This window comes from Mucilaginibacter pocheonensis, from assembly GCF_031456535.1.
Classification (GTDB): domain Bacteria; phylum Bacteroidota; class Bacteroidia; order Sphingobacteriales; family Sphingobacteriaceae; genus Mucilaginibacter; species Mucilaginibacter pocheonensis.
In genome coordinates this window covers 980,416-1,095,758 of sequence record NZ_JAVDUU010000004.1, presented here as the reverse complement: position 1 = coordinate 1,095,758, position 115,343 = coordinate 980,416, and the positions used below count along the sequence as shown (strand labels likewise).

Here is a 115,343-nt window from a genome sequence, read left to right as displayed (position 1 = left end):
ATAACCATGGAAAGGGCCATTGCCAAATCAAACAACGTATATTTTATAAAACTGGCCAATCAGCAGCATCTGGAAGAGTATATGGGCAACCTGTATTTAAAAACCGGTATGTTTTTGCATGGCGTAGGCGGCTACTATTACAATAAGCCGGCTGAGAACGCCGACCAGGAAGAAAAATGGCGCAAACTGTGGAGAAAGACCGAGTTTAATACCAAGCCGCGGTATGATCCTAACAACATCCATAAAACAAGGGCCAAAGGTATATCGGGTATGGCCTGGGGGCAGGGCGAACTGATAGCAACACCCGCGGCGGTGGCCCGGCTTATATCGGGCGTGGCCAATGATGGTATTTTAAAACCTAATCGCTTTGTACTCAAAATAAATGATACGGTAATGGCATCAAAAGCCGGGGTTAAACTGGCAGATAAACCCGAATATGCGGCGTTATTAAAACAATATATGATTACCCAAAGCGCACCCAAAGTACCTATATTGCATATAGCGGTAGCGGGTAAAAGCGGTACGCCCGAGCGTATAGTGAAAAATAAAAGCGTGAACGATGGCTGGTATGTGTTTTTTGCACCCGAAGCTAGGGGAAAGGGAAATATGGTGGTTTGTATCCGTATTGAGTCAACAAAGGGATCCTCAGATGCAGTAAAGCTGGCCGGCAACCACGTGATACCTTTCCTGCTGAAAAAAGGATATATGAAAAGCTTTGCTCCTGAAAAAGAGGTGGCACCGCCGAAAGCGCCGCCGGCGGAGGAAATAAATTTACCGGGAGATACCGCATTAACAGAAGAAACAAATCCATAAACCGTACTGAATATGGCATTCAATATATTTAATAAGAATAAAGGGGAAAAGCGCGACTGGGATGTTAAAAGCCTGCGTGATGCCCTGCTGCGTTTTATAAAAGAAGCATTGCAAAAAGTAGAGGGGGGTGAAGGCAGTCATATCAAAGAACTGCTGCTTTTTATTGATGCCCATCCCGAAGAGAAACACCTGTACGAGGGGGCTGTTTATGTGCATGATAAAGATAAGTTTAGGAACGAGATCCAGAAAATAGCCGATGATTATGCGCTTGATCTGCCGGCCGACTGGACAATAGAGGTAAAATTTACCAGTGAACTTCCCCCTGAGGCTACCCTGATACCAAATCTTGATGCCGCTTTCCTGATGCATACCCGCAGGCAGGTAATGCATAATGCAGCATCGGCGGTTGCCTATATCCGGATATTGAGCGGCGAGGCTGAGCAGGAAGAGTATGTAATAAAGGCCACTGACGATAAAATAAACATAGGTCGCGATAAAAAAGCGGTGACCGATAACGGGTCATATCGGTTAAATAAGCTGGTGTTCCCCGCTACCAGTACCGATGAAAGCAATAAATTCATCAGCAGGCAGCACGCCCATATTGAATGGAATAAGGATGCGGAGTGTTTTATGATATTTGCCGATGAAGGCGGTGTACCGCCCAGCAATAAAACCAAGATCCATATTGCAGCCGATGGTAAAATGATCAAGCTGAACTCCACACAGATCGGTCACCCCATGAGTGAAGGCGACCAGGTGATATTGGGCGAGTCTGCCGTGTTTTTATTTAGCACGAAGGCTGAGGGGTAGTTTTGGGGATTATGAGGTTGGGGACGTTGGACTTTTGGATTTTTTGACAAAAGGATAAAGAGCCTGTCATTACCTTCTCGCGCGTCATCGCAATTAACCCCGCGCGTCATTGCTGTAGAGGTTAGATAATTCGGTAACAGAATTAGCTTTATAAGCTTAAGCTAAAGAGTTATGCGAAACATAAACAACGATCTAACCTTAAAACGGAATTATTTAAGTAAATACCGCTTCCTGATCAAAGAGTATGAACAGGTAAAGCTCGGAGAACACCCAACCTTTAGGTATGCCAAAGATTTTTATTCAGCGCATGATACCGATCCAAGAAGTTTTCTCAAGTATTATAACCGCTTTAAACAGTCGGGTAATGAATTGGACCTGTTGCCGGCCAAGCGCGGCCCGAAGTATCGTACACGACGTCCAGCTTCTGAAGATGAGCAACAAGTGCTCGACCTTCGGTTACGGGCTGTCAGCCATAGCGACACCCAAGGTTTGCGGGCGCGTTTCCTGCTCATGGTTATACCCGGTTTCTATGTCCAGGATAACTTCCCGCCGCGAAAACAATTGTTTTTCTTCAGCAGATATCGGTTCGGCATCTTCTGCATAGATACTGACCATATTGAGGTGAAAACCCAGCATAGCATCCGGTTTGGTAAAGGCCATCCAACTGGCAATATGCGCACCCCAGTCTCCACCCTGTACTATAAATGGTTTCTCGCCAAAAAGACAGGACATCAGCGCATGCATGAGTTCTGCAGCCCGGCGCGGGCCAATGATACCGGTAATCGGATTGGAGAACGCAAACCCGGGAAGTGAAGGAATGATTACATCATGCCCGTCTGCTGCAAGCAGGCTGGCAATGGCTTCAAATTCGAGAAAAGATCCGGGCCAACCATGTATCAGAAGCAAGGGTGGCTTTGTTCCGTTCCCTTTAAAATGTATGAAATGGAGGCGTTCGCCCTCAATGTCTACTGTATAATGCGGCAGGTGATTAAGACACAGTTCAACCTCACGCCAGTTGAACTGGTTCTGCCAATACTCAACCAGTCGTTTTAGGTCTGCAATCCCGACACCTGAGGCCCACCCACCTGCGTCCGGAAGCTGACTCCAGTCATATGCAGAAACCTTGGCCATAATGGTGGTCAAACGTTCATCAGAAATATCAATTTTAAAAGGGCTTATCTCTGGCGTTGCCATGTTTCAGTTTTTAGATTATAGTTTTGTTAACTGCATTCTTATTCGAACATTAGTTTAAAACTATTGTGACTGAAATTTGATTGCTTTTAAATTGTCAAATTTAGCTTCCTTAGACTTGTTATGAATAATTTGAGAAATGAAAGCAGGCTTTCATTATCTTTCTGTCTGATCATATATCATACATTTCCGGCTAAGTAAAAGTCAAATCCAGCTAATTTTATTACCCTGTAATGAAACTGTGTTCTCCTTCATCTTTTTAGATTTTTTGATTTATCGATTATCTTTCCTAAACCTTTATAGTAAATTTATCGATGATGCGACCTGTTGTTCAGTTACTTTGCCCTGATGGTCGCAAGTGGCATTACACCTTCCCAAAGGATAATGATAGTAGTAGCCACCCAATAGATGATTTTATTCTTTTTCATGTTGTTAAGGATTTATTACTAATTATTTGATTCCACGTATTTAACAAAATTGTTTAAGATAGACTGCCAGCCTTGTTTCTGAAATTCAGGATCGTTCTGTGTTTCCGGATCAAAAGTTGTTATAAGCCTGGTCTTACCATCCTCATCCGAAAACAATGTTGTAGCTGTTCTGCCGTCAGGCATGGTATAAGCTATTTCCTTGTGCAGGTCAACCTTATCATACGTACCTTCAAAATCAAAACCGAAGCTGCCATCTTTAGCTTCCATTCTGTGCTTAAACTTGCCGTTTAACCGAAGGTCGTTCTCACTATGCGGAGTATGCCAGCTTGGGTCGGGTGTGTTCCATTGCACAATGTCGGCGGGATCATTCCATGCCTGCCATACTTTTTCTACGGGAGCATTCACTGTTGCTTCTACCGTAATTTTTGTTTGTTTTGTCATCGCATCTGTTTTAATTAATTTTACAGTACAAAGATGCTACAGGCTACAAAATCAGGTCTGTTGTAAAAACGACAAATTTGGGTAGGATTACGACAAGAGATGTGTATCTTTATTCTAAACTTTTATGCAAATTTCCGTTTTCGTTCCCCAGTATGGTGTAATAGAAGCTGTTACGCCAGCATATAGAACCTTTCTCACGGCTAATGAGTTTTTAACTACATTTGGTAAAAAACCTGCCTTCAAAGTTGAGTATGTGGGCTTAAATGAATATGTACCTGCCAACAATGGCGAATACACGATAAAAACCGATAGACTGCTGAAGGATGTGAGCCATACGGACCTGCTCATTATTCCACCCACTTTCGGAAACACTGATATGGGGATCCAGGCCAATGCCGAAGCCATACCATACTTTAAAAAACTCCATGAAAATGGCACCAGCCTTGCCAGTTTATGTATAGGTGCTTTTCTGCTGGCAGAAACTGGACTGTTAAATGGAAAGAAGTGCTCTACTCATTGGGCACATATAACCGAGTTCAAAGAAAAATATCCACTGGTAGAGGTCGAAGACGGTGCCGTCATCACTGAACACGATAATATTTATAGCAGCGGTGGTGCAAGCAGCTTATGGAACCTGATTCTGTATCTGGTCGAAAAATTTTCCGACCGGGAAACGGCTGTCATGATCTCCAAATATTTTGCCTTGGATATTGGCAGGGACAGCCAATCCCAATTCGCCATTTTTAAGGGACAGAAGAACCATGGTGACGCTGGTATTAAAAAGATACAGGCTTATATCGAAGAAAATTATGAAGATAAGATCACCATTGAAGATATGGTAAACCTCATCAATGTTGGCCGCAGGACTTTTGAAAGAAGATTTAAAGAAGCAACTACCAATACACCGATGGAATACCTGCAACGGGTAAGAATAGAAGCTGCAAAGAAGTTCTTCGAAGCGTCAAGAAAGAATGTTACCGAAGTTATGTATGGCGTCGGGTATACCGATACCAAAGCATTCAGGGATATTTTTAAGAAAATAACAGGGCTTACACCAATAGAATATAGAAATAAGTTCGCAAGGGTGGCGAACGAGTACGACCTGGCGATCAAAGAATGATGCTAGAAAGAACAATACGGGAGCTAAAGCATCCACATTAATTGCCGTACAGTCGATCTTTTGCTCAACGAAAGTCTGCTTCCCGCTTATAGCTGTCCCTTTTAATTAGTGTGCACTGTCACCCATGTAATTTTAGCTAAGAATACAGCTTCATTTTTTCATTTGATAAAATTTGGCACTGAGACAATCCAAACCAACACTACCCTTACGAAATGAGAATTATTTTATTCGTCTTGGTAAGGATTGGAACAACCTGATCGCTTATTAAGCACCAAGTACACATCATTCTTTTTCTACTACTTTTAGCGCCTTAGTCATGACAGGATCTTTATGTGTCAGTACCTCCTGAATAGTGGGGACAGTTGTTGGTAATTTATTCCAGGATGCTTATGTCCGCTACTCATAAATCGGGTGTGGTAGTCGAAGGAAACACCCACAATTCTAAAAGGCCTGGAACTGTAGCAGGTCGATCGTATAAAATTTAAGCGTCTTGGCCGAAAGGTTCTTCTCGTACCGACAATGATTGAAAAACTCCGTCATCGCATCTTTAAAAATAAGCATAAGTATGGGTATCTAAGTGAATAAGGCCGAAGATGGCTCAATCCCGGGACACCCTATATATATTTTAATATTATTTGGATATTAAGCTTCTATTTTTCTTATATTCAGGGACTTAAACCAAAGGCCATGAGTTCACAATCCAAAATCAAAAACGGTGTCACTGTTAAGGCTTATTGCGGGGATGCGATGACGCTTTTAGCATTTGACTTAACTGAAAATCTGATAAAAGACTGTGTGGGGTTCACCATTCAGTTCAAAACGCCATTGGGTCATACCTTTTATTTGCCGAATCGTTTGAGTTTTACTGCCGCGCCCGTACCTGTGCCGGGCCAGTCGCCGCAACCGATGTCCTCGCATTCTTCGCTGGATTGCCCGATACAGAAATTTCGCTGGTTGCATGTGCCTTATTCGAGCAAGGAGAATACGGTGGAGTTTGGTAGTTATACCTATTATGTTATGCCACGGTATTGGAAAAGTAGCGCGCTGCAGCCTTTGGACGCTAATCTTACGGTTGATGTTTCCTTGGGATTAAACCCTTTTGTGAAAGATAAATTATCAATTTCTTTTACCCGCGGTTTTATGATCTCGCAGGCTTATTCTCGGAGGTTCGGTAACGACACCAGTTTATCGCCGGATGAACGAAAAATATTTTTTGATACCAGTCAGGTCAGCGGGCCCTATCCGGCCACAAGCGGTAATGTGGGTAATTTTAGCTATGCCGACCAGTTTGCCTAGATGGGCTGGCAGGCACGCAACGCGATCCTGAATTTGATTAAAGAAGTGACTGATGATGCCACCGGAAAGAAATCACTGGATGTGCTCGCCTATGACTTTTCGGAACCGGATATTGCCAAAGAACTGCTTGCTTTAGGCGTAGCCGGTAAAGTGCGCATCATTTTAGATGATCATGAAACGGACACGACGGACAAGGCTTATCTCGTCAAAAAAGATTTCGAGGATCAGTTTCGCGCCACCACACCGCAAGGGGTCCTTGTGCGGGGTTCTTTTAGCCGCCAGGCGCACTGTAAGGTGATGATCCTGAAAGATGACAACAAAGCCATCAAAGTACTGACCGGGTCCACCAATTTTTCCATCAACGGGCTTTGTGTCAATGCGAACCATGTCCTGATCCTGGATGACGAAAAAGTCGCCGACCAATATCTGCAAATATTCGAAGCCTCGCTGAGCCTGCTATCGAAGCAGCCGACCTGGACTATAAAAAAATTGAAGGGGCTATCCTTGTTTACCGATGACTTTAATATCAACCGGCCCGGACTGCCCAAAATGACGATCTCCTTTGCACCACATACCAAGGAAGCGGCGACGCGTATACTGGATCAGGTGAATGCCGTCATAGACGCTGCCCAGGGCAGCGTATTATTCGCCGTGATGCAACTGACCAGAGTGACAGGCGGATCCGTCGTCAAGAAATTGCGGGATATGCACAACACTCGCGCGCTTTTTAGCTACGGCATTACCGATATGGCCGACGATATCGCGGTTTACCGGCCCGGCGCCACGCGGGCACGGCTGGTCAGCACGCAATTGCTGGCGTCCACACTGCCAAAGCCCTTTAGCAAAGAGGTAAGCACCAGCCAGGGCCACCGCGTCCACCACAAAATGGTCGTGCTTGATTTCAACGACGCTAACCCCATCGTGATCTGCGGCTCATCCAACCTGGCCCAGGGCGGCGAAGAACAAAACGGCGACAACCTGCTCACCATTTACGACAAAGATGTCGCCACCGTTTTCGCCATCGAAACCATCCGCCTCATCGACCATTTCCACTTCCGCGCCGCTATCGCCACGGCGACCGACCGCAAACCGCTGCTGCTGAAACAAAACAACTCCTGGCTGACCGATGCCTACAAAGACGGCGAAATGGACTGCACCGACCGCAAATACTTCATCAAGTGAGCGGTACGAACCAATATACAGTCGACCTGCCGGCGGGAGTGGTCATCTATGATAGGGGCGAATAGCGTTCCATGGAAACACTGAGTAGTTTAAATTAAAAACCAAATTGCTAGCTTAAACGAATGAATGCGGCTTTCGCGCATGATTTGAGCGAACCTGCCTACGCACTGGGCAAACATTGATATAACCTACAACCCGTTACGGGATAGGAGCGACATCTGCGTAGCAAATATGGCGAATAGCCCGGTCCCAGCGGTAGCCGGGAAACGGCATAATAAATCCTGACAATAGTCGTATCTTTTTGACAATACGTTCTTTCACTTGCTGGGCAAAGAGGATATTACCCGTAATTTGATTTTTTAACCAGTCGTTTAATATCCTTGATCCATATTTTTCGGCCATCCGTTTCCAAAATACCATCTTCTTTAAATTCCTTTAACAGGCGGATCACATTTTCCTGGGCAATCCCAGCCAAACTAGCCAGATCCATCCTGGAGATATTTAAAATAATCTCTTGCTCACCGGATCCTTCATCTTTAAACTTTTCCCTTAACACGATCAGCGCAATGGCAAGCCGTTCTGTCGCGGTCCTTTGTGAGATCACGGAAATACCATTGGCCAGCACACTAAACTCATGGCTCAGTGTTTTCAACAAGCGTCGGGCAAAAACGGGTGATTTATCTAAAATAGTTAAAAAATCTTCTTTAGGAATAAAACTAACTAGGCTATCTTCCAATGTGGCGGCAGAATCAGGACAACGTTCTTCCGCTAAGATCGCATGGTATCCGATCAGTTCGCCTTTGTTGGCTACATAGATGATCTGCTCCCTGCCACTCCTGTCAACTTTATACTTTTTTATTTTTCCCTGGTGGATAAAATAAATACCGGAAGGCACAACACCTTCCTTGAAAATGATCTCACCTTTTTGATATTTCTGCGCCCCCTGCCGGGAGATCAAAAAGTTGTAATCTTCTTCTGAAAGGGTATTTAGAACAGACTGTGTTGTGAATTCCCATTTGTCAATTGGAAAGATTCCAGATAGGCTCATGGTACAAAGATACGAATTTATTGAAGCCTATTTGGTCAGCTGCCGTGAGCCGTGTGTGTAAAACGCTTAACACCGGGAAGATATAACGTCGATATTTATCGGCAAAAACTGATAAATATCAGCCCGTATGCTGATGTCTTACCATAACGTTGCGGGTGCTAAAGCTCTAATTTTGTGTATGATGAAAGATGATCCGTTTTTGCCTCTGCCACTCGGTTCCGGGGATCAGATCAAACCAGAAATAATCCGATCGCTGAAACGCGACACGGTCAATAAACTCTTATTTAGCAACAATACGGAATTTGATTGGCTATGCCCCAAACATCTTCAATTATTATCGCTCAAACATTTCACTCCATTGCCTATTGCTCAAAAAGCTGCCCAGTTCTTATCTTTACCTAACACCAGGGTGCTCGATATTGGTAGTGGCACCGGTAAATTCTGTTTGACCGCGGGTTATCATTTCCGGGAAACTTTTTTTTACGGAGTGGAGCAAAGACATGAATTACATCATTTGGCAGAGGAAATTAAAAGATGCACGAATCTGCCAAATGTGAATTTCCTTTACGGGAATGTCACCCAGATTAATTTTAAAGAGTTTGATCATTTCTATTTTTATAATTCATTCTATGAGAATATTGATCAAATTAATAAAATCGATGATACGATCGAATTATCAGAGGGGCTATACAACTACTATACCCAATACCTTTATATGGCGCTGAGTGCAAAGCCTTCAGGTACGCGCCTGGTCACTTTTCACAGTTTAGAACAGGAGATTCCTCCTGACTATAGGTTGGCAGATGTTTCCTACGATACTTTGCTAAAAATGTGGATCAAAGAATAGCCCAAATAAATGTATTCGGATTTTTAACTGCTCTCTCCGGAGTTTTGAAACGATAAAAAAGACAGCAATATGCTTCATGATACATTAAGTCCGTCCCTTTTTGACAAAGACCATATTTTTGACGATCTCTACCCCGAACATATCCAGGCATTATCGGCTATGCACTGGACCTCTGTTGATATCGCTAAAAGGGCGGGAGAATTCCTGGCCATTCCAAACGCCAAAGTATTGGACATCGGGAGCGGCGTTGGAAAGTTTTGCCTGGTAGCGGGCTTTTTCCATCCAGAAACGACATTCTGCGGTATTGAACAGCGGAGCGAACTATTTACCTTCGCAGAAATAGCCAGGGAGGAGATTGATTTACCCAATGTGAATTTCCTTCACGGCAACCTGATTGATCTGGACTTTGATAATTACGACCACTTTTATTTTTATAACCCTTTTTACGAAAACATCGAACCCCACAGCCGGATCGATTATGCTGTAAAAACTTCATTTGAGCTTTATGACCGCTATAGCCGGTTTGTTTATGAAATGCTGGACAAAAAGCCACCGGAAACAAGGTTGGTAACATTCCATGGGGCCGATAGTCAAGTTCCCCTAAGTTACCAGTTGGTCGGTAATTCCTATAGCAGGTTCCTGAAAATGTGGATCAAGGAATGAGTTCCTGAACCGGTATTGTAATTCAAGTATTTATAAAGAAAGCACTGCATTGATTAAATAAGGAATGGTAAAAACATCAAAATCACGGGCTATGCTGCAGGCCAAATGCCCGCGCTGCCGCAGGGGAAACATGTTTGAGGGGGCCACTTACAGCCTCGGCTCTAACAAAATCAACCTGAATTGCCCGCATTGCCAAATGGTTTTTGAGATCGAACCGGGTTATTTTTATGCGGCGATGTATGTGAGCTATGCCATGAATGTCGCAGAGGGAGGTTTTTTATGGGTAGCTACTTTCCTGGTCACCGGAAATAATGATTCACCCTGGCTATATCTTACCATGATCCTTGGCGGCTTATTCATCCTTTCACCGCTGAATTTCCGTTACTCCCGTGTGATATTGCTTTACTGGCTGTCACCAAAAGTACATTATCATCCCGAACTTGATATAGATACGCCTGTTGATGGGAATAATTATAAATGGTTTAAATAATGAGCACCATAATAAATTTGTTCAAACCAAAGTTGATCGATACTCTTAAGGATTACACACCGGCGCAATTTTACAAAGATATAGTGGCTGGTGTAATTGTAGGTATCGTGGCCTTGCCTTTAGCGATAGCCTTTGCCATAGCCTCCGGTGTATCCCCTGACAAAGGAATTTTTACCGCTATTATTGCCGGGCTCGTCATATCCGCTTTGGGAGGCAGTCGGGTACAGATCGGTGGACCTACGGGTGCCTTTATCGTCATCGTCTATGGCATCGTCCAGCAGTTCGGCGTCAGCGGTTTAGTTATCGCCACTTTTATTGCCGGAATTCTATTGATCATCACGGGGGTGGCCAAATTGGGCAATACCATCAAATACATTCCTTATCCCCTGATCATTGGTTTTACCACCGGGATAGCGGTCATCATTTTCTCATCTGAAGTCAAAGACTTTTTAGGTTTAAAAATGGGAAGTGTTCCAGCTGATTTTATTAGTAAATGGATAACATATGGTCAGCACTTGTCTTCTGTAAATCTATATGCTGTATTCATCGGGGTCTTTACTTTACTGACCGTTTTGCTGTGGCCCAAAATAACCTACAAGATCCCGGGCTCATTAATCGCTATTGTGATCAGCACATGGGCAGTTTGGTTCTTTCATCTACCAGTAGAAACCATTGGTAGCCGTTTCGGGGCTATCCCTTCTTCTTTACCACGCCCGGTAATTCCAGGCATTAGCTTGGCAACTATCCAGCAATTGATCAGGCCTGCCTTTACCATCGCATTGCTGGGCAGTATCGAGTCTTTATTATCAGCGGTTGTCGCGGATGGCATGACCGGCGGGAACCACCGTTCTAATACAGAACTGATCGCTCAAGGATTTGCGAATATCTGCTCTTCCATTTTTGGAGGCATTCCTGCAACCGGCGCGATTGCAAGAACAGCCACTAATGTTAAAAACGGCGGACGAACACCCATTGCTGGGATCATCCACGCTATCACCCTGCTCCTGATTATGCTTTTTGTAGGCAAGTGGGCGGCACTGATCCCCATGGCAACGCTTGCAGGTATATTGATCGTGGTCGCCTGGAATATGAGCGAGATGGAAAATTTCATTGCGGTATTTAAAGGCTCAAAAAGTGATGCCGCCGTTTTACTGACCACCTTCGGGCTTACCGTCCTGGTGGACCTGACCGTTGCTATTGAAATTGGAATGATCCTGGCTGCATTCTTGTTTATGCGTAAAATGATGCAGACAAGCTCGGTACAGCAGGCTTTTTTTTCGAAGGATCAGTCACCTGATGTTGAACTTAATAGTAAAGATATTCCAAAAGGTGTTGATGTTTTTGAGATCAATGGCCCATTCTTTTTTGGTGTTGTCTATAAATTTAAAGATGCGATGAAAGTACTGGAGAAGCCAGCGCGGGTATTGATCATCCGGATGGGGAACGTACCTGTTATTGATGCGACTGGTATCAGGGTATTGAGGGATGTTCATGACGAAATAAAAAAGAAAGGAACAAAACTCATCCTCTCCGAAGTGAATAGTAAACAGGTACTGGCTGAGTTAAATAAAGCACGTTTGTCATTTCAGATTGGGAAAGCCAATATCAGAGACACTTTTGAAAAAGCTTTAAAACGGGCGAGTGACGTTTTATAAGAAGCCATTATTTACCAAATGCATCGACAGCGAAATATGAATTATCCTGAACAACTAAACTATACAACGGGCCATCAATGGATCCGTTTTGAAGCACAATATGCTTTTATGGGCATAACGGATTTTGCGCGAAAGGAACTAGCGGACATTATTGTTGTTACTATCCCTTATTTGAATAAACGGTAGAAAAAGAGCGGTTTATAGGCAGCATTGAAGGAGCCAAAACAGTATTGGACCTGTTCATGCCAATAACAGGGATTATTGTGGAGATCAATCCTGAGATACTCAAAAAATCTGGATTAGTGAACAATGAGCCTTATCATGCCTGGCTCGTTAAAATAGAACCAGCCATATCTGACCATGAAAAGCAGTTACTGATAGCTGATGAATATAAGACCCTCATCTGGCAGTTGAATAAAACGAAGATAAATGTATAAGAAACTTCATCAATAGGATAACACAATTTACTGACACATTAGCAATTAAAGCCAAAGAACTTATCCTATTTCGGGGCTTGGCCAAGACACTGAAGTAATCATTGGCGGTAACCCGGTATTGATGCTTGGTCTTAGATATGGTAGCGCAAGGTTATAGCCCTGCTTATCGTCAGTATCAATCCCGGTTCAAGTGATCTGTTCTCTTCCAGACCTACTTCCATCCACAATTTATCTTCATTCAGGATAAGTGTATAACTTTTACCATCTAAAAGAATTTCAATGGCAAGATTCTTTTTACTCGGAGCGGAGATAATATAATAGATATAGTCTTGCTGATTATAATTTACACGTAAAGGAAATTCGATCATAGTTAAATAGAAATAGAGTTGAATCACTGGGTATATAAATGAGAAATAACGGATACCAGATCCCCAACACAAATATTTATCGTGAATGCCCGTTGACCATATGGCTTTGTGATTGATGCGATTGTTTGTTAAAAGGACTCATCAAATAACTCATTAAACAGATAACTTTCTCTATAAGTTATTTTACCGGCTATAATTCCTTTTTTATTGAGTGACAAAACCACAATAAAATCATTCACCCTAACCGATGGTAAAAGCTTATGTAATTCGACCATAACTTGATCTTTAGCTATGCTTATCACAGCCCTGGAAGCGGATACTTTTACAAAGTCAGCAGCGATCCCGCATAACAATCTAAATTAAAATTACAGGCTATAAGGGGATGATCAAAAATAAACCCGGCTTTATGCAGATCATACCCTATAAAGAATTGATCCTTGATGCTACTTCCTTTTTTTGATAAACTCATCAGGTGTTTTGATATCCGGTTCTCCTTATTTCCTTTCAATGGTTTCGGTCTCCCGATAGTCAAAAGTACTTTAAAGTTCAGCCGCTACGGGAATAAAATATCAGCCCTGATACTGATATTTATCAGGTTGTGCTACCTGTTAAGCACTTGAACCACTATCATAAAATAAGCCAGGTCAGTTCTGACCTGGCTTTTTCCCAAAACAATTTTTAAACTATTATTGATTGTTTTTCTTTTCTGTGACTTCTTTACGAATATCAGTTGCAATAACTTTTAATTGTTGCATGGCATTTCTAAGCCGGGTTCCCGCAGCTTTGTTGCCTTTTTCGTAAAAGCTGACCACGTCGCTTTCTGCAGAAGCCACCAGGTCTTTTACCGATTTGAATTTTTCCATATGTTTTTATTAAGTAAATGAATGATGTTTGTTCTTCGCTCCTTTTTGAAAACAAACATCTAAAATTAAGATTTTTTAGTATAAACAGTTTTTCGGACAAGCATTGACCTCCCTTTTTATCATTCGGGCCAATATTGCCATCAACAAAATACGGGGTTGAATGAATGACTATTTTATTTGGCTTTGCACAACGGGGAGCCGGCAGACACAGGCTTCCAACAACTGCCCCGGATATCTATCAACACCACTGTTCCGGATGCTGTAGCATCAATAGCAACATAACCTAAAGCGATCCTCGTTTTTAATGTCGAAGATTGGGTACCTGAGGTAATCGTTCCTATAGGTTCACCATCCAGGTTCAGGACGCGGTAACCGAGGCGTGGGATACCCCTCGCTGTCATCCGGATCCCAGCTAATTTCAGTTTCGTTCCGATTTTTTTTTGCTCTTGTAAAATCGCTTTGCCGTTAAAATCTTTATTGAATTTGGTTATCCAGCCCAGCCAGGCTTCCAAAGGCGTGGCATGATCGTCAATATCGTTGCCATACAAACAATAACCCATTTCTAATCGGAGGGTGTCCCGTGAGGTACTACCTCCTGCTGTATGTCTTTGTCTCTGCCCGTTCCCTGGGCAAAGGCAACCTGGCTGCGATCCGTATAAAGATAATACGTCTCCAGCTTGGAAATAATTTCTACGGGGTTGGTTCTTGTATACCAGGCGCCTGCGATCCGCTTCACGAATTGCGCGCCCATTTAATAATAAATATGAAAATCACTTCTATGTAGACATTGTCGGGAATGTAGAGATAGATTTTGAGAGTTTTGTTACGAGATTTGAATCGGTAAAACAACGCTTGAATTATGTCTGATTTTTGATTTACCAAGCGCTTTATAAAGATTCCCTATAAGACATTGATGTTTCGATGAAAACTGCTGCAAAAGATAATCTCTATTGTTTAGTCGCCAAAACGTAACTGTGGGTCAGTTATTGGATGAACAGCCTAGAATATATCGCCATTATTAATCTTTTCCGCAATACCAGCCGCCAGTTCTTCCTGCTTCGGACTCTCATTAGCTTCCTAATCATGCATAATTAATATGCTGATAATGAAAACAATACAATTGATGTAAAAATTCAACAATCGATTGCGATAAAATGTTATTAATGGCAAAAATTAATCAATTATTTATTTTTTATTAATCGCCAACTCTTGATTCGTATAAAATTATAAACCCGATACACTATCTGTTTCCGTCCCATTGGCAACCGGCCAGTGTATCTTATAAACCAACAAATTATGTATCGCTATCACCTTTACCCGCCGTAGGTATGCAAATGTAGTACACTGCCATTTGCCCGAAAAAGGTAAACCAAAAACCAATAAAAACTTAATCATTACAGAGAATCAATATGAAAAAACTTAGATACTTACTTATCATTTTCTTTCTTTTCCCGTTAAGTTTGCTTGCACAGCAAACCACCATCGGCGGAAAAGTTATAGACTTAACCGATGGGGCCACACTTCCGGGGGTAAGTGTAAAAATTAAAGGAACCTCAACCGGCGTCATTACCGATGCTGACGGAAAGTTCAAGCTTAGTGTACCTGGACCCAACACCGTTTTACAACTGTCATATATCGGTTATGTAACTCAGGAAATTGTTGTTAAAGACATTGAGGATGGTACCATAGCTTTAAAGACCACGAATAAAAGTCTTGACGAGGTAGTAGTTGTAGGTTACGGTGTACAAAAAAGGGCAACCATAACAGGCTCTGTGGCAACACTGCAAAGCAAAGAGATCACCACTACCAAAAATGAAAGCGTAGTGAAAATGTTAACCGGTAAGATACCGGGGGTATGTATAGTTCAAACAACCGCCGAACCGGGCACTTACGCTAATAATTTAAATATCAGGGGGTACCAGGGAGCTCCGTTAATTGTAATTGATGGTGTAATTGGCGGCGACCAGTCAACTATTGGCCGTATGGACCCGAATGAAATTGAAAGCATTTCGGTACTAAAAGATGCTGCGGCTTCTATATACGGTATGCGTGCGGCGGGCGGCGCGATATTGATCACTACAAAAAAAGGTTCAAAAAATGGGAAGCTCAATATCAACTATTCGGTAAATGATGCTATCCAGACTTTTTTGGGAATGCCCGAAGGCGTAGGTGCTGTAGATTTCATGATGCTTACTAACGAGAAGATTAAGCGCGATTTTGCCAATAACTTTGTGCGCAACGTAACTCCGCAATTTTCTTATGCCGATATAAGGCCCTGGATTGACGGCACTTACAAATCGCCTGATTGGACTGATATGGTTTTCAGAAAACCTAGGTCCCAGTTTGGTAACCATGCGGCAAAAAAGCTAAATTAGTGCTCTAATCATGCTCGACAATTTTTTTAATAAACTATCAAAGACGATAACGCTGACAGAAGCTGACAAAGCAATTTTCAGGCAGCATGTTAGTGTAAAGAGGCTGAGAAAACATCAATATCTGTTGCAGGAAGGAGAAGTTTGTAAATCGGTTGCCTTTGTATGTAAAGGTATGCTCCGCTCTTATCTGGTGGACAAAAAAAATAATGAACACATTATACAATTTGCACCAGAGGGTTGGTTTATTTCCGATCTAAACAGTTTTATAATGGAAGATATTTCCAATCTGAATATTGAGGCAGTAGAAGATTCTGAATTGATATTGATAAGCAAAACTGCACATGTATATCTGGAAACCGCTGTTCCCGGATTTTACAAGTTTAATTATATGCAGTATCGCGGTGCCTATATGTCGCTGCAAAAAAGATTAACAGACATATTCATGTTGTCGATCGAAGAAAGATACACCAAACTCTTAAGTATATACCCTGATATTACGCAGCGAGTACCACAACACATGATCGCTTCGTATCTCGGGTCGACACCTGAAACGCTAAGCCGTGTTAGAAAAAAAATCTTTGTAAAAAAAGACTAACGCATTGATTCATTGATTGAAATCAATATTATTTCTTGATTCATGTCAAGATATTGGAATTAATTTCCCTCTATTTTTACACTGAAACTTCCAGTCGTCAAATTAAGCATTGAAATGCAGGTATGTCAGCGCCGAGGTATTCGTTTAACTAAAGAAACCCATTATTAAAACATGAAGAAATTATTACCGTTTGCGGCGATGCTGCTTTTACAAACCTCATTATTTGCCCAAACCACCACCTGGAAAAATGATAAAATGCATTCCAGGCTTAAGTTTACTGTTACCCATCATTTGCTTTCGGATGTAGATGGTTTGTTCAAAAAATTTGATGTGACCATAACAGCAGCCAAACCCGATTTCAGCGATGCCGTTTTTGAGCTTTCAGCAGACGTGTCTTCAATCAACACGGAAGTTGAAATGCGTGATAATGATCTGAGAAGTGCTAACTTTTTTGATGCCGCGAAATATCCGGCTATCATTTTCAAAAGTTCATCAATAAAGGCAGACGGAGCAAACAAGTATAAGCTTACCGGCAACCTTACCATGCATGGCGTTACAAAACCTGTAACAGTGGATCTTTGGTATCGTGGCACAAAAGAGAACCCAAATAGCAAAAAAAACGATGCCGGTTTCAAATTGAGGGGTACATTAAAGCGTTCAGACTTTGATATTGGTTCGGGCACTCCCAACGTACTTGTAAGCGACGAGGTTGAAATTGAAGCCGACGGAGAGTTTGCAAAAGCTAATTGACAGTTCCGGTCATGCAACTTAGATTCATGGGTCAACATGATGCGCGCAAATCACGGAATCAGGCCTATTATCTATTAAAAACAATGCGCTCTTGGTTGCCATTTTTCTTAAATTACAATATGATGAACAAATACATCATTGCCATTGCAGTTGTATTAGCCACTCTTGTCACTAACCGGGCTTTTGCTCAATTACCCGTGATACCGCTTGCAAATCAAAAATCCTTGTTACAAAGCGGCGACCCTAAACTTGCGGCCAATAAAAAACTGGTGTACGATTGCTGGCGGGAAGTGTTGGAAGCTGGCCATCTTGAATTAGCAGATAAATATCTTGCCGAAAGCTATATGCAACATAACCCAAATGTTCCCACAGGACGAAAAGGATTTGTTGAATTATTTTCAAAATTTGCAAAACCCAGGCCAATTGTGGATACCATAAAAGCGCCTGTTGTCGCTATTGTAGCCGAGGGCGACCTGGTGGTAATAAGTTTTGCTGCGAAATTGCCGGAACCAACCGACAGCACGAAGACCTATACTACAACATGGTGTGACATGTTTAGGATTGAAAACGGCAAACTGGCGGAACATTGGGATGGGGCGCAAAAAACAAAGAATTAATATTGTTCTGCCGGTTTAGCCGCGGAAAATACAGATAGTGAAATTACAGGCGGACGGATCAGGGAACTGAATAACATCTGTTCAAAATCATTTAATACTAAATTATGTACGTGTCAAACAGAAGGAAATTCTTAGTGCAGTTGTCAGTTATTACCGCGGCTATTACCCTTCCTAAATTTGCGAGGTCTTCAGTTCAGGCTGATGATGAATTCGTAATAGCCGAAGCCGTTGAGGGCAAGCTCAGGGGGATCAGAAAGGATGGGGTTTGTTTATTTAAGGGCGTTCCTTACGCCGGAAGGCTCTCGGGCGACAGGCGGTTTAAAAGGCCTGCCAAACTGGAGCCATGGCAGGGTGTCAGGGATGCATTGGAGTTTGGGCCGCCGGCTATTCAGGGTGACACTTTCAACCCCTCTTCAAGAGAAGATTGCTTGTTTCTTAATATCTGGACACCTGCTAATGATGGCAAAAAGCGGCCGGTAATGGTTTATAATCACGGCGGCGGTTTTGCAAACGGCTCGGGCGCGGCACCGGGCCAGGATGGTACAAACCTGGCAAAACTCTTTGATGTAGTAGTTGTAGAAACAAACCACCGGCTGGGGTTAATGGCTTTTCTGTATTTGGAAGATATTGCAGGCCCGGAATATGCGGGTTCTGGTAATAATGGCCTCCTGGATATTGTTGATGGCTTAAAATGGGTGAAAAAGAATATTGCAGCTTTTGGTGGAGATCCCGGCAATGTGATGATTTTTGGAGAATCAGGCGGTGGCGCAAAAACAAGCTGTTTATATGCTATGCCGGCAGCGGCGCCCTATTTTAATAAAGCCTCTATCGAAAGCGGGCCGGGGCTTAGGATGCTGCCAAAAGAAGCGGCAATGGAAATGACCAAGCTGGTATTCCAGGAACTCAACATCGATCTGAAAGACTGGAAAAAAATCCTTGATGTCCCCGTTAAGGATCTGATTGATGTTCAAAATAAAGTTCCCCGACTTATGGCCAACAGCGACTACATCCGCAAACACGGCGTTGTTGGTTTCGTTCCTAACAATTTTGCACCGGTAGTAGATGGTGTTGCACTGCCCCACGATCCTTTCGATCCGTTTGCGCCGGAGATATCAAAAGATAAGCCGCTGATGACCGGCTGGAATGAAGATGAATGGGCATTTTTTGCCATGTATTCACGCGATGTAGGCCCGCTGAAAAGCGATTTTACATTTGAGGCATTGCAAGCAAAATTTGAACCGGAGTTTGGCGCTGATACGAAAAAAATAATTGAGACCTACAGGCGAACCCGGCCGAACGCTTCGGCAAGTGATATTTGGATGGCTGTAAAATCAATTAATATGATGGGGCTTGGAACGATAGCCATCGCAGAAAGAAAAGCGGAGCAGCACGGCGCGCCTGTATACCTGTATAACTTTGGCTATAAATCGGAAGCGAAAATCCCTGATACGGATTATCCTTTTGGTACGCCGCATGCCATGGACATTACATTCAAATTCAATAACGAAGTGCCGGGGGCAAAGCCCGGTTTTTTGAGCGGAAGCAAGCCTGAGCGCTTTGTTGCATCACATCATATGGCGGAACTGTGGACGACCTTTGCCCGGACCGGCAAACCTGCCGCCAAGGATGTTCCCGAATGGCCTGCCTATAACTTGAACGACAGGCCAACCATGCGCATTGATACAACTTGCGAAGTAATCAATGACAGGTTTAAAGAGGAACTGGCTATGTGGCGGTCTATCGGGCGAATTAGCTATCACCCGCTTAATTCAAGGTGAACGCATGATGCGTTTGGCTTTCCAATCGCCCCAGGCGACCGTTACATCTAACACCTCAGTCAATTCTTCACCAAAAACGCTAAGATAATAACTAACCTACGGCGGATCACGTTTTCAGTACGCCTTATCAATTTAATCTCAGTTCATCGCATCATTCACTATCTTGCTATCCACAAACTGTTCAAAGGTTATAACTTCCCATCTTTCAATTTCCATACATGGGCTACCCTGGCTTCAAATGGTTTGCCAGTATTTTTATAGGTGCCTGTATAGGTGCCATAGGCAACCACTTTATCATCCTTTTTTCAGGTGGAACATTGGCTTCTATTTTGGCTGGAATAATTCGATCAAATTTCCCGATGGATCGATAAGCAATATTTGAGAGCCGCCGGGACCGGTAATGATATCATTACGAAAGTGCAATCCCTCCGATTTAAGTTTAGCCACTTCAGCTTCCAAATCGTCAAAAATAAGTTGAAAACGATTCCATCCGCCAGGAACAGGTAGTGATCCGTCAGGCATCGCTCTCCCGGCAGAACTCGTCCTCGAACTTAATAATAATCTTGCGTTTCCTTTGGTTACTGCTGCAAACGCAGGAGCGGCATTTGTCATCAGTGTAAAACCAAGGTATTTCGTGTAAAAGTCAACTGCGCTGTCAACATTTTCTACGATGTACCGGATATTTACGTTATTGGTATCCATAAGAAAAATTTTATCAGTTGAGATTAGTGTTTACTTTTCTATAACGAAGAACCAGCCAGCTAAACGTTATTCCAGCCAGGCTGAGTATCAGCGCAAAAATCGCTCCGGCTTTTCCGCTGCCAGATCCGAAAACAGCGCCAACAGAATTACTGAGGTGAAGTATGCCAAGGATAACTCCAGTCAACCCTAATGTTAAAGCAATCATGGCTCCATTTTTCCCTTTACCTGGCCCAATCTGTTTAATCGAGCGTCTCCTTGCAGACAATCCAATGATTAAGCTTCCTAGTCCCGCAGCAACGCCAACGAGCGCTTTAGCCCGTCCAGGGGTTACACCTTTTACATAGGAAGTGTTTTCCCCTTTTTGACTTGTTTGTGAAAATGCTTTTTCAGTTGGCAAAAACGATAAGCCACTTATAATGCAGACCGATAAGATATAAAGAATATAGTTTTTCATATGAACCTTGTTTTGATGTAAAACTATCTTTCAGGAAACCATGGAAATTGTAAAAAAGCGACATTTTATTTTTTAAACTCAATTGTGCCCCGGTCAGTAGCCGCGATCGTTTCTGGTTTGAAATAGTCTTTCGGACTATAACCAGAAAATTTTTGAAAATCGTGGATGAAGTGCGATTGATCATAATAGCCATAATCGTATGCTATTTGAACCAATGGTTTATTTTGAAAAGGTTTATTTAGGAGTGAGTTAAACCTCATAATCCGCAAAAACAATTTGGGATTGAAACCGGAAAGTTCCTTAAATCTTCTCTCAAACTGTCTTAATGATAGAAAGTGATCATCGGCTAAAGTTTTTACGGAAGTTATTGGCTGTGTCCCGGAAATCATCTTGATGAATGAAAGGGTCTTTGAGTATTCGGTATGAATGTTCTTCAGCCGCGCTTCCAAAAAGTTAGATACAAGTTTAACCCGTTCGTTATTGTCCGGAGCCAACATTATTTTTTCTTGAAGAATTTCGCCGTCATTACCGCAGAGCATTTTCATATCTGCATAGTGGTTTGTTAGCTCATTTGCCGGGATGCCAAATAGTTGCATAAAAGCTTGAGGATATAAATAACAGGCAAAAATTCCGAAATCTGCGTTGGAGGCTACCTTGCTAAAGGTCTGCGTCTGTCCATAAATCCCGGGAGATAATGTTTGTTCCTTTTCAGACTCAGACATGTATTTGAATTGACCTTTGTAGCAAAAAATAAGTTCAGGACACGAATAGGCAAACGCGTGATGCACAAATGGGTTATCTATTGAAGCGTTACCCTCTAAAAACCAAAAGAACCGCACATGGTCAGTAAGTTGTAGTGGAGGTTGAATGATTTTAAAGTTCATTTTTAGTTGTTTAAGTCATTTGCCAACTCGCCTAACCTTCGCAAACTGTCCCGGAGATGTACTCAGGAGTTAGTTGTGATCAATAACTAGATCCATAGCTCGTTTACGCGAAGGATCATCTAATAAATTAACGATACCCCAATTAAAAATCTGATCGATCAGTCCGCGTAACGAGGATCCTTTTTCAGTTAAAAAGTAGAAGACTTCTTGCGGATAGCTGCTTACTCTGATTTCCCGCTCAATAAGGCCTTGATTTTCCATCTCTCTCAATTGTTCCGTTAGTACCTTTCTGCTGATCTTTGGCATCCGCTTTTGCAGCAAACCAAATCTATTAATATCATGCTGAACAAGATAAAGAATGATGGGTTTCCACCTGCCGCTTATCAACTCGATGGTTTTACCAACCGGACAACTATAAGTATCATATTCTTTTGCCTCCATAATCCCTTTGAAAAAAGTTAATAGTTACCGTTTGGTAACTTCTTGATTGCGTTATAGGTACAGCTTAGTTTTGCTTTCACAAAAATAAGATATTTTATGTTGGGCATATCAAATCAGGAACAAAGAAAGGTAACCTTTTACAGTATTATACTAATGACACTAACCTCGGTACATCACATATACGGCGCGATAATATACCATACGCAATGGCGTTTGCACGTACTGCTGTTAAGCGTCCCGGTAATTATCATTACATTATATTTAAACTGGTTACTTAGTCGAAATGGCAATAGCGGTAATCGTTACTCATTTTGGATATATTGGACGATTACCTTATTAGTCCCGATTATTCTGATCGGCTTGTTTGAAGGTATATACAACCATATCCTAAAAAATATCCTTTTTTTTGGCGGTGTGTCAAAAAATAGCATGAGCAAGCTTTTTCCCCCGGGAATGTATGAAATGCCCGACGATATCTTTTTTGAAATAACGGGCATGATGCAAGGAATAGTTGCGGTTGTGCTCACCGTGTATTTTATCCATTTAACCAAACGGATGACGCAAACAAAAGACCGTTAATGATTTAATAAAAATAATTGTGTTACGCAGTTTTCTGTTTTTAAAACGATTTAACATGAAGCATAAAGTTCCAATGATACTTTCTTTATTGCTTTGTTCATTTTTGTGGTTTGAAATCTCCTTCAGAATAGCTCAGTTTTTCAGGAAAAAGCATCCCTACTAAATATCCTTGCCCTGCAACGGGCGGATCATCAAATAACCGATGCAACATTCTCGGGTTTAAAATGGCCTTTTTTGCTATCGGCCGAATGCTTAAAGGTTCTAATTTTGTTCCATGATTTTGTTCAGCTACATCCCTTAGATGCGCCGACGGGCTACATTCTTAGGCATATGGGACGTTTAAAAAAGTTCCTCAACGGCAGTGTTCGGTCAATGTTATAGTGGTTAATAAAGCTGTAAAGCGTTATATCCTTCCTGAACTTTCTGGTTAACGCCGTGTATCTGTTTCCAATTTAACAGGCGTATCGGCGTCAGAAACAACAGCTATCTTCCAACATTATCACCCCACGTCAAATTATTTAAAAAAAGTTTGACAGTATCTAAAAAGTTTTTACTTTTATAACATAATAGACCAGAATAGACCAATTAAATCAAAATCAATTATGAAAAGAAAAGTACCTAAAACACTGGGGCTTGTTATGTTTTGCTGTGGCATGTTATGCAGTATTCAACAAGCTTTTTCCCAGCAGCTTAAATCAATTTCGGGGCTCGTGAAGGATGAGCAGGGGATACCTATGCCCTCGGTAAGTGTAAGCCTTGTGGGCACTTCGCAAGGCACCGTTACAAATACTGATGGGGCTTATAAGCTCAGTGCGCCCCAAAATGCCATGCTTTTATTTTCTTTTATCGGTTATGAAAAACAAACGGTAAAAGTCACCGCCAACTGGGACGGTAACGTAATCATGGTCCCGGATAAAAAAACAAAAGACCTGAATGAGGTTGTTGTGGTGGCCTACGGTACGCAAAAAAAAGCTAACCTAACCGGTTCGGTAGCTTCAATCGGCTCAAAAGAGCTGCAAGACAGGCCCGTTACCAATCTTAATGACGCTTTACAGGGCACCATGGCCGGCGTTACTGTTACCACAACCGGTGGACAGCCAGGCACTTCGGGTAACATTAATATCCGCGGTATCGGAACGTTAAACAACAGCGATCCGATGGTGGTAGTTGATGGGATCATCGGTAGTTTATCAGATGTGAACCCGAATGATGTGCAGTCTGTTTCAGTATTGAAGGATGCGGCATCAGCGTCAATTTACGGATCGAGAGCTGCTAATGGCGTGATACTGATCACTACCAAACGTGGTAAAAGCGGCAAAATGCAGGTAAACTATAATGGTTATTTTGGTAAACAGAAACCATCGAACCTGCCCGATTTTTTACCATCGTGGCAGGCGGCTACCCTTTACAATCAGGCTCTGGCCAACGAAGGACAAACTCCTTACTGGACAGCCGACGACATCACCAAGTTTAAAAATCAAACTGACCCTGACACTCACCCAAATACCGACTGGCAAGGTTTCCTTTACAAAGGGAGCGGCTTTCAGCAAAATCATGCTGTCAATATCAGCGGGGGAGATGAGAAAACTCAGTACGCCTTTTCACTCGGTTATTTTCAGCAGGATGGTATTATCGCGAAATCAAATTTCAAAAGATATTCTACCCGTATGAATATCAATTCGGCCTTAACAAAAAACTTTAGTGTTAACGCCAACTTATCGTTTTTATACGCGCCAACTGAAGCGCCTGATGGTTTGGGTGGTGGCGATATCGGCGGTATTATAGGTACAACGGCCGCCATGAGCAGCACAGTGGTAAACCAGTATAAAAACGGAGTTTATAACTACCTGTCGTTTGGTAACCCTATTGCCTGGCTTAATTCGCCGGGGTATAACAATAATCAAAATACGCTTTTTACAGGTAATGTAGGTGCCGTTTGGGAACCGCTTAAGGGTTTGCATTTCAAGCCATCATTTGCATACAGGTACAATGCGAACCCCGCGCAGGAATTTAAACCGGCGGATGTTTACTATGATCCGAAAAATCCTTCATCGATACTTACTACCATTAGCCAAAGCTCACTGGCTAATGCTAATGTGGTTAACAGCTACTACAACCTGCAGGGTTTGCTGGAGTACGACAGGACTTTTGGTAAACATAGTATCAATGCATTAGCGGGCGCTTCGCAGGAACTTACCAATTACCAGTACCTGTATGCCTACAGGCAAAATTTTTTAAATGGTTCATTGTCACAAATTGACGCGGCGCCATCCTTAGGTCAGCAAAATGCCGGTACAGCCAGTCAATTAGCTTTGTTGTCATATTTTGGTCGCGTAAGGTATTCGTACGATGATAAGTATTTGCTGGAAGCTAACATTCGTGACGATGGTTCATCGCGTTTTGCCAGGGGGCAGCAATGGGGCGTATTCCCTTCTTTTTCGGCGGGTTGGAACATCTCGAAAGAATCGTTTTTCGAATCTTTATCCAATACTATTCCCCTGCTTAAGCTAAGAGCTTCATGGGGTAAATTGGGTAACCAAACTTTGGTAAATCCTAATAACGGCAGCCAAACTTTGGCGAGCATGGGCGCACTGAATATAGTTAGCCCTTACCCTGCGATCTCCGTTATTTCGAGCGGGCAAAATTATTCATTTAACCAAACCCTGGCACCGGGTATCGCACTTAATAATGGCGCTAATCCCCTGATCACCTGGGAAAAATCGACCACTACCGACGTTGGCTTCGATATGGAACTGCTGAACAGCAAATTGAGTTTCACAGCCGATTACTTTGTTAAAAACACCAACGATATCCTGCTGCAACTGCCGGCCAGCAATGTTTATGGTTTTACCACACCTTACCAAAACGCAGGCTCGGTACGTAACAAAGGCTGGGAGTTTGCTGCCGCGTACCGCGATAAAATCGGTAGTGTTTCGTACAACATAGCGGTAAACGCGTCATTCATTGCCAATAAAATAACTGATCTGGCCGGTACCGGCTCTATCTCGAGCGGACTGGTTGTTGGCGAGCCTATCAAAGCCTTTTACGGTTACCAGGTTGAAGGTATTTTTCAGACACAACAACAAGTAGCCCAACATGCTAAACAAAGCGGTGGTGTTATTGGTCCAGGCGATTTGATGTACAAAGATATCAGCGGGCCTAACGGCACACCCGATGGTGTTATTGATGGTAACGACCGTGTATACCTGGGTACGCCTTTCCCAAAAACAACATTTGGTTTTACACTTGGCGCAGGCTGGCATGGTTTTAATGTAAGTGCCTTTTTCCAGGGAGCTTTGGGTGTTAAAAACTATGTTCAGGGCTTCGAGTTAGGTTCATTGCAACAGCCTAACATCGGCAATCCAACTAAGGCATTGCTCGATGCCTGGACTCCTGAAAATACTTCGGCTACTTTCCCAAGGTTATGGTCAACGTATTCGCAAAATAATCCGCAAAGCTTTGTATCATCTTTTTGGGTTAGGAATGCTTCTTATTTAAGGCTCAAAAATTTATTGGTAAGCTATAACATTCCAGGCAAACCACTGCAGCGAATAGGCGTGAAAGGAGTGAGGGTTTATTACAGCGGGCAGAATATCCTCACGTTCACCAGTTTTTATAAATGGGTTGATCCTGAAACCAGCGCCGGTAACAACGCGTACGGCTCTTATCCGCAGTTAAAAACTAATACCCTTGGTATCGAGGTATCATTTTAATTATTAAAAAAATGTCAATGAAAAAATTATTCATAACCGCAATTATATTAGGTTCGGTGGCCGCCTCGGGATGCAGAAAGGCTTTCCTGGACAGAGCACCATTAGATTCGTACACCAATACTGTACTCTGGAAATCATCCAACGACGCCCTTGCTGCTTTAAATGGCTGCTACTCTAAATGGGGAGGCAGCAACAACGGCTACTACGGAGTTTTTGCCGATAATAACTCTGATAACACTTTCGATCAGTTCCCCTGGGAAAATTGGCTGTCGCTTTCGGCGGGGATAGCAACCCCAACCAATACGGGATACTCTAAATGGAATTATAAATGTATCCAAACCTGTAACTGGTTTTTGGATAACGTTGGCGGCACCAATATGGATGCCACATTAAAGGCCAGGTTTATTGCCGAGGCCCGTTTTTTAAGAGCTTACGAGTATTTTACGCTTAGCCAATTATATGGCGCAGTTCCGCTGGTTGAGCACAATGTTTCGCCCGATGAGGCCAATAAAGCGGTACAGGCAACCAAGGCTGATGTTGTAGCCTATATACTTAAAGAACTTACTGCCATTGCGCCCGATCTGCCGGTTAGCTATTCAGGTGGTGATATTGGCCGTGTAACCCGTGGCGCTGCCATTGCTTTAAAAGCCAGGATTGAGCTTTTTAATAAAATGTACACCGAGTGTATTGCCGATTGCCAGGCGTTGATGGCGCCGCCGTTTATCTATAGCATTTATCCAAGCTATGTTAATCTGTTCCGCCAGCCTTTTGCTGACAACCAGGAAGTGATACTGGATGTTCAATTTAAAGCGAGCGATAATAACTTTGGATGGGCCAGGAACATGACCATCAACTCGTTGGGAGGCTATAACTCCATAGCGCCAACCCAAAGCCTGGTAGATGCTTATGAAACAAGCAATGGTAAAACCATTGATGATCCTGCATCGGGATATGATCCAACACAACCTTATAAAAACCGCGATCCGAGGTTAAGCGCAACCGTTTTTTATCCGGGTGCGCAATATAGCAGCAGATTGCCTTACGGGCAGTACTATGATCCGCTGTCAGGCAGCCCTAAAACTATCGATCATTGGGGCGATAACAATTGTAGTCCATCTGCTTATGGTTTAAGGAAATATACGCCGGTAATTGCCGACTTCCCGAATATGGACCAGGTTGGCATGAATGTAATCCTGATTCGCTTTGCCGAAATTAAATTGATGGATGCCGAGGCCAAGATCGAAAGCAATAAAATCGATGCTACGGTATATGATGATATTAACTCGGTACGAAAACGTCCTGACGTAAATATGCCTGCTGTTGATCAGGCCAAATATAACGACCAGGCAAGTTTACGTACCTTATTACGCCGTGAACGTCGGGTTGAGCTGGCAGTTGAAGGTTTGAGGTGGTTTGATATCCAGCGATGGCAAATTGGTCAGCAGGTAATGAACGGGCAGGTTACCGGCAGTTTGCAAGGTAGCGTGAGCCAAACTAATGGCGCGCTGACCCTTACGCCGGGCACTACTATTAAAGTAGGAACACCGCGTGTATTTAATGCCGCTAAAAACTACTTATTCCCAATACCTCAAACAGAGATAGATTTGAATAAAAATCTAAAACAAAATCCTGGGTATTAATTAAAATACACATGTTTGGCAGCAGAGGCTGCCAAACATGTTTTATCCGATCGGCATTATAGGCCGATTGGTAATGGCGAAAAAGAGCAACGGGTTTGTCGCCTTTTTTCTTACTTTGGCTGAAATGTACTGGTACAATGGATAAAATTTTTCAGGAGATCAAAAAGCTTACGGATATTCCTTCCTATTCCAAACACGATAGGTTTGTGCAGGGCATCATCAATGCTATTAACGAGAAGGTTATAGGTCAGGACGAGATGCTGCCATCTGTAAACAAGTTGATTAAGGAGTTGGGGTTTTCGAGGGAGACGATCATTAAAGCCTACCGGGAACTGATTAGCAGGGGCATTGTTGAATCCAAAAACAGGCATGGCTATTTTGTGGCCAACAGTAACGCGGAACAGACACTGAATGTAGCCCTGTTAATGTATAACCTGGATAGTTTTGAAGAGCAGTTTTACCGCAATTTCCGTCATGAGCTTGGTCCTAATATCCGGTTGAACCCTTACTTTCACCATGGTGATATCGAGATCTTCGAAACCATTCTTAACCAGATCAAGGGAAAATATGGCATGTATGTAATAGCGCCTATCCCTCATCCAAAAACAAAAGAATTGCTGGGAGCTATCCCACCAAATAAATTCCTGATGTTTGACAGGTATGAACCTATGGACGGCGATTTTAACCACATTACCCAGGAGTTTGGCCAATCTTCATACCGTATCCTCGCCGAACTGGCCCCTAAGATCAAAAAGTTTAATGAGATTATATTTTATCATTCGCCGGCCTCGCTCGATCCGAAAGAGATCGTGACATCGTTTAAGAAATTCCTGAAGGATTTTAACATCAAAGGCCGTATCATTAAAGAGTATACCCATGGTTCGGTTGAAAAGGGGAAAGTTTATTTTACTTTAGACAACTTTGCTTTATGGCAAATTATGCGCGATTGTAAAAGCATGCAACTTATTCCCGGTGAAGATGTAGGTGTACTATCAAGCAATGATGAGCCGGCCAAAGAGATCATCGGCGTTACTACCTTTTCGGCCGATTTTGCCCGTATGGGCACACTGGCCGGGCGGGCTATCGTCAACAAAGAAAAGATCAGCTTAACGATGCCAACCATTTTATTTGAACGGAGCACACTTTAATTTTACCAAAAACAGGGCGGGGTGAATTGGATTATACTAACCAGTTTTCTTTTTTTTACAGCTGTAGTTGGCCTGTTATCCTGGTATAAATCCCGTAAAAACAAGCTCAACACACTTAATGGTTTCTTTTTTGCCGATAGGAACCTGGGGTTTTTATTGGTTGGCGGAGGTCTGCTGTTTACTAATATCAATACAGCCACTATTATAGGCGAAAACGAGCTGGCCTACACCCACAATATGTCTGTAATGGCCTGGGGCATGACATCGGTGCTGGCTATGCTGCTGGTATCGGAGTTTTTGATGCCCATGTATCTTAAGCTGGGTATTTCAACCACTCCCGATTATCTTACCGCCCGTTACGGCGCAGGCATTGGAAAGCTGGTTTCCTGCATATTCCTGGTAAGTTATATTATTAACCTTTTACCATCGGTTTTATATAGTGGTGCGGTTGCTTTTAATGGTCTGTTCCATTTTTCTGATGTTTGGAAAACAGATTACTGGACAACCATCTGGATTCTGATCTGGATAATGGGAACAATCGGCTGTCTGTATTCATTGTTAGGGGGATTGAAGGCGATATCTACCTCAGATACCCTGCTCGGCTTTGGCATATTTGCCGGGGGACTTTTGTTACCATTTTTGGGTTTACGGTACCTGGGGGAGGGCAATATGATGCAGGGGCTGCATATTTTGCTGAATAACCACCGTGAGCATTTAAACAGCATTGGTACTGCTGCCGATCCAATCCCATTCGGCACCTTGTTCACCGGCATGCTGCTTGTAAACCTGTATTACTGGGGTACGGAGCAATATATAGTTCAACAGGTTTTGGCCTCGCGCGATTTAAAAAGCAGCCAGAAGGGTATAGCGGTAGCCTGTTTGGGTAAGCTAATCTCGCCGTTATTGCTAAACTTGCCCGGCCTGATAGCTGTGCATGTTTTTACGCATTTAGATAATACAGCCGAAGTATTTCCTAAATTGGATAGTCTTGTATCGCCGCCTTTTATAGCAGGTTATATCGCGGCCATTGTTTTTGGTGCCGCCCTCACTACTTTTAATGCTGGTCTCAATAGCTCAAGTACACTGTTTATATTAAATATCTATAAACCCTGGACGGAAAAGCGCGGCGGAATAGCCAATGAAAAGCACCTGATCCGGACGGCGCGATTATTTGAGATAGTGATTTGCCTGCTGGCCATGTTCATAGCGCCTTTTATCATTTTTGTTAAAAATGGCTTTTATACCTATGTACAAATGGTAAACGGCTTTTTTAACGTACCCATTTTTACCATCATGTTTATGGGGCTGGTTACCAAAAGAGTACCGGCCAGGGCAGCAGCTATAGGCCTGGCTTTTTTTATTATAACCTACGCCCTTACACAAACGGTGTTCGATCTGCATATTCATTTTTTGCATATCCTTGCTATACTATTTGTGATAACCTGTGGGCTGATGCTGTTTATCGGTAAGCTTTATCCTATGGCAGAGCCCTATCAACTGCAGATCAATACCCGGGTTGATATTAAGCCATGGAAAAACCGGCATATCTACAGTTGTATATTATTGCTGATCATGGTGTTGATGTTTATTGTGTTTTCTCCACTTGTACTTGCAAAATAAGTTTGAACAGTAAATAAAATTATCTATTTTTATAAAATAGACCAGAATAGACCAATTATGAATTTTCAATCTTCCTTAATTCACAGGCTTTTGGCGGCCGCGGTAATGCTGTGCATATTTATCAATTTGCCGGCTTTTGCTCAGGACGTAAAATTTACCTCATCTGATAAAAAAATAGAACAGGCATTTGCCTGGGCCAAAGATATGGCTCTGCACTATAAAGGACACCCCGCTGATCCGGCAGGTCCCTGGTACGAATCGGCGCTGCCCCCGCGCGATGCTTTTTGTATGCGTGATGTATCTCACCAAAGCATAGGCGGGGAGATACTTGGCTTAAAGCGTGAAAATAACAACATGCTCACGCTATTTGCCCGCAATATATCCGCTTCAAAAAACTGGTGTTCATACTGGGAGATGAATAAAGCAGGTAAGCCTGCCCCCGAAGATTACCGGAACGACCGCGAGTTTTGGTATAATCTCCCGGCTAATTTTGATGTGCTAAATGCCAGTTGGCGAATGTATTTGTGGACTGGTAATAAGTATTATATTAACGATCCGATATTTACTAATTTCCAGGAAAAAACGGTTAAAGATTATATCAATGCCTGGGTGCTATCGTCGGATTCTTTGTTGAACAGGCCTGCGCATCCTAATGCGCCTGTGCCTTTTAATGAAAGTGATCCGTTCCACCGGTGCAGGGGATTACCTTCCTACTCGGAAGGCGTACCTAATTTAAAAACCGGTGCCGACCTGGTGGCCGCGCTTTACCGCGGATTATCAACTTACTCGGCCATATTAGCCAGCAAAGGTAAACTGGCCGAAGCCAAAGCCTACGCCCTTAAAGCCGAAAAATATAGGCACAGATTAGAGGCGGATTGGTGGGACACCAAGGATAATTTGTATTTCACTTATTACGGCAAGGATGGCAAATTCGGCAGGGACGAAGGCGAGACTTTTTTGCTTTGGTTTGATGCCTTGAAGGATACCACGCGCATCAAACAAACGCTATCGCACCTGGCCTCCAAAACCTGGAATGTTGAAAATACATCCTATCTGCCATTAATATTTTACAATAATAACTCCTGGGATAAGGCCCGCGATTACCTGTTGTATCTATCTGATAAAAATACCGAAAGACGGGAATATCCTGAAGTGTCATTTGGTGTAATTGAAGGCATTGTACAGGGCATGATGGGGATAACGCCTAATGCCCGTTCGCAAAGCATTACTACCATTTATAAAACAACCGGTAACGGTGACGCAGGTATCAGTAATTTGCCGTTGCTCGGTACTATGATCAATGTTGTTCATCAGGGTACACAACAATCTTCGCTAAACAATATTGGCAAATTACAGATCATGTGGAAAGCGATGTTTTATGGTACTTATAAACAGGCCTATGCCAATGGCAGGCCGGTGCCTGTTAAACATGTAACCGACAATTGGGGGAAACACATATCCTTTGCCGAGGTTACTGTTAAACCCAATCAGCATATTAAAATCAGTGTGAAATAATAAAGTCAGTTACATCCATATCTACTACTATTTAATGAATTTTTGCTCGCGAAAACATTGCTTAATTATATTCTTTTTTCTTGTACAACTGCGTTTAGTTTCGGCGCAGCAATTGGTTCTACCGCAACAGAACAATAGGTGGGCATTACAACCCGACGGCAGTATCACCTGGAATATTAACGGTCGTCTCCCACATGCTGATCATATCGAAATGTCGGGCGAAAAAGTATCGTTATGGATTGCTTATAATGTAGATGCGGAGGGTTTATGCCATCTTTCACGCACGGTGGTTTTCCCAACATTCCGGACGCTTCCTGATGATACCCGTAGCCACATCGCCTATACATTTGATGACAATGCCCTGCCCCGAATGTACGTTGATGATGAACTCTTATGGCCCGATGCCGCAAAAGGCGGAATAAATTTATCGGCAAAAAGTATTAACCAGCATGGTTTTATGCGTATTGCTTACCGATCGGATAGATTGAAACAGGTTAGAATTGAACATAGCCTGTTTCCATCAACAGATAAACCGGTTGCCATTGAAACTTATAAGTTTACTAACGTTAGCAATAAACCGGTTTCGGTGGTGATGGAGCACTCAAAGCGCGAAGTAACGACAGATACCCTTAAAAGTAAAGGTGCGCCGCATACCGTTATTATGCAATCGGTAAATGACGGTCGCAAAATACTACGGCCTGGCCAATCATACACGTTTGCCATCAACTACCAGGCAACTGATCATCCGCAATCGTTAATACCTGTAAGGCCTGATCTTGAAGAGCAGGCGCGACAACATCGTATTGACGAAATCCTGGTCCCATTACAATTGAAAACTCCCGATAGTGTTTTGAACGCCATGTTTGCCTTTGCAAAGATTAGGGCAACCGAAAGCATTTTTAAAACCAAGAGCGGTTACATGCACGGCCCAGGCGGGCTATCATATTATGCCGCGATTTGGGCAAACGATCAGGCTGAATATGTTAATCCTTATTTTGCCTTTTCGGGCGATAGGATAGGCAACCTATCGGCCATGAACGCATACCGCTTGTTTGCCGGTTATATGAACCCCGATTATCGGCCTCTGCCAAGCTCTATCGTGGCTGAAGGTGATACGGTTTGGAAAGGTGCCGGTGATAGGGGTGACCAGGCCATGATAGCTTACGGCGCATCCCGCTATGCACTTACTTTAGGAAATGCGGATTCTGCAAAAAAGCTTTGGCCGCTGATATCATGGTGCCTGGAGTATAACCTCAGGCACATCAATCAACAAGGTGTGGTAGAATCGCAAAGTGATGAGCTGGAAGGCAGGTTTCCATCGGGTAAAGCCAACTTATCTACCAACGGTTTGTATTACGATGCCCTGATCTCCGCAAGTTTTTTAGCTCAGCAACTACATCTGCCAAAAAATAAAATAAAACAATACACAAAACGAGCGGCGGCGCTTAAAGATGCTATTGAAAAATACTTTGGGGCTGATATAGCCGGCTATCATACTTATAAATATTATGAAACCAACACCATGTTGCGCTCCTGGATCTGTGTTCCGCTAACCATGGGTATCTATGACCGTAGCAGGGGTACGATAGATGCCCTGTTTTCGCACGAGCTATGGACAGCCGATGGCCTGGCCACCCAAGCCGGCAATGGTACATTTTGGGATCGATCAACCTTATACGCACTTCGTGGTGTATTACAGGCGGGCGAAACCGAACAGGCTGTAAGGTTTCTCAAATACTATTCACAGCGGCGACTTTTAGGTGAGCATGTTCCATATGCCGTAGAAGCCTACCCGGAAGGCAACCAACGCCATCTTTCGGCCGAGAGTGGATTGTACTGCCGCATTTTTACCGAAGGTTTGTTTGGGATGAGGCCCACCAGTTTCAACAGCTTTTATTGCACCCCCCGCTTACCCGAGGCTTGGGACCATATGAGCCTGGATAATATTCATGCGTTCAGTACGGTTTTCGATCTGGCGGTAAAGAAAAAGGATGGGAGTCACCTGTTAGTTACCATTACACGTAACGGCCGTAGTTACCGGTATGTGGTTAAAAATGGAGATACGGTAAAAATATCCGTATAAGAAAGTGTATAAAATCAGGTTTTGATAGGTTTGACAGAAAGCTTATGTTGATTGCTTTTTGTACAGTCAACTTCTCCACAAATGGAGATACTGAAGTTAAACTATCTGTCAGAGACGCTAATTTGACAGCAGACTTTCAAGAGTCTAACGGCTCAATTACGATAAATTACCAAATGAATGATACATTTGATTTGGATTATCAAACAGGTACGGGGACGGTATACAATGGGATAAATGGTATACTCAAACCTATTTGGATTGGTGGGTTAGATGGTAAGGGCGATATGAGGTAAGAGCAAATTGGAATGGAACAATAAAGGAATGAAAAACACCTCATTGATCTCAATTTTATTAATCATAAGTTTATCAATATTATCAGGTTCTTGTTGGAGAACTTCAGACAAGAAAGTCAACGTTGATAAATTCTACACGCAGAAAGGCGAATGGGATTCTGGAAGGATCCCTCTTATAAAGCCTTATGAGGCAGTAATTACGTCCAAGGAGTTTGGATGGTTTATAAATTTAGACGGAGATACAGGTTTACCAAATATCAGTAAAGTGGCCGTTAAACGAGGCGTTATCTATCTATATAATATTAATACTATTCTTCATGGTATTGATGTTAAGCAGTCGTGGCACGTAATAATACCTGATAAACAAATAGAAAAAGGATTCGCCACCCATCAAGAATACTCCGAATATCTAAGTAATATAGGGATAAAGGAGGAACCTCAGCTTTATGATATTAAATCAGTTGCTGATTACTTTGAAAATCATGATGTAATTGATTGGAACGTGATTAAAAATTAACCCGCTCCTTCCCGCCGTCCGTAGAGTTTCAGTATGGGTAAGGGAATGTGCGCTGCCCGAATGTCTCCGACTTCGGACGATTATGCTTAACAAAGCAGTAATAACCAAGCTCAGCCAATGCAAAGCTGGGCTTTCCAACCTTAGTTCGTTTGAATTTATTTTAATTTTCCAAATTATCTGGCTGGTGCATAAGCCCCGGTAGTTAGCCAGGTTAACCAGGCTTTCTTAAACGCTGCGTGACTCATTGGTGGCAGCTTTCTTCCTTCACCCGGGTTCCAGGCGGCCAGCACCAGGCCATCGTCTGCATGCTCAATCAGTTTCTGTATGTTTTTATGCCCATTTTGATTAGGATCAATGATTTGTTTGGCCAGTTGCCGTGGAGTACGGCCCTGAAACACCATTTTCATATTTGACGGCGGCAAGTGCCAGTTTGGGTTTCCCGGCGGCGTGTGTAAGCCTGGTGTGTTGGTAGGCTGGTGACAGTTAGCACATTTCATTGCATAAACTCCTTTGCCGTCAACACCTCTTTGAGGCGACATCGTGTGTAAATGGCTGTCATCTCCCTGAAGGGGAATATTTCCCGCCGGGTGACAGTTCATACAACGCGAACTCATCAGCACAGTATATACTTGCTTAAAGGCTTTCACGGATGTGATGCTGTCTTTGTGTATAACCACACTTTTGCGATGCTTGCTGTCGTCTGCTTTAAAAGATAACACAACCACACCCGCGGTAAATGCGATCAAGCTTATAATGGTTAACTTTTTCATGCCTTTTGTATCAGTTTGTGGTTAACTATCGGTAAATTATAGATACGGGTTCCTGTAGCAGCGAAAATTGCGTTCGCAATGGCCGGCGCGGTTGGCGGCACACCGCATTCGCCGGCGCCACCCATCTTTTCATTACTTTCAACAATATGCACATTAATCTCGGGGCACTCGTTCATGCGTGCTATCCGGTAATCATAAAAGTTGTTTTGTTGTAATTGCCCGTCTTTGATGGTAAGTTCTCCATACAACGCCATAGTAAGACCAAAGATGATTCCGCTTTCCATCTGCGCTTTAACTCCGTCAGGATTTACCGGCAGTCCGCAGTCGATGGCGCAATCTACTTTATGTACCCGCACTGAACCATTGCTGATGCTAACCTCTGCCATGACAGCCACATAACTACCGAAGGACTCGTGGATAGCTATGCCTTTGAACCGACCCGCAGGTAGTTCTTTTTTCCAGTTTCCTTTATCAGCTACCAGGTTGAGCGCAGCTAAATGGCGGGGATGGTCTTTGAAGAGTTTCACGCGATAGTCTACCGGATCTTCGCCCGCTGAATGTGCAAGTTCATCCAACATGGTTTCCATTGCATAAGCGGTATGCGTGTTGCCTACGGACCGAAACCATAGAATAGGCACAAGTTCCTTCGTTGTATGCAGCCCGACATAATGATCGGGTACCGTTTGAAGGTAAGGCGAATCTTTAACTCCTTCAACCGAGGTATTATCTATTTTGGGTGGCGGACCAAATATTTTAGCTTCCCCCATGATTGATTGTCCAACGATATTATGCAGCCAGGCCACCGGAAGTCCTTTTTTGTCTAATCCGACTTTGACATTATGCACAAAAAACGGCCGGTAATATCCCGCTTTCATATCATCCTCACGTGTCCATACCATCTTGATAGGTTTGCCGCTGGCTTTTGCAATATGAACTGCTTCCACCACGAAATCCGAGCCTGGCGTTGCACGCCTGCCAAAACCACCGCCGAGAAAAGGGATGTTCAATTTGATCTGCTCTGGTTTAAAGCCCAATACATTTGCCGCATTGACCTGATCAATGCCTGGCATTTGTGTCCCCGTCCATATCTCGCATCGATCTCCGTCTATTTTCACCGTGCAATTCAGCGGCTCCATCGCCGCATGGGCCAGATATGAAAATACATATTCACCCGACAGCACTTTGGCCGATTTATTAAGAGCTGCGTCTGCATCGCCTTTTTCCTGTGCGGGCAACCCCTTGGTTTCCGCCAGTTTTTTATATTCCTTCGTTTGTGCGGCTGTATTCAGCATTGCTCCGGGGCCATGATCCCAGGTTATTTGTAACGCTTTGCGTCCCTGCTGTGCTGCCCAAAAATGATCAGCTATAACAGCGATACCGGTAGGTATCTGAACAACCTGCCTAACGCCCGGCACTGCTTTTGCCTTAGATGCATCAAACGATTTTACCTTGCCACCAAACACCGGGGCGTGGGCTACCACGGCAGTCAGTAATCCGGGGAATTGCATATCTATGCCAAACTTTGCCTGCCCATTAGTTTTAACCAGCGAATCCACACGTTTGGAGCCTTTTCCAATATACCTCCAATCAGAAGGGGGTTTTAAAGTCACTTTTTCGGGGACGGGAAGTTTTCCTGCCTCTGTTGCCAGTTCTCCATAAGTAAATTGCTGGTTACCGGCTATTACATAGCCTTTTTCGGTTCGGCAGGCAGTTATTGCAACCCCGGCCCGGCGCGAGGCCGCTTGCGTAAGCAATATCCTTGCTGTTGCGCCGGCATTGCGGTAGCGGTCAAACTCAGACCAGGTTGAGGTTGAGCCACCGGTGATCTGTATGCCGTAAACGGTGTGATTATAAGCCTTGCCCGGCCCTGCATGTTCTATTTTGATCTTATCCAGATCAGCGTCCAGCTCATCTGCCAGTAACATTGGCAAGGTGGTCCATACTCCCTGGCCCATTTCTACGTGGCTCAGGTAAACCGTAATGCTATTGTCGGTGCCGATTTTTAAAAAAGCATTTGGCATAAAAGAGCCTTCACCAACCGGAGTGACCAGGGCAGCAAGTTTATTTGCTACAGGAATAGTAAAGGAAACGAGGAGGCCACCTCCCAATAGCGCCCCCGATTGTATAAAATTACGGCGGTTCATGATTTGGCTCCTTCCCGCTGCATTTTGGCAGCCTGATGTATAGCACTCCGAATGCGTATATAAGTACCGCAGCGACAAATATTGCCAGACATCGCATTATCAATATCCTCGTCAGTTGGGTTGGGGTTTTCTTTTAAGAGAACGGCGGCAGACATAATCTGCCCCGACTGACAATAACCACATTGAGGCACATCCGCCTCTTGCCAGGCGAGTTGCAAAGGGTGGTCGCTGCTAAGTGATAATCCTTCTATGGTGGTGACCTGCTGGCCGGCGGCGCGGCTAACTTTTGTAACACAGGAACGCACGGCTTCGCCATTTAAATGCACCGTACAGGCACCACATTGGGCTACGCCACAACCAAATTTTGTTCCGGTTAAACCCAAAATATCCCGGATGGCCCAAAGAAGGGGCATGTTAGGGTCGGCATCGATATGATGATTTTGCCCGTTAACGTTAATGTTGATCATAAGCAGGTGATTAGTAAATAAATATAAAATAAAAACCCGGCAATTATATGTCAAAACGTTTTGTCTTGCTATACGTCCTTAGACCTATATTACCTTTCTTAGCAAAGCCGGAGTGCGCGATTTATGTAAGTCAAGTAAGCAATTAATAAATTCTTAAAGTACCATTTAATCAGTTTAGCCTTCTGTACTCATTCGGCGTTATACCCGTTTTTTGCTTAAAGAGCCGGGTAAAGTGCTGCTGATACTTGAACCCTAACGCACCAGCTATTTCATTTATAGATTTTCCCGCGTCAAATATATTTCTCTTTGCTTCATCAATAACTCTTGACTGGATATAATCCAATGCCGTAGTGCCGGTTTCCTTTTTGATCAGGTCGCCAAAATAATTGGCAGATAAGTGTAACTGATCTGCGCACCATGTTACACTGGGTAGTCCAAGTGCTTGTGGCTTATTTGAACTAAAATAATCAATTAGCAGATTTTCGAAACGCACTAAAAAATCTTTATTGGCATTGGACCTGGTAATGAACTGCCGGTCGTAGTAGCGCATACAGTAATTCAATAGCAGTTCAATATTAGAAACGATCAGCGTTTTGCTATGGGTGTCGATGTTCTGGTTTACTTCCTCCGTGATCTTTTTGAAGATTTCCAAAATAGACGCTCTTTCTTTCTTAGACAAATGTAACGCTTCATTGGATTCGTAAGAGAAATATGAATAATCACGGATAATTTTACCTAAGTGTGTTCCCTTGATCAGATCGGGGTGAAAGACCAGACCAAATCCTTTTGAGGTTATAGGCTTATCACCACCATCCACTGAATACACTTGTCCGGGCCCAACAAAGATCAGTGTTCCGTCTTCATAATCATAGGGCTGGCAACCATAAGTTAATTCACCGCACTTCTGCAGTTTCAGAAATATAGCATAGATGTCAAAGTAAGCTTTAAACTTCAGGATCTGTGGCGTTTCGTTAAACTTCACGACGCTGACCATGGGATGCAATGTTTCCGTTTCCATATGGTCATTGTACTGTTTAACCGTATCAAATCTGTGCATCTTTTCCATGGAACAAATTTATCTACTATAAGGTTGTTATTATAACAATCAGTAAAAGTGGTAAATAAATCAGTATCCTGTATAAAGCTTGATCTGGCTATCCTGACGAACTTTGCCTTATCATATGGAAAAGCAAGAAAAAGGCATATTTGAGAGACTAAGGATTGGTGAGGTAGTTTCACTAAATGACCCTGATTTTTTGACAGTTAATAAGATCGTTGATCAGACGATGGCGCTGTCACCGAAACTTAATGCGGCAACAAGCAAAGCAGAAGCACGCAAGATCCTCGGCAATATTATCGGCACCACGGTCGATGACACTACCACGCTTTTTGTTCCCTTTCATACCAACCTTGGGTGCTTTATTAAGTTAGGAAAAGGGGTGTTTATTAACCATGGTTGTTCTTTTCTGGATATGGGCGGAATCACGATCGAAGATGATGTACAGATCGGGCCAAGAGTTAACCTGGTCACAGAGAACCATCCGCTTGACCCTGCACAGCGCAAGAGCATGATATGCCTGCCGATCCTGATCAAGCGTAATGCCTGGATCGGTGCAGGGGCTACCATCTTACCCGGCGTGACCGTAGGGATAAATGCGGTTGTGGCTGCCGGAGCAGTGGTTTCTAAAAACGTACCCGACAATACTGTTGTAGCCGGAATACCGGCAAAGATCATTAAAAACATATAGCTCTATTTATACCTTGAAATAAAAATTTATTAAAAAATAAATAGCGTCATGAAAGACAACATCAAAGATCATACAATGCGATTTGATCGCCTGTTTAAACTTGAAAATGTTAACCCATAAGAACAAATGAAAAATTTGCTTTTACTCATTTTCTGCGTCTTTGCAGTTTCTGCAAGCTGTGCATCCTGCAAAAAAGATAGTGCAGGTACAAATGATGCAAACAATGTGACTGCTAACCCTACGCCAAACGGAAGTAAAATGAAAATAACGATCGGGAACCGTTCCTTTACAGTAACGCTGTATGATAGCCCGGCAGCCACAGCGTTTAAAGCATTGCTGCCCCTCACTATTGATATGACGGAATTGAATGGGAACGAAAAATTCTTTGATCTGCCCCGGACTCTGCCTGCGAATGCTGTTAACCCCGGAACCATACATAATGGAGACCTTATGCTCTACGGCTCCTCAACGGTTGTGTTGTTTTACAAGGAATTTTCTACATCATACATTTATACAAAACTTGGCCGGATCAATAATCCCAATGGGCTTGCATCTGCGCTTGGTTCGGGAAATGTGCGTGTCATCTATGAGTTAGAGTAGGCGCTTAAACCAGTATTACAATTTACTCATGTATGCTAAACGAGGTCAAACTTATAAAGGCATATATTTGAAGGAATAAAAGCTTACGCTATGATGTTGATCTTATAAAAGTCTTTCCGGTTGTAAAGTGACGATGGAAGTTGATCAAAACCAGTCATGACTTTTTAATAAATGTTCTTCGCTGGTGGGAGCAGGACTCGAACTGTCGACCTTAGGGTTATGAGTCGATTTAAATATAAAAGACAAGTTTTTGCTTTTTGTTATATCAACTGTGATTGCAAAATACAAGCTGAGATTAATGGAGTTGAAATTTGATCAAGGATTTGAGGCTCGAAACAGGCATTGGCGCCGGGCATGACATTCAGAACCTATGCATTGATTGAATTACCAAAGTATACCTCAATGGATTTGATTTTTTGTCCTTCAAAAATTATGCGTTCAGTGTTTTTAATTGTTTTTTGATTCTTAGTAGTGCATTTATAAATAACCAATACCTCATTTCCCTCTTCAAGCATTTTTTCAAATTCATATACTGGATTTTCTTCGCTAAAAGGCCAACATCTCTCCAAGTAAGTAACTTTGTCGATCCGATTATCATTTGGGCTGGTAAAGGTGAAATCAATGCTTAGCAGATCCTCTATAGCTTTTCGGTCTTTGGATTCGTAAGCATGATAACACATCCTTGCCTTATCTGACAGGGAAATTCGATTTTCCGTTTTTATACCGTTTGATTCATCCTGAGGTTTTAGATCAAAAAGACCCTTGCCGGTTTTCAGATCAATGGGTTCTGAAACATGGTCGTGGGTAATTAACCACTTGTCGCCAAATTTTCGAAATCCGGTTGTAACACGATACCACATATCAAATTTTTCTCCTTTTATACTTGTACCATAGGTGCGGCCCAGGCAAAAGCAAAAGGCAACCTCTTCGCCAACACTAACTACCAAGTTGCTCATTTCCTGGTTTATCGGGCTCTGATAAGATGCAAACCAATTCTCTAAACGCGTTTTAATTGTTCCGATCCCATTGTTTTGCAGAGGTTCTCCTATGTCAAAAGAAACTACGTCGGGCGCATACAAATCCAATACGCCTTGTAAGTTCTTGTCGTGAATGGACGAAATTCTTTCTTCTAAAACAGTTTTGATCTGTTCCTCCCTGTCTATTAACTCTATTGTAGTGCCCATATAGTGATCTCCTTATGGAATAAAAACAGGGTTTCATAACAAATGTTTCATATATATACATATATGTATGCATATGAAAACATAAACGTCTTCAATTATGTGCTATATTTTTTAATCAACTCAAATGGATTATGCAGTGTTTAGGGTGCAGCAGCAAAATGCAGGCCCGGTACCTGATCTTTGCAAAAAAGATGATTGTTTCGCCAGTGTCTATTATTAATGATTTAATATTCTTTAGTTGTGCTTAATCGAACTCTGATGTTATTTATGCCGCTTCTTATTCGCATAATATTTTTTTGTTTTTTGCCGATTTCCGCAGGATTCCATTGAACACCATTTTTTACGATGATTTTTAGTTTTATCAATGAATAACCAGGCGCAGCGCTCACATTGACGTATGAACTGCATATCGCAGTTATCTATTAAGTCGTAAGCGGATAATACAAATTTCCAAATCGGCGCCATCAAACCGGCCAATGCGGCGTTAAAAGTAAATTGCACCCGATCTCCTTCCACTGAAATCCCTTTGAATTGAAGAGCTTCTGCAAAGGTGAAATTTAATTCAGTTAAAATTCGCTGTTCGAATTTTTGAGTGAGTTTTAACGCGATACCTTCAAATAACTGATACAATAAGGTCCTGATGTTTAGGGTTTTATTCAGTGCTTTTTCGGCTTCTCTCTCGTTTACTAAAGCGAATTCTTTCAAGTTTTTCAATGTAATTTCGTCAAAAAGGGCTAAGCGCTCAACAAGTGTTAAAAGGTCCTGGTAAGAATGCAGTCTTTCTGTGATTACCCCTTTTTTTCGGTCATAACCGGAATTAATGAAATCAAAACAAACGTCGCCGCCATCAAACGTCATAGTATGAATAGTGGTTATTTCATTCATGAGTTAAATTTAAAAAAATAACACCATCAAAACAATTTTTAACGGTGTGTAGTTTTAATATCTGCGCTGGTAATTGCTTTTTTAAAGTATTAATATGAATGCCATTAAAAGAAAGCCCTGGCTTGCTCTGCTTTTTGCCTTCATTTCTATCTATTTTGTTTGGGGTACTACCTACCTTGCTATTGCTTATGCATTAAAGGGTTTCAAGCCTTTTACCATATCGGCTTTCAGGTATCTGATCGCCGGAATAATACTTAGTTGCTGGATATTATTTAAAAAGCAGGGGTGGCCAAAAGGCAAAGACATGCGCATTTTGATCATCAGCGGCATTTTAATGCTTAGCGGTGGTTCCGGGCTCGTTGTTGTAGGTGAGCAGTATATCAGTTCGGGGTTTGCAGCGGTGATCGTGGCGACAGAACCTTTGTTTTTTGTATTATTTGACCACCGGCGATGGACGATATATTTTTCCAATAGGTGGATCATCGCTGGTTTAGTAATTGGTTTCGCAGGGATCGCGGTATTCGCATACTTTGCTCCCGCGGGTTCCAATCCTACGCACAAGCATCCAATTCTTGGTGTTTTAATTACCTTACTGAGCGCAATGTCCTGGGTTGTGGGTGGTTTATATGCCAACCATAATCTTTCTACAAGATCAGGCAACACCGTAAACAGCGCCGTACAACTACTGGCCGCGGGTTTATTTTCGGCATTAATAGCAGGCTGCACAGGTGAATGGTTCACTTTTTCTGTAAAAGCGATACCTGCCGGGGCCTGGGGCGGCTTGCTTTACCTAATAGTGATGGGGTCGCTGGTTGCCTATATATCGTTTAACTGGCTGATTACCGTACTGCCCCCCGCTATCGTTAGCACACACACTTATGTTAATCCAATTGTCGCCATTTTAATGGGTTGGCTATTGGTCAGAGAACCTATAGCCCATATGCAAATCATTGCTTTAATAATAGTGCTTACCGGAGTGGTCATTACGCAGATGAACAAACAGAAAGTTGTTAATAACTAACCTCAAACTAAAGAGTTTCCCTGGTCAGTTAATTATGAGCGTTGTTTAAGGGATTAACTCAACTTCCGTTTCAGCAATGGCAATAGTCCTTTTTTCTGCCGGAACTATTATCTTTTTGCCATCTGCATACAATTTACCCCAACTGCATAAGCTGTCTAAAATGGGAACCAGGTCAACACCTTTGTTGGTCAATATATATTTTATACCCGCCGGAACCGTATTTGGTATTTCCCTTTTTACCAAAATTGCGTGGTTTTCCAATTCTTTTAGTTGTCTGGCTAATACCGTCTCGGAGATATTGGGTAATTTCTGTTGTAACAGATGAAAACGATCATTACCCTGAGAGATGTAATAAACGATTTGTCCTTTCCAACGTCCGCTTATCATACTGATAGCTGAATTGCGTTCGCAAAGTTGAAATAATGATTGTTCATTGGCATAATCGGTCGATTCTTTTTTTCTCATAGCTATAGGTTTGATCACTAACAATTTTGTCAGTTATTGCACACGGTACAAAATGTCCTCAATTTTACTTAAATCTGATTGCGTAGGATTAGCAACATATCTTAAAATATACAGTACCAATTTATTAAATAAATAAAAATTATAAAAATGAAAATCAGTGTATATATCGCAACCTCGGCGAACGGACTTATTTCAAATTCAAGAAATGTATCGGATTGGCTTTCTCCTGAATATGGTCAGGGCATGTATGCTATGTGCCAGAAATTTAAAGCCGTGATTATGGGTAAAACGACTTATAATATCATTGCACCTGATTACTTACCGCTTAAAGACGAAGGAACAACCGTTGTCCTAACAACAGATGTAACCGCAAAGCCAGACAATCCCACCATCAAATTTACCAATGACAAACCTGCTGAAATCAAACAAGCATTGGAAGACAAAGGGTATACAGAAGCGTTAATTATTGGGGGAACAATGACCATTAGTCAATTTATAAATGCCGGATTGGTCGATGAAATCTATTTTATCGTTGAGCCCGTTCTATTTGATGCCGGATTGCCATTGTTAAAAGATACTACCGGCGAGTTAAAGCTAAACCTGTTGCAGGTATCAAAATTGAATGACAATACTGTTCAACTTCATTATCATGTACAAAAAAAATAAACTAAACCATTAAAAGTAGCTATTGAAAACCTGTAACAGTTTTAATTACCGGAAGAATAAAGCCCGATAAAATGGAAACTGCAAAACTTGAACTGGAAAAGGTAATTAAAATAGTTATTGAACAGGAAAATGCTTGCCAGGGTATTCAGGTATACGACGATCCGGGCGATCCTCAGCGACTGCTGATCATAAAAAAATGGACATCAAAAGACATATTTCTTGGTCCTCACATGCAAACGCCGCACATGATCGCATTTATGAAGATTGCCGAATCATTTCTTGATGGTAAAGCAGAATTTACTTATTGGAATGAAATGCTGTCAATGGCTGAAAATTTACAAACTAACACTACGAAATAACCGACTTGTAATATAATGACTTATTTAAAAAATCATTATTCGGTACTACCAACGCTATTCTGTTTCTGATGACACGTTTAAAGCAAAGGCAGAAAATGATGCAATCGCGGCAAAACTGACCAACGTCATTATTTGCACTGTTTAAGGTCATGGTTTTAGCAACAGACCGTTCCTTTCTTTGTAAAAAACTCCAATCATGAAAAAGTTAAAACACCTGTTCATCTTCGCGGCAATCATGGTATTTGCCGCCAATGCTTTTGCTCAGCATGCAAAAGATTCAACGAAGTATTCCTTCATCACCATTGATGGTAAGGGCAGCATACACAATCACTCCGGTACAAAACTTGGGTACATCACCAAAGACAACGTTGTTAAAGACAACCAGGGCCATACTTTGTATTTCATTGACCGGGATGGCAACGTTTTAGATACCAAAGGCAACAAGCTTGGCAAAGCTGCAAAAAACGGCAATTATTACAACAATAATGGCGAAGAAGTATTGCAATTAAAGAACGTTGACGACGCAAAATGTGAGATACTTGATCCCAAAGGCCATAGCTGGGGATATGCTCATAAGAATTACAAACTACATGCCTGTGCAGCTCATTGCTTCTTCCTTGAACAAAAGAAGTTAGCAGCGGCAAAAAAGACACGTTAAATAAAATTGGCAAAAACTAATTAGCTTTGGTAAGGACGAAAAAGGCAGCAGTCTTCTTGGCTATGGTGGCAAATATTATCTCCGCTCTTTCAGAGGTTAGAATAAAGCCCCCACTAAGTGGGGGTTGTTTATTAATCTTAAAGCGCATAAACTTATCCGTTATAAGCTCGAGTCAAATTCCACAATCCATTCAATGCCATATTTATCCCTAAACATTCCCGCGTAGGTGCCCCATGGGGTGTCACCAATGTCCCCTTCAACTTCTCCACCTGCCGATAACCCTTTAAATACCTTGTCGGCTTCTTCGCGGCTTTCGGCACTTACAACTATTTTCGACCTGTTTTCGCTTTCGTTTACCCGGCCCATAAACTCGGGCACATCGTTGGCTATTAGCATATTGTGCTTGCCTATTGGTAAAGCTATGTGCATTATTTTGTTGGCCTCGTTCTCGGCAACCTGAAATTCAGGGCTGGATAGGTCGCCGAAGCGGATGATTTTTGCGAAATCGCCGCCAAAAACTGATTTGTAAAAAGTAAACGCTTCTTCGGCATTTCCGTTGAAGTTGATCCAGGGGTTAATTGTTCTCATAGCTTTTATTTTTAAAGTAATTTTAAATTTTCTTTTTATGCTTGGTAAGATAAAGTGGACAATAGCTCTTCCAGGTTTTTTAAGGTCATGGTGAAGCCTATCTTAAAGCCTTCTAATAATTTCTCTAATCGTTCGAACGATTCATTATAAATGGTAATGTTCACTTTGGTTATACCATTTTGTTCACTGAAGTTGTAATCCCACTCCGAACCCGGCAGTTCACGATTTTCGTCCTTATCTGCAAACGCGTTGTACATCTTAAAATTAGTTTTCGGCGTAATAGAAGTAAATTCCTGTACCGACCAACGCTCCTGCCCGTCGGGGCTTATCATCGCGTAAAATCGCCGCCCGCCTACTTTGAAGTCAATGTACTTGGTTTTGGCGCGCATAGGCGCAGGAGCCCCCCATTGATCCAGTAATTCGGCTTTGGTAAAGGCATCCCATACCAAAGACTGCGTTGCATTAAACTCCCGGATTATGTAAACCGTTTTGGCTGTTTTGTCAACGTTAAAATCAAATAGCAAATCGTTATTCATTATTTCTGTTCTTTAATTGTTGTTAATAATTGGTCAAGTTGGTTAAATTGGGTCTCCCAGCTTTGTCTGAATTGGGCTAACCAGTGGTCAAATTCCTGCATCTTTTTCGCGTTAAAGTGATAATAAATTTCCCTGCCGCTCTGTACAGCTTTAACCAGTTCGCATTCGTGTAACACTTTAATATGTTTCGATACGGCCTGCCGCGTCATATCAAATTTTTCGGCCATCACATTTGGCGTCAATGCCTGTATGGCGAGTAAGGTTAGAATAGCCCTGCGTGTAGGGTCGGCTATGGCCTGGAATATATCTTGTTTCATTTTACAGTATTTAAATAAGCAACCTTTAGGTTGCAAATATATATGCAACTTTTGAGTTGCGCAAATTTATTTGTATTTATTTTGGGGTTGGAAACTGTGGGTAGCTATTATTTTTACCAAATATCCATTTATCAGTGTATTTAAATCGCCGGTAAATCAAGGGCCATTAATTTTGTGCAATGCAAAACAATCAAAATGTGTGAGGAACAAAAAATACTCGCCAGAGTAGGGCTAAATCATTGATTTTTAGACTGTGCCTTTTTTATTGCTGCAATCGTACAATTTGAGAATGCGTACAAGCCTACTATGTTCGGCGCAGAAGGTTTGCTGACCGGACTGGCACAGCGTGTAATTATTTTTTTGTCAAACTAACTGGTTTAGGGTGCTCCTTGTAGTATCCTTCCAGTGTTTTTAATTGAGCGATCTGCGATGGACGCGGATTGATAAACGTGCGCACTTTTTTGACCATTGCGACAGCATCGTCATAGGTCAGCCCGGTGCTTATGAGATAAGCAATGGTCATAGTCGGGCCCCGGCCCAGACCCTGGCGGCAATGGATATATACCTTGCCGTCGTTCTCAATTTCCCTGGTGATAAAATCGGCACCTTTGATCAGTATTTCCAATGGCGGCGGAGTATTGTCTACCGTGGGCAGGTGTAAATAATGAAAGCCTTCATATTGCGATTCCCGGAATGTCGGGTGTTCGCGCATATTGACGATGGCGGTAACGCCAAGGGCCTTGAGTTTCTGCAGACCGATCAGGCTGTACTGGCTGCCTATAAATAAATTGGCGGTGATCTGGCTGCGTTTCAGGGTCGGTATACCATTAAAGAAGCGATAAACGTTATCCCATATCTTTTGCCAGAAGATAATCAGGACAGTTAGGACACTTTTCAGTTTGCTCAACATGGTACAATGACGGTTAAAGATGCGGGAACGATGTGAAGACTGAGTTGTGTGGCCTGGTCTTCGCAATCATCGCAGAGATAAGTTTGTCGTTCGGGCAGGGTAACGGTGATGGTTTTAGCTTTCCGGTGGCAAACGGCCTCGGTTTCACGACCGAGCAGACTACCGCCAGCCGCTTTGATCACCGAAGTCAGGCCGGCATCTTTCAATAGCACCACATCCAATAAGCCATCACTGACGCTGATACCGGGCTGCAATTGCAGATCTCCTATACCGAGGCTGCCGGAATTAGTAATGGTTAGCGAAACGCCGGTAGCCGTGATGTGCTCGCCGTCAAGCATTAGCTGGTATGTGACAGGCTCGGCTTCGCGGATGGTTTTAATCGTCGCCAGGCCATAGGCAAATTGGCCAAGTTTGTCTTTCAGTTCAGGGTCGGTTTCGGTAATCATACTGGCCATAATGCCCAGGTTTACCCGTAACAGAAATGGACGGTCATTCACCACGCCGGTATCAATCCGTTTCAATTGGTAATTGCCATCACGAATAAGACGTAGGGCAACTTCGGCATCCTGGGGAATACTCAATTCTTTGGCCATGACGTTTGCGGTGCCACCAGGGATAATAGCTAATGGCGTATCGGTGCCGATCAAAGCCCCGGATGCGGCAGTGACGGAGCCATCACCGCCATAGATAGCTACGACATCAGTATTTTGAGCAGCTTCGCTCACCAATGCTGCAGGGTCTTCATTTTCGGCTAATATATGCACGTTCAGTTCCAGGCCGCTATCCTTAAACACTTCATTGATGGTTTCAAGGATGGGCTCGTTTTTGCCTGCGGCCGGATTGATCAATATAAAAAGCTTACCAGTTTTCATTTCCTACTGTAAGAAAATTAACGGTTAATTGTTTCAATAAAAATACTTGTTAACACAGGGTTAAAATAGGAGGACAGTCTCCTGCTTCAAAAATATTTATTCGGTGTTTTTGGTTCCAAACAATTCAAAAATGCAACCATAATTCGACAGGTAAATAACTACAGCCAAAAAAAGCCGCCCACAACCGTGGGCAGCTTTTCAATCAACTATTATCTGGCGTCTTATTTTACATCCCAGAAGATCTTTGTTGTACGTGTATCTTTTGCTTTTACGTCATTATAATGACTGTTAAAACCAGTTTCGATACTTGGATATACTAACCGGGTTGGCGGCGTAGTGTAATTGGTCAATTTACCAGTGCTTGGAAACGTAAGTTTAGGATATTTTGTACGTCTGTATTCGCTCCAGGCCTGGGTACCTTGCATAAAGCCAAAATGCACCCATTTCTGTATCCATATTTTTGCCAGCTTTTCTGTTTGTGAACCTGCATACAGCACAGTTGGTCCGCCCTGAACTGTAGTGGTGCTATTAAAAAGAAATGCTTGTATATCTGCTGTGCTCAATACTGGCTTAACACCCGTACCTAAACTATTCAGATAAAAATAGAAATAAACAGATTGGCTTACTGCTGTTTCATAAGCTGCTTTCGGGTCGCCGCCTCCCCAACGCTCAAAGGCTTCAGCTTTCAGGAAGTTAACCTCTGGTGCAGTAATCACGATACCTGGAAGTTTATTATTGTTTAAAAAAGTAGTTGGGTTAACAACTGAATATTGGGTAAATGTTCTTGAGCCTTCTTCACTTGGCATTGTAACTACCTGGGCCCTATAATCTTTGTTCGGTTTCGGGTTGTTCGGATCTGTCATATCTACACCCTTATCAAATATTACAGGTATCCTGGGGTCATTGGCTGGCAACATTACTGTGTTCAACATATAATCTGGCGCGCCATTGCTATTACCCTCGGTAAGGGCACTTTGCAACGATCCTGTATAGGTGGTTAATGGAGTTAGCAAAACATCTGTAACTGCAGGATTGTAACTAGGAGAGTTATCGCCATCAATCAATGGATATGATGTTGGATCGGCCAGCATTTTAGCCACTTCGGCTTTTGATCCGGCTTCGTCATAAAAAGACATACGCATCAGCAGGCGCAGACGAATAGAGTTAGCGTACCTTCTCCATTTATTCACACTACCACCTAATAGGATATCCTGATTGGTAAACGCTTTAGTGGCCTGGTCTGACAATGTAGCGGTTTTAAAATACGTAGAAGCAGCATCCAAACCTGCGATGAAGCTTTTGTAAAGCGCTATCTGATCGTCAAATTTTGGATTTTTAACCGTTGCGCTTGTTTCCAGGCTGCCAGCCTCACTAAACGGAATATCGCCCCAGCAATCAACCATTTGTGATGCCTGATCATATAAAGTTACCCTTGCAGCATTCATGATCACATCGTTATTCGCCTTATCAGCGGCCGACATCTGATTATAAGTAACCTCCATTGTTTTGTACAAGGCCAACACACCATTTGCCGAACCGTTTGGATGGTAAAAATCCTCCCAGCGGTTACCCATATAACCGTCATTCGGTTGATAAACTGTATTGGTATTTGGTAAATAAGAGGTTTGTGAAAAATAACTTGTAGCAGTTAATACAAACGTTCTGTATTGCCAGTATTCGGCTCTAACCCTTGTGTTGTTCAGCATACCCGTAAACATGTATGGAATAGTTACAGTTGCCGTTTTGTCGGGATTATTAAATTTTTCGTCGATGCTTTTTTTGCAGCTTCCCAATGATAAAGCAAGCAAAAACGCGTATCCTATATATTTAAAATTCTTTTTCATAATTAATGACTTGTGCTATTAAAAATTCGCGTTTAATGAAAATCCAAAACTCCTGGTAGCTGGTGATGAACCTTCATCAACACCTTGCCTGTACCATTTGTCGCCTATTGGCGCTTCCGGATCAAGATTTTTAAGCGTGCGGTATACATACAATAAGTTCCTTCCCACTAAAGAGAACCTTAAATTATTCAGATGCAATGCTTTATTCACGCTTGCCGGCAACCTATATCCCAACACAACTTCACGCAATTTCACGTAGTTATTTTTAAATATCGCGTTTTCGTTCACCGAGTTGTCGCCCCAGTCATAAGTATTTAAATAGTAAGAAGCCGCGTCAACGATTGTACTGTTTTTTTGTCCGCCTTCATTTACGCCTTCCAGTATAACACCATCGTTATAGGTTTTCCCTCCGTTTGGTGCAGTTCCTAAATGCTTATCCCCACTGGGGTCAATGTAATAGGCTAATCCACCGTGAGCTGCGTCACGATACTTTAAAGTACTTTCATACATACCCGCGGCAGTTCCATATTTTAATGGGTTTGATACCATTTTACCGCCAAAACGATAATCAACCAATACATCCAAAGAAAAACCTTTGTAGTTGAAAGTGTTGGCAATACCACCTACAATTTTAGGCTGTATATTTCCTGCGTTCACATATTTCGTTTTATCAATGGTATATAAACCATCGCCATTCACGATTTTGTTGCCATTAGCGTCTTTGGCTATCGGATAAACTAATATATTACCTATTGGCTGGTTTGGCTGCGCCACAACCAATAAGGCAGACTGGTCGCCGGTGTAAAAGGTAAGCCTATCAAAACCTGGGGCAAGGTTGTTTACCTTTGAATGGTTAATAGCAAAGTTTAAACGCACATCCCAGTTAAATTTACCAGTTATCGGTTTACCACTGAAACCAACCTCTAAACCATCACTGTGTAAAGTAGCGGCATTGGCTATTATGTTTCCCGCGCCATTCGATGGGGCAATATTCAACCCCATAATTACATTTTTAACCTGGTTGCTATAATAAGTGAAATCAAAACCTACACGGTCTTTCAGGAAACGGGCCTCCAAACCATACTCCTGTTCATATTTCTTTTCAGGTTTTAATTCCAGGTTACCATAAGTAGCGTCATAAGTAAGCTGTGTAACAGTACCTGTTGATGTTGATAATGGCGATTGGTTGTATAACACGTTAGGAACATACCTTGGCGGTTTATTACCAACTACACCATATGATGCCCTTAATTTTCCATAGCTGATAAATTCAGGCATTTGAAACGCATCTGTGAAAACAAAACCAGCATTAACCGATGGATAGAAATAGGTATTGTTTTTGGGAGGAAGCGATGAAGCCGACTCATTACGTGCGGTACCTTCTAAAAACAGGTAGTTTTTATAGTTAAAATTTAAGATACCAAAAAAAGCCTGACTTTTTAGGAAACCACGGGTGGCGGTTGTAGTTTGCGTACCGTAAGAGTTTGATAGAGAAAAGAAGTTTTCGGTAACTAAGCCACCATTTGTACCTGACGACTGATCGCGATAAGTTTCACTGCGCGAGGTGTAACCGCCGCTCACAGACATACTCAAGTCATTCGTCAGTTTTGGCGAATAGGTTAACAATAAGTCGCCGTAAGTAGTAGAATACTGGGCTTTGGTAACACCATAATATCCGGTGCTTGATGCTCCATTAAATGCGACCGGGTATTCGTTATACTGTTGCGATTCGGTGTTACGTCCTGTGTAATCACTGCCAATACGCCCCCTGAATTTTACATTTTTAAGCACATCCCAGTTTAAAGTAGCACTGGTGATCAACCGGTTTTCGGTTTCATCCTCGTTGTTCTTTAACTGTGTCCAAAAAAAGTCCATAATATCGGCGCCACTCATATTGTATTTAAATGCATCAGATGGATTTCTGACGGCGTTAGCAAGCGTTACGTATTTATAACCTTCGGGTGTTTGATAGTTATCCAATAGCACATCCGCTTTTTCTGACCGGTTCAAAAAGCCCCCAAAGTTGGCTAAAATCCGGTTAAGCTGGTACGGACGGTTGTGAGTTAAGGTATTTACATAGCTCGCAACGATGTCCGTGCTAATCTTATTGCTTAACTTAACAGTGGTATTTAAGTTAAAAGAGTTTTTTTGTTGTTTTTGACCGCGCTGGATACCAGTATAATCTAAACGGGTTGCTGACAAACGGTAGTTAACATTATCTGTTTGGTTTGATATAGCGATGTTGGCATTTGAGCTATAGCCTGTTTGAAACAGATCCTTGTAGTTATTGGGCTGTGGGGTGTAATCCCTGATCTCGCCATCCCACCACCTGATTTTCTGACCTTCCATTTTAGGGCCAAATTGCGCGTATGAGCTAAAACGCGGCCTGTAGCCCGATGGTGAGTTGGTATCAGCTAACCAGCCATCTTCGGTAAAACCACCCGCAAGGTTGGTAGCACGGTCATAGCCAGGACCGTAAACGTTTTGAAATTTTGGTGTAAAAGCTACCTGCTCGGCGGTACCTACATAGTTAAAATCAACGCCGAGCCCCCTTGATTTTGAACCTTTTTTAGTAGTAATCACAATAGCGCCGCTCATAGCGTCAGATCCGTAAAGCGCTGTCGCACTCGCGCCTTTTAACACGGTAAGGCTTTCTATATCCTGCGGATTGATATCCAGGATACCATTACCCCTGATCCGCTGATCAGACCAGTATCCACCGTTATTTGCGCCATCTGCACCAGCCTCGCTGTTGTTACGGATAATAACACCGTCTACAACGTACAGTGGTTGAGTATTGTAGTTAAGTGAGTTAATACCGCGGATCTGCACGTTTACAGCACTGCTTGAGCCACCCGGGGCCGTAGTGATCTTAACACCCGGTGCTTTACCATACAATGCCGAAGCGAAATTGGTATTACCAGCTTCGGTTAACTGTTTTGCAGAAATGGTAGTAGTAGAATAACCCAGTGCCTTTTCCTGACGTTTGATACCAAATGAGGTAACTACCACCTCGTTTAATTCGCCTTTACCTGCGGTCAGCGTTACGTTGATCACAGGGTTATCGCCAACGATAACCTCTTTTGATGTGTAGCCTACAGATGAAAATTTAAGTACGGCACCTTTAGCTACTTTAATGCTGTATGCACCGTTTGCATTGGTTTGTACGCCGGTTGTTGTACCCACCACTAATACAGTTACACCCGGCAAGGGCCCGGTATCATCGCGCACTACTCCTGTAACATTTGTTTGGGCAAATAAATTTGCCGAGATAAAAAGGGGCAGTAGCAGTACTACCCACCTTTTCAAGTTTAGATAAAATTGTTGCATGAAAATTGATTAATTGAGTTAAAAAAGTTCTTGGGTATATTTATGTAGGCTCGGAAACACCGGCTTGCGGACTAAGTTTATATAGGTTTTCAATTACCATGGTTACACCCCCTAACAATTGCGCGTTGTTGCCCAGGTTTGAAACCGCCAATTGGGTGTAGGTGGTTAAGTGTGGTATACAGTGCTCATTCATGGCCTGCTGAATAGGGCTAAGCCATAATTTGCCAATGACACTCCCTTTCCCGCTTAAAATAATACTTTCGGGATTCATTAAATGCAGCAATATAGCCAGGCCCTGGCCAATAAAATAAGCCGCTTCTGAAATGATTTTTACAGCAAAGGCATCCCCTTTAAGCGCTTCGGCAATGATATTATCTGCAGATATGACATCATATTTTACCAGGCTGCTGATCTCTCCCTGCTTTAAACCTTCAACAGCTTTGGCTTCAATGGCCAGCAAAGAAGCTTCGGTTTCTAAACAACCCTGTTTGCCGCACGAACATAGTTTTCCGTTTTTATGAAGCGGTAGGTGGCTAAACTCTCCGGCAAAACCGCTATGTCCTTTAAAGATCTCTTTATTGATAATCATCCCCAGGCCAACGCCCCAACCAAGGTTTATGATCATGGAGTTATTACGGGCAATGGGAAGTCCAAATTTTTGCTCGGCCAGAGCTATTGCCGTCGAGTCGTTTTCAATAAATACAGGCAGTTCAACTTGTTTGGCAATATAAGTTACCAATGTTTCTTCCGGAGATTTGAGGAAGCTTAGGTTATTACCCAAAAACGCGTCGATAAAGCCCGGCATGGTGATACCTGTAGCTAAAAATTTATCTTTTGGTAATCCTGAGTTAACAACTACGGCCCGGATACAAGCTATTAATGAATGAATAGCATCTTTATTATCGTTCAGCTTTAACTCAAACTCCTGCACCTCGCCAACAAACTCATTGCTCATATTCACAATCACAATCCTTGTCAAAAACTGGTTCATAGCTACCGAAATGATAAAGCCGGTATCAGCTATTAATGAGTAAGTTGCGGGTTTTCTGCCTCCGCTTGAAGCCCGTATGCCTACCTCCTTTACATTACCTAACTTAATTAAATCAGCTATCCCTTTAGTTACATAGGGGATGCTTCTGCCTGTGTAAATACTCAGGTCGTTAAGGGAAGCTGCTTTGCTGTAATACAGCCCTTTAATAAGGTCGATATTCTTAAGAAACATAATAGCAGGAGGTTATATTTGCATATTTAAATAAATTAATTTAATAAATAAAGAAAACTTTTTATTTTTTTTAAAAAGTATGATCAAGATTTATAAAATCAATAGTTACTTTTGAAAATGAGAAGAAAACTATCACGCCTTTTCATGGTATTATTTACCATGTTATACACGGGTTATGCCCAGGCGCAACACCGTGTAAATCCTGATGAAATCAAAGAAAAAATGCAGTGGTTTGCAGATGCCAAACTGGGCATATTTATACATTACGGTATCTATTCGGTAAAAGGGATAGACGAAAGCTGGAGCTTCCATAATAAAAAGATCAGCTATCCGGATTACATGAGCCAGTTAAAAGGCTTTACGGCAAGTCAATATCAACCTGATGAACTGGCAGAACTGATTAAGGAAAGCGGGGCCCGTTACGCGGTAATGACCACCAAACATCATGACGGTGTAGCTTTATGGAACAGTAAATACGGCCCGCTGAATGTGGTACAAAAAACACCTGCAAAAAGAGACCTGTTAAAACCATTGTACAATGCCTTGCGCGCACGCGGCGTAAAAGCAGGGGCTTACTTTTCACTTATTGATTGGAGCCATGCCGACTATCCGGGCTTTTTGAAAGATAGCAGCAGGTACCAGGTTAATGCGCAACCGGCAAAATGGGCCAAATATCTAACCTTTATGAACGGACAGTTGGATGAGCTTGCCAAACAATATAACCCCGATCTTTGGTGGTTTGATGGCGACTGGGAACACAGTGCCGAGGAATGGAAAGCTTCGGCAGTGCGGCAAAAACTATTAAGCTACAACCCCAACACCATCATAAACGGACGCCTTCAGGGCTTTGGCGATTATGATACTCCAGAACAAAACTTCCCGGTATCAAGGCCTAACTACAATTGGTGGGAGCTTTGTATGACCATTAACGATAACTGGGGCTATCAGCCACAGGACACCAATTTTAAAACGCCTTATGAAATCATCAGCATTTTTACCGACGCCGTAAGCTATGGTGGCAATTTACTACTGGATATCGGCCCTAAAGGCGACGGTAGTATCCCTCCACAAGAGGTGAACATGCTTAAAGAATTAGGAGCATGGAACAAAAAAAACGGCGAGGGCGTTTTTAATACCATAGCAGGTATGCCGCAGGGACATTATTATGGCGCAAGTACTTTATCAAAAGATTCAACCACGGTATACCTGTTTGTTCCGGCAAAAACAAGCGCGCCGGTATTGGTGAAAGGCTTAAAAAACAATATCAAAAAGATAAGCGTTCTTGGCAGCGATACACCGTTATCCTATAAAATCGTTGGCAAAATTTCCTGGAGTGCTGTACCGGGCTTATTGTACATCCCTATTCCTGAAAACCAGCAGGATAAATACATGTCGGTAATAAAAATTGAACTTAACGGCAAGCTTGACCTTTATCGTGGTAAAGGAGGATTTCTTACCAATGAATAGCGTGAGCTGAAAGTCAAAAGCAGAAGTCGAAAGGTTGGATTGCCTGCATTACATTAACTATTTTTAACCTCGCTTGGCGCGTATCCGAAATAATTGGAAAAGCTTGTTGAAAAACTGGCAGGGTTCCCAAAGCCCACTTTATAGGCAACCTCTGCAACGGTAGTTTCCCCTGCTTTCAGAAAGGTGAGCGCTTGTTGCAACCTCACCATACGGATCAGGTCGCCGGGCGAGTGCCCGGTAGTGCTTTTTAATTTACGATGCAATTGCGCCCTGCTTAGCGCAACTAGGTCGCAGAGCATATCAATGCTAAACCGCTCATTATCCAGCTGCGCTTCAATAATATTACGCACTTTGTCCATAAAATGCAACTCCTTTGGAGGTAAGGATGAGGCAGCAGGCTTCCATGCTTCCTCACGCCGGTAGCGCTCCTGCAACTGTATCCTGGTCCTGATCAAACCCTCCGTCAGCGCCAGCAACTCTGCAACCTCGAAAGGTTTTGAAAGATAGGCATCTGCACCAACTTCCCATCCTTTGGTTCTGCTATCTGTGCCGCTCCTTGCGGTGAGCATTAATACCGGAATGTGACTGGTTAGTTCCAGTTCCTTTATTTTGTTGCAGACCTCGTAACCGTCCATTCCCGGCATCATCAGATCGGTAATGACCAGGTCGGGGATATGTTTTTCGGCGAGCCTAAGTCCTTTTTCTCCATCCGGGGCGGTTAATATCCTGAACTGCGCGCCTAACGCAGTGCTGATAAATTGCCTGAGCTGATCGTGGTCTTCAATAACAAGGAGCAAAGGGCCCTCGTCGGGAAAATTGTCGTGCTCGCCTTCTTCCATAAGCTTCCGGTTAGGTAGCAAAGAGAAATGCTCATTACCTATGCTTGCCTGTAAATTTGTTATAGGTAATCTTACCTGCACGGTTGTACCCACGCTTTCGGTGCTTTCTATGAAGATCTTGCCGCCGAGCAGCTCCACAAGTTCTCGTGTCAGGGCCAGGCCGATCCCGCTTCCCTCGTTTAAACGGCTATCTGACACATCCGCCTGGTAAAACCGGTCAAAAACATAAGGTAGCTTCGTATTAACTATGCCAATTCCCTGGTCCTCAATTTTTAGTAATAAAAAAGTATTTTCAGGTTCTTTTTCAATAGTGATGTTTACTATGATCTTGCCACCCGTCAAGCTGAATTTTACCGCGTTTGAAAGCAGGTTCCGGAGGATCATGATTAGCTTTCCGGCATCAATAGCACCGTGTAAACGGCTGAACGCACATTTGAAATCAATAGTGATCTGTTTTTGGGCGGCATCTCCTGCAAAGGGTTTCAATACAGCGGCCGCAGTAGCCAGGATATCTGTCTCAACGGACACAATTTCCATTTTGCCTTCTTCCAGTTTGCTCAGGTCGAGCAATTGATTAATCAGCAGCAGGAGTTGCTGCGCATTCTGTTTGATTAACTCGCCCTGCTTCCGTTCTGCCGCGTTGGCAGCCTTTGTCGCCAATAGGCCGGCCGGTCCAATGATTAACGATAGGGGTGTACGAAATTCATGGGTTAGATTGACCATAAATCTTGATTTCAGAATGTCCATCTCTCTTAGTTTTTCGGCCTGGCTGCGTACCTCCCGGGTACGTTCGGCAACTGTTTGTTCCAAGCTTTCGGCATGTTCGGCCAAAATCCTGTTTTTTTCCGTTTCCTGTAACAGGTTTAGTGTTGAAAGCTCTTGTACTTCATGCAGCCTCGCGGTGAGGCTACGGTTAATTCCGGCAAAGTCAAGCGCCAGGTAGATAGAAAAGAATACCGGCATAGCAAGCAAGCCGATACTCATCCATTCGGCTATCAGTTGGTTGTTACCCTTCATCAACCCCAGGATATCGCTTCCAATAAACAAATAGAAGATGACTACTGTAAACATACCTGCGCCTATCAGCCAGATCCTTGGTTTTCTGCGGAACATAGCCTTTATCAGCGCATACATTCCGTCCGTCACCACGAGCATAAAGTAAATAATTTCAACTACAGAAGCCGTTGCTCCGGTATGGATACTGTTTGGCCAAAAGTAGTATAACATGGTCAGCGATCCCAATAAGGCTATGCACATTATACGCTTGCGTGGCAGGCGATCATAGCTGACCCCATACAAAAAAACACCTGCCAGAAAAGCGACAACGATTATCCCCGCTTCAAAAAGGTCAGCAGTTAGCCGCTGCACATACGGATCAGTCGCGCCAACTGTCAGATAGCGGAGGTAAAGCACCGCCGCAGTTGAAAATACAAAAAGGCTGTAATATAGGTTTAGCCGTTGCCGGCGGTAGAAAGCAAAGAGAGTAAGATGCAGCAGCACCAATGCCAGTTGGGCGCCAATGCTCGCCAATAAAAAAGTATTCATCTTCAACCCATAAAGCGCGCCGGCAGCCAGTTGCCCATAGGAGCCAACCCATAGCTGGAAGCCGACATACTCAGGAAAAGCCGGCTCATAATTTACGTACCTTACGGTAAGTAGGTGCGGCCTCCGGTCTGTTAACATAAATGGAAACACCTTGAAAGGGGTACGCTCCGAACGGGTTTCTGCTTTTGTTTTGCCAATATTGCCCGCCCCGGCGATCTTTTTTCCGTCGAGATAAATTTCCGATGCTCCATTTTGACCTATCCGGAACGCCAGCATCTTGCCGGTCAGGCTCTCATCAACTTTAAGCCACAGTCTGAACCAGCCGCTTCCAGTCCAACCCTTTGGCTTGGTTGTACTGCCAAACATTGTTTTTGCAATCGTCCAGGTACTGTCTGCAATAACAGGGTTGCTATAATCCGTATCGTCAGCAATGTGGAAGCGCCAGTGTAGACTATGCAATGCAAATCCATTTTCATGAATGTTCAAACTGTCTGCTCTCAATGCCAGAACATCGGTGACTGCGTACAGGTTAGCTCCGCTGAAAAAAAGCAGGCAGGCTAATGTTATAGAAAAGCGCATACGGAACATAACGTAAATTTAGATATTTTGAAGTAACTGCATCAACAGGGGTTTACAGATGCGATGAAACTATCCGTAGCAGATTAACACCCATCAGATAAAGCATCACAAATGGAAAGGCCGGCACGCTTACCAGGTAACTCACGGTAGCAAAAGGTTCGGGCGCCGAAGGCGGGATCAAATTGACCAGCGCTGCAAACAAGCTGACAATAACATAGGCAAGCACCGGCCCCTTTCTGAAATAACCTGTCTTGCTCAAAGCTAATGCAAACATCGTTGTAGCTATATAGATCATGGAAACCTCAACTGTGTTGATCAGCAGGAACAGTTGTTGGAAAGCATGGAACCAATCAGGCCGGTCCGCTGCCTTAAAATGCCGGATTGCTTCGGTAAGGAAGCTCCCCCAATATGCCATATTTATAACAAACAACGGGATAGCCAATGTCATCAGGCCTAAACCTAATGTCGTAAACAATCTTTCTTTATCCAGTAACCATTGGCGGAGCAGCGCGACCCCAAGATAGGCCAGCACACTCCCTAATATGAGCAGATTATACCTGGCATACTGCTCTCCTGCAAGTTCAAGCCAGCCCTGAACGCTTTGCGGAGGCCGGCCCATACCTCCGAAAACAGGAAAAATGACCCAGGGAGCAATGAGCAACAGTGCGGCAAAGGTAAAAAGCGGGCTACCTGCGCGGTACTTTGTCAACTGGTATAGGGCGGCAATCATGATCAGGGTATTGATTATCCAACCTGACAGATACCATTGACGATCCACATGGCCAACGCCAAAACCCAGCAACGCTGTAAGGAATGGAACCGATATCAGGTAAAACACACTGGCTTTTTGTATCCCGCTAAGTTTACGGGGTTCATCAGAGATAAGTGCAGCTAAGGTTTGCTGACTATTGGATTGTTGCTTTATTTCATTACTCATAATCATTTATATAGTATGAGGTATCGCAATACCAGCTAAGGCCGTTCACAAATAAGCTTATGAATCGCCCGCCGTGGCAAGGATAACCGGGTGAATAGTTATGCAAAACAACGTATCGCGCATCGTAAAAACTTTCGCGCACTTTGTAAATGCGTTTGAATTTGTCTCATTTTTGGAAAGTACCTGCGGGTTTGCTTGCAATGGCCTTTTGCAAAGCGGTTTGATGGTTATAAATTTGACCTACCATTATGCCTGTTACATGGTTCTCGGTCACCAGGCCAGCCTATATTCAGCACCCGCGACCTTTGACTTAAAGATACTACTGCCTTGCTGTCCATCGAACAGAGTTTCAGGCAAATTAATTGCCTCCTGGTAAAAAATGTAACAAACTCGAAAGCATTCGCAACATACACTAAAGTGTTTTTGAGGTGGCGGTGGTTTATTTGTGAATGATATCTAACTGCGTTTGCTACTATAGTGTTGATGTAGTGAAAACTAACAAATATAACGCCGCCGACCTTTTTGCCGGCGATCAGAGACACCTGCCGGCTGTAGCCAACGAACTGTGCGGAGATATATTATTGCAAAACAATGGTTACGGAGAAACCTACCACGTAAAAGTGCGCATTTGGGACAAAGTTAACCGATAATGCTTGACAGATGGTATTATCAAGAAAGATACCAAAGATATCCTGATAATATTGACCATATTGATATGCCACAAGATCTGATTACCGGCAGGGAAAAAAATTGTTCCATAAAAATGACATGGAATACAGCAATTCAGTTAACACGAACTGATAAACATTAATAAGCGCCATTATGCCCGATGAAAAAAACTTTTGGACAACTTTGCCCGGAATTATTACCGGGCTCGCCGCTATAGTTACAGCTATTACAGGTTTAATTGTGGCATTAAACGGTGCTGGTTTGTTCAGCAAATCAATAATGGCGAACAAGGCATCTACACAAATAAAATTGATTAAAAAAGAGGCGGATAGCTTGACAGGTAAAAAAGAAGAACCCCAAAAGCTGGTTGAAAAACTTAAGCTGGTATTTTCAATGACCGAAGTAAAAATTGACGTTCATGAATACCGGATTCTTAGCTCATCAATTGAGGCTATAACACCCGAAAGCAACTCGCTGAAAATTAAGATAAAGTACAAAAACAATAGTAATTACTCGCCAGCCACATTTTGGAACGAGGGCTTTCGCCTTGCTGTCGACGGAATGCTTACCCCACCCACCGGCGATTTAAATGAACTGGTTGAGCGGCATGCCGAACTGATTGGCACGGTGACTTTTGAAGTACCCAACAATGCTAAAGATCTTGTTTTCCATATCCTTGATGTTGGAAAAGACGTCGCGATCCCAATAAAACTCGCGTCTGATTAACGAATACTGGTTTGCCTATCTGGTTTTCGTACCTAAGAGGCTTATAACAGAAATACCCGGAAGGCAAACTGAAAAGAAAAACCCCGATTTTACGGATTATTGTTAATTCAATTTACCTATGCGCTTTAATAGAATCAGCCGAGACTACTTCTTCTTAACCTTAAAGAGTTCAGGATGACCGATACCGAACTAAAGCTCATGGCCAGCGCCGCGATCATGGGAGAAAGCAGGATACCGAAGAATGGATATAAAAATCCAGCTGCAACCGGTATGCCTAACACATTGTAACCTAAAGCGAAAAGCAGGTTACCTTTAATGTTACCCATAACGTGCGTGCTTAATAACCTTGCTTTGGCTATGCCATCCAAATCGCCTTTTACAAGGGTGATAGCCGCGCTTTCAATGGCTACGTCTGTGCCCGTACCCATCGCAATACCTACATCTGCCTGTGCTAATGCCGGGGCATCGTTAATACCGTCGCCGGCCATAGCCACTTTTTTCCCTTCAGTCTGCAGCTTTTTTATTTCTTTGAGTTTGTTCTCCGGCAACATTTGGGCTTCAAAACCATCAAGACCAAGATTTTCGCTTACCGCCTTTGCAGTGTCTTCATTATCGCCGGTAAACATAATTACTTTCAGTCCTTCCTGCTGTAACTTACGGATTGCGGTCTGGCTTGATGGTTTGATTTTATCGGAGATTGTTACATATCCCGCCACCGATTTGCCGACCGCAAGGTACGAAACCGTTTTACCTTGTTTTTGCTCGGCCTTGACCAGCTTTTCTGTATCGGGTGTAATTATTGCGTTTACGTGCTCCATCAACTTTTGATTGCCTAAAGCTAACCGCTCGTTGCTAAGCGTACCAATAACTCCTTTACCAGTTACCGACTCAAAATTGGTGACGGGCAGAACAGCTACATTATTTTCTTCGCCATACTTCAAAGTAGCCTGTGCCAGCGGGTGTTCACTACTACTATTTAGGGCTACTATCTTTTGAAGGATATCCTTTTCTGTAAAACCGGTATTTACACTCACTACTTTTTCAACCGAAGGTTTTCCTTCAGTTACTGTTCCGGTTTTATCAATAACCAGCACATCAATCGCGTTCATTTTTTCAAGTGATTCTGCATTCTTGATCAACACGCCAGACTGCGCGCCCTTGCCTACGCCCACCATAACCGACATTGGTGTAGCAAGTCCCAGCGCACACGGGCAGGCTATAATAAGCACCGCAATGGCATTTACAAGTGCATACACATAGGATGGCTGTGGGCCGTAAACAGCCCATACAATAAAAGTAGCCACAGCAATCAGCACTACAACGGGTACAAAATAGCCGGAGATCTTATCGGCCAGTTTCTGAATCGGTGCTTTGGAGCGGCTTGCTGAATTAACCATCTCGATGATCTGCGACAATAACGTTTCTGATCCTACCTTTTCGGCGATCATCACAAAGGTTTTATTCCCGTTAATGGTGCCTGAGCTCACCTTATCTCCAGGCCTCTTTTCTACAGGCACGGGTTCGCCGGTAATCATAGCTTCATCAATCATTCCTTCGCCGGTTTTAATACTACCGTCTACCGGTATTTTTTCGCCGGGTTTTACACGCAGCAAATCACCTTTTTGTATTTCGTCTATTGCAACAAGAAACTCCTTATCGTTTACAATTTTTGTGGCCTGATTAGGCGCCAGTTTCAGCAACTCTTTAATAGCACTGTTGGTTTTGCCATGCGCTCGGGCTTCTAAAAGCTGTCCAAGCAATACCAGGGTAAGAATTACCGTTGCAGCCTCAAAGTAAACGTACACCGTGCCGTGATGTGTTTTAAACTGGTCAGGGAAAATACCTGGAAACAACAGGGCGATTACGCTAAAAAGCCACGCTACACCTGCACCGATACCGATGAGCGTAAACATGTTCAGTTTCCAGCTGATTACAGACCGCCAGGCACGCTCAAAAAACATCCATGTTGCATAAAACACCACGGGAATAGAAAGTACCAGTTCAACCCAGTTCCAGTATTTTAAATCCATCAGTTTAAATAATGGATTATTTGGAACAATTTCCGACATGGCTATCAGGAAAATTGGTATTGTGAAGATTGTAGCTATTTTAAACTTTGCCAGTAATTTATTATAGGTTTTATCTTCTTCTTCCACTGCGTTTGCTCCAATGGGTACCAGCTCCATACCGCATATTGGGCAGGAACCTGGCGCATCAGTAATGATCTCGGGGTGCATTGGACAGGTAAACTGACCGGCAGACTTTACTGTGGGTTGCTTAATCAAATCCATACCGCAAACCGGGCAATTACCAGGTTTGTTATAAGTTTTTTCATCTTCACAATGCATTGGGCAATAATATACATCGTCGTGACGCTGATGTGCCGGCCCGGCAGGAGTCGCTCCATGATGTTGATGATCGGACGCTACCTCTGTGCTCTTTTGATGGGCAATCATTTTTATACTGTAAGCTCCCACAGCAGCAATCGCTTCCTGGAGCTTCTCGGTTGGGATGTGTTTATCCATGGTGATGATGGCTTCGGCAGGATTTAATGTAACCTCCGCGGAAATACCTTCCAACTTGTTCAAAGCGTTTTCTACTTCGTTACAGCTTATATCGCTGATCATGCCCGTAATGCTATATGTATGTTTCATCATATCGGTGTTGATTAATAAGTTAACGTAATTCCAGCTCCGTAGCCGTGTCAGTATCATAAGGGGTGAATAAGGCGAAGTATTTAGTCATGATGTATCTGAAACCGCTCGTGTATTCCCGGTTGGTATTAACCATAAAGTTAAGCCTTAACCTTTAGAAAACAGGTATATCTTTCCCGAGTAATTGAAATCTGACATTTCTTTTATGATATAAAGAAGCATCGGCAACAATAAGCATCGGCAAGTACCATACTGCGCATGTTATCCATTTTTTAACCTGTACAGCTTTCTTTTAACGCTGGGGTTGTCATCGCCGGCAATTTCCAGGAACAAGCGCAGGAGGAATCCAATCCCTCAGACAGCTTACTTGAAACATGAATTTAAAAACAAAATAGAGAAAGGTTTGCGAATAGGTATGCTATAGATTTAGTGCTTCTTTATTGTATTTGCTTCTGTAAGCCAGGGGCGAAACTCCTGTAAACCTCCTGAACACCTCCCGGAAAGCCTTCAGATCGGCATAACCTACCTCATACATCACTTCATTAATAGATTTACGGGTAGTTTCAAATGATTTTTTTGCAGATTCAACTTTTACACGCTGCATATACTCGATTGGCGTGTTCCCGGTCGCTTTGATAAATCGCCGGTCAAAATTCCTTCTGCCTATGGAGAATTTAGATGATAAGGTTTCCATGGAGATTTTTTCTGTTAGCTGGCTTTCTATATAAGCTTGCGCTTCCCTAACCATTTCATCGCCATGCTGTTTCTGACCTTTGAATATTATGAATGGCGACTGGCTTTGTCTGTCCATTTCAATCTGGAAAATCTTGGAACAAAAAATTGCGGTCTGCCGGTCATAATACTTTTCAACGAGGTAAAGTACCAGGTTCAAAAAGGAATAGGCTCCGCCATTTGTATAAATACCATTTTCGTCGGTGATCAATTCATCGGTTTGCAGGTTTACCTTGGGAAACAAGGCCCGGAATTTATGCGCATAATTCCAATGGGTAGAACAGTTCTTGCCGTCCAGTAAACCTGAAGAGGCAAGCATAAAGGCCCCACTGCACATGGTGGCTATTTCTGCACCGTTTTTATATTGACTTGTTATCCATTTAACAATGCCGGCGTTGCCCGGCCCATCTTCATCAAAGTTACTGGCCAAAGAGGGAATGATGATGAGGTTTGTTTTACTAATCTCTGAAATGTAAACCTGGCTTTTAACTAAAAAAAGCCCGCCGGCCAGAGGGGTTTGAGATTTTATACCTGCAATCTCGATTTTGAAGGTCTCTTTGCCGCCATTATCCTTGAAATATTCGTTGGCCCGGGTAAAGATTTCATAAGCGCCTGCAATACAAGCGACAGTACCGAGGTTGGTCTGACCATCGGGAGCGATGATTGTGATATGCTTCATTGTCTTTTCTTACAAATATAAAGAGGTGAACTGTCCAAATCAACCCGTTATAATGTCTATTTTGACCTATCCCGAATACCCGTTTTGCCTATAAATTTGTGTTAACTAATCATCATAAAAAAAACTATTTTGAACATGGAAACAATAAATTTTACTACTGCCATACTGGTAGATCAAACCCCAAAGGAAGTTTTTGATGCAATTAATAAGCCTCAGTATTGGTGGTCAGGAGCATTTGAAGGAAATACAACAAACCTTAACGACGAGTTTACTTACTGTTACGAGGACATGCATTATTCAAAGCAGCGGATAAGCGAAATTATCCCGGATCAGAAGGTGGTATGGCTGGTCACTGAGAGCGATATCAGTTTTGTGGAGGATAAAGAAGAATGGACAGGTACAAAAATAATTTTTGAGATCAGCCAACAGGAGCACCAAACCAAGCTCCAGTTTACGCATATTGGTTTACAGCCTCACGTAGCATGTTATGACGCTTGCACTACCGCCTGGGGGCAGCTTATTGAGCAAAGTCTTTACGATTTGATTACTACCGGAAAAACTAAAAAGCCCGTTTTAGCCTAAGTATTGCTATACGGACTACTTTTAAACATTTTATTACTCGCATCACCGGGCTCAGCCTTTTAGTAGTGGCAATGGCCGAAGTGTTCAAATCATTGAGCAAACAGGATTTGAGGCTATTGCTGCTACTTCAATCGGCACTATCAGCGACTTACTTGGTACAAGGATGGTGAGCAGATATCGTTTTAGAAAATTTGATACATGGCCAGCCAGATAAAGTCGGATATCAGTATTTCGGTATTCGCAGAATTGAAAAGGGGTTGCTCAGATGACCTGAAAGCATTAACCGGGAATGTCCATTCCTTTAATAAAGTAAAAATCGATGGCTAATTTGCCCACATCACAAAAAATAATGTCTATCGGCAGGGCAAATTTTTTTAATTAATAGGTAACATCCTAATTAATTAAGACGTTTAAAAGCTTGATTGATTTTACTATATGAGAAAAGGGGCGTTCCGGATTGCCTTTGCCTATTTGTTGATCAGCTTGTTATGGATCATGTTCAGTGACCGGCTGTTATTTTATTTTGAGGGAGTGCTTACGCCAGGCCAATATTTATGGCTGAGTTTGGGAAAGGGAAGCCTGTTTGTGACAGTTACCGCAATTGCTTTGTATGCCCTGATCAGGTCTGAGAGCTCGAAATTGAAAGAAAGCGAAAAGCAGTACCGGAGTATGTATGAATCCAATCCCAATCCGATGTGGATCTACGAGCCCTTAACGCTGCGGTTTATTTCAGTAAACGATGCTGCTATTGCTGTTTATGGCTACAGTGCCGAAGAATTCCGGCAACGGACGATCCTGGACATCCGACCTCCAGAAGACCAGGAAAGTGTGGTTTCTTCAGCCGAGGGGTTGGGAAATAAGTTTAACCAAAGTGGTACCTGGCGTCACATTAAAAAGAACGGACAACTAATTTATGTAAATATCACTTCGCATAAGATATGGTTCAATAAAAAGCCCCATGTTATGGTGATGGTGCGTGATATGACAGAGCGGGTGGAGTTTGAGCAGACACTTGAAGAAGTAAACCAGGCACTTTTGGAAGAAAAACATAAGCTCAGTGAAACCCAACTATTGTCGCGGGTGGCTGGGTGGGAATTCTACCCTCGCGAAAACCGGTTGATTTGGTCAGACGAAGTTTATCGCATCGCTGGTTTGGACCGGGATGACGATCGTGAAGCTTTTGATATTTATGTGCAGCATATCTTTCCGGAAGACAGGCCACTGATGATAAATGCCTTAGAGGAGTTGATCAATAGTGGCAAACAGCTCGATGTGACGCACCGGATTAATGCTCTGGACGGCACAACCCGCTACATTCGCCAGCTTGCACGCCTGGAAAGCAGCGGAGGGCAAGAGCTGAAGGTAACAGGTTCCTTGCAGGATATCACTGAGCTCAAACAACTGGAGCAGGAGCGTAACCGATACCTGTATAGTTTTGAGCATACCCTGAACAGTATTACCGATTGCTTTTTTGAGCTTGATAGCCAAATGACGATCATACGGATAAACGAGACTTTCCGGTCGATTGTTAAAACCGACAGAAGCCGGATTGTAGGTACAAGCATTTTCGAGATTTTCCCTAAAAATGAAAATAAGTTTTACCAGGTTTATAAGAAAGCGCTTGAAGAACGGGTTATTGTGAGGCATGAAGACTACTCGGTTATACTGCAGCGCTGGCTAAGGATGGCCGCTTATCCTACAGACGAAGGCGTTGCGGTATACTTCTCAGACATTACCGAAGACAGGCTTAAAGATGAACGGTTGAAAGAGGCGGTTGAACGTTACGAACTGGTTGCCCAGGCAACCAGAGATGTAGTTTATGATCTGGATATCGTCCAAAACAGGCTGATTTACAATACCAGCCTCACTCATTTGGTAAAAATTCCAAACGAAGAAATCAGTTATGAGTTGGAATGGTGGCGCTCATTGATCCATCCAGACGATATGGAAGAAGTAGTAAGCAGCCAGGAAAGGATCAGTCGTGCTGGTCTTACCAACTGGGAATGCGAATACCGGCTTAATTGTGGGAAAGGGAATTACAAATACGTGATGGACCAGGGGTATTTTGTTTATAACACCGAAAAACAGCCGGTAAGGCTGATCGGTGCGGTGAGAGATATTGATGCGCTTAAACGCAGTACTCAGGAAAATAAGAGGCTGGCAGGCATTATCAAACAGGTAAATAACATGGTACTTATAACCGATGATTTGCGCAGGGTGCAATGGGTTAACAATGCGTTTGTAGAGCTGACCGGTTACATGTTGGAAGAGGTGAGAAATAAAACAGCCGCTGATTTTTTAACCGGACCAGATCATCCTGGTTTCGAAACGATCATCCGGAGGCAAGAGGCCAGGGAGGCATTTGCGATGGATACGATCATTTATACAAAAAAGGGAACACCGATTTGGATTTCTACTCAGTTAACCCCAACGTATGATGAAGATAACGTTTTTCATGGTTACATCATCGTTTGCCAGGATATAACCTACCGAAAGGAAAAAGAAGAGGAAATTAACAGGCAAAATCGGTTACTCCGTGAAGTGGCCTGGATAAGTTCGCATGAGATCAGGCGTCCTGTGGCAACCATGCTTGGATTGATAAACCTGTTGGATATGGCCGAAGACGACAATGAGCAGGAAGAGATCTTTACAAAACTCCATGAATGTGCCCAGGAAATGGACGGTATGGTACATGAGATCCACCGCCGCATCGAAGCTGAAAAAGCATTGCAAATTGAACGCGACCTATAAACCGGCATATGAAATGGCTGGAATAAATACCTGCCTGTAACCAGGCGGTATTAATAGCGAAGAGCATCTTGTTGTTGATAAAAGTTAGGGCGATAACTAAACTAATTGAGCTATCTGATCGTATAAACGAGGAATACTATTATTATAAATATTATTTAATAGTATTTTATCTGTAAAGCATGAGATGGCGCCTTTTTTACTTTTTACTATCAATTGCTTTAACGCTTTTTGCGAATGATGTTTTTGCTCTTCCTCCCACAATTGGTTATTCGCCATCAACAAATATTTATACCGTTGGTACAGCTATTACAACCCTTACACCCACAATTGGTAACGGGGTTAGCGCGATGGGCTTCGGCACAGCCACAGCGCTTACCGGCGCTACTTTAAATAATCCGCGGGGCGTAGCCATTGACGCGGCCGGCAATATTTATGTAACCAATAGTGGTAATAATACCATTAGCAAATATAATTCAAGTGGTACCTATCTCGGTACTTTTGGTACGGGCGCCACAATGTCTTTTCCTAAAGATCTGGTTTTTGATTCATCGGGCAATGCTTATGTATTGAACCTGGGTGCTACACCAGGCACTGGCAGCGTGTATAAATATAATTCAAGCGGCGTATACCAGTCAACCATACTTAGCGGCTTAAATTACGCTTTGGGAATCACTATTGATAAATCTGATAATATTTATCTTGCCGATCAGGGCGCTGGTTCAGTAACCAAATATAACACCAGCGGTACACTCTTGCTTTCGTTGCCTACTGCCAATTTTAATGTTCCTCTTGGTGTAGCTGTGGATGCAGCAGGCAGTATCTATGTGTTAAACAACGGCTCAGGGAACGTGACAAAGTATAATTCGGCCGGAACATTTCAATCCACTTTTCTTAGCGGATATACTTCGGCCCAAGCCATAACAATTGATAATGCCGGAAATTTCTATATCGGCGATAATGCTGCTACGAACACAATCTACGTTTATAATCAAAGCGGCACATTGCTTACCAGTAAAGCCACTACCGATCCCGAAGGGATTGCCGTTGATAGTAAGGGTGTCATATTTACATCTGCCTATTATGCAAACCAGATGAATAAATATACGCCAACCGGTGGCTTCTTTTTGAGCGCTGCCTTGCCTGCAGGTTTAAGCTTTAACAGTACAACAGGCGCTATTAGTGGTACACCTACAGCAGCTATGGCAACAACCACCTATACTGTTACCGCCTATAATGCCAGCGGTGCAGGTACCGGCACGGTTACTATTACCGTTAATCCTACAACTCCTACAGGTACAGGCGGTTCAACATGCGGCGCGGGCACTGTAACCCTTACGGCTTCAGGAAGTACGCCATCGGGAGGTGTATATAACTGGTATGCCGCTCTTACAGGCGGCTCATCATTAGGAACAGGGGCGAGCTTCATTACTCCAACCATTACTGCAACCACCACATATTATGTAAGTTACACACAAAACGGAGCCACAAGTACACCCCGCATTGCTGTAACTGCAACTGTAAATGCCAAACCTGTTATATCAACCGCACCCACAAGCCCTACAGCCAGTTTGTATCTTTCCTATCCGTTTACCGGTAATGCTAATGATGCCTCGGGTAATTTAAATAATGGAATACCCCAAAATGCTCCCACGCTTACTACTGATCGTTATGGGGCCGCAAGCAGTGCCTATAGCTTTAATGGTTCAACCCAATATATTGCCACTTCCATCCCTATAATAACCAATCCGCAAACTTTTTCTATCAGCGTATGGTTCAAAACAAGTTCGGCGGGTGGTAAGTTAGTTGGCTTTGGTTCAGCGCAATTTGGGACAAGCACAAGTCTTCTTGGTTATGACCGTCATATTTATATGAATAACAGCGGGCAATTATACTTCGGTGTTAAACCCGGCAGTACATACAATACTATAAATACCACTGCATCCTACGCCGACGGCACATGGCACCACGCAGTTGTCACTATGTCAAGTACCAATGGGGCTAGTATGTATGTAGATGGTGCGCTACAGGCCAGCGATGCTACCATGACCTCAGCGGGGGCTTATGCTGGTTACTGGAGGGTTGCTTATGACAATTTAGCAAGCTGGACAAGTGCTCCAACCAATTATTTTTTTAGTGGATCGCTGGATGATATAGCTGTTTATAATACGGAATTAACTGCTGCGCAGGTTTATACCTTATACGGTGCAGGCAGTACTCCCATTTGCCCGGGTAGTACCTTATCCCTACAAGCCAACACGGTAAGCGGGGCCACTTACTCATGGACGGGCCCAAACAGTTTTACATCAACCTCGCAAAATCCTACTATTGCCAATGCCACAACAGCCAACGCCGGCACTTACATACTTACCGTAACCGGTTCTAATGGCTGTACATCACAGTTAAATGTAACAGGAACGGTAAACGCTCTACCCTCAACAGCATTTACAGCAACCTCTTCGGTAAACATTAATTCAAACGCTACCATCACTTATACAGGAACAGATCCCTCAACCTCAACCTATAACTGGGACTTTAATGGAGGCACACCCTCAACCGGAACCGGGCAGGGGCCTTTTTCGGTACAATGGGCAACTTCCGGTACAAAAACAATTACACTTACCGTAACAAATGCTGCCGGTTGTTCGTCATCATCTACACAAAACGTTACGGTAAACCTGGGTACCTATGGTAATTATGCTTTTGGAGAAAGCATAACATTAAATACAACCTCACTCGGCATTACTTCAAATCTTACCAATTTCCCGGCCTTGCTCAGTATACAGGATAATAACCTCATTATTTCAAACACTTGTACAGATAAGGTGCAAAACCCCAATGGACCCAATTATGATTTTGCATTTGTAAGTGGCGGCAGCGAACTTTACTATCAGGTAGAAAGCTACGATCAAACGACCGGTACCCTGCTGGTTTGGGTACAAATTCCTACTTTAACTTACGCAACCAATAATACCGTAACGTTTTACTATGGATCTAAGTCGCCCACTGTAACTCATAACACAGCGTTTTTTGCCAATACATGGGCAAGCAATTACTTAGCTGTATTTCACTTTAATGAATCGAGCTTTACCGGTTCGGTAACCGACGGCACCGCGGGCGGGCATACAGGTGCTACCAGCGGGATGGCTGCTGCCGATCTTGTTACCGGTAAGATCGGCACCGCTTACAGCTTTAACGGATCGAGTAAAAAAATTACAACTAATGCGGTATCGGTTACCGGTCCCTTTACCATATCGGCCTGGGTAAAGTTAGGAGCGACAGGCCTGGATCAAAAAGTGATGACAAACCAAGGCGCCTCCGGCGGAACCAGCGGTGGTTATAAACTTGGTATTTATACCACTAATATCCCTGAGTCGGAATCGGGTATTGCCATGAACAGGTCGAGCACACCTAATCCAGCGGCTTTTGCCAGCGGCGCATGGCATTATATACAAAGTGTTTATACCGGTACAACTCTTAGTACTTATGTTGATGGAGCACAATATAAAATATTAACTACCAGCAACAATCCGTCTGCTAATGCAAACTTCTACATAGGAGTAGGGGAAGGGGGTAGCCAGTTATATTTTAATGGTATAATTGACGAGCCCCGGGTATCGAATGTCGCAAAAACAGCTGATTGGCTTAAGGCTGAATATGTAAATCAAAATAATCCTGTAACGTTTACAACTGTTGGTGCAACTGTAACCAATACCACTAATGCGGCCGCTATACCTGGTGCATTAACTTATACCTATAAAGGCGTTACCGGAACTTATACTGATGCCAGCAACTGGGATAATACCACCGCCGGCATCACCAACCAGGCGCCGGCATTTGATGGTACGGCCACCTTAATTATCCCGACAGGAAAAAGCATTACAATTAATTCTAATGCCTCGGTATACGGGCTTACCTTAAGTGGTACGGCTTCAGTAAGCCTCAGCGCAAATTTAAGCGTGGGATGCAATATATATAATCAGGGTACCGGAAAAATAGACTGGAATAATTTAAATACATCAAAGATAACCTGGAACGGAACCAGCGCTGCGCAAAGTTACAATGGTGCTGCCTCTGCCGGGTATACCCATGTGGGAACTATGGAGATAAATAATTCTGCAGGCGGAACAATAACAGTTAATAGTGATACCCTGGATATTTACAACGAACTCAAAATTACTAAAGGAAACCTGGCGGTTGCCTCTGGTGCCATCATGGTGCTCAAAAGCGGTGTATCCCAAACAGCTTCTGTAGATGCTATTCCAACGGGGTACAGCATCACAGGAACCATATATGCAGAACGCTATTTTAAGGCAGGGACGATTGCTGCCAATACTCGTAATTACCGGCTCCTGTCTTCTCCGGTAAATACCGCAACAGGTGCTTATAACCTCGGTTATCTAAATACCAACTCAGGAGGCTTCACCGGGGTTTTTGTGGCGGGTCCCACAGGGCCGGCTGGCGGTTTTACTGTCACGAACGCCACATCAACAGCTTATTTGTACAAAGAGGACCTGCCCGCAAGCAATACCGCTTTTAACTCAGGAAATTTTAAAGGCTTAACAAATATTGCAGGCAATACTATTTCTTATTATACGGGTACCGGCAGTACAACTGCAACAACAACCCTCCCGGTAGGTAATGGTTACATGCTGTATTATGCCGGAAATAATATTAACAATGTTACCTCGTCAACAGCACTTAATAAACAATATCGTTTTGGCGGAAGCTATATTGACCCGGACGCTTCAACGATGGTAGCAGTTGGTACGCTTAATCAGGGAAGCATCCCGGTAAAGCTTTGGTGGAACAGTGGTAGCTCCACTTTAAGTAAAGCACAAACGGGTTACAACTTAGTAGGTAACCCATATGCGTCTTCCATTGATTGGGATACCTTTTCGCAAAGCAGTTCAACAAACGGTATTTATGGCCCCGGTGTATCTGCAACCATATATGTTTATAATTATTCCAATAAAAACTATGGCACTTATACAGCTTTGATCCCGGGCGGGATTGGTACCAATAATGCAACCCGCTACATTGCAAGCGGACAGGGCTTTTTTGTGCAGGCTACTACAACTTCGGCTTCCCTCACTTTCAACGAAACAGCTAAAACAACAGTACAACCCAATTCCCTGGGTAGCACCCTGTACCTGTTGATGAGCAAAAAAGGCCAGGCAGTAGCCAAACCTCAGTTAATGCGGATAAAGCTTGCCGCAGATTCGGTTAATACGGATGAAATTATTGTATTATTTGATTCTGAAGCCAAAAATGAATATGAGCCCTTTTATGATTCGGACCGGTTAAATGGGATTGGTAATATTTCTACCCTGGCCAGCTACGGATACGGAAGTAAAAACATGCTGGCCATTAACAGGATGAACGTCATAGATTCCACCACCCGGATAAAGTTATTTGTGAATGTTAATAATTCTGCAGCCACGGATACAATTTCGGGTTCAGGATTTGATTCGCTCGACTCAAGATACGATGTATATCTGCTTGATCACTACAAAAAAGATTCCTTGTTTTTCAGCAGGTATAAACGCTACCTGTTCAATATCGATAAAACAGACACAACCAGCTACGGGGCAAACCGGTTCGAAATAGTATTTCATAAAAAGAGTTCATTAAACTACCGGTTACTTGGCTTTCAGGCCAGTCCGGTTAAAGACGGCATTCTGTTAACCTGGAAAACAGAAAATGAAGGAAACCTTTGCGGCTTTACCCTGCAAAGGCAGGATGGTTCCAAAGAATTTATTGCTTTAACCTCATTGGTAAGCAATGGTAGCGGGTCTTATACTTATATCGACAAGTTTCCCCTGACCGGAACCAATTACTATCGCTTGCAACAAAATGATCCTTTTAATGTTATCCGCTATAGCAAAACTATAGCGGTCGGTTTCAATGCACCCGGTATTGTTAATGAGGCGATAACACTTTACCCGAATCCGGTTAACAATGAGTTTTATATTAAGATCAATAAAAATGCACCTGACAGGGTGATACTTAGGGTAACCGGTATAGCCGGCCAAATAATGTTTTACAGGGAAATGGATGGCAATAATATACAACAGAATGTGAGCAGTCTCTTGCCAGGAAACTACATTGTAGAGATCTCCGACAAAGTGACTAAAAAGTTAATTGGGATTAAAAAGTTTAACAAAGAATGAAATTTAACCTCCGCAAAACAATAGCTTATAGCAGTAGGATATTATTGGTTTTTTTTATGGTTATAAACCCTATGCTACTGTTAGCAGACGATCCGGGTACACCCTGTGATGGCAGCGACCCGTTGGATAATAACTGCCCGCTGGATTCCTGGGTTATCTATATGGTCATATTGGTTCTTATTCTCACAGCTATCCATCTCCTCAAAAAGCAACTTCGCTCCAGTTTATAATTGATGCAAAACACCACATTGAAAAATACATTTTTGAGTTGGTAAAATTCAAAAAATTAGTGTTATTTTGACACATATTATTAACCTGTGTATTTATCAATTGTTGTTCAGTTTGTAACAAACCCATCATCGGCAGATGTGTTGGCGTTAAATTACTGATGCGTAAGTGCAGGCGTCAGTTTTCTTCGCACAACATACCGAATGGTTGTGTTTCAATATTCAGGATGTTTTAAAGTGCCCGGTAATATAATAAAGCTTGGATTGCCGGTATGAACCGCCTACAAACGATTTTTGCCTACTCGCATTAAGCATTGTTGGTGCTAACTATGCCTTTGCCGTTTTTGACAAGATCAGAATACAATGATATTAATTGAATAAAATGAGTACAAAAAACTTTCTCCTGACGCTATGCCTGTTTACAATTTGCGTTGCAAATGCTCAAATCAAAACGGCGAAGCATATTAAAAGTAAACAAAATTACAATGCTTATCTCTTTGTGTACTTCACCGGAAACGGAAACGAGCAGGAAGCCATTCGTTTTGCGATCAGTAAAGACGGTTTAAACTATTATGCATTGAACAACAGCGAGCCTGTTTTATCATCAAAAAAAATAAGTTCAACAGGAGGAGTCCGTGACCCGCATATTTTGCGTGGTCAGGATGGGAAAACTTTTTATATGGTTGCCACAGACATGGTTGCCTCTAACGGCTGGGATTCAAACAGGGCAATGGTTTTGTTAAAATCCAATGACCTTATCAACTGGACCTCCACTATTGTAAACATTCAAAAAAAGTTTCCAGGACAAGACAGTTTGCTAAGGGTATGGGCTCCGCAAACTATTTACGACGAAAAAGCAGGGAAGTACATGATCTACTGGGCTATGAAATATGGCAAGGAGCCGGATAAAATTTACTACGCTTATGCTAACAAGGATTTTACAGACCTGGAAACAGCACCGAAACAACTTCTTTTCACACCTGACAATGGTGCCGCGATAGATGGTGATATCCTTCAGAAAGACGGTAAGAACTATCTCTTTTTTAAAACCGAGAACGCTAAAGTTGCAGGTATAAAAGTGGCAGTATCAGATTCACTTACGGGGACATATAAGGTTGGAGATAGTTATGTTCAGCAAACCACCAACCCTGTTGAAGGAGGCGGAACCTTTAAATTGAACGATGGTTCCGGTTATATTCTGATGTATGACGTTTATACTAAAGGCCGTTACCAGTTTACCAAAAGTAAAGACCTGAACCACTTCACTGTAATAGATGATAATGTATCCATGAACTTTCATCCCCGACATGGGACTGTAATGCCCATTACCACTGCAGAAGTTGAAAGACTGGCGGCAAAATGGCTTTCAACCGACGACGTTGTCAGGACAACATCAAACCCTGCAATAAAAAAAATAAATATAAACCTTGATACCGCAGCCCAAATGTTGACTTTGCCAGTAGGTTTAGGGACAAATCTGGCTAAATTCGATCCCCTGTTTGTACAATTTCCAGGCGTAAATATTTCGCCAAAAGGCCCCCAGGATTTTACAAGGGGTGCGGTCAATTATAATTTGCAAATAGCCGGCGGCAAAGCAAAAACATACCAGGTTCGCGTTGTGGTGAACAACAACCCATTATTTGGCGGTCTGTATGCCGATCCTGAGGTATTATATTCTCACAAGACAAATAAGTACTACGTATATCCAACATCCGATGGGTTTAATAACTGGTCGGGCAGTTACTTTAAAATATTTTCTTCGCCCGACCTGGTACAATGGAAAGATGAAGGCGTCATCCTCAATCTGGTTAAAGATGTGTCCTGGGCTAAATCCAATGCCTGGGCGCCAACTATAATCGAGAAAAAAATAAACGGACAGTATAAATACTTCTATTACTTCTGCGCAGCCCAAAAAGTAGGAGTTGCAGTGGCAGATGACCCGGCGGGGCCATTTGTTGATTCTGGCAAGCCGCTCTTATCCAAGCGTCCCACTGGCGTGCACGGTGGGCAGGAGATAGACCCGGATGTATTTGAGGACCCAGTTTCGGGCAAAGATTATTTGTATTGGGGCAATGGTTACATGGCCGTGGCTGAGCTAAATAAAGATATGATTTCAATTGATACGACTACTACTAAGGTGATTACTCCAGACGAAACTTTCCGCGAAGGAACGGAAGTAGCTTACCGAAAGGGTAAATATTATTTTATGTGGAGTGAAGATGACACACGCAGCCCGAACTACAAAGTACGTTATGGTTATGCGGATTCACCAACAGGCAAAATCATTATCCCCGGCAATAATATTGTTATTGAAAAGGATACCGTACAGGGCATTTATGCAACAGGGCATAATTCTGTATTGAATATTCCGGGTACACACGACTGGTACATCATCTATCACCGCTTTAACAGGCCTGATGGAATTAAGATGGGGGAAGCCGCCGGATATAACCGCGAGGTTTGCATCGATAAGTTGTTTTTTAACAAAGACGGAACAATACAAGAAGTAAAGCCAACCTTACAAGGCGTTACAAAACCACAGCTTCCGCAGGCAAAAAATTAAGAGAGATATCTTTATAACCTATTTAAGCGATATAGTTTGATAACGGCGTTTTCAATCCCGCCTAATTTTTTTTTAAGAGCAATTGAGCAATTAGATATGCGAAGCTTGCAAGGTTCAAACGCTTAAGTTATAGAGAATATAATTCGCCGATTAATAAAGCGCCTTAGTTAGTATTGTTTTTTAATAGATAAAAAAGAGGTTCGTTAACGTTATACTTGAACGGACCAAAATCAAAAAAAGCATTTCCAATAATCAGGTCGGGTTTTCCATCAGCGTTTACATCGCCGGCGTCAAGTGTTACAGCTCGCTCAAACTTGGTATTAACGGGAAAGGCGTAAGGGACAAAATCTAAACCGCCTCTGTTCTTTAGGTATACAAAGCCCTCTTCGGGTTGTCGTGCATCGGTAAACAGACTGATGGTTACTATATCAATGTCGCCATCATCGTCAAAATCTCTCGCAATAGCCTTGTAACAGCCGTTTATAGGATAAAAATATTGTTGTTTATAATTGCCCTTACCATCATTTAAATAAATGTAAACACCGTGATAGGGTTTTAACACCAGGGTTGCATTGCCGTTGTCGCCGCAGGTGTATAAAATATCTTTATAGCCATCGTGGTTTAAATCAATCATCTCAAAAAATGAAGATCCGTAAATGGGCGGAAATCTCAATATCTCCTTCGACTCGAATTTGCCTCCCCCTTTATTAATAAAATGGAAAATTCCTTCTTCGCCCTGGGCAAAAAGAACGTATAAATCCGCGAGTTTACCGTGTTGGTTGTCAATGTACGCTTTGATAGCTCCGGGCAAATTGCTTATTGCATGTTTTGCAAAATTGCCGTTGTCCATATTTTCCATCCAGCATAGCTCGCCTGTTATACTCCCAAACTCACAAATTACGTAATCGGTTCGGCTATCTCCATTTATATCCGCAGCCAGCACTTGTACAGGTCTTCCAAGTTTGCTGAATATAGGTTGGGATGCTAATTGCATTTTGCCGGTCGCGGTAATGTTTAGTGGAGTTATGGTACCCAGCTTGTCGCTGTTTGCGCCAAGTTCATTGCCTATTGTACAAATCATGGCGTTACCATGGTCAAAAAGGATATCTACTACGGGGCCATTGGTGGCTACAGAATCAATAACTTTCAATTGAGGCGATAAAAGATAAAGCTTTTTAGCCTGCCCATTGGCAACAAAAATGCGGGCGGGTTTCACACTGTTATCTATTTTAACATAACATCCCAAAACCTGTTTTCCTTCAAATGATTGTGCCGGTTTTTCGATGGTAAAAAACGGCAGCTCTCTTTTTATAGGCGAAGGCCTGTCCTGAGTGGGCAAGGCTATAGGGGCGGTGTTCATATAATAATCTATGATGTCTTGCCATTGTTCATCATTTAATACGGGTTTGGTGGGCACAACCAAATCATCGCCCTTTATTGATCCTTCGTATAATTCTCCTCTGTGCGCTTTGATACCCATTCGTAAACCCATCTGGGGAAATACATTTTTCCATTTAAACCGGTTAAGCAGAGCGGGGTTGGGCAACATATGGCACGAACTGCAATAATTTTGTGAAAGCGCCTTGCCTTTTGCTATGCTTTGCAGGCTTGCTATCGGGAAATCAGTTTGCGTTTCAGAATTGGCATTCTCTTGCTTATTTGCCGGCACATTCCAGAACAGGTAAACCGAAAGTATACTTATAACCAAAACTACAATACCAACAATTACAGCTTTTGAAATTTTTGTCCTACGGTAATCTCTCGGTTTATTGTTCATGAATGAGCCAAATAGGTTTAATTGAGAATGCCGTCAACATCTTGCCAATATGAAACCCGTTAATAAATTTTCGATCAGTGGGTATTATGTTCAATTTTAGCCAATATCCAGTTGCCTATTTGTTTTCCCTGCAAAACGCCATTGTCTATGGCATCCTTAAAATGGATACCACCCCAGAAACGTGATATAGCTGCTTCATTAGCTGCCTGTTCAAAAGAGGTAAAGCTTCGTGGAGGTACGCCGAATTTAACTTCCACGCTATCGGTATAATGAAAATTATCTCCGAAATAATGAGTTAATATCACGGCACAAGTGGCCGATGCTACCGAATGCCCACTAATGTATTCAGGAAAAGGCGGCGTTTGTAACAGGGGTTTCCAGTTGGGATCAATATACCTGCGGATAGCCGTTTCGGGGCGAATGCGGTTTGTTCTGTATTTATCTTCCCAGCAGCAAATAAAACCATCCATTAAGCCAACGGCCACAAAGGTATTAACTACAATGGCTTTTGAAAAACTTACGTTGGCCTTGTTACATGCCACATTGGCTATTCCCATCCAATGAGCTCCCGGCGATATTTTTTTTAATCCGATGAGCATATGCCCGTCATTTTGAACGGCAAAAGGATTGCAATCCCAAAAATTGGCAATGTTCTTTTCTTCCTGCGTTAATTTATCCCCGCTTTTTTCATAATTCATCAACAAGAATTTAAAAAATGGGGAGTTTTTGTCTGTAGAGAACGGAATGGGCGCAGTTGGAACAAACTGGTCGGCAGATTTTAACGTTAGTGGTCTTATCGTGTTAAAATAAGGCTCAACCGGGGTCATGTAGGCCGGAGGGGTAGGATCCCAACTGCCCGGCTCGGCCTTAAGTTTATAACGAGGATAATTGCTTATCCTGTTATACTTGTCTGCTTTGGCGTAAGCCATGATCTTTTTGCTGATAAACTGGGCATAATGTTTTGAGCTGTCAATAACCTCTGTGCTAAAACCAATTCTTTTACACGAGTCAATAAATGATTGTTCATACCCGGTCATTAATACGCCCGAAGGTTGTAATTTAGCAGCGGTTTCCATCATGGCTAAAACCGCGCTTAACTGGTAGTTGTAGCCATCAAATTGCTTAGGTTTGATGATGATCGGATAATCGTTCAAAATGTCATGGAGGCCTTTCAGCGTTTTATCATGCTGCGAAATAACCTCGTATCCGGCTAAACAGGTATAGGCAAAAAAGCGGGCTGCCAGGGGTGGATTTGTAACATCATGCACCATCACCTCTGTCATATGAGCGGTTACTTTGCCTGCGTCATGACTGGTTAGTACAGGTTCTTTACCAGCTTTGCAGCTAAAAAACAGAACTAAGGCGGATAATATATAAATACTTGAAAACAGTTTTTTCATGGAGCTATTGTAATTTGTAGGCTTTTATATCCTTTTGGTTGATGCCGAGAAGCAGACTGTTGTTTATGTTAAGCACACTTCTTACATCTCCCGTTATATTAAAGCCCGACCGGATCTGGGGCACATAAATAAAATTTCCTTTCCCATCTCCTTTGAGCAGAACCCCATAATTAGCATCATATCTGCCGAATCGGATACGGGTGTGGTTTATATTGCCACAAAGTATTAAATCATCATTGCCGTCATGGTCATAATCAATTTTGGTGATGGTATAAACCGGCGAGTATTGCGCCTGCAGGGGCAGGGCTACCGGATGTAATTTGCCTTTTGCATTGCTGATAAAACAAGCGGTTGCAAGATCATTAGCTGTTAAGTGTCCGGCACCTTTCATTTCATCCGAGGTAAATACCTGGTCAATGGTAGCGTCTGCATAACTTTTATAATCAGAAAAACGCGGGCGCATTATACTGATCTGGTCCAGGAGTTCATCCCTTGTTACAAAGGGATAACTCTTATGCTGAATGTAAAAACATAAAATGGGGTCTATCGAGCCATTGTCGTCAAAATCTTTGAAATACATTTCGGCCGGTTCGCTGTCGGTTGCCCTGCATTGCGTATTTAAGCCGAGGTTGCCAGCAACAATATCCGGATGCCCATCGTGATTAATGTCACTTACATCCAGGCGGTTCCACCACCCAGAATATTTTTTATCGAAGTATTTGGCACTGGCATCAACAAACTTGCCGTTTATATTTTCAAATACCATTATTGGCATCCATTCACCGGCTATAATCAGATCAGGCTTTTTATCGCCATTCATATCGGCAAATGCCGCATCAGTAACCATCCCGATATTTTTTATTAAAGCGTTATATTTTGCTGTTGCATTTGTAAAATGGCCTTTGCCATCATTTATTAAAATATAGCTTTCCGGCGCCTCGGGGTACCTGCCGGGAATTACCCGCCCACCAACAAAAAGATCAGGTGCGCCGTCGTCGTTTATGTCGGCGGTTTTTACACAGCTTTTGCTGCTTGTCATCTGAGGTAAGAAGCCTTTTGCTTTTGAAAAATTACCCTTACCATCATTAAGGTAGAGCCTATCCTGCAATAAAGGATCGCCTGGTGAAAAATCAGCGTATCCGCCGGAACATACGTACAGGTCGGGCCTGCCGTCAGCATTAACATCTACAATAACCGCTGCTGCATCTGTGCTGGTTTTATCGGCTTCAAAAGCGGGATTTTGTTTTTGAACGAAGGAACCATTACGCTGTTGCAGATAAAGCTTACCGGCTACTCCATTTTCGCCCCCAACATAAATATCTTCAAGACCATCACTGTTTACATCTCCTTTAACGAGACACGGCCCTGAAAATGATACCGGGTTAACCATTAAAGGCTGGCGTTTAAAATCATTAATGGTGTTGGCAGGTTGCCGCTGTGTAACTGGCGACTTGGTTTCAGTAAAAAAAGTTTTTAACAATTTGGGCCTGGCATTACTGGTATTATTTAAAACCGCATTTGTTTCGCTTAACAGCAATTGTTGGTTGGTCTTGACATTATTTAGCAACTGAGTTTTGCCTCGTTGCCAGGTTATCCGTAATGAGTCTATAGTTGTGGTCTTGCCCAAGCCAAAATGCAATACCGGGGACACGCTCGACTGGAAACCGCGGGAAGGCATTTGTTCAAGATATTGTTGTTTGCCTCCGCAATAAATGATAACCCTGGCGCCAATACCCTGGGTGTTGGCGTCGGAGCCTTTAAGTTTTACAGCAAGGTAGTGGTTACTGTTAAGTTTTTTTGCCTGGTTTTCATACACAAATGCGGGCTGATCAACATTGTTAACCACGAGGTCGAGATCGCCGTCGTTATCAAGGTCAACATAGGCGGCGCCATTGCTGTTTGATGGCTTTGTAATTCCCCATATAGCGCTGGAATTGGTAAATGTGGTATTTCCATTGTTCCTGAAAAAATAACTGCTTACCTCTGATGAGGGCATTTGACTTACAATTCGTAGCAGATCCTGACGCATGAACCTCCTGTCGCGCAGATTATCGCCCATGAACTTAATAAAATCCATATTGGTATAATCCTTTCTGTATCCGTTGCTTACAAACAGGTCTTTCCAACCATCATTGTCATAGTCGGCAAATAAGGGAGCCCAGCTCCAGTCGGTATTGGATATACCCGATAGCTGCCCAATTTCGCTAAAAGTGTTATTCCCGTTATTTAAATGCAACATATTGCGCATGTACTGATAATAAAATCCAACCCGAATGTTTAAGTCAAACGATTCATAATTATCGGCTCCAAATAACAGCTTCTGCCGTCTGTTATCTTCAGGCAACATATCGAGGGTATAGATATCAGGTTTGCCATCATTATTAATATCCGCAATATCATTTCCCATAGAGTAAAATGAGGTGTGGCCCAGTTGTTTTTGAAGTTCATCGGTAAACGAGCCTTTACCGTTGTTGATATATAACCTGTCGGGGACATTATAATCATTGCTTACATAAATATCCGGCCAGCCATCGCCATTAACATCGGCTACGCCGGCCGCTAAACCGTAGGATAACGGTGTATTGATGATGCCCGAAGCCTCTGTTATATCTTTGAAAGTCCCGTTATCATTCTTCAATAACCGTACACCTGCCTCTGCATCTCTTTTGCTCATCATATTCTTAACCGAGACATCGTCGAGCTCGCTGATTCGTTGAGCATTATGGTTTACCAATAACATATCCAGGTCGCCATCCCGGTCAAAATCAAAAAAATAGGCCTGCGTATTAAATGATGGGAAATCAAGCCCATATGCTGCGGCCATATCCTTAAACACGGGGATGCCTTTATCATTATTGCCCTGGTTAATGAAAAGCTGATTTATACGTTTCTCGGCCCTTATTTTACCCGAATAGCTTACATAAATATCAAGTTTGCCGTCACCATTAACATCGGCCATAGTTACACCTGTTTTCCAGGGGCCGGGTCTTCCGGCTACGCCTGCCTCGCCGGTAATATCGGTAAACTGCATTTTTCCATTATTGAGGTACAGTTTATTATCGGTCATGTTACCGGTAAAATAAATGTCCTCGAGGCCATCACCATTTAAATCGCCCGTGGCAACGCCGCCTCCATTATAAAAATACTCGTACATTAAAACATTGGTGTTTAAACCTTCTGTAAGGGTATTTTCAAAATCGATATGGGTTGTACTTGCCGGCAATAGTTTAAACAAGGTATCTGTTTTCGCCTGATTGTCTGATGTGGATTTACAGCTATACAGGCAGGTAAATAATACAAAGCTCAGTAAGCTTAAACAACATGGGTTAACATAGTTTGGCAGTTTTTTTAAAGTTCCTGCAGGCTTATATTTATCTCGTGGCATTCCGATAGGGGGATCTATTCTGTTTTAAATTTAGAATTTTCTTTGACAAATTCCGCACATTCATTTTATTAAGGTAACATAACCTAACGGCGGGAGACATATCAGATATTTAATTACTTAACGGGCTTTTAAATATATAACCCCAGGACCAATGTCCCGGGGTTATATCAGCCTAAGAATTAGTAAGTTTAGTAACCTGGGTTTTGCACCAGTTTTTTATTCTTGTCAATTTCGGCCTGTGGTATTGGCATCCAGTTTTGCCGCTCAAAGTAAGTATTGGTAAATATTTTTACCGGTGTATACTTCAATCCAGCGCCATCGGCCTCTATCTTCATGCCATATTCCGGAGAGGTAAGCACGCCGTTTGCGCCAGTAGTTATCTTCCATCTGCGTATATCAAACCATCGTTTATCCTCAAACGCCAGCTCAATGCGCCTTTCACGACGGATGTATACACGCATTTCATCTTTGGTTAAGCCCGGTTTTACAGCAGGTAATGATGAACGCGCCCTTACCTTATTAACTGCGTCGTAAACTGATGCATCAGGTCCTACAGCTTCATTTTGCGCTTCTGCATAACTTAATAACACCTCCGCGTAACGGAAAATAATGTAGTTGGCAAAGCTTGGCGCCAGGTTGATACTCGTTTGCCCCGTAATACTTTCATCGAGTGTTTTACGAGCGTAATAACCAGTATTAGTTATATCGCTTGAGGAGCCAAGGTCTATCTGGTTACTGCCGCCTATTCGCGTTTTTATTATATCACCCTGCCATGGAGCACCATCATACAAAATTGACTGATAAAAACGCTGCTCGCGGTGTACATACGGTTTTTGAGAGTCATATCCCGAGGCAGGGTCCGCAATGGGGAGGCCATTATCCATCGAATAATCATCAATTAGGCCTTGTGTAGGTGCAAGATTACCCCATGACTGTTGAACACCGCTTACGTATACCGGCCCCAGATAGCCTTCCCGGTGACTGCCTTTTGCAGGTCCGGTAGCATAGCCACGGGCAAAAATTGTTTCCACATTCCAGTTGTTTGCTGATAGAAACTGATCGGCATAGGAGGTAGGTGAGGCGTTGAACAGGCTATAGGTTCCCATGTCCATCACCGATTTGTTGGTAGCTGCCGCCTTACTCCATTTAGCTGCATCATTTGCAGTATTCACTAGCGGACTGGCTGCAAAAAGTTCAACCCAGCCTTTAAGTGTTAATGCGGCACCTTTGGTAGCTCTTCCCGTTTGCGCTGCTTTTGCAGGTAAAACTGCAGCAGCGGCGTCACAATCTGCTTCAATAAAAGCAACCGTTTCGTCAATAGTGGCCCTGGCAGTAAAAATGTCACTTCCGTTACGGTTATCAAGCGGGATGGTAATAATAGGAACGCCTCCGTAAGCTGTAAATAATAGTGAATAAAAGTAAGCCCTCATGTAAGTAACCTCCGCAACGCGCTGTTTGTACCAATCGTCGGTATACTTTGCTTTATTTAAAGCTGCCTGCTGCAGGAAGACATTACATTTTCTTATTTTTCCGTAGTTACCTTCCCAGTTCCACATGCCACCCGGCCCTGTAGGCACATTGCTTGGCCCAATTGAGCCGGCCCTTACGGTAGCTTGTCCGTTTTCCCAGGCTGCCCCACAGAAACTGTTATCAGCATATTGTTCTGTTAGCTGATAATCATTGTTAACATCAGGCAGCTGATTATAAATGTCATTTATAAAAAGGTCTGCATTACCTTGCGAACTGAATGTTGCTACATCGGTTAGAAACGCCTTGTTAGTAACATTTAAAGAATCGTCTTTTTTACATCCACCAATACTTACAACAAGCAAAGCAAGTAAAAAAAGCTGTCTGTATTTTATAAAAGTCTGTTTCATCGCTTTCTTATTTTTAGTTAAAATGTTGCATTTAAACCCAATGAAAATACACGCTGTTGATAGTAATTGGTGTTGTTTCCTGTATTTTCGGGGTCAATGATCTCCTTTACGTGTGGTAAATGGTTAATGACGTTTTGCCCGGCAACATATATCCTTATCGATTGGATCTTATTTCGCAACAGCTTATTCGATAGGGTGTAACCAACTTCAAAACTTTTTAACCTGATGTAGGAATCATTCCTGACGAACCACGATGAGGTTTGCGTATTATTTGATGTTGGCGTACCAGTAACCCTTGGATATAAGGCATTAGGAGTAGCCGGTGTCCAGTGATCATCATATACCAGTTGAGAAGCCGAACCAGATGCATTGAAAGGAAAAGCGAAATAATTACTGATAACAATGTTGCTGTTACCCGAACCCTGAAACAAGACATCAAGATCAAAGTTTTTAAACGTCAGTCTTGGCTCTAAACCATAGATGATCTCTGGTGTATTTGGGTGTCCTATTACGGTTTGATCATTTGCGTCAATTTTGCCATCTGGTGTTCCATTAGGTCCGCTTAAATCGGCATATTCAATATCTCCTGCTTTAACCGGCCCGAAAGACGGAACAGGTAAACCGGCTTTAAGTGATCCATCTGAATTAAAATCTGTAGCTTTAAAATAGCCTAAGGCCTGGTATCCAAATATAGTATTTAATGGCCGGCCTGTTACTCTCCTGTTAGGGTTGTTAGCCGTTGCACTGGTTTCGAAAACTTGTAGTTGCTTGTTTCTGGCAAAGGTAAAGGTGCCGGTAACATCTAATCTGAGGTCTTTTGAAAAGCTATGGGAACTTTGTAATGTCAGGTCGATACCATGGTTACTCATGACACCGCCGTTTACAAGCCCCAGACCAAGGCCGTATTCTCCAGGTAATGTATTTTGGACCTCCACAAGCATATTTGCTCTTTTTTCATAAAAGTAGTCGGCTTCGATGCTCAATAAACCCTTCCATAACGTAGCTTCAAATCCAACATCGGTTTTTGTCGCCTTTTCCCAGCCAATATTGGGGTTGCCCTGCAAATCTTCATAGATGCCCTGTGTTGCACTGCCGTTAAGAACAGCAGAATTAGACACTGGATTATAAGGGCTCAGATACTGATAAGTTCGAATAGTATTACTTTTTCTTGGGTACGCTCCAGATTTTCCCCATGATGCCCTAAGCTTTAAGTTGTCAATCCAAGTGATATTATCTTTAATGAATTTTTCTTCAGACAGCCGCCAGCCGGCTGAAAATGCAGGAAAAAAACCGTACCGACGACCGGGGGCGAATAAATAACTTCCGTCATACCTACCGGCAGCTTCAAACAGGTACTTTTTATCATATGTGTAACCTAACCTGTAAACATAGCCAATTTGTTTTTGACCTGAGGAGAGACCATTGTTGGTTGCGTCTGCCGCCGCCGGGCCGCCAAAGTCCAGTTCATCAATGTCAAGGTTGTAGTTATATTTAGTAGCTCCAAATCTTTGATACTTTACCCTACGGCTTTCAAAAACACCCAAAGCGGTAATATCGCTTTTACCAAATGATCCGGAATAGGATAACAATCCTTGAACAGTCAAGGAATGGTTTTGGCTGTAATTCTCTGAAAACGTAGCTTTGGAATTTCCCTGTATTCCTGCTTTATAGGTATAGGGAGTAGTAGTTACATCAACATTATAAAAAGGTATCGGGGTAGTATAGGTACGCTGGAATGAAGTTATGTTTCCAGTAAATAATGGATCGGGCCCATTATCATAGCTGAGCACACCTTTCAAGCTTAAGCCTTTGATCGGAAGTTTTTGATCAACAGTAAACTGTGATAATACGGCAGTATTTTCATTGAATTGATAACCGCTATGATAAATTTCACCAATAAGCGATTGACCGATATAACCAGACCATAACCCATTACTGTAGTAAATAGGTGTTGTTGGAGCCTGGCGCTGGGCCTGTCCAATAATGGTTCCTGCACTTTGTGACGGAAAATGCTGATCCTCTACATAACTGTTAACAGAGAGTGACACCGTTGTAGATTTGGTAGCGTTTGCAGTCAAGCTCAACGAACCATTATATTTATCAAGGTACGTTGTGCTCCACATTCCATCCTGATGAGTATACCCCAAGGCCGCGAAATACTTGATATCATCTGTTCCGCCGGCAAGTGTCACATTATGATAAGTGATCGGTCGGTTCTTTTGAATAATTTGTTGTAATGGATGTCCATCTGGGTGCCCATCAGGATCAGAGTGGTCCTTGAACTTCTGGATGTCATCTGCAGTGTATGCCGGAGGTTGGCCATCGTTGGCGTTAGCTTCATTACGCAATAGTGCATATTCATATGAGCCGACAAATGTTGGTACCTTGGTTGGGTTTTGGATACCATAGTAGCCGTTATAAGTTAACGTCGGTTTGCCTGATTTACCTTTTTTGGTGGTAACCAAAATTACACCATTTGCGCCAGCCACACCATAAGGGGCAACGGCGGCGGCATCTTTTAATACCGAAATATTTTCAATTGTATTCGGATCAAGACGGCTGAAATCGCGCGGTACACCATCAACAATGAGCAGCGGTGAACTACCACCGGTAGAACCAATACCCCTGATCAGGATATTAGAACCGTCAAAGCCCGGCTCGCCACTTCCCTGGGTAATAATTAAACCCGAGGCGCGCCCAACAAGGCTATTGGTTAAATTAACTACCGGTTTTTTGGCAATTTCGGTAGTTTGAATTGTGGATACCGCTGCGGTTGAAGATGTTTTCTTTTGTGTGCCGTAACCCACAACGATAACCTCATTCAGGTTTTTTGCATTCACCTGCAAGCGGATAGTTACTGAGGTTTGTCCGTTAAGTGGAAACTCAGTTTGTTCATAGCCTATATAGGTGATTACCAATACGGCATTAGGGTCGGCGTTAAGCGTGAAATTACCATTAATGTCGGTAACTGTACCTATAGTTGATCCTTTGATCTTCACAGATGCGCCTATAACAGTTTCACCTGTTGTTTTGTCAATTACCTTGCCTTTAATGGGAGCAGGCTTATTAGCTGTGTTTGATGGCTTAAGCCTGCTAAATGAGTTAAAGTCGCTTGCTGCATGAGTTGTCGTTTGAACAATTATCAGCATGATCAATGATAAGGCAACTGATCGGGATATTTTTCTCAAAAATATTTTATTAAGTAAAAAATATTGCATAGTTGGGTTTGATTAAAAATTAAACTGAGCATTAATTAATGCATTTGGATCCTGGTCCGTTTTCTTTTTATTTTTTTATATCTCCATAGGCTTTTTCGTTTAGGTTTATATTAAGTTAACTGGTGGTTGGTAATAAGTGTTAAAGTAACAATTTAAGTTTTGGACGCACTTAAGGCATCTATATCAAAGAACGCAAGTTGTTTTTCTTACTACATCGGTTTAAGCAATATAGCTTTGGTTCTCGATGAACATATAGACTATATTATCTTCGGTAGTTAGGAATTAACTTTTAATAAAAATTGCACAAATAGGTTGTTCGAGTATTTGCAGTGATCAAAGCATGCAGATCGCTACTAACAGGTTGTCTAATTAACTGTAATTTTTGTTAAAATAAGGGGGGTAAAGCTGGAAAATAAGGGGGATAAAATATAAAAAATTCTTGTTTTTAGCCCGAAATCATATGCGTGTTTGATCTGCAGTGGCTATTATCGTTTTGATATTTTTATACAATGTGCGGATAACTTATCCCGATGACTGATGATTTCAAATTGCTTTGGTCACTGATTTTTTACTTGCGATTATGAATTACCCCCTTAAATAGTGTGCTTTGTCCCCTTCTTGTCTAATTTTATTATCGCAATTTTGGGAAACCATCGGTTTAAACCTGTTCAAGGCTTTTACAAGGGCATACCGTATTTAATTACCATCCTTTAGGTGGTACAGAAGAGGTAAACTGCTAAAAAGCTGAACAATTTCCTTGAAGAGTGAAAGCCATCTGGTTGAGTTAGAAGGATTGAGATCGTGAACCTTGAAAAATATGCGCATGATCCGCAAACTAATAAGGGTGATAAGCCGGTTAACAGCAGAAAAACGTATTCCCCCGGCAATAAATTAATACAGATAAAAAAAATATTAGTAGTTTGATTGCCGTTTACTTATAATTGATAAAAATGATGTTAAAGTTTTCCCTAACCCTTTTCTTTTGTGTGTCCTTTTTGCTGGCATTCAAATATTACATGAACACCACAAGTCGTGAGCCAGCTACGGCTAAATCGGTTGCTTCTCCTTTAAAACAAAGGCACGGTTCAGACACTAATCCGGGTGATTCCCTTCATTGGCCCGCCGAGTTAACCATTACCAAGTTTACCGGGCCTGATCTTACACCAAGTCCGGCTTGTATTGCGACGGCTGCCACCGGCGAAGTATTTGTTGGCGTTGATATGATGGGCTCTTTGGGTAAAGATCCTGGAAAAGGACGCATACTAAAGCTTATTGATAGCGATAATGATGGTAAGTTAGACAAGCATACCGAGTTTGCAGAAGTTGATAACCCCCGCGGCATACTCATCATGGGCGATCAGGTTTTTGTACTGCATACCGTATTTTCTAAAGAAACAGGTAAAGCGACGGGGATGACCCTCGAAGTTTTTGAAGATAAAAACCATGATGGGGTGGCCGATGGACCAGCCCAGCCACTTATTGAACACTTGAGCAATACACATATGTTAGTGGAACGGGGAACAGACCATGCTACTAATGGTATCCGTATGGGGATTGACGGATGGATCTACATAGCCGTGGGCGACTTTGGCTTTCATAATGCAACTGACCGTGATGGTAAAAAGCTTACCATGCTTGGCGGAGGTATTATCAGAGTGCGGCCAAATGGCAGGGAAATGGAGATTTATACACATGGCACACGTAATATTTACGATGTTGCGATTGATCCGTACATGAATATATTTACCCGCGATAACACCAATGACGGGGGCGGCTGGAACATACGCTTTTCGCATCATATCCAATCCGGCGAATATGGTTATCCGCTGCTTTTTCAGCATTTTACAGATGAAATTTTACCAGCGCTGGTTGATTTGGGTGGTGGTTCAGGTACAGGATCATTATTTATGGACGAACCGACCTGGCCCGGGAAATACAACCATGTACCTATGACTGCCGACTGGGGACGGAGTGAATTATATATTAACAGGGTGAAACCCGATGGCGCCAGCTTTCAGCAAAGCGAGGAACCATTTATTGAATTACCTCAGATTACTGATCTTGACGTGGATGGTTCCGGAAGGCTTTATCTGTCGGCCTGGGATGGTGCAGGTTATTCGGGCAGCCCTTCTAAAGGGTATGTGATCAGGGCTGTGCCCAACAACTGGACATACAAGGCCTTCCCTGATGTTAAGGCTATGTCGGTAACTGAATTAGCAAATATGTTGAAATCTGAAAGCGCCGTGGCAAGGTTAAACGCGTCACAGGAACTTATTACCAGGCCAACAGAGGAAGGGAGCAAAGCCGCCTTAGCAATTACGTCAGACACCGGTGCACCATTGTATGCACGCGTGGCAGGCCTTTTTACCTATGCACAAATTGCCCGGGAAAACGGAACAGCCGCGTTGGTGCAGCTTACGCATGACGATGCCCTAAGAGAATTTGCACTACGTGAACTAACCGATAGAAAAGCCGGAATAGCGCAGGTACCTGTTGAACCTTTTTTAAATGGGTTAAAAGATCCCTCGCCAAGGGTGCAAGCTGCGGCAATTATAGGGTTGGGCCGCCTCGGCCATGTGGAAGCAGCTCCTGAGTTATTGAAAATACATGTGCCTGCAACCTTCGCAGCACCGGCTAAAAATACAGAAGGGCCACACGCCACACCTAATGCAGCCATCATTCCGGCACATTTAGCCGTACGCGCATTGGTAAGTTTGCATGCGGTAGATGCATGCGTGAGCACGGTAGGAACAACAAATTCAACACTGGCTTTATGGGCATTGCGTTATATGTACGATGCTAAAGCCGTAAATGGCCTCATAGCCGTTTATCCTAAGATCAAAGACGAAAAAACAAAAAAACAAATATTGGTAACCCTGGCACGCCTTTACAAACAGGAAGCACCGTATGACGCATCGTGGTGGTGGGGAACGCGGCCCGATTCACATGGTCCTATTTATAAAGGCATACTTTGGGAATCCTCACCGCGGATTGAAAAATTCCTGAAGGCTGAGCGACAGAAAGCAGGGGTAAAGGACAAACAGTTTTTTGCTGATCTGAATGAACGCCATCAAATGGGTATTGCAGCATTTGGCGGAGAAGAAAAAAGTGTTGCAACAAAAGAGGTTAAGGTAGATCTTGCCAAGATCCGTAATAAAAAAGGGCAGATTGGTAGTTCATCTATTGAAGACATTATGCTGATGCTCGCCAAAATTAAAGGTGATCCAACAAAAGGGAAGGCCCTTTTTGCTCGTCAGGGATGTATTGCATGCCACAGCCTTAACAGGGGCGAAAAGTTAAAGGGGCCGTTTATGGGACAGATTGGATCTATCATGAACCGTCAACAAATAGCCGAATCTGTATTAAAGCCAAGCGCCTCTATTTCGCAGGGATTTGCCACAGTAATGATAACAGCCAAAGGCAATAAAAGCTATATGGGATTTATTACTGAAGAATCTGCCCAGAAAATTGTGATGAGAAACATATCAGGAGATGTATTTACCATTAAGGCCAGTGATGTGCTCAGCCGTAAAGAATTAAAAACATCAATGATGCCAACAGGCCTCGCCAGTGCGTTGTCTTATGATGAATTTGCATCGCTGGTAACGTTCCTGTCCCGACAAAAAAATTAGTAGCTATTTTTAATATTTTACGCTTTAAGATTTTTGATATATAATAAAAGTGGGCCTTTGTGGCCCACTTTTATTATATAGTATAGTAGACGACGTTATTAAGCTATATCAAACCTATCCAGGTTCATAACTTTGTCCCAGGCTGCAACAAAATCTTTAACAAATTTGTCGTTGCTATCAGCACTTCCATATACTTCAGCAATTGCTCTTAGCTCTGCATGGGAACCCAATACCAGATCGGCACGGGTAGCAGTCCACTTAAGTTCGCCGGTTTTGCGGTCACTGCCTTCAAATAGTTCCCGATCTTCACTCACGGCTTTCCATGCAGTGTTCATGTCCAGCAAATTGATGAAGAAGTCGTTCGTGAGATGACCGGCACGAGTGGTTAAAATGCCATGCGCCGAACCATCATAGTTAGCATTCAAGGCACGCATGCCGCCTATTAATACGGTTAATTCAGGCGCGGTAAGGGTTAATAAATTAGCCTTATCTATCAGCAATTCTTCCGTACGCACCCTGGCTTTGGAGTTGCGGAAGTTGCGGAAGCCGTCAGCAACCGGTTCAAGGTATTGAAAAGAATCGACATCTGTTTGCTCCTGTGAGGCATCCATGCGACCGGGTGTAAATGGAACAACAATATCTTGGTCGGCATCTTTAGCCGCTTTTTCTACAGCGGCACAGCCTGCCAGTACGATCAGGTCGGCCAGCGAAACTTTCTTGCCGTCATTCTGGGCTTCGTTAAATTCTTTTTGAATAGTTTCTAATCCACTTAACACTTGATTTAACTGCGTAGGGTTGTTGGCTTGCCAGTAGCGTTGCGGGGCCAGGCGGATACGTGCACCGTTGGCACCTCCCCGTTTGTCACCGCCCCTGAAAGTAGAAGCAGAAGCCCAGGCGGTTGATACGAGTTGAGAAACAGTTAGGCCTGAGCTCAGTATTTTTGCTTTCAAATCCGCGATGTCCTGATCATTGATCAAAGGATGATCTACGGCAGGGATAAGGTCTTGCCAAATCAGCTCTTCTGTCGGAATATCGCTGCCCAAATAGCGCGCACGCGGACCCATGTCACGGTGGGTCAGTTTAAACCAGGCACGGGCAAAAGCGTCTGCAAACTCATCCGGGTTTTCATAAAAACGCCTGGAGATTTTTCCATACGCCGGATCGAACCTTAAAGCAAGGTCGGTCGTCAACATCGCAGGCCGATGTTTTTTTGTGCCGTCATAAGCATCTGGAATCACGTTTTCTGCATTTTTGGCTACCCATTGATGCGCGCCAGCGGGGCTTTTGGTGAGTTCCCACTCGTAAGCGAACAGGTGATCAAAAAAATCATTACTCCATTGGGTAGGTGTTTTGGTCCAGGTTACCTCGAGGCCACTGGTAATGGTATCAGCGCCTTTACCGCTGCCATAACTATTACTCCAGCCAAAGCCTTGCTGTTCTAAACCTGCTGCTTCGGGTTCTTTGCCAACATGATCGGCCGAGGCAGCACCATGTGTTTTACCAAAACTGTGGCCGCCCGCTATCAGGGCTACCGTCTCCTCGTCATTCATGGCCATACGACCGAAAGTGTCGCGAATGTCCTTAGCGGCCATAACCGGGTCAGGATTACCGTCCGGTCCCTCCGGATTTACATATATTAACCCCATTTGCACCGCAGCAAGTGGTTTTTCCAGATTACGAGAATGGATATCCCCATCTGCATCATCATCTGACACCAATACGCCGTGATTCTCTACTACGCCTCCGGAACCATGCGCATAACGAACTTCGTCACCCAGCCAGGTTTTTTCAGCTCCCCAATAAACTGATTCATCCGCTTCCCAAACATCTTCACGGCCGCCGGCAAAGCCGAATGTTTTAAAGCCCATGGATTCCAACGCTATGTTACCGGTAAGCACAATCAGGTCGGCCCAGGAAATTTTGTTGCCATATTTTTGTTTTATTGGCCATAGCAACCGGCGTGCCTTGTCCAGGCTCACATTGTCGGGCCAACTGTTAAGCGGGGCAAAACGTTGCTGTCCCTGGCCGGCACCGCCACGGCCATCAGTTATACGGTAAGTACCCGCGCTGTGCCACGCCATGCGGATGAACAGGCCGCCATAGTGACCAAAGTCAGCCGGCCACCAGTCCTGTGAATCAGTCATTAGCTCGTGCAGGTCTCTTTTTACAGCCTCCAGGTCAAGGCTTTTAAAAGCTGCCGCATAATTAAAGCCTTTATCCATAGGGTTGGTCGCTGCAGTATGCTGGCGCAGAATGTTCAGTTTAAGCTGATCGGGCCACCAGTCACGGTTCCTGGTGCCGGCACCGGCAACATTACTTTTCATGCTTCCATTATGAAACGGGCATTTGTTGATGTCATTCGAATTGTTTTCCATTGTTTAATCGGTTTGTTCAAATTTATGATAGTATATCGTATAGAAAAAATCAATTATTTTTATTCCCGTATAGATTTCGTCTATAATATTGTTATTTACATACCTTATAAATTAGAGGAATTGTAGCTCGTTTGTATCCCAGACCTCATTTTGCTCAATTACAGCAGGAATTTATGAAGATAAAAAAAGATAAATGGGGCGGCATATATGTGGTTTTTTTGCTTTTCGGAGAAGGATCCCCGGTCACCACGCAAGGCAAGCTTGCTTTATCTTTGGTTTCGCCACAGCGCGGATATGGTCAAGCTCGCAGCCTTCTATTATGCTTTCTCATTCTCATCGCTTTCTAAATGTGGCGGAATCAATTTATACATCACTGGTGTTACAATCCTCGACAGTATCGTTGAACTGATCAGGCCACCTATTAATACAATGGCTAATGGTGCTATTAACGGATTCGGGTTCAGGGCTATTGGAAGCAAACCGCAAATGGCAGTGATGGATGTCAATACCACCGGCAGGAAGCGGGTTTCGCCTGCCATTGTAATCGCTTCATCTATGCTGTGGCCTTCCGCACGCAGTTGGTTGGTAAAATCTACCAACAGCAGCGAATTTTTAACCTGTATGCCCGACAGACCTATAAAACCAATAATAGAGACTAATGACATCGGATTGCCTGTGAAAAGTAAGAGTACTACGCCACCCAATATGCCCAGAGGAATGATTGACAGTACGATGATGATCCCTTTAAACGTTTTGAACTGCAACAACAGCACGCCGACGAAAAGAAAGGTGCTTAGTATGATTACAGAAAGAAAGTTGCCACCTAATGCATCGCCTTCAGATTCTGCTTCGCCGGATAGTTTGTAATAATAGCCCGGCGGCATTTTCAATTTATTCAGTTCAGGAACGACCTCTTTCAGGATATCGTTGGCCAGTATATGCTCTTTGGTTAGGGAAGTAACTTTTACAAAGCGTGATTTATTGAAATGGTTAATTGCCGTAGGTGATGTTTCAAACGAAATAGTGGCGATCTGGTCAACCAGTACCGGCGTGCCCTGTATGTTGTTTACGTACAGGTTTTTTAAAGCATCGAGGTTAGAGAACTTATTCCTGGGCAGAGTGATCACAACATTACGCGAATCGCCCCTGTCGTCTATATAGTCACCCACGTTTAGTCCCGCAACGGCCATCCTTACCACTTTATCCACGTCGCTGGTAAGCACACCTAAAGTGCGGGCCTTCTCTTTGTCAATTTTTATTTTGACATCCGACTTATAGGTGTTCAGCTCATTATTAATGTAAAACGTGCCTGGATTTTTTTTCAGGATCTCCTCTGCGTTAAAGGAAAGCTTACGTAAGGTGTCCTGATCTTCGCCAAATATCCTTACCACGATATTGGCTTCAATCGGCGTGCCCTGCTCAAAATCTTTTACTTCGATCCTTGCATAGGGGAAATCGTTGAATTTCTTTCTGAGTTGTTTGATCAGGTCAGTTTTTTGACCCGGGCTTGCCTCTTCGTCCAATTGCACAAATACCTGTGCAAAGTCAGGCTTTACATCCTGCTGGTGCACATTGTAATAGATCTGTGGATTGCCTTTGCCCACGTTAGAGGTATAATAAACGATCTCCTTGTGTTTCTTCAGTTCACCTTCTACCAGCCTGGTCACCCGGTCGCTTTCGGGGATATCCGCCTGGAGGGGCAGTTTGATATTGATCAGGAACATCGGCTTTTCAGAGGTAGGGAAAAGCTTAAACCCGGTTTGCGTAAATAAGAAAAAGGCAAGTCCGCTTAAAGCCAATGAGATGCCAATAGTTGTTTTGGGCCACTTTAAGGCAAGTGGCATCACGCGGGCATAAGACCTGGTCAGAAAGCGTTGCAGGTGCTTTAAAAAGAAGTTACCTTCGCCATGTGTATGGGTTTTGAGCATCCTGCTACCCAGGAAGGGAACAAGCGTCAAGGCCACGATCATAGATGCCAATACGCTGGTCATAACGGCCATCGGCAGGCTGCGGATAAATTCACCGGCCATATCGGGCAAAAAGGCAAGCGGCAAAAAGGCAATAACCAATGTAGCCGTACAGCCTATAACTGCTATCCCGATCTGTTGCGTGCCTTTCAGGATAGCATCCTTTCGCGAATGTCCCTCACGGAGCCACCGCTCAATGTTCTCAACCACCACGATACTGTCATCCACCAGCAGGCCCAGGGCTACCACAAGCCCAACGATACTAAGCTGATTTAAGGAATACCCCAATAAATTCATGGCAATGAGGCCCAGCGCCAGAGAAAGCGGTATAGAGATCATTACGATCAGGGATGCCCTGAATCCTAAAGGCAGCAAGGTAATGATCACTAAAACAATGGCTAATCCAAAATCAAAGCCCAGGTGGCCTAAACGCTCGGAAACCATGTTAGCCTGATCAAAGTTTTTGACAAGGCGGATGTTCTCCGGCAAGCTTTTGCCGAATTCATCCAGTACCGGTAAAAACTCTTGCTGTACACTGGCGATATTCACGTTGTCTTTCATGCCTGCTGTAACCAGTACACAACGGTGCCCGTTCAAGCGGGTGATGTGATCGGCAATACCATCTTTGTAGCTCACATTGGCTACATCCTTCAGATAAATGATCTTGCCGTTAGCATTGTAAATAACTGTATTGGCCACATCATCAACGTTTTTGAACTTGCCGCTGGTTTTTACGTTAAAGATCTTGCTGTCCAGGTTAATACTGCCGCCAGGAATATCCGCGGCTTCGCTTTGTAAACTACCTATCACCACATTAAGGGGTATTTTTAACTGGGCCAGTTTATCCAGTTGCATGTCGATACGGATCTCCTGCTCCGGCATTCCAAAATATTTGACATCCTTCAGGTTGGTGATCTTTTCCAGGCGTGTTTTAAGCATGTCAGCTTTGTCCCGTAGTAATTTACCGGAAGCATTGTCTGATACCAGGGCAACCTGCAATATCTTTACATCCGAAGAAGAAACTTTTTCCGTTTTGATCAGGTAAATATCTTTAGGAAGCTCGCTGTTTTTCAAAGCATTGATCTCCGTGGAGATCTCCTGGTACTTATTATCTACATCTACGCCATATTTAAATTTCGGCTGTATAACCGCCACACCGTCTTCAACTGTTGTCAATATCTTTTCAATATTTTCCAGTCCATAGATCTTGTTTTCGATGGGTTTTACCACCTGCTCTTCCATATCCTTCGGACTGGTACCGGGATAAATGACCGTAATGACGTATTGCGGCGGATGGGTGGTCGGATCTTCCGACCGCGGCATGGTAAACAGCGTTAAGACGCCGACTACAGCGACAAGCAAAAATATGATCAGCGTGAACTGGTAGTTCTTTACTGCGAAATTTGTGATTTTCATAACTGTAGCTTACTTGATGATTTTAATAATGGACTGTTCGTTGAGGTAGGCGCTGTTGGAAACCACGATCTGGTCTATACCTTCCAGTTTATCCTTGAGATAGACATTGTCGTTATCGAACTTCAGGATGGTAACCGGTACTCTTTTTACACGGGTCGCGCTAACGGTAGTGAACACGAAACCTTTATTGCCGTCAGCCTCCACCAATGAACCGTAGGGGATCACCATCACGCTTTCATCCTGGTGGGTAGCTATTTCGGCTTTACCAAACATGCCCACAGCAGGTTTTATACCATTTAACTTCAGCTTCAGCTCTACCTGGAACGATCCAAGCTCGCGATCTGCAGCCTGCGACTTGCGAAATACCACCGCATCAAATTGTTGGCCTGTGTATCCGTCAAGGGTTACTTTGGCTGTTTGTCCCGGTTTAATAATGGCCCACTCGCGGTCGGTCACCCCAACCTTTAGCGAATAACTGTTGTGTTGTTCGGTAGAATTGATGAGCAGCACCGGCACCCCTTCGGCAATCACTTCACCTTCGTTGGCTGTCTTCTTGCTCACAAAGCCGTCAGATGCGGCGTATATTTTTGAATAACGATCATTAAAGGCTACCGCTTCCCGGGCCTTTTGCGCAACGTCCAATGCAGTTTTAGTATTCTGTAATTGCTCTAAGGTGTAAACGCTGTCTTTGTAAAGGTTCACTGCACGGCTATAGTCGCGCTGTGCCTTCTCCACTCCGAGGCTTGACTGTGCCAGCCCCGCTGATATTTCTGTAGAATTGAGCGTAGCCAGCAATTGGCCTTTTCTAAAAAACTGGCCCTCCTGCACTAAGATGCGACTGATCACGCCGCCTATTTTAAAAGCATATTTGGCTTCATCTTCCGTGCTTACCAGGCCGGTAGCACTTATGTGGTCGGGAACTCCTAATACGGAAACCGAAGCTGTTTTAACCGGGATGATATCCGGTTCACCCATTGCATTTTGGTCCTGGTGTTTTTGTTTGCAGGAAGTCAGCAGGAATATGGTTGCTATTGCGATGCTGAGTAATTGAATTTTTTTCATTGTTATATATTTTTTTAAGGTATTCAAGAACCCTTCGGGATTTTTCATGATTTTGTCTTATTGAATAGTGAAACTGGCGTTAGCTCGTTCAATAGCCGTATAGGCTATCCAGGTGTCATAAAGGGCGATGTTGGCGTTAAGCTGCGCATCTATCCACTGGTTTTGGGCATCCAGCAGTTCAATGTAAATAGCCATTCCCTGTTTGTATAACTTCACCATGTCATTATAATAGGTTTGGCTGGTCTTCAACTGGGATTGTGCGGCGTCATATTGCGCGGTAGCGCTTTGCATAGCGGCCTGCCGTACTTTAAGCTCGGTAAGCAGTTGCTGCTGTACATAATCAGTTTGTGATGCTAAGGCCTCGCGGTCGGCAATTGTTTGTTTTACCCGGTAATTGTTTTTTCCCGATGAGAACAGGTTCCATTCGAGGGAGATACCAAATAAATAATACCGGCTTTGGCTGTTGAACTTCCAGTCGAAAGCCTGCGAGCCCAGGTCAATAAAGGTGCCTAACTTGGGGATAAGATAAGATTTGGCCATCCCGGTCAGGTTACCATTTATGTCTTTAGCGATCTTGAGCTTGGCTAATTCTTCCCTGCCGCTGATGCTATTCCCCAGTAGTTGGTCACGGGAGGGTAGTGCGGTAATATCATCTAAAAGGATGCTGTCGGTTAGGGGGCGATTGATCAGGAAGTTAAAATAGTAGCGGGCCGATTCCGCGGTTTTTTTTGCACCGGTGAGTGAAGCATTGATCCTGGATACTTCGTTCTGGCTTCTGAGTACAACAGTTCGGTTAACTTTACTGTTATCATACAGTTTGGTATTGATCCGTTGACCTTCTTGAACCAGGCGGAGTGAGGACTCATAGATCCCAGTAGCATAAACGGCTTTTGAGTAATTGTAATAGGCCGTTTTAATCTCTTTAACCAGCTCGCGTTTATAAAGCAGTACTTCTGTTTTTTGCAAATCTACCTGCTGAGCCTTTATCCGTTTATTATAAATTAACTCTGCATTCAAAATGGGGAGGGTTGTACGGAACTTGGCGTCATAAAAGTTATCAGGGTTGAGCAGAATGTGCTGGTTTTGCAGTTGCGGAAAGGCATTGCTGCCGGTCAATTTATTCAATGTGGAATAAACCCCGTTAAACAGGTCGCCTGTCGGAAAGTCTATCGTACGTCCGCCGTCAGCTTTGGTATAGGTGGTTGAAAAGGTAACGTCCGGTCCGAACATGTTTTTTGCTTCCTTAAGTGCATATACATTTTTTTCGAGCACAAAGCCCTGTTGCTTAATACTCTGATTGGAGCTGAGTCCCTCGCGGATGTAGTCATCCAACCGGCTTTGGGCTTTTACTGATGAGGTGGCCAATACGGCGACTGCCATCAGGGCAAAACCGTATTTTTTTTGGCTTTTAGTTTTCATTTTTGTACATCGTTATAAATTTAAACACTGTTCAATATATTTTCAAAAAAAAGGCTAACTTTTTTCAAGCAGTGCCACAAAACATTCGTAACCATTCTGCATCAGTTCTTCATTTGTTTTGTTTATAAAACTTGAAGTACGGTCTTTACAGAACAGCGCACAAATGCCGTGCATTGCAGAAAGGATCATAAAAGTTAAATCTTCTGTATCCATATTTTTAAATCTACCTTTTTCCTGGCATTCCTTAACCACATTCATTAAGTGATTAATCGCTTCCTGGGCGATCTGAAACCCACCCGACTGAGCACTTTTAGCAGGTTCGTCTACAATGAACATCAGGTTATAATAATCTTTATTATCCTGTGCAAATTGGATAAAAACACGCCCCTCAGCCTTTAAACGCTCAAAAGGGTCTGCCACTTTATCCAGCACTTTTAGCTGGTTGAGCAATAACTGAAACCCTTCCTTATGCAATTCCTGAAAAATCTCACTTTTATCTTTGAAATAAAAATAGAGCGAGCCAGGGCTGTAGTTGATTTCGTTAGCAATACTACGCATACTGGCTTGTTCATAGCCTTTTTCAAGGAATACCTTACGCGCACCGTTTAGTATGCGTTTATGCATTTCCTGCTTCTCTTCCAATTTTCGTTCTGCTATGCTCATTTTTTAATAATAATAAGATACAAATATAAGTGCGCTGACCGGGCGGCGAAATTTCGCACCAGGATCCATCGTTTAGTTTTTCATGCCGGGGCTAAGCTGTCCCATAATGTTAACAGCTGATTTTCGGTTCAATAGCTTGAATCCAAAGAGCATAAACCTGTTCTTCCAGCCCTGCACAACCCTTGGCTTCCGTCTCTTTTCCAGCGCTTTAACCAGTTCGTCAGCAACATCCTCAACAGAAGACATCACAAATTTTGGAAAATCACTGGCATGCCCCCCGGCGTTTGCATGGAAGTCGGAGTTTGCAGCACCGGGGTTAAAGCCCATGACGAAAATACCTTTTTTCTTAAACTCGAACCACAATGACTCGGAGAAATTGGCAACAAAACTCTTGGTAGCCGCATAAATTGCTCCACCCGGCAGGGAAGAATGAGCAAGCAGCGAACCTATATTTACCAAAGCATCTCCCGGTTTTGCATTTTGTAAAAAGCCGTGAGAGAGGGTCACTAATGCATTCATATTGAGTTGCATACCTGCCAATTGATCAGCTAATGGAAGTTCAACAAATTTTCCGTAAATACCTGCTCCGGCATTGTTGATCAGGATATCATACTTCTCAGTTTTTAGATGGGTTACCAGTTTTTGCAGGTCTTCGTTATTGGTCAGGTCAGCAGCCAAAACGGTGTGACCCGCGCCAGTTAAACCTTTTGCTACCTTATTTAATTTGTCGTGGTTGCGGGCTACCATTGTTAAACGGTAGCCCTGGGCGGCAAGCTGCCTTGCTGTTTCCAGTCCGATGCCGCCGCTTGCACCTGTGATCAATGCTTTTTTCATGATTATCTGATTAATTTAAAACAGTTCAAAAATATTGAACACTGTTCAATAAATATAATTTAGTTTTTAATCTGACATCATAGTGATAATTTCTATTGCATACTTCGGCGTGGTGCCCGTACGGGTACACTTTGCGAGAAGTGCATGCGAGCGACCAGTAAATATTTCATTAATCCAACTTTGCATCATAACCACCGCCGAAGATTAACAGAGAATTGCCATTGTTAAAACAATAAAACATGTGGTGCCATTCTTGCCGGTATATACCGCATTTATAATATTAGACCGCAATCTGGTTTAATTACACCATGATTACTAACTTAATAATTTATTCATAGGTAATCTTAGATTTGCCTATGCTCATGAAAGACATAGCTATTTTATTGATCAGCTTTATAGCAACGTTGGTCCGTTCCACATTTGGTTTCGGGGAATCCCTTATCGCGGTACCACTTTTCGCAATTTTCATCCCTTTAAATGTTGCTGTGCCATTATCAGTATTAATGTCCGTTTTAGTCGCCCTCTTTGTCGTGATACAAGACCATGAAGACATCCATTTCAGCAGTGCTAAATGGCTTATTCTTTATGCGTTTATCGGAGTCCCTTTAGGGCTGATTATGCTCAAATATGGAGATGAGCATTATGCAAAAATTGTCCTGGGTTTAGTTATAATTGGCTATAGCGTTTATGCGCTTACTGCGAAGAATGCTTTGCATCTGAAACAAGATAATCGCTTTTGGCTTTTTATCTGCGGGTTTTTGTCTGGTATTTTGGGTGGCGCGTATGGCCTCAATGGTCCGCCACTCGTTTTATATGGAAATATGCGAAGATGGAGCGCAAAGCATTTCCGGGCTACATTACAGGCCTATTTTTTGCCGGTAAGTTTAATTGGAATAACAGGATACGTTATACAGGGATTGCTGGGATGGACCGTGATCCGTGATTTTCTGATATGCTTTCCCGCTGCGATTCCGGCAATTTTCCTTGGCAGACTCTTAAATGGCCAGCTACGGGATAATACGTTTTTTAAGTATGTTTATATAGGATTAGGCGTTATCGGAACGCTCCTAATCTGCTTAACCTTGTTTGGCCTTTAAATTAAGATTAGGATTAGCGGAAATATATTAGCTATTATAACCATGATAGAATCAGACTCAATCCTAAAAGCAATGAGCCCGATAAAATATCGGGCTCATTGCTTTTGTAGTTAACATCTAATTTTTCCAACTTTTGCGGTGTGCTTCAAGTATATGCAACCGCTTTTAGAGGTTTAATTTAGTATCCCGGGTTTTGTACCAGTTTGCTATTTGTTTGTATGGCTACAGTAGGTATAGGGAAGATACGCCTGTAAGTATCAGTGTTGGTTTTTCCTAAACCATAAGTGTTTTCAAACTTGCCAAATCTTATCATATCATTACGGTGCCATGTTTCCCAGGTAAACTCTTTGCTGCGTTCGGTATACATATCATCCAGTGTAAGGTCTGTTAATGCCGCCGATGTAGTACGGTTGGCCCTTAAGGTATTAACGAGCGATAGGGCGGTGGCTCCCAATGTAGGTGTTCCACCACGCAGGATAGCTTCCGCTTTCATCAGTATAATGTCTGAGTAACGGAAAACCGGTACATCATTATTCTGATTTCTGCTGATGGGGTTGGTATAATCAGCGAGAAACTTAATGTTCCTATAACCGGTGTTCCATGCTATTTCGTCTTTACCCAGATCAAAGGACCCTGGCCCCAACCGTGATGAATTGAGCGTAAGCGGGGTAAGGTTCAATTGATAAACATAGCTGCCTGCAGGCTCTGAACCGGAATAAAACTGGTTATAGCCAACATTGGTAGTGCTCACCATAATAGGATTACCATCTGACCAGTATTGCAGGCCTGTAAGCCATTGCTTATTGCGGATATCGTTAGGGTCATTAAAATTAGCGTAAAATTCGGCAGTTGTCATACGCGGACCGCTTGGTTTGCTATTTACTAAGCCACTGCCCGAACTTAGGTTCATCACCGGATCGGTAATGCCACCTGCTGTCGAGCCCGAATACGAGTATTTGATACCCAGGTTACGGTTCAGATCATAACGGGCATAAAACATATTGCCGTTAGTTGTTGAGGCATCAAATGGGATAGCGAAAATAAACTCCTTGCTGCTTGGCCCATTCGTAGGATAAAACATCTGGAGATAAGTCGACATCGGTTCTATACTATACAAGCCCGAATTAATAATTTGGTCACAAGCTGCTATGCAATCGTTATAGCGTTGGGTACCTGTGTAAACCTGAGCGTTCAAATACATTTTTGCCAGTATGGAATAGGCCAGAAACGTTGTTGGCTTTCCGTACGTCGCTGTTCCGGTGGTCGACTTCAGATACGGAATAGAAGCTTTAAGCTCGCTTTCCACATAGTTAAATACCTGCGAACGGGTAGCATTTGTTTTAACGGCGGTAAATCCATATAATGTATCGAGCGGAACATTACCGTAAAGATCCATCATCATATAATAAGCTAACGCGCGCATGGTTTTTAGCTCAGCAACACTGGTATTTTTAGTACTGCCAGCGGGCGCTGTTTTAAAAACTGAAATAGTTTGATTAGCGATACCAATCATATTAGTGAGATATACCCATGTTGAATTTACCCAGGCATTATCCTTAGTCCACGTATGGCGGTGCAGTTCGAGGTATTTATTACCGTCTATCCAGTCTGCACCAAAAGTGGCCAGAACCGCCTCGTCAGTTGAACAGCTTTGTGTAAACCAATACGAAACCGCGAAATCGCTCCTCAACGCAATATAAACCGGGCCCGATGCTGAATTAAACTGCGCCTCGGTATGCGGATATGCATCAGGCGTAAGTTCCGATGAAGCCGGAACATCTAATTTATGGCATGCCGAGAATAACATCACCCCGATTGAGAGGCTAAGTATTCCAAAAAATATTTTTTTCATGTCCTTTAATTCTATTATTGAAATGATACGTTAACACCAAATAACAGCGTGCGCGTTTTAGGATAGAAGTTGTTGTAATCTATACCTGGCGCAATGCCTCCCTGATTGATCTCGGGATCAATACCTTTATACCCCGTAATTGTGGCCAGGTTGTTGCCTGAAACATAAACCCGTATATTGTTTACATATTTTACCACATTTTTGAAGTTATAGCCCAGCGTCGCATTATCTAAACGAACGTAGGAGCCATTCTCAATGTATCGGTCTGAATAGTAGGAGTTTTTGGTATCGGATATTTTATCGTTCCCGGCGCTAACCAGAATATTGTTGGTAGTTGCTCCGGCTGTGTAAGAAAGATCTGCGCGGGTGGCATTAAATATCTTATTACCCAGAGTGCCTCTTAAAAAGATATTTAGATCAAAGCTCTTATATCTGAAAGTATTGTTCCACCCTAATATTACCTTAGGTTGCGGGCTGCCTAAATAAAAATAATCAGTTCCTATTGAAGGCGAAGTAGTTGTTGTGCCGTCTTTTTTAAAGAAAAGCGAGGCGCCGTTGGCGTCCTTACCTGCATATTTTAGCGAAAAGAACTCGCCTACCGGATAGCCTACTTTAAGTATTTGCAAAGTAGCGTTGGTTTGGCCGGGACCTTCGGGATCAGAATAACGGATTGAATCACCATTTGTGTAAGGGTTTTTCAAGCTTGTTATTTTATTTTTATTAAAAGTGACGGTTGCACCGCTTGACCAGGTGAATTTCTGTGTTGAAACCGGCGTGGCGTTCAGGCTGATCTCGATACCTTTGTTATTAATACTGCCACCGTTTGCCCATATCTGGCCACCGGGTACCAGCGTTGGTGATACGGAATATTTATATAACATGTTTGTGGTATTTTTATCATACACCTCAACTGATCCTGAAACTTTGCCACGAAGAATAGAAAAATCAAGGCCGATATTTTTTGTTGCAGTACGCTCCCACTTCAAATTAGGGTTGGTGCCCTGTGCAGGTGCATATGCCGCAGCCTGTACGCCGTTGTCATAATAAGTGCCGCTGATTCCATAAAATAATTGTGCATTGTAGGCACCAATGCCAAAGGAGTTACCGGTAATACCGTAGCTTGCACGTAGTTTTAAATCGTCAAACAAGGTTTGATTTTTCATGAAATCCTCCTGCGTTATACGCCAAGCCAAACCTACTGAAGGAAAATAGCCCCAGCGGTTATTAACCCCGAATGTAGAACTGCCATCCCTCCTGATAGAAGCTTGCAAAAGATATTTTTCTTTATAGTTATAGTTAACCCTGAAGAAATCGGAGATCATTAATGTTTTGGCATATGTAAGATCGTTCCCGAGGTTTATCCGGTAAGATGAGATGGCATATGGGTTGCCCAAGGTAAGGTTCAAGAACCCTATATTATCAATTGGGAAGTTGGTGCTTGTAGCCTGGAAACCATCGCCAACAACATTCTGCTGGTATGAATAACCTAAAACGGCGTTAACAGAATGCGAACCAAAAGTTTTATTCCAGGATAAAAAGGTTTCTAACGTTTTAGAGGTGTTTTCATAAACATTTCTGAGCGCAGATCCATTGGTTCCGAACAAGGAACCTATAAGCGTATGGGCTATACCGATACCTGGGTCGGGGTTGTTATAAAAGTTTGATGTTGGGTATTTGCTGAAATAGCTGCTGTAAAACTCGCCGTGGTTAGCTGTTGTTCTTTGATATGACAGGTTTACATTATACGTCAGATCAAAGGGCAATTTAACCTCTGTAACAAAGCCTCCCATCAAAACATGGTACTTTGTATTATCCTGGGCGTTATTAACCATAGCAAGAGGGTTAAAGTATCCCGTTGTATTTAAGTTTTCAAAGTAAGTACCATCTGCGTTTTTAACCGGCGATATAGGCATATGCTTTGCCGCCTGCAGCAAAACGATATTTTGCAGTGGCTCATTATTTGAGTTACTTTCGGAGTTAGATATGTTAAGGCTAAATTTAACCTTGTCATCCAAAGCGTACTGATCAATATTTAAACGACCTATTAAACGCTCAAGGGAGCTTGCAGTAAGGATACCCTGCTTTTTAAAATAGTTTAAGCTTGCACTGTACGTATTATGCTCGCCTCCGCCGCTAAGCGAAAGGTTGTGGTTTTGAGAGAAAGCGGTTGAACGTTCGATAGCTTTCATCCAATTAGTATTGGCGCTTTTATCATCATTGGGCGAAAAAGCATTGTTATTGGCCGCAATATAAGCCCTTAGTTGGTCTGAATTCATCAGCTTAAGATTGTTGCTTACCTTTTCGGTGCCCATATAACCACTGTAAGTCACTTGCGACTGGCCTTTTTTACCACGGCGTGTAGTAACCATAATTACTCCATTTGCAGCCCTGTTACCATAAATTGCCGTTGCTGCAGCATCTTTCAATACATCAACTGTAACTATATCATTAGGCGCTATACCGGCTATATCACCGCCGGGTATGCCGTCTATAACATAATAAGGTGCACCGGGGCTGTTAATTGTAGAGGCACCGCGCAGTACTACCGCCGCGGGCTTGTTGGGGTCGCCGCTGGCGCTGATATTTACACCGGCTACTTTTCCTTGTAACAATTGGCCTATGTCGGCAATGGCGCCTTTATTAAGGTCTTCGGCTTTAACTGTACTCACCGCGCTTGAAAGCGTTTTTCGTGTACTGGTACCATAACCTATTACAACTATCTCTTTTAAAGATGCGTTATCTTCGGCCATTTGTACCTTATAGTACTTTTGGCTTGTAATGGTAACCTCCTGAGCTTTATACCCAATTGAAGTAATTACCAGCACGTCCCCAGCACCGGCGGCAATACTGAATGTTCCATTTACGGTTGTCGCTGTGGCTTTTTGAGTACCTTTTAGCTTAACGGTAGCTCCAGGAATAGTTAGTCCTTTGCTGTCTGTTACCAGGCCGGTAACATGACTGTCCTGTTGTGCAAAGGTGTTGTGCAAATTTAAAGTCAATGACAATACAAGCAACAGTAAAGCTCTGCACGTACCCTTGCTGCGTTTTAAATTAAGTCTCATGATTGGTGTAAATTTTTGTTCATATATAATGGGTTTGTTGGTTTAAAATTTCAGTTTCGGTTGTAACTGGTGGCGACGGACCAATAGCGTCCCCTTCCACTGTTTGAGTAGATTCCATAACGTAATAATTAGTAAAACAAAAGGTTATTTACATTTAATTGGTGTACATGATAATGATATCATTATCCTAAAATTGAGTATTTTTTTTGTTACATTTCTTAATTGCGACAAGAATATTTACGTAAACGATTGAGTAAAATTGTATTTTATACAATTATTACCTTCCGCAGCGTTACTGGTGATTATGAAGAGAATCATTATAAAACCCTCTATAATGATTGAGTTTTCGAGGTATTATCTTTCAAATTTTAACTGATATTGATATTGTTTGATAAGTGTACCTTATACGTTTATAACCCTTATCTCACGCGTTGAATAGTATTTTCGGAAATTGCACTAATTTGCGCTTACCGCATAATAAACGTCTTAGAATAGATGTTAAATCGCACATCGTTATTATACGTTCAGAATCCGCACTCTGCATCTGCGCTCTTATCACCAATGTTGCGCAGAGCAACCAGGACATTAATTAAACTTAGCGGCCGTTTTATAGTGTCAAAGCAATTTGCATATTTGTGGCTCAGATGATTAAAAGGAATTTAAAACATACTTTTTCGCTCCTTAACGTTGATTATGTAAGGCTTAATTCGAAATGGAATTACAGGAATGTGATTAGCCCTTACTATCGTATTTATTATATCGACGGTGGAGAAGGTGAAATATCAGATGCCGCCAGTTCATTAAAACTTGAACCAGGCTATTTATACATCATTCCGAGTTTTACCCTATGTAATTTAAGTTGCAACGATTATCTGGGACAGTATTTTGTTCAGTTTTTTGAAGATTCGATAGACGGAAGCTCACTTTTTGCCAATAACAGAGCAGTATTGAAAACGAAAGCTACCGAGATGGATGTTAACCTTTTTAACAGACTGCTTCAAATTAACCCAGGAAGAGGAATTAACCGGTCCGACAATCCCAAAGTGTACGAAAAAGACGTTTACTATAAGGAATATCAAGAGCTTAACAATCAGCAGAATACTTCAACATACCTGGAAACCCAGGGTATCCTGATGATGCTAACCGCCAAATTTCTAAACCCCCAATTGTTCAAACATCCGGAGCAAAAGCTAATTCCGGTGAAAATTGCAGAAACCTTAAACTACATCCTCGTTAATTTACAACTGGATCTTTCAGTACACCTGCTCGCATCCCGCGCAAACCAAAATGTCGATTATTTTTCAAGACAGTTTAAGCAGCATACGGGAACCCGGCCATTAAATTATATCAATGAAAAACGCGTTGAGCGTGCACAGTACCTGATGGCGACAAGCAGAATGTCATATTCAGAAATTTGCACTCAAACCGGATTTGATAATCTGTCTTATTTTTCTAAAACTTTTAAAAAGCTGACTGGCATGTCGCCCAGTGAATATAAAAAGCAAATGTACCAGGTTGGTTTTAATCATTAACTGAATGCCGCTTAACCGGATATATAACATAGCAGATGATATATCCACGGTTGTTCGTAGGTAAGAAACCGTTTTTGCAATTCTTTTTAAAGTACGGGAACCATTTGAGCAACTTTCAATTGCGTAATATAAGCTTAGCTCCGGTCCAATAATAAACCACATTAAATGAGGTATTTATATCCGGGTTCATTACAGGCATTGCGGGTTAATTATTCCTGATTTCTTTTATTAGCGCGTATTTCAAGTAAAATAACCACACCCAAAAAGTCGGTTTCGTACAAAAAAAAGTCCCATTAGGTCAATTATTTAGATATTATTTCAAAGACATTTGATTGATTATCAATTATTGACAAAATAAACGTTAATTGCTGATCAACCAATTATAGATATAGTAACCTTAAAAATTATTTAAAGCTCCGGCTATTAATTGTATAGCGGGTACCCATAGTTATTTTTTTATCACCAAACAATTATGAAAAGAAGGACATTAATAAAAGGCTTAGCCACAGGGGCATCTTCGCTGTACCTGTCTAAACTTTTTGGCAGTAGTTTGCTGCAAACAAATGTAAACGCTGATATTGTTTCCGGGCCGTTTAAGCCAACTTGGAATTCATTGACTCAATATCAAGTTCCCGAATGGTTCCGCGATGCAAAATTTGGTATATGGGCGCATTGGGGACCACAATGCCAGCCTGAACGCGGCGATTGGTATGCCCGTGGCATGTACCAGGAAGGCAGCGATCAGTATAAATACCATATTGAAAAATATGGACATCCTTCAAAATTTGGTTTCAAGGATGTAATCAACGAATGGAAAGCCGAAAACTGGGACCCCAATGCTTTGGTTGGTTTGTACAAACAAGCAGGCGCTAAGTATTTTATGGCATTGGCCAATCATCATGATAATTTTGACCTTTACGACAGCAAATACCAAAGCTGGAACTCTACCAAACTGGGACCTAAAAAAGATTTGGTGGGTGGCTGGGCCAAAGCTGCTAAAGAACACGGCCTGCCTTTTGGCGTAACGGTACACGCCTCGCACCCCTGGACCTGGTACGAGGTTGCACAGCGGGCCGACAAAACCGGACCTTATGCAGGTATTCCTTATGACGGCAAGCTCACCAAAGCGGATGGTGCTGGTAAATGGTGGAATGGCTATGATCCGCAGGAATTGTATGCACAAAATCATGCCTTAAGCAAGGATAGCCTTGATGATAATAGTATGGGTGGACACTGGGACTGGGGCAATGGCGCAAGTGTACCCAGCAAAGCCTACTGCGATAAATTTTTAAACCGCACCATTGAACTGATAGATAAATATGGCCCAGAGTTGATTTACTTCGATGATACTGCTTTACCTCTTTGGCCTGTAAGTGATGCCGGTTTAAAAATTGCTGCTCACATGTATAATACCAGTATTAAAAAACACGGTAAGCTGCAAGCAGCGTTGTTTGGTAAAGTACTGGATGAACAGCAGCGCAAATGTATGATATGGGATATTGAACGCGGACAAAGCAACCAGATTGAACCTTTGCCGTGGCAAACGGATACCTGTATTGGCAGCTGGCACTATGATCGCCGTATATTTGATAATAAAGGTTACAAAAGCGCCAAGACGGTGGTGCATACCCTGGTTGATATTGTCAGCAAAAACGGTAACCTGTTACTCAACATCCCTCTTAGGGGCGATGGCACTATTGATAGTGAAGAGCGTACAGTAGTTGAAGGCATAGGTGCCTGGATGCAGACAAATAATGAAGCGATTTACGGTACCCGTCCCTGGAAGGTGTTTGGCGAGGGCCCGGCAATAGAAACGGCTGCGCCAATTAATGCTCAGGGTTTCAATGAAGGCAAGGGTAAACCTTTCGGCGCCGAAGATATCAGGTTTACTACCAAAGGTAAAACACTTTATGCTATCATGTTGGGTTGGCCTCAGGAGAACGAGGCGCTTATTAAAAAGTTAGCAGCAAGTGACCAGGCAGGTAAAGTAAGTCAGGTGAGTTTGCTTGGAAACGATAAGCTGAATTTTCAACAAACAGCCGCTGGCTTAAAAGTGCAATTGCCCCAACAGGCTCCGGGCAAAGATGCATTCGTATTAAAAATTGAGGGTGCTATTTAATCAACGTCATGAATCTGAAATTTTATCATGCCCTCAGTGCTGTCCTTTTGCTGGCAGCTCCTTCTTTCTCACAAACTTTTAAGCTGGTATCGCCGGATAAAAAAATTGTTGTGGAGATCAATAATGATACGAAACTGCAATATGCCGTTTCCAGTAACGGTTTAACAATTATCCATCCTTCATCACTTGGTTTTGAGTTTAAAGATGAACCAGCTCTTGGCAATGGGATGAGCATAATCAGCCATGCAGAGCATTCCGTTAACCAAAACTGGACACCTGTGGTAAAAGCAAAGCACAGTGCCATAGCTGACCGTTATAATGAACTGGAGCTGTCGCTTGTTGAGAAATCCGGGCCGATGCGCCGTATGAACGTATTTTTCCGGGCCTATAATGATGGCGTCGCTTTCCGTTATCAGTTATTCGGTGCAGATAAAATAGGTGACCGGCAGATAGTCAGAGAACTTACAAGTTATAATTTACCGGCAAACGCAAAGGCCTGGGTGGCAGATTATGGCAGCTACACGTCCTCGCAGGAAACCGAGTTCTGGCCGAAGGCCTTGAACCACATTACCGAAAAAACGATTGCCGGTTTACCCTTCCTGGTTGAATTAGATCAGCATCATTACGCGGCCATCACAGAAGCTAATATTGATAATTATCCCGGATTTTATATCGGATCTCTAAAAACAGATACCAATGCAACCGGTAAAGTTGAACTGGTAACCAAATTATCGCCCCTGCCGGGCGAAAGCGATAATGGTGTTAAAGCACGTTTTACAAATAACCAGTTTACTCCGTGGCGGGTGGTCATGCTTGCCGATGCACCGGGCAAGTTAATTGAATCAGAACTGATACAGAACCTGAATCCTCCCTGTGCACTAATAGATGCAAGCTGGATTAAACCAGGGATGAGCGCCTGGGATAACTGGTGGAGCGGCGATGTAAAGGTAGATATGCCTACCATCAAAAAGTATATAGACCTGGCGTCGGCAGAGCATTGGCCTTACATGCTTATTGACTGGCAATGGTACGGGTCGTTCAATAAACCCGAAGCTGATATTACCAGGGTGGCTCCACAATTGAATATGCCGGAGATCTTAACTTATGCCAAGGCTAAAAAGGTTAAATGCTGGTTGTGGTTATACAGTGCCGACGTTAACCGGAATGACAATTTTGAAAAGGCTTTTCCAATTTATGAGCAATGGGGCATTGCGGGGATTAAAATTGATTTTATGGACCGGGATGATCAGCAAATGGTAAACTGGTACCGCCGTATTATCAAAGCAGCAGCAAAATGTCATCTGATGGTTGATTTTCATGGCGCTTTTAAACCTGACGGCATCGAGCGGACCTATCCTAACATGGTCACAAGGGAAGGGGTTTTAGGAGAAGAATATTCTAAGTTTTCAACCAGGATAACAGCCGGGCACAATACCACCCTGCCATTCACCCGTATGCTGGCCGGACCTATGGATTACACTCCCGGCGGTTTTTTAAATGTAAAAAAGGAAACTTTCAAAAAAGGCAGCCCTACCCAGGTAATGAACAGTCGCTGTGCCGAACTGGCAAAATTTGTGATTTACGAAAGTCCGTT

At 42.9% G+C, this 115,343-nt stretch carries 84 protein-coding genes and 2 pseudogenes (2 of these 86 only partly in view); 43 read left to right on the top strand and 43 right to left on the bottom strand.

The features are described from left to right. On the top strand, positions 1 to 813 hold the end of the coding sequence (locus J2W55_RS22860; RefSeq protein WP_310101711.1) for an FtsW/RodA/SpoVE family cell cycle protein. Its footprint begins 3,333 nt before the window's first position; the window shows 813 of its 4,146 coding nt (coding positions 3,334–4,146); its start codon lies off the left edge, out of view; its stop codon occupies positions 811 to 813. A 12-nt stretch (positions 814 to 825) separates the two neighbouring features. After that, entirely contained in the window at positions 826 to 1,623 is a 798-nt protein-coding gene (locus J2W55_RS22855; protein ID WP_310101708.1) for an FHA domain-containing protein, read from the top strand. Positions 1,624 to 2,079: 456 nt separating this feature from the next. Here the strand turns inward: J2W55_RS22855 and J2W55_RS22850 are convergent, their stop codons facing one another. Then, positions 2,080 to 2,817, bottom strand: a complete 738-nt coding sequence (locus J2W55_RS22850) for an epoxide hydrolase family protein (RefSeq protein WP_310101705.1) — start codon at positions 2,815 to 2,817, stop codon at positions 2,080 to 2,082. 443 nt (positions 2,818 to 3,260) lie between these two features. Then, complete coding sequence (locus J2W55_RS22845) at positions 3,261 to 3,683, bottom strand: SRPBCC family protein (RefSeq protein ID WP_310101703.1); 423 nt, start codon at positions 3,681 to 3,683, stop codon at positions 3,261 to 3,263. Between the two features lie 124 nt (positions 3,684 to 3,807). On the opposite strand from J2W55_RS22845, the gene J2W55_RS22840 reads away from it, so the two are divergent. The 3 genes from J2W55_RS22840 to J2W55_RS22830 all read left to right on the top strand — a co-directional run bounded on the left by J2W55_RS22840 (position 3,808) and on the right by J2W55_RS22830 (position 7,281). Next, entirely contained in the window at positions 3,808 to 4,803 is a 996-nt protein-coding gene (locus J2W55_RS22840) for a GlxA family transcriptional regulator (RefSeq protein WP_310101700.1), read from the top strand. A 687-nt stretch (positions 4,804 to 5,490) separates the two neighbouring features. After that, complete coding sequence (locus tag J2W55_RS22835; protein ID WP_310101698.1) at positions 5,491 to 6,099, top strand: hypothetical protein; 609 nt, start codon at positions 5,491 to 5,493, stop codon at positions 6,097 to 6,099. Beyond that, positions 6,100 to 7,281: a phospholipase D-like domain-containing protein gene (locus J2W55_RS22830; protein ID WP_310101695.1), complete on the top strand. Its 1,182-nt coding sequence runs from the start codon at positions 6,100 to 6,102 to the stop codon at positions 7,279 to 7,281. It begins immediately after the preceding gene. Between the two features lie 340 nt (positions 7,282 to 7,621). Here the strand turns inward: J2W55_RS22830 and J2W55_RS22825 are convergent, their stop codons facing one another. Then, complete coding sequence (locus J2W55_RS22825; protein WP_310101692.1) at positions 7,622 to 8,329, bottom strand: Crp/Fnr family transcriptional regulator; 708 nt, start codon at positions 8,327 to 8,329, stop codon at positions 7,622 to 7,624. A gap of 178 nt (positions 8,330 to 8,507) precedes the next feature. On the opposite strand from J2W55_RS22825, the gene J2W55_RS22820 reads away from it, so the two are divergent. The 6 genes and pseudogenes from J2W55_RS22820 to J2W55_RS22800 all read left to right on the top strand — a co-directional run. Further along, the gene (locus J2W55_RS22820; protein WP_310101688.1) at positions 8,508 to 9,176 is read left to right on the top strand and encodes a methyltransferase domain-containing protein; all 669 of its coding nucleotides are present in this window, start codon (positions 8,508 to 8,510) and stop codon (positions 9,174 to 9,176) included. 69 nt (positions 9,177 to 9,245) lie between these two features. Continuing rightward, on the top strand, positions 9,246 to 9,839 hold the full coding sequence (locus J2W55_RS22815) for a class I SAM-dependent methyltransferase (protein ID WP_310101685.1): 594 nt from the start codon (positions 9,246 to 9,248) through the stop codon (positions 9,837 to 9,839). 64 nt (positions 9,840 to 9,903) lie between these two features. After that, positions 9,904 to 10,329 carry a DUF983 domain-containing protein gene (locus J2W55_RS22810; RefSeq protein ID WP_310101681.1) on the top strand — a complete coding sequence of 142 codons (426 nt, stop codon included), beginning with the start codon at positions 9,904 to 9,906 and terminating at the stop codon, positions 10,327 to 10,329. After that, complete coding sequence (locus tag J2W55_RS22805; protein ID WP_310101679.1) at positions 10,329 to 11,984, top strand: SulP family inorganic anion transporter; 1,656 nt, start codon at positions 10,329 to 10,331, stop codon at positions 11,982 to 11,984. Before J2W55_RS22810 ends, J2W55_RS22805 begins: the two co-directional genes overlap by 1 nt. Positions 11,985 to 12,002: 18 nt before the next feature. Next, a complete protein-coding gene (locus J2W55_RS25835; protein ID WP_374726379.1) occupies positions 12,003 to 12,170 on the top strand; it encodes a biotin/lipoyl attachment domain-containing protein in 168 nt (55 codons plus the stop codon). A gap of 8 nt (positions 12,171 to 12,178) precedes the next feature. After that, positions 12,179 to 12,421, top strand: a pseudogene (locus J2W55_RS22800) (glycine cleavage system protein H); the annotation flags it as partial. Between the two features lie 131 nt (positions 12,422 to 12,552). On the opposite strand, the gene J2W55_RS22795 reads toward J2W55_RS22800, so the two are convergent. From J2W55_RS22795 to J2W55_RS22780, 4 genes are all read right to left on the bottom strand, one after another. After that, the gene (locus J2W55_RS22795; protein ID WP_310101676.1) at positions 12,553 to 12,789 is read right to left on the bottom strand and encodes a hypothetical protein; all 237 of its coding nucleotides are present in this window, start codon (positions 12,787 to 12,789) and stop codon (positions 12,553 to 12,555) included. A gap of 686 nt (positions 12,790 to 13,475) precedes the next feature. Continuing rightward, on the bottom strand, positions 13,476 to 13,652 hold the full coding sequence (locus J2W55_RS22790) for a BF3379 family histone-like protein (protein ID WP_310101674.1): 177 nt from the start codon (positions 13,650 to 13,652) through the stop codon (positions 13,476 to 13,478). 173 nt (positions 13,653 to 13,825) lie between these two features. After that, positions 13,826 to 14,212 (bottom strand): glycine cleavage T C-terminal barrel domain-containing protein, encoded by a 387-nt coding sequence (locus J2W55_RS22785; protein WP_310101671.1) that lies wholly within the window; start codon positions 14,210 to 14,212, stop codon positions 13,826 to 13,828. 2 nt (positions 14,213 to 14,214) lie between these two features. Continuing rightward, positions 14,215 to 14,388: a hypothetical protein gene (locus J2W55_RS22780; RefSeq protein ID WP_310101668.1), complete on the bottom strand. Its 174-nt coding sequence runs from the start codon at positions 14,386 to 14,388 to the stop codon at positions 14,215 to 14,217. A gap of 673 nt (positions 14,389 to 15,061) precedes the next feature. Between J2W55_RS22780 and J2W55_RS22775 the strand changes: the two genes are divergently transcribed. The 5 genes from J2W55_RS22775 (at position 15,062) to J2W55_RS22755 (ending at position 19,767) form a co-directional block, all read left to right on the top strand. Continuing rightward, positions 15,062 to 16,027: a carboxypeptidase-like regulatory domain-containing protein gene (locus J2W55_RS22775; protein ID WP_310101666.1), complete on the top strand. Its 966-nt coding sequence runs from the start codon at positions 15,062 to 15,064 to the stop codon at positions 16,025 to 16,027. A 10-nt stretch (positions 16,028 to 16,037) separates the two neighbouring features. Continuing rightward, the gene (locus tag J2W55_RS22770) at positions 16,038 to 16,622 is read left to right on the top strand and encodes a Crp/Fnr family transcriptional regulator (protein WP_310101662.1); all 585 of its coding nucleotides are present in this window, start codon (positions 16,038 to 16,040) and stop codon (positions 16,620 to 16,622) included. Between the two features lie 171 nt (positions 16,623 to 16,793). Further along, complete coding sequence (locus tag J2W55_RS22765) at positions 16,794 to 17,372, top strand: YceI family protein (protein WP_310101659.1); 579 nt, start codon at positions 16,794 to 16,796, stop codon at positions 17,370 to 17,372. A gap of 119 nt (positions 17,373 to 17,491) precedes the next feature. Further along, the gene (locus J2W55_RS22760; RefSeq protein WP_310101654.1) at positions 17,492 to 17,989 is read left to right on the top strand and encodes a nuclear transport factor 2 family protein; all 498 of its coding nucleotides are present in this window, start codon (positions 17,492 to 17,494) and stop codon (positions 17,987 to 17,989) included. A gap of 110 nt (positions 17,990 to 18,099) precedes the next feature. Next, the gene (locus J2W55_RS22755; RefSeq protein ID WP_310101651.1) at positions 18,100 to 19,767 is read left to right on the top strand and encodes a carboxylesterase/lipase family protein; all 1,668 of its coding nucleotides are present in this window, start codon (positions 18,100 to 18,102) and stop codon (positions 19,765 to 19,767) included. A gap of 324 nt (positions 19,768 to 20,091) precedes the next feature. Here the strand turns inward: J2W55_RS22755 and J2W55_RS22750 are convergent, their stop codons facing one another. From J2W55_RS22750 to J2W55_RS22735, 4 genes are all read right to left on the bottom strand, one after another. After that, positions 20,092 to 20,469 carry a VOC family protein gene (locus tag J2W55_RS22750; protein WP_310101647.1) on the bottom strand — a complete coding sequence of 126 codons (378 nt, stop codon included), beginning with the start codon at positions 20,467 to 20,469 and terminating at the stop codon, positions 20,092 to 20,094. 13 nt (positions 20,470 to 20,482) lie between these two features. Further along, positions 20,483 to 20,923: a DUF6223 family protein gene (locus J2W55_RS22745; protein ID WP_310101644.1), complete on the bottom strand. Its 441-nt coding sequence runs from the start codon at positions 20,921 to 20,923 to the stop codon at positions 20,483 to 20,485. A gap of 65 nt (positions 20,924 to 20,988) precedes the next feature. After that, positions 20,989 to 21,807: a DUF6597 domain-containing transcriptional factor gene (locus tag J2W55_RS22740; protein ID WP_310101642.1), complete on the bottom strand. Its 819-nt coding sequence runs from the start codon at positions 21,805 to 21,807 to the stop codon at positions 20,989 to 20,991. Positions 21,808 to 21,876: 69 nt separating this feature from the next. Then, positions 21,877 to 22,248 (bottom strand): winged helix-turn-helix transcriptional regulator, encoded by a 372-nt coding sequence (locus J2W55_RS22735; protein WP_310101639.1) that lies wholly within the window; start codon positions 22,246 to 22,248, stop codon positions 21,877 to 21,879. 153 nt (positions 22,249 to 22,401) lie between these two features. Here J2W55_RS22735 and J2W55_RS22730 point away from each other — a divergent pair, with 153 nt between their 5' ends. From J2W55_RS22730 to J2W55_RS22695, 8 genes are all read left to right on the top strand, one after another. Next, positions 22,402 to 22,827: a hypothetical protein gene (locus J2W55_RS22730; RefSeq protein WP_310101636.1), complete on the top strand. Its 426-nt coding sequence runs from the start codon at positions 22,402 to 22,404 to the stop codon at positions 22,825 to 22,827. Positions 22,828 to 23,429: 602 nt separating this feature from the next. Continuing rightward, on the top strand, positions 23,430 to 26,540 hold the full coding sequence (locus J2W55_RS22725) for a SusC/RagA family TonB-linked outer membrane protein (RefSeq protein ID WP_310101634.1): 3,111 nt from the start codon (positions 23,430 to 23,432) through the stop codon (positions 26,538 to 26,540). A gap of 17 nt (positions 26,541 to 26,557) precedes the next feature. After that, the gene (locus tag J2W55_RS22720; RefSeq protein ID WP_310101632.1) at positions 26,558 to 28,180 is read left to right on the top strand and encodes a RagB/SusD family nutrient uptake outer membrane protein; all 1,623 of its coding nucleotides are present in this window, start codon (positions 26,558 to 26,560) and stop codon (positions 28,178 to 28,180) included. A gap of 137 nt (positions 28,181 to 28,317) precedes the next feature. Then, a complete protein-coding gene (locus J2W55_RS22715) occupies positions 28,318 to 29,328 on the top strand; it encodes a winged helix-turn-helix domain-containing protein (RefSeq protein WP_310101629.1) in 1,011 nt (336 codons plus the stop codon). A gap of 21 nt (positions 29,329 to 29,349) precedes the next feature. After that, the gene (locus J2W55_RS22710) at positions 29,350 to 30,948 is read left to right on the top strand and encodes a solute:sodium symporter family transporter (RefSeq protein ID WP_310101626.1); all 1,599 of its coding nucleotides are present in this window, start codon (positions 29,350 to 29,352) and stop codon (positions 30,946 to 30,948) included. A 57-nt stretch (positions 30,949 to 31,005) separates the two neighbouring features. Beyond that, on the top strand, positions 31,006 to 32,463 hold the full coding sequence (locus J2W55_RS22705; RefSeq protein WP_310101623.1) for a glucosidase family protein: 1,458 nt from the start codon (positions 31,006 to 31,008) through the stop codon (positions 32,461 to 32,463). Between the two features lie 34 nt (positions 32,464 to 32,497). Next, a complete protein-coding gene (locus tag J2W55_RS22700; RefSeq protein WP_310101620.1) occupies positions 32,498 to 34,546 on the top strand; it encodes a glucosidase family protein in 2,049 nt (682 codons plus the stop codon). 321 nt (positions 34,547 to 34,867) lie between these two features. Beyond that, positions 34,868 to 35,356 carry a hypothetical protein gene (locus J2W55_RS22695; RefSeq protein ID WP_310101618.1) on the top strand — a complete coding sequence of 163 codons (489 nt, stop codon included), beginning with the start codon at positions 34,868 to 34,870 and terminating at the stop codon, positions 35,354 to 35,356. 173 nt (positions 35,357 to 35,529) lie between these two features. Here J2W55_RS22695 and J2W55_RS22690 read toward each other — a convergent pair whose 3' ends face one another. The 4 genes from J2W55_RS22690 to J2W55_RS22675 all read right to left on the bottom strand — a co-directional run bounded on the left by J2W55_RS22690 (position 35,530) and on the right by J2W55_RS22675 (position 39,755). After that, positions 35,530 to 36,126 (bottom strand): hypothetical protein, encoded by a 597-nt coding sequence (locus J2W55_RS22690; RefSeq protein WP_310101614.1) that lies wholly within the window; start codon positions 36,124 to 36,126, stop codon positions 35,530 to 35,532. Continuing rightward, the gene (locus J2W55_RS22685; RefSeq protein WP_310101611.1) at positions 36,123 to 38,270 is read right to left on the bottom strand and encodes a xanthine dehydrogenase family protein molybdopterin-binding subunit; all 2,148 of its coding nucleotides are present in this window, start codon (positions 38,268 to 38,270) and stop codon (positions 36,123 to 36,125) included. The genes J2W55_RS22690 and J2W55_RS22685 overlap by 4 nt, the downstream gene beginning before the upstream one ends. After that, positions 38,267 to 38,737 carry a (2Fe-2S)-binding protein gene (locus tag J2W55_RS22680; RefSeq protein ID WP_310101609.1) on the bottom strand — a complete coding sequence of 157 codons (471 nt, stop codon included), beginning with the start codon at positions 38,735 to 38,737 and terminating at the stop codon, positions 38,267 to 38,269. Before J2W55_RS22680 ends, J2W55_RS22685 begins: the two co-directional genes overlap by 4 nt. Positions 38,738 to 38,906: 169 nt before the next feature. Next, on the bottom strand, positions 38,907 to 39,755 hold the full coding sequence (locus tag J2W55_RS22675; RefSeq protein ID WP_310101606.1) for a helix-turn-helix domain-containing protein: 849 nt from the start codon (positions 39,753 to 39,755) through the stop codon (positions 38,907 to 38,909). Between the two features lie 163 nt (positions 39,756 to 39,918). On the opposite strand from J2W55_RS22675, the gene J2W55_RS22670 reads away from it, so the two are divergent. Together J2W55_RS22670 and J2W55_RS22665 are read left to right on the top strand one after the other, a co-directional pair. Continuing rightward, positions 39,919 to 40,485, top strand: coding sequence for a DapH/DapD/GlmU-related protein (locus J2W55_RS22670; RefSeq protein ID WP_310101603.1), 567 nt, complete (start codon positions 39,919 to 39,921; stop codon positions 40,483 to 40,485). 126 nt (positions 40,486 to 40,611) lie between these two features. Then, positions 40,612 to 41,085 (top strand): cyclophilin-like fold protein, encoded by a 474-nt coding sequence (locus tag J2W55_RS22665; protein ID WP_310101600.1) that lies wholly within the window; start codon positions 40,612 to 40,614, stop codon positions 41,083 to 41,085. 368 nt (positions 41,086 to 41,453) lie between these two features. On the opposite strand, the gene J2W55_RS22660 is transcribed toward J2W55_RS22665, so the two are convergent. After that, complete coding sequence (locus J2W55_RS22660) at positions 41,454 to 42,269, bottom strand: nuclear transport factor 2 family protein (RefSeq protein ID WP_310101597.1); 816 nt, start codon at positions 42,267 to 42,269, stop codon at positions 41,454 to 41,456. A 261-nt stretch (positions 42,270 to 42,530) separates the two neighbouring features. Then, complete coding sequence (locus J2W55_RS22655) at positions 42,531 to 43,154, bottom strand: CGNR zinc finger domain-containing protein (RefSeq protein WP_310101594.1); 624 nt, start codon at positions 43,152 to 43,154, stop codon at positions 42,531 to 42,533. Between the two features lie 94 nt (positions 43,155 to 43,248). Here J2W55_RS22655 and J2W55_RS22650 point away from each other — a divergent pair, with 94 nt between their 5' ends. Beyond that, positions 43,249 to 44,175 (top strand): EamA family transporter, encoded by a 927-nt coding sequence (locus J2W55_RS22650; RefSeq protein ID WP_310101592.1) that lies wholly within the window; start codon positions 43,249 to 43,251, stop codon positions 44,173 to 44,175. Positions 44,176 to 44,220: 45 nt separating this feature from the next. Here the strand turns inward: J2W55_RS22650 and J2W55_RS22645 are convergent, their stop codons facing one another. After that, on the bottom strand, positions 44,221 to 44,640 hold the full coding sequence (locus tag J2W55_RS22645; RefSeq protein ID WP_310101589.1) for a winged helix-turn-helix transcriptional regulator: 420 nt from the start codon (positions 44,638 to 44,640) through the stop codon (positions 44,221 to 44,223). 147 nt (positions 44,641 to 44,787) lie between these two features. Here J2W55_RS22645 and J2W55_RS22640 point away from each other — a divergent pair, with 147 nt between their 5' ends. The 3 genes and pseudogenes from J2W55_RS22640 to J2W55_RS22630 all read left to right on the top strand — a co-directional run bounded on the left by J2W55_RS22640 (position 44,788) and on the right by J2W55_RS22630 (position 46,323). Then, positions 44,788 to 45,306, top strand: coding sequence for a dihydrofolate reductase family protein (locus J2W55_RS22640; protein ID WP_310101586.1), 519 nt, complete (start codon positions 44,788 to 44,790; stop codon positions 45,304 to 45,306). A 41-nt stretch (positions 45,307 to 45,347) separates the two neighbouring features. After that, positions 45,348 to 45,665 (top strand): annotated as a pseudogene (locus tag J2W55_RS22635) (putative quinol monooxygenase); the annotation flags it as partial. Positions 45,666 to 45,861: 196 nt separating this feature from the next. Next, the gene (locus J2W55_RS22630) at positions 45,862 to 46,323 is read left to right on the top strand and encodes a 5-fold beta-flower protein (RefSeq protein ID WP_310101584.1); all 462 of its coding nucleotides are present in this window, start codon (positions 45,862 to 45,864) and stop codon (positions 46,321 to 46,323) included. Positions 46,324 to 46,482: 159 nt separating this feature from the next. Here J2W55_RS22630 and J2W55_RS22625 read toward each other — a convergent pair whose 3' ends face one another. From J2W55_RS22625 to J2W55_RS22590, 8 genes are all read right to left on the bottom strand, one after another. Then, positions 46,483 to 46,911 carry a VOC family protein gene (locus J2W55_RS22625; RefSeq protein WP_310101581.1) on the bottom strand — a complete coding sequence of 143 codons (429 nt, stop codon included), beginning with the start codon at positions 46,909 to 46,911 and terminating at the stop codon, positions 46,483 to 46,485. A 35-nt stretch (positions 46,912 to 46,946) separates the two neighbouring features. Further along, the gene (locus tag J2W55_RS22620; RefSeq protein ID WP_310101578.1) at positions 46,947 to 47,447 is read right to left on the bottom strand and encodes an SRPBCC family protein; all 501 of its coding nucleotides are present in this window, start codon (positions 47,445 to 47,447) and stop codon (positions 46,947 to 46,949) included. Next, positions 47,447 to 47,764 carry an ArsR/SmtB family transcription factor gene (locus J2W55_RS22615; RefSeq protein ID WP_310101574.1) on the bottom strand — a complete coding sequence of 106 codons (318 nt, stop codon included), beginning with the start codon at positions 47,762 to 47,764 and terminating at the stop codon, positions 47,447 to 47,449. The genes J2W55_RS22620 and J2W55_RS22615 overlap by 1 nt, the downstream gene beginning before the upstream one ends. Before the next feature lie 352 nt (positions 47,765 to 48,116). Continuing rightward, positions 48,117 to 48,674, bottom strand: a complete 558-nt coding sequence (locus tag J2W55_RS22610; protein ID WP_310101572.1) for a protein-tyrosine phosphatase family protein — start codon at positions 48,672 to 48,674, stop codon at positions 48,117 to 48,119. After that, entirely contained in the window at positions 48,668 to 49,546 is an 879-nt protein-coding gene (locus tag J2W55_RS22605) for a diacylglycerol/lipid kinase family protein (protein WP_310101569.1), read from the bottom strand. Before J2W55_RS22605 ends, J2W55_RS22610 begins: the two co-directional genes overlap by 7 nt. A 221-nt stretch (positions 49,547 to 49,767) precedes the next feature. Further along, entirely contained in the window at positions 49,768 to 51,390 is a 1,623-nt protein-coding gene (locus tag J2W55_RS22600) for a SusD/RagB family nutrient-binding outer membrane lipoprotein (RefSeq protein ID WP_310101565.1), read from the bottom strand. Positions 51,391 to 51,408: 18 nt separating this feature from the next. Further along, the gene (locus J2W55_RS22595) at positions 51,409 to 54,699 is read right to left on the bottom strand and encodes a SusC/RagA family TonB-linked outer membrane protein (protein ID WP_310101563.1); all 3,291 of its coding nucleotides are present in this window, start codon (positions 54,697 to 54,699) and stop codon (positions 51,409 to 51,411) included. Between the two features lie 61 nt (positions 54,700 to 54,760). Further along, complete coding sequence (locus J2W55_RS22590) at positions 54,761 to 55,942, bottom strand: ROK family protein (RefSeq protein WP_310101560.1); 1,182 nt, start codon at positions 55,940 to 55,942, stop codon at positions 54,761 to 54,763. A 117-nt stretch (positions 55,943 to 56,059) separates the two neighbouring features. Between J2W55_RS22590 and J2W55_RS22585 the strand changes: the two genes are divergently transcribed. Next, a complete protein-coding gene (locus J2W55_RS22585; RefSeq protein ID WP_310101557.1) occupies positions 56,060 to 57,409 on the top strand; it encodes an alpha-L-fucosidase in 1,350 nt (449 codons plus the stop codon). A gap of 53 nt (positions 57,410 to 57,462) precedes the next feature. On the opposite strand, the gene J2W55_RS22580 is transcribed toward J2W55_RS22585, so the two are convergent. Together J2W55_RS22580 and J2W55_RS22575 are read right to left on the bottom strand one after the other, a co-directional pair. Continuing rightward, on the bottom strand, positions 57,463 to 60,372 hold the full coding sequence (locus J2W55_RS22580; RefSeq protein WP_310101554.1) for a response regulator: 2,910 nt from the start codon (positions 60,370 to 60,372) through the stop codon (positions 57,463 to 57,465). 52 nt (positions 60,373 to 60,424) lie between these two features. Continuing rightward, the gene (locus J2W55_RS22575) at positions 60,425 to 61,309 is read right to left on the bottom strand and encodes a hypothetical protein (protein WP_310101551.1); all 885 of its coding nucleotides are present in this window, start codon (positions 61,307 to 61,309) and stop codon (positions 60,425 to 60,427) included. A 449-nt stretch (positions 61,310 to 61,758) separates the two neighbouring features. On the opposite strand from J2W55_RS22575, the gene J2W55_RS22570 reads away from it, so the two are divergent. Both J2W55_RS22570 and J2W55_RS22565 read left to right on the top strand, forming a co-directional pair. Then, complete coding sequence (locus tag J2W55_RS22570; protein ID WP_310101548.1) at positions 61,759 to 61,959, top strand: hypothetical protein; 201 nt, start codon at positions 61,759 to 61,761, stop codon at positions 61,957 to 61,959. 172 nt (positions 61,960 to 62,131) lie between these two features. Beyond that, on the top strand, positions 62,132 to 62,704 hold the full coding sequence (locus J2W55_RS22565) for a hypothetical protein (RefSeq protein WP_310101546.1): 573 nt from the start codon (positions 62,132 to 62,134) through the stop codon (positions 62,702 to 62,704). Positions 62,705 to 62,838: 134 nt separating this feature from the next. Here J2W55_RS22565 and J2W55_RS22560 read toward each other — a convergent pair whose 3' ends face one another. Continuing rightward, the gene (locus J2W55_RS22560) at positions 62,839 to 65,361 is read right to left on the bottom strand and encodes a heavy metal translocating P-type ATPase (protein ID WP_310101543.1); all 2,523 of its coding nucleotides are present in this window, start codon (positions 65,359 to 65,361) and stop codon (positions 62,839 to 62,841) included. Between the two features lie 415 nt (positions 65,362 to 65,776). Beyond that, complete coding sequence (locus J2W55_RS22555; protein WP_310101540.1) at positions 65,777 to 66,769, bottom strand: GlxA family transcriptional regulator; 993 nt, start codon at positions 66,767 to 66,769, stop codon at positions 65,777 to 65,779. Positions 66,770 to 66,904: 135 nt separating this feature from the next. Between J2W55_RS22555 and J2W55_RS22550 the strand changes: the two genes are divergently transcribed. From J2W55_RS22550 to J2W55_RS22530, 5 genes are all read left to right on the top strand, one after another. Then, entirely contained in the window at positions 66,905 to 67,351 is a 447-nt protein-coding gene (locus J2W55_RS22550; protein WP_310101537.1) for an SRPBCC family protein, read from the top strand. Between the two features lie 435 nt (positions 67,352 to 67,786). Continuing rightward, on the top strand, positions 67,787 to 70,102 hold the full coding sequence (locus J2W55_RS22545; protein WP_310101534.1) for a PAS domain S-box protein: 2,316 nt from the start codon (positions 67,787 to 67,789) through the stop codon (positions 70,100 to 70,102). A 179-nt stretch (positions 70,103 to 70,281) separates the two neighbouring features. Then, the gene (locus J2W55_RS22540) at positions 70,282 to 76,272 is read left to right on the top strand and encodes a DUF2341 domain-containing protein (RefSeq protein ID WP_310101532.1); all 5,991 of its coding nucleotides are present in this window, start codon (positions 70,282 to 70,284) and stop codon (positions 76,270 to 76,272) included. After that, positions 76,269 to 76,502 carry a hypothetical protein gene (locus J2W55_RS22535; RefSeq protein WP_310101529.1) on the top strand — a complete coding sequence of 78 codons (234 nt, stop codon included), beginning with the start codon at positions 76,269 to 76,271 and terminating at the stop codon, positions 76,500 to 76,502. Before J2W55_RS22540 ends, J2W55_RS22535 begins: the two co-directional genes overlap by 4 nt. 379 nt (positions 76,503 to 76,881) lie before the next feature. Then, positions 76,882 to 79,062: a glycoside hydrolase family 43 protein gene (locus J2W55_RS22530; RefSeq protein ID WP_310101526.1), complete on the top strand. Its 2,181-nt coding sequence runs from the start codon at positions 76,882 to 76,884 to the stop codon at positions 79,060 to 79,062. A gap of 163 nt (positions 79,063 to 79,225) precedes the next feature. Here J2W55_RS22530 and J2W55_RS22525 read toward each other — a convergent pair whose 3' ends face one another. The 5 genes from J2W55_RS22525 to J2W55_RS22505 all read right to left on the bottom strand — a co-directional run bounded on the left by J2W55_RS22525 (position 79,226) and on the right by J2W55_RS22505 (position 90,719). Continuing rightward, a complete protein-coding gene (locus J2W55_RS22525; RefSeq protein ID WP_310101524.1) occupies positions 79,226 to 80,839 on the bottom strand; it encodes an FG-GAP-like repeat-containing protein in 1,614 nt (537 codons plus the stop codon). Positions 80,840 to 80,913: 74 nt separating this feature from the next. Next, a complete protein-coding gene (locus J2W55_RS22520) occupies positions 80,914 to 82,239 on the bottom strand; it encodes a vanadium-dependent haloperoxidase (RefSeq protein WP_310101522.1) in 1,326 nt (441 codons plus the stop codon). Between the two features lie 4 nt (positions 82,240 to 82,243). Further along, positions 82,244 to 85,624: a VCBS repeat-containing protein gene (locus J2W55_RS22515; RefSeq protein WP_310101517.1), complete on the bottom strand. Its 3,381-nt coding sequence runs from the start codon at positions 85,622 to 85,624 to the stop codon at positions 82,244 to 82,246. A gap of 188 nt (positions 85,625 to 85,812) precedes the next feature. Beyond that, entirely contained in the window at positions 85,813 to 87,501 is a 1,689-nt protein-coding gene (locus J2W55_RS22510; RefSeq protein ID WP_310101511.1) for a RagB/SusD family nutrient uptake outer membrane protein, read from the bottom strand. Positions 87,502 to 87,518: 17 nt separating this feature from the next. Beyond that, positions 87,519 to 90,719: a SusC/RagA family TonB-linked outer membrane protein gene (locus J2W55_RS22505; RefSeq protein WP_310101508.1), complete on the bottom strand. Its 3,201-nt coding sequence runs from the start codon at positions 90,717 to 90,719 to the stop codon at positions 87,519 to 87,521. Between the two features lie 1,016 nt (positions 90,720 to 91,735). Between J2W55_RS22505 and J2W55_RS22500 the strand changes: the two genes are divergently transcribed. Beyond that, positions 91,736 to 94,351: a DUF7133 domain-containing protein gene (locus J2W55_RS22500; protein WP_310101505.1), complete on the top strand. Its 2,616-nt coding sequence runs from the start codon at positions 91,736 to 91,738 to the stop codon at positions 94,349 to 94,351. Between the two features lie 98 nt (positions 94,352 to 94,449). Here the strand turns inward: J2W55_RS22500 and katG are convergent, their stop codons facing one another. The 6 genes from katG to J2W55_RS22470 form a co-directional block, all read right to left on the bottom strand. After that, entirely contained in the window at positions 94,450 to 96,726 is a 2,277-nt protein-coding gene (katG, locus tag J2W55_RS22495) for a catalase/peroxidase HPI (RefSeq protein WP_310101502.1), read from the bottom strand. A 317-nt stretch (positions 96,727 to 97,043) separates the two neighbouring features. After that, on the bottom strand, positions 97,044 to 100,109 hold the full coding sequence (locus J2W55_RS22490; RefSeq protein WP_310101499.1) for an efflux RND transporter permease subunit: 3,066 nt from the start codon (positions 100,107 to 100,109) through the stop codon (positions 97,044 to 97,046). A 9-nt stretch (positions 100,110 to 100,118) separates the two neighbouring features. Continuing rightward, positions 100,119 to 101,171 (bottom strand): efflux RND transporter periplasmic adaptor subunit, encoded by a 1,053-nt coding sequence (locus tag J2W55_RS22485; RefSeq protein ID WP_310101496.1) that lies wholly within the window; start codon positions 101,169 to 101,171, stop codon positions 100,119 to 100,121. Positions 101,172 to 101,228: 57 nt separating this feature from the next. Next, complete coding sequence (locus J2W55_RS22480; RefSeq protein ID WP_310101493.1) at positions 101,229 to 102,590, bottom strand: TolC family protein; 1,362 nt, start codon at positions 102,588 to 102,590, stop codon at positions 101,229 to 101,231. 54 nt (positions 102,591 to 102,644) lie between these two features. After that, positions 102,645 to 103,253, bottom strand: coding sequence for a TetR/AcrR family transcriptional regulator (locus J2W55_RS22475; RefSeq protein WP_310101491.1), 609 nt, complete (start codon positions 103,251 to 103,253; stop codon positions 102,645 to 102,647). A gap of 72 nt (positions 103,254 to 103,325) precedes the next feature. Then, positions 103,326 to 104,087, bottom strand: coding sequence for an SDR family NAD(P)-dependent oxidoreductase (locus tag J2W55_RS22470; protein WP_310101488.1), 762 nt, complete (start codon positions 104,085 to 104,087; stop codon positions 103,326 to 103,328). Positions 104,088 to 104,449: 362 nt separating this feature from the next. Between J2W55_RS22470 and J2W55_RS22465 the strand changes: the two genes are divergently transcribed. Further along, on the top strand, positions 104,450 to 105,184 hold the full coding sequence (locus tag J2W55_RS22465) for a sulfite exporter TauE/SafE family protein (protein ID WP_310101485.1): 735 nt from the start codon (positions 104,450 to 104,452) through the stop codon (positions 105,182 to 105,184). 178 nt (positions 105,185 to 105,362) lie between these two features. On the opposite strand, the gene J2W55_RS22460 is transcribed toward J2W55_RS22465, so the two are convergent. After that, positions 105,363 to 107,036: a RagB/SusD family nutrient uptake outer membrane protein gene (locus J2W55_RS22460; protein ID WP_310101482.1), complete on the bottom strand. Its 1,674-nt coding sequence runs from the start codon at positions 107,034 to 107,036 to the stop codon at positions 105,363 to 105,365. Positions 107,037 to 107,050: 14 nt separating this feature from the next. Then, positions 107,051 to 110,098: a SusC/RagA family TonB-linked outer membrane protein gene (locus tag J2W55_RS22455; RefSeq protein WP_310101479.1), complete on the bottom strand. Its 3,048-nt coding sequence runs from the start codon at positions 110,096 to 110,098 to the stop codon at positions 107,051 to 107,053. Between the two features lie 644 nt (positions 110,099 to 110,742). Here J2W55_RS22455 and J2W55_RS22450 point away from each other — a divergent pair. From J2W55_RS22450 to J2W55_RS22440, 3 genes are all read left to right on the top strand, one after another. Continuing rightward, positions 110,743 to 111,630: a helix-turn-helix domain-containing protein gene (locus tag J2W55_RS22450; RefSeq protein ID WP_310101475.1), complete on the top strand. Its 888-nt coding sequence runs from the start codon at positions 110,743 to 110,745 to the stop codon at positions 111,628 to 111,630. A gap of 472 nt (positions 111,631 to 112,102) precedes the next feature. Next, complete coding sequence (locus tag J2W55_RS22445; RefSeq protein ID WP_310101472.1) at positions 112,103 to 113,749, top strand: alpha-L-fucosidase; 1,647 nt, start codon at positions 112,103 to 112,105, stop codon at positions 113,747 to 113,749. Between the two features lie 8 nt (positions 113,750 to 113,757). Further along, positions 113,758 to 115,343: the 5' portion of a glycoside hydrolase family 97 protein gene (locus tag J2W55_RS22440; protein ID WP_310101469.1), read on the top strand. Its footprint extends 367 nt past the window's final position; the window shows 1,586 of its 1,953 coding nt (coding positions 1–1,586); its start codon is at positions 113,758 to 113,760; the stop codon falls past the right edge of the window.

Coding starts and splice junctions, on each gene's coding strand:
- J2W55_RS22855 (WP_310101708.1), top strand. CDS start 826: ATGGCATTCAATATATTTAATAAGAATAAAGGGGAAAAGCGCGACTGG.
- J2W55_RS22850 (WP_310101705.1), bottom strand. CDS start 2,817: ATGGCAACGCCAGAGATAAGCCCTTTTAAAATTGATATTTCTGATGAA.
- J2W55_RS22845 (WP_310101703.1), bottom strand. CDS start 3,683: ATGACAAAACAAACAAAAATTACGGTAGAAGCAACAGTGAATGCTCCC.
- J2W55_RS22840 (WP_310101700.1), top strand. CDS start 3,808: ATGCAAATTTCCGTTTTCGTTCCCCAGTATGGTGTAATAGAAGCTGTT.
- J2W55_RS22835 (WP_310101698.1), top strand. CDS start 5,491: ATGAGTTCACAATCCAAAATCAAAAACGGTGTCACTGTTAAGGCTTAT.
- J2W55_RS22830 (WP_310101695.1), top strand. CDS start 6,100: ATGGGCTGGCAGGCACGCAACGCGATCCTGAATTTGATTAAAGAAGTG.
- J2W55_RS22825 (WP_310101692.1), bottom strand. CDS start 8,329: ATGAGCCTATCTGGAATCTTTCCAATTGACAAATGGGAATTCACAACA.
- J2W55_RS22820 (WP_310101688.1), top strand. CDS start 8,508: ATGATGAAAGATGATCCGTTTTTGCCTCTGCCACTCGGTTCCGGGGAT.
- J2W55_RS22815 (WP_310101685.1), top strand. CDS start 9,246: ATGCTTCATGATACATTAAGTCCGTCCCTTTTTGACAAAGACCATATT.
- J2W55_RS22810 (WP_310101681.1), top strand. CDS start 9,904: ATGGTAAAAACATCAAAATCACGGGCTATGCTGCAGGCCAAATGCCCG.
- J2W55_RS22805 (WP_310101679.1), top strand. CDS start 10,329: ATGAGCACCATAATAAATTTGTTCAAACCAAAGTTGATCGATACTCTT.
- J2W55_RS25835 (WP_374726379.1), top strand. CDS start 12,003: ATGCATCGACAGCGAAATATGAATTATCCTGAACAACTAAACTATACA.
- J2W55_RS22795 (WP_310101676.1), bottom strand. CDS start 12,789: ATGATCGAATTTCCTTTACGTGTAAATTATAATCAGCAAGACTATATC.
- J2W55_RS22790 (WP_310101674.1), bottom strand. CDS start 13,652: ATGGAAAAATTCAAATCGGTAAAAGACCTGGTGGCTTCTGCAGAAAGC.
- J2W55_RS22785 (WP_310101671.1), bottom strand. CDS start 14,212: ATGGGTTATTGTTTGTATGGCAACGATATTGACGATCATGCCACGCCT.
- J2W55_RS22775 (WP_310101666.1), top strand. CDS start 15,062: ATGAAAAAACTTAGATACTTACTTATCATTTTCTTTCTTTTCCCGTTA.
- J2W55_RS22770 (WP_310101662.1), top strand. CDS start 16,038: ATGCTCGACAATTTTTTTAATAAACTATCAAAGACGATAACGCTGACA.
- J2W55_RS22765 (WP_310101659.1), top strand. CDS start 16,794: ATGAAGAAATTATTACCGTTTGCGGCGATGCTGCTTTTACAAACCTCA.
- J2W55_RS22760 (WP_310101654.1), top strand. CDS start 17,492: ATGATGAACAAATACATCATTGCCATTGCAGTTGTATTAGCCACTCTT.
- J2W55_RS22750 (WP_310101647.1), bottom strand. CDS start 20,469: ATGGATACCAATAACGTAAATATCCGGTACATCGTAGAAAATGTTGAC.
- J2W55_RS22745 (WP_310101644.1), bottom strand. CDS start 20,923: ATGAAAAACTATATTCTTTATATCTTATCGGTCTGCATTATAAGTGGC.
- J2W55_RS22740 (WP_310101642.1), bottom strand. CDS start 21,807: ATGAACTTTAAAATCATTCAACCTCCACTACAACTTACTGACCATGTG.
- J2W55_RS22735 (WP_310101639.1), bottom strand. CDS start 22,248: ATGGAGGCAAAAGAATATGATACTTATAGTTGTCCGGTTGGTAAAACC.
- J2W55_RS22730 (WP_310101636.1), top strand. CDS start 22,402: ATGACACTAACCTCGGTACATCACATATACGGCGCGATAATATACCAT.
- J2W55_RS22725 (WP_310101634.1), top strand. CDS start 23,430: ATGAAAAGAAAAGTACCTAAAACACTGGGGCTTGTTATGTTTTGCTGT.
- J2W55_RS22720 (WP_310101632.1), top strand. CDS start 26,558: ATGAAAAAATTATTCATAACCGCAATTATATTAGGTTCGGTGGCCGCC.
- J2W55_RS22715 (WP_310101629.1), top strand. CDS start 28,318: ATGGATAAAATTTTTCAGGAGATCAAAAAGCTTACGGATATTCCTTCC.
- J2W55_RS22705 (WP_310101623.1), top strand. CDS start 31,006: ATGAATTTTCAATCTTCCTTAATTCACAGGCTTTTGGCGGCCGCGGTA.
- J2W55_RS22700 (WP_310101620.1), top strand. CDS start 32,498: ATGAATTTTTGCTCGCGAAAACATTGCTTAATTATATTCTTTTTTCTT.
- J2W55_RS22695 (WP_310101618.1), top strand. CDS start 34,868: ATGAAAAACACCTCATTGATCTCAATTTTATTAATCATAAGTTTATCA.
- J2W55_RS22690 (WP_310101614.1), bottom strand. CDS start 36,126: ATGAAAAAGTTAACCATTATAAGCTTGATCGCATTTACCGCGGGTGTG.
- J2W55_RS22685 (WP_310101611.1), bottom strand. CDS start 38,270: ATGAACCGCCGTAATTTTATACAATCGGGGGCGCTATTGGGAGGTGGC.
- J2W55_RS22680 (WP_310101609.1), bottom strand. CDS start 38,737: ATGATCAACATTAACGTTAACGGGCAAAATCATCATATCGATGCCGAC.
- J2W55_RS22675 (WP_310101606.1), bottom strand. CDS start 39,755: ATGGAAACGGAAACATTGCATCCCATGGTCAGCGTCGTGAAGTTTAAC.
- J2W55_RS22670 (WP_310101603.1), top strand. CDS start 39,919: ATGGAAAAGCAAGAAAAAGGCATATTTGAGAGACTAAGGATTGGTGAG.
- J2W55_RS22665 (WP_310101600.1), top strand. CDS start 40,612: ATGAAAAATTTGCTTTTACTCATTTTCTGCGTCTTTGCAGTTTCTGCA.
- J2W55_RS22660 (WP_310101597.1), bottom strand. CDS start 42,269: ATGGGCACTACAATAGAGTTAATAGACAGGGAGGAACAGATCAAAACT.
- J2W55_RS22655 (WP_310101594.1), bottom strand. CDS start 43,154: ATGAATGAAATAACCACTATTCATACTATGACGTTTGATGGCGGCGAC.
- J2W55_RS22650 (WP_310101592.1), top strand. CDS start 43,249: ATGAATGCCATTAAAAGAAAGCCCTGGCTTGCTCTGCTTTTTGCCTTC.
- J2W55_RS22645 (WP_310101589.1), bottom strand. CDS start 44,640: ATGAGAAAAAAAGAATCGACCGATTATGCCAATGAACAATCATTATTT.
- J2W55_RS22640 (WP_310101586.1), top strand. CDS start 44,788: ATGAAAATCAGTGTATATATCGCAACCTCGGCGAACGGACTTATTTCA.
- J2W55_RS22630 (WP_310101584.1), top strand. CDS start 45,862: ATGAAAAAGTTAAAACACCTGTTCATCTTCGCGGCAATCATGGTATTT.
- J2W55_RS22625 (WP_310101581.1), bottom strand. CDS start 46,911: ATGAGAACAATTAACCCCTGGATCAACTTCAACGGAAATGCCGAAGAA.
- J2W55_RS22620 (WP_310101578.1), bottom strand. CDS start 47,447: ATGAATAACGATTTGCTATTTGATTTTAACGTTGACAAAACAGCCAAA.
- J2W55_RS22615 (WP_310101574.1), bottom strand. CDS start 47,764: ATGAAACAAGATATATTCCAGGCCATAGCCGACCCTACACGCAGGGCT.
- J2W55_RS22610 (WP_310101572.1), bottom strand. CDS start 48,674: ATGTTGAGCAAACTGAAAAGTGTCCTAACTGTCCTGATTATCTTCTGG.
- J2W55_RS22605 (WP_310101569.1), bottom strand. CDS start 49,546: ATGAAAACTGGTAAGCTTTTTATATTGATCAATCCGGCCGCAGGCAAA.
- J2W55_RS22600 (WP_310101565.1), bottom strand. CDS start 51,390: ATGAAAAAGAATTTTAAATATATAGGATACGCGTTTTTGCTTGCTTTA.
- J2W55_RS22590 (WP_310101560.1), bottom strand. CDS start 55,942: ATGTTTCTTAAGAATATCGACCTTATTAAAGGGCTGTATTACAGCAAA.
- J2W55_RS22585 (WP_310101557.1), top strand. CDS start 56,060: ATGAGAAGAAAACTATCACGCCTTTTCATGGTATTATTTACCATGTTA.
- J2W55_RS22580 (WP_310101554.1), bottom strand. CDS start 60,372: ATGCGCTTTTCTATAACATTAGCCTGCCTGCTTTTTTTCAGCGGAGCT.
- J2W55_RS22575 (WP_310101551.1), bottom strand. CDS start 61,309: ATGAGTAATGAAATAAAGCAACAATCCAATAGTCAGCAAACCTTAGCT.
- J2W55_RS22570 (WP_310101548.1), top strand. CDS start 61,759: ATGATATCTAACTGCGTTTGCTACTATAGTGTTGATGTAGTGAAAACT.
- J2W55_RS22565 (WP_310101546.1), top strand. CDS start 62,132: ATGCCCGATGAAAAAAACTTTTGGACAACTTTGCCCGGAATTATTACC.
- J2W55_RS22560 (WP_310101543.1), bottom strand. CDS start 65,361: ATGATGAAACATACATATAGCATTACGGGCATGATCAGCGATATAAGC.
- J2W55_RS22555 (WP_310101540.1), bottom strand. CDS start 66,769: ATGAAGCATATCACAATCATCGCTCCCGATGGTCAGACCAACCTCGGT.
- J2W55_RS22550 (WP_310101537.1), top strand. CDS start 66,905: ATGGAAACAATAAATTTTACTACTGCCATACTGGTAGATCAAACCCCA.
- J2W55_RS22545 (WP_310101534.1), top strand. CDS start 67,787: ATGAGAAAAGGGGCGTTCCGGATTGCCTTTGCCTATTTGTTGATCAGC.
- J2W55_RS22540 (WP_310101532.1), top strand. CDS start 70,282: ATGAGATGGCGCCTTTTTTACTTTTTACTATCAATTGCTTTAACGCTT.
- J2W55_RS22535 (WP_310101529.1), top strand. CDS start 76,269: ATGAAATTTAACCTCCGCAAAACAATAGCTTATAGCAGTAGGATATTA.
- J2W55_RS22530 (WP_310101526.1), top strand. CDS start 76,882: ATGAGTACAAAAAACTTTCTCCTGACGCTATGCCTGTTTACAATTTGC.
- J2W55_RS22525 (WP_310101524.1), bottom strand. CDS start 80,839: ATGAACAATAAACCGAGAGATTACCGTAGGACAAAAATTTCAAAAGCT.
- J2W55_RS22520 (WP_310101522.1), bottom strand. CDS start 82,239: ATGAAAAAACTGTTTTCAAGTATTTATATATTATCCGCCTTAGTTCTG.
- J2W55_RS22515 (WP_310101517.1), bottom strand. CDS start 85,624: ATGCCACGAGATAAATATAAGCCTGCAGGAACTTTAAAAAAACTGCCA.
- J2W55_RS22510 (WP_310101511.1), bottom strand. CDS start 87,501: ATGAAACAGACTTTTATAAAATACAGACAGCTTTTTTTACTTGCTTTG.
- J2W55_RS22505 (WP_310101508.1), bottom strand. CDS start 90,719: ATGCAATATTTTTTACTTAATAAAATATTTTTGAGAAAAATATCCCGA.
- J2W55_RS22500 (WP_310101505.1), top strand. CDS start 91,736: ATGAACACCACAAGTCGTGAGCCAGCTACGGCTAAATCGGTTGCTTCT.
- katG (WP_310101502.1), bottom strand. CDS start 96,726: ATGGAAAACAATTCGAATGACATCAACAAATGCCCGTTTCATAATGGA.
- J2W55_RS22490 (WP_310101499.1), bottom strand. CDS start 100,109: ATGAAAATCACAAATTTCGCAGTAAAGAACTACCAGTTCACGCTGATC.
- J2W55_RS22485 (WP_310101496.1), bottom strand. CDS start 101,171: ATGAAAAAAATTCAATTACTCAGCATCGCAATAGCAACCATATTCCTG.
- J2W55_RS22480 (WP_310101493.1), bottom strand. CDS start 102,590: ATGAAAACTAAAAGCCAAAAAAAATACGGTTTTGCCCTGATGGCAGTC.
- J2W55_RS22475 (WP_310101491.1), bottom strand. CDS start 103,253: ATGAGCATAGCAGAACGAAAATTGGAAGAGAAGCAGGAAATGCATAAA.
- J2W55_RS22470 (WP_310101488.1), bottom strand. CDS start 104,087: ATGAAAAAAGCATTGATCACAGGTGCAAGCGGCGGCATCGGACTGGAA.
- J2W55_RS22465 (WP_310101485.1), top strand. CDS start 104,450: ATGAAAGACATAGCTATTTTATTGATCAGCTTTATAGCAACGTTGGTC.
- J2W55_RS22460 (WP_310101482.1), bottom strand. CDS start 107,036: ATGAAAAAAATATTTTTTGGAATACTTAGCCTCTCAATCGGGGTGATG.
- J2W55_RS22455 (WP_310101479.1), bottom strand. CDS start 110,098: ATGAGACTTAATTTAAAACGCAGCAAGGGTACGTGCAGAGCTTTACTG.
- J2W55_RS22450 (WP_310101475.1), top strand. CDS start 110,743: ATGATTAAAAGGAATTTAAAACATACTTTTTCGCTCCTTAACGTTGAT.
- J2W55_RS22445 (WP_310101472.1), top strand. CDS start 112,103: ATGAAAAGAAGGACATTAATAAAAGGCTTAGCCACAGGGGCATCTTCG.